This is a genomic window from Streptomyces sp. SAS_270 (genome assembly GCF_052543295.1).
In genome coordinates, this window is record NZ_JBMNDS010000005.1 from 1 (window position 1) to 113200 (window position 113200).

Sequence of the window (113200 nt, forward strand, 5' to 3'; positions counted from 1 at the left end):
GATCTGCCGTCCCGCGAGGGATGGCCCGGCACCTTCGTACACCGGAGAGTGCCTTAAATCCCCTGCCAGTCCGGCTTGTTGGCGTACGTGTGCCGGAAGTAGTCCGCGAGCTTCAGCTTGGACGCCGCCGCCTCGTCGACCACGACCGTGGCGTGCGGGTGGAACTGGAGCGCCGAGGCCGGACAGACCGCGGCGACCGGGCCCTCCACCGTCGCCGCGACCGCGTCGGCCTTGCCCTCGCCCGTGGCGAGCAGCACGAGGTGCCGCGCCTCCAGGATCGTGCCGATGCCCTGGGTGATGACGTGGTGCGGGACCTGTTCGATGTCGCCCTCGAAGAACCGTGCGTTGTCGACGCGGGTCTGCTCGGTCAGCGTCTTGATCCGGGTGCGCGAGGCGAGCGAGGAGCACGGCTCGTTGAACCCGATGTGCCCGTCGGTCCCGATGCCCAGGATCTGCAGATCCACCCCGCCGGCCGCCGCCAGCGCCCTGTCGTACGCCTCGCACGCCGCCGGTACGTCCGGGGCGGTGCCATCAGGTCCCATGAACGCCTCGACGCTCAGCCCCAGCGGCTCCAGCACCTCCCGGCGCAGCACCGACCGGTAGGACTCGGGATGCTCGGCCGGCAGCCCCACGTACTCGTCGAGCTGCGCGATCCGGGCCCGCGAGGCGTCCACGGCACCGGAGCCGACCTTCGCCGCCAGCGCCTCGTAAATGGGCAGCGGGGTCGAGCCGGTGGCCACGCCGAGCAGGGCGTCGGGCTTGCGCCGGAGCAGCTCCGCCATGGCCTCGGCGATGATCTCGCCGCCTGCCTGGGCGTCCGGAACGATGACAACTTCCACGCTGGGCCTGCCGATCTGGAGGGGGACTCAACTGGAACCCGAAAGGAAACGATATGTGGTATAGACCAATCTACCAGAATCGGCCCCGCCGGTCTCGCCCGACACCTCCGTCCGCGCCGGTGCAATCAACGGCCCCTCGCCGTTCTCCCCATGGCCCGACGGAGTCCAGCTTCCGTGCTCGCCCCTCCCTGGTCGCCCTCCAGCCGGTGACCATCCGTCGCGGACCTACATCAGGGAGCCCCCTGTCGCGTCCAGCCACGCCCCGGTGACCCAGCGCCCGGCGTCCGAGGCGAGGAAGGACACCACGTCGGCGACGTCCTCCGGGGTGCCCACGCGCCCCAGGGCCGATATCGCCGAAGCCCCCGCCCGCGCCTCGTCGCTCGTGCGCAGCCAGTCCGCGTTGCTGTCGGTGTCGATGATGCCGGGGGCCACCGAGTTCACGGTGATTCCGCGCGGGCCCAGCACCTTGGAGAGATCGCGGGTGAAGACGTCCAGCGCGCCTTTCGTCATCGCGTACGCCATCTTGTCCGGCATCACCGCGTTGCGCGCGAGGCCGGAGGACACGTTGATCACCCGGCCGCCGTCCCGCAGCCGCTGGGCGCCCAGCCGGGTGATGAAGTGGGGCGCCCTCACGTTCACCGCGAACACCCGGTCGTACTCCGCCTCGTCGATCTCGCCGAACGCCCGTGACGTACCGATCGCCGCGTTGTTCACCAGGATGTCGAGCCCGTCCGCGTGCCGGTCGAACCGCTCCCAGAGCCTCTGCGCGTCCCCCGGCACCCCGAGCTCCGCCTCGACGGCGAACGCCGAGCCGCCCTCCGCCTCGATCGCGGCCACCGTCTCCTTCGCCGCCGCCGCGTTGCTTCCGTAGTGCACGGCCACCCGCGCCCCGTCCCGGCCGAGCCGCTCGGCGATGCCCCGCCCGATCCCCCTGCTGCCACCGGTGACGAGAGCCGTCCTGCCCGTGAGTACGCCCATGTCGGCGCCCCTTCCCCTTTATCTAGTGGTCGCTACAGAAAAACCGTACAACAGCCCGCCGACATTTCTCTAGTACCCGCTATACAATTCACTCCATGGTGGGCAGCGAGGGGACCGAGACGAAGACCGGGGCGGGGACCAGGCAGCGCGGCCGGCCCCGGTCCTTCGACCGCGAGACCGCGCTGGAGAAGGCGGTCCTCGCCTTCTGGGAGCACGGCTACGAAGCGACCTCCGTCTCCGACCTCACCCGCGTCATGGGCATCGGCGCCCCGAGTCTGTACGCGGCGTTCGGCGACAAGCAGTCCCTGTTCGAGGAGGCGGTGAACTCGTACGGCAGGAAGTACGGCTCGTTCAGCGAGCGCGCCCTCGCCGAGGAGCCCACCGTCCGCGGCGCGATCGAGCGGACGCTGCGCGAGGCCGCCGCCGAGTACACCGAGGACGACCGCCCGCACGGCTGCCTGGTCATCCACGCGGCCACCAACTGCACGACACCCGAGGTCGAGGAGTCGCTGCGGGCGCGGCGCAATGCCAACCTCGCGGCCTTCGAGAGCCGGATAAGAGCGGGGATCAGCGCCGGTGAGCTGCCCGCGGACACCGACGCGGCGGCCCTCGCGCGGCACACCGGGGCGATCATCCAGGGCATGTCCCAGCAGGCCCGCGACGGAGCCACCCGGCAGGAGCTGGAGGCGCTCGCCGCCCTCGCCATGACCGCCTGGCCCGCCTCCTGACGGAAACAGGGGTCGCCCGTGCCGTAATCCGGCACCGGTAGGCCACCGAACCGGGCTACTCTGCATGGTGGATGCCGTTGGATGTTCGATAAAGAGACAACAACAAACATCCACTCACGCATGGACACGGGCTCATGGACGAAGGAACATGGACCCAGTGGCATGGTCTAGTCCACGCGTGCCGGCTGACCACCACCGATCAAGCCTCCGTCTTCCCCGCACAGGAAGACGGACCGAGGAACCGGCGCTCTCTGCCCTGACTGCTCCGGCTCCTCTCCTTCGGCCGAATGGGACCGCACACCCCATGGCCGTTGCTGCTCCGGGCTGCGGTGCCGGGAGGGTTGAGGGTCCCTCCCAGGCGCCGCGGCCCGCGGGTGTTTCCGGGGGCGGGTGATCATCCGCGGGCCCCGGGATTTCGGGCCGCGTCCGTACCGCCAGGTACGCTCGCCTAGTGCCCTCCATGAACGACCTCGTACGCCAGCACACCGCTCTCGGTGACTCCGACCTCGAGTGGCTGCACCTGCTGGTCTCGGAGTGGCAGCTGCTCTCCGACCTCTCCTTCGCCGACCTCGTGCTGTGGGTCCCCACGCGCGACGGCACCCGCTATGTCTCCGTCGCGCAGATGCGGCCCAACACCGGCCCCACCTCGTACCAGGACGACATGGTCGGCCACCTCGTCCCGCGCGGCCGCCGGCCCCTGCTGGACGCAGCGCTCGACGAGGGCCGCATCGTGCGCGAGGGCGACCCCGAGTGGCGAGAGGAAGTCCCCGTACGGGTCGAGTCCATTCCTGTGCGCCGGGAAGGCCGGGTCCTGGGCGTGATCGCCCGCAACACCAACCTCCTCACCGTGCGCACCCCGAGCCGCCTGGAACTGACCTACCTCCAGAGCGCCTCCGACCTCGCCCAGATGATCGCCGCCGGTTCCTTCCCGTTCCCCGACCAGCAGGTCGACATGGACGCCTCGCCGCGCGTGGGCGACGGGCTGATCCGCCTCGACGCGGACGGCATCGTCCAGTACGCCTCGCCGAACGCCCTCTCCGCCTACCACCGCCTCGGCCTCGCCGCCGACCTCGTGGGCCACCACCTCGGCGTGACCACCGCCGAACTCGCCCCCTCCCGCGGCCCGGTGGACGAGGCGCTGTCGAAGGTCGCCAGCGGCTGGGCGCCCCGCGAGTTCGAGATCGAGAGCGCTGAAGGAGTGATCCAGCTGCGCGCGATCCCGCTCAAGCCCAAGGGCACGCGTGTCGGTTCGCTCGTCCTGCTGCGTGACGTCACCGAACTGCGGCGGCGCGAGCGCGAGTTGATCACCAAGGACGCGACCATCCGGGAGATCCACCACCGGGTGAAGAACAACCTCCAGACGGTGGCGGCACTGCTGCGCCTCCAGGCCCGCCGCATCGACTCGGACAAGGGCCGGGAGGCGCTGGAGGAGGCCGTACGCCGCGTCGGATCGATCGCGATCGTGCACGAGACGCTGTCCCAGAACCTGGACGAGCGCGTGGAGTTCGACGAGATCGCCGACCGGGTGCTCGCGATGGTCGCCGAGATCTCGCCCGGCAAGGTCACCGGCCGGCGCACCGGCCGCTTCGGGATCCTGGACGCGGAAGTCGCGACCCCGCTCTCCATGGTGCTCACCGAGATCCTGCAGAACGCCCTGGAGCACGGCTTCCGCGAGGGCGACCGCGGCACGGTCGAGGTCTCGGCAATCCGCGGCGGTACCAGCAAGGAGGCCCGTCTCCTGGTCACCGTCCAGGACGACGGCGCGGGCCTGCCCGAGGGCTTCGACCCGCACCGCTCGGGCAACCTCGGGCTGCAGATCGTACGGACGCTGGTGGAGGGCGAGTTGGGCGGCACCTTCGACATGGTGGCGGCGCCGGTGCGCGGCACTCAGGTGATCCTGGACATCCCGGTGCGGGCCAACAAGTAACAGGCGGCCGGGCACGCCCAGTTCATCCACCCGCGTCCTGCTTCACCCACGCAGACGCAAACAGCTCGGTAGCAAACAGACTCAGTAGCAAACAGCAATGAGCCCCGGACCAAGATCTGGTCCGGGGCTGAAAGCTCGTTGCGATATGCGATGCGCATCGGGGGTACTGCGCGCTGCGGCTCGGGGGCGGGAGATGCGTACTCGCTGTACGCGCCGCCGGGCTCAGGCTGTTACGGGGTGGGGCGTCAGGCGGAGGCCTGACGGGCCCGGTTGCGGGCGGCGCGGCGCTTCATCGCGCGGCGCTCGTCCTCGCTGAGGCCACCCCAGACGCCGGAGTCCTGGCCGGACTCGAGCGCCCACTGCAGGCACTGCTCCATGACGGGGCAGCGGCGGCAGACAGCCTTGGCTTCCTCGATCTGCAGCAGCGCAGGACCGGTGTTGCCGATGGGGAAGAAGAGCTCGGGGTCTTCCTCGCGGCAAACGGCGTTGTGACGCCAGTCCATGGCTGCTACCTCTCCTTGGTATTACGTGCAAGTTGCTTGTGAATGTGAACGCTTTCACGAATCCCTCAACAAGTGAAGGGCCGACTGCCAGACGGACTGGCGTGGTCCTGTGATTTGAGGAGGGGTTCTGGCTCTCTGTGGGGCCGATGTTGCGGGCCGTCCCGAGCGCCACGTAGAGACTCGCAAACCTCAGCGGCGGATACAACCCCTTCTGGAAAGTTTTTTTTGATTCCTCGGTGTCGACTAGGTCACAGCCGTACTTCCATGGGGTGGACCCTGGTCTAAACGTTCGAGTGAAAGGACTTTGGGCCCTTCCACTCACACAATCACACGCAGTGCACGGCGTACGCCTGTGAACGTCACGCTCGTACGCAGCCCGAGGTGGTCGCCGTCCATCTGCAGGGGTAGCGGGACCTTCGAATGCAAGGTGAAGTCCGTCAGGTCGTGCAGTGAGAGTGCGTGCCTGCCATGGGGTCCCCGCTCGGGGGACGAAGTGAGCAACTGGGTCGCATACCGGGCAACCGCGGCAGTCGACATGCGGCTCAGGCCGAGTACGTCGAGTCCGGTATCGAACGAGGCCTTAGGCGAGGCGTACACCGGACGATTGCCGAGAAACGTCCACGGTGAGGTATTGCAGATTATGGACAGGACCAGATCGGTGACCGGGTCCTCGCCGGGCTGCTCCAGCGTGATGGTGCCGTGTCTGCGGTGAGGTTCGTCCAGAAACTGACGTACGACCTGGCGGAGATACAGCGCATGCGTGGAGCGCTTGCCCCGTTCGCGCTGCTGTTCGACCCGGCCGATGACTCCGGCGTCGAAGCCGAGGCCCGCGCAGAAAGTGAACCAGCGGGCCGGCACCGATTCGTCCTCGGTGCCCGGGGTGCCGGCGGCCAGACCGAGTCCGATCGTGCGCTCCCGGCCCTCGCGCAGGGCGTCCAGCAGGGCGCCGGTCGCCTCCACGGCGTCGTTGGGCAGGCCCAGGGCGCGCGCGAAGACGTTGGTGGAGCCGCCGGGGACCACGGCGAGGCGCGGCAGATGGTCCGGGTCGGGGCCGTGGTGCAGCAGGCCGTTGACGACCTCGTTGACCGTGCCGTCGCCGCCGAGGGCCACGACCAGGTCTATGTCCTCGCTCTCCGCGGCCTGCCGGCCGAGGTCCCTGGCGTGCCCGCGGTACTCGGTGGTGACCGCTTCGAGTTTCATCTCGCTGGCCAGTGCGTGGGTCAAGACGTCACGCGTGCGCGCACTTGTGGTGGTTGCCGCCGGATTGACCACGAGAAGTGCACGCATGGGATGCAGGGTACCTACTGGGTGGTACTCGGCCCAGACCGAGGTAGGCGTGAGGTAGGGATCGGGTAAGAGGTCGGGCTCGTGATCCCCGGGCGTCGCGGCCGGGGAGACCCCGGCATCGGCGGGGAGGAGCGCGGATACGGGGCCGAGGCCGGCCGGAGGCGGAGGGCTACCCTGCTGGGGTGAGTGCTGAGCGGAACCCCGACCCGAAGACGCCTGCGGACCACCCCGACGCCGAGCCCCGTCCCGGGCGGCTGACCGCCGCGGCGGCGCTGGCCGCGCTGGAGGGGCTCGCGCTCGTGACGGGCGGTGTCTGGATGCTCGTACTGGGCCTCACGGGTGACGGGGACGACCGGCAGCAGGCCATCACCGGCGGAGTCACGGTGATCCTGCTCGCGCTGCTGCCCCTGCTGGCCGCCCGCGGGCTGCTGCTGCGCCGCAGCTGGAGCCGGGGACCCGCGGTGATCACGCAGATCATGGCGCTTCCGGTGGCCTACAGCCTGCTTCAGGCCGACAGCGTCGCGATCCCGGCGGGCATCGCGCTCGCGGTCGTCGCGGTCACCGCGCTGGTGCTGCTGGTGAACCCGGCAACGACCAGGGCCCTCGGAATCCGAGGGCCCGGCGGGAACGTACAAGACCAGAAGTAACCGTCAACGAGACCGGCGACGACGGTCTCACTCCTCGACGAGCAGCTTCTCCCGCAGCTGGGCCAGCGTGCGCGCCAGCAGGCGCGACACGTGCATCTGGGAGATGCCGACCTCCTGCGCGATCTGCGACTGCGTCATGTTGCCGAAGAAACGCAGCAGCAGGATCCGCTTCTCCCGCGGCGGCAGGTCCTCCAGGAGCGGCTTGAGGGACTCGCGGTACTCGACCCCCTCCAGTGCCTCGTCCTCGGAGCCCAGGGTGTCCGCGACGGCCGGCGACTCGTCGTCGGTGTCGGGGACGTCCAGGGACAGCGTGGAGTACGCGTTGGCGGACTCCAGGCCCTCCAGGACCTCTTCCTCCGAGATGGCCAGTTTCTCGGCCAGCTCGTGCACCGTGGGGGAGCGGCCGTGCTGCTGGGACAGCTCTGCGGTGGCCGTCGTCAGGGCCAGCCGCAGTTCCTGCAGACGGCGCGGCACCCGCACCGCCCAGCCCTTGTCACGGAAGTGCCGCTTGATCTCGCCGACGACCGTCGGGGTCGCGTACGTCGAGAACTCGACGCCACGCTCCGGGTCGAAGCGGTCGACCGACTTGATCAGGCCGATGGTCGCGACCTGCGTGAGGTCGTCCAGCGGCTCCCCGCGGTTGCGGAAACGGCGTGCGAGGTGCTCGACGAGCGGCAGATGCATGCGGACCAGCTGGTTGCGCAGCTCCGCGTACTCGGCGCTGCCGTCCGTCAGCTTGCGCAGCTCGATGAACATCGCCCGCGCTCCGCTGCGGTCGTGCGGGTCGTGCTGCGTGTGCTGGCGGCTCGGCCCTTGCGGCTGCGCTTGCGGCTGCGGGGCACTGGGCCCCTGGGGCGCGCTCGGCACCTCCGGTGCGCCCGGCTTGTCGTGCTGCTCGTGCTCGCTCATAGTCCCGCCCGTCACCATTTCCCGAGCCCTCGGTGCCTCCCCCAGGTTCTCGACCTTCCTCGAACCGGGGGGACCCTCATGAGCAGGGGAGCCCCCGTCGATCGGTTCCGTCTGCTGCTGAGACGCTTCGGGCGCCGCCATGGATGCGTCGTCCTCCGGATGCGGCCGGGCCTGCTCGGGGATGCCGTCGACGCCGTCCGCCATGCGCCGCGGCCCACCCGGACCGTCGACGCGCTCGGCGGGAAGCTCCCGTGTGCCGCGCTCTTCGTCCCGCACCGGCCCGTCCCCGTTCCTCACGCCGGCCCGGGTCCCGCGCCGCGCTGTTTGTAGAGGCTGATCGACACGGTCTTGTCGTCGGCGACGGTGGATTCGACCTTGCCCGCGAGAGCCGAGAGGACGGTCCAGGCGAACGTGTCGCGCGCGGGAGCGTGACCGTCCGTGGTCGGAGCCGAGACCGTCACCTCCAGCGAGTCCTCGATCAACCGGAAGACGCAGCTGAGCACCGAGCCGGGGACGGCCTGCTGCAGCAGGATCGCGCAGGCCTCGTCCACCGCGATGCGCAGGTCCTCGATCTCGTCGAGGGTGAAGTCCAAACGGGCCGCGAGTCCGGCCGTGGCCGTACGCAGCACCGACAGGTAGGCACCCGCGGCCGGCAGCCGGACTTCCACGAAGTCCTTCGTCGCGGGCTCGCCTGCGATCTGGGACACCCTCACCTCCAAGGTGGTACAAGCTCATTAGGAGCTTTTTCAGGGCCGAGGGTCGCCCCCCGGGGTAACGCGCCATGTGGTTCAGCGGTGACGCTACCGCGCTCCCGAGTTTTCCGTACCGGGGACCCCGCCCCTTCTTGTCACTCATAGTAAGCCTATGAGTACGCACAGTGGCTAGGGGTCTGCGGCCCCAATTCGGAAGAGCGCGCGCCGGGTTGACGTACCCAGACGTCAGACCGCCGAACCGTCCGGCACACGGATCACACGAGTACGTGGTCGACGAAGCACCAGCGCCAGTTCTCCCCGGGCTCGAATGTGCGCATCACCGGGTGTCCGGTCTCCTTGAAGTGCTCCGTCGCGTGCCGCATCGGCGAGGAGTCGCAGCAGGAGAGGTGCCCGCACTCCAGGCACAGCCTCAACTGCACCGGGTGCGAACCTGCCGCCAGGCACTCCAGGCAGGTCTCGCTCAGGGGCTCGGGCTGGGGGTGCGGCAGCGCGTCGCCGTGCGTGCACTGTTTCATGATTGCCAGGTTACGTCGGGTGTGCGGCGTGCCGCGCGAAAAACGAGGGTGGGCTGAGGCCGATGCATGTTCTGCCACTGCTGTTGCTGGTCGCGGGCAGCGCCGCGGTCGCGGGGGCGGCACGACGCACGCCGGTACCCGCGCCGCTGCTGCTCGTCGCGGTGGGCCTCGTGATCGCGTACCTCCCCGGGGTGCCCGACTACAGGCTCGACCCCGAGGTCGTGCTGCCGCTGCTGCTGCCCCCGCTGCTGTACACGGCGGCGACCGACAGCTCGTACCTCGACCTGCGGGCCCAACTGCGGCCCGTCGCGCTGCTCTCGGTCGGCTACGTCCTGTTCGCGACGCTCGCCGTCGGCTGGGCGGCGTATCTGATCGTGCCGGGTCTGCCGCTGACCGCGGCGCTGGTCCTCGGGGCGGTGGTGGCGCCGCCGGACGCGGTCGCGGCGACCGCGGTCGCCCGCCGGGTCGGACTGCCCTCGCACATCACCACGATTTTGCAGGGCGAGTCCCTGGTGAACGACGCCACCGCGATCACCGCCTACAAGGTGGCCCTCGCCGCCGCGATCGGCGAGGGCGCGACCTGGGCGGGCGGCATCGGCGAGTTCCTGCTCGCCGCGGTCGGCGGTGTGGTGGTCGGACTCGTCCTGATGATGCCGATCCACTGGCTGCGCACGCACCTCAACGAGGCGCTGCTGCAGAACACCCTCTCCCTCCTCATCCCCTTCGTCGCGTACGGCGTCGCCGAGCAGGTGCACGCCTCCGGGGTGCTCGCCGTGGTCGTCGTCGCGCTCTACGTCGGACACCGGTCCTGGGAGGTGGACTTCGCGACCCGCCTCCAGGAGGAGGCGGTCTGGAAGATGGTCGCGTTCGTCCTGGAGTCCGCCGTGTTCGCCCTGATCGGACTCCAACTGCCCGTCGTCCTCGAAGGACTGGGGGAGTACCAGGGTGCACGCGCCGCCTGGTACGCGGTGGCCGTCTTCGTGGTCGTCGTCGCCGCCCGGTTCGTGTGGGTCTACCCGGCGACCTTCCTGCCGCGGCTGCTGTCCTCGCGCATCCGGGAGCGCGAGAAGAACCCCACCTGGAAGGGGCCGTTCATCATCGGCTGGGCAGGAATGCGGGGCGTGGTCTCGCTCGCCATCGCCTTCTCGGTCCCCGTCACGCTGCACAACGGCGCGGACTTTCCCGATCGCAACCTCGTCCTCTTCCTGACCTTCACGACGGTCATCGGCACGCTGGTCGTGCAGGGGCTGACGCTGCCCCCGCTGATCCGGCTCCTGAAGCTGCCCGGCCGCGACCAGCAGGCCGAGACGCTCGCCGAGGCGAACGCCCAGGCGCAGGCCTCCCGGATCGCCGAGCAGCGCCTCGACGAACTCCTCGACGACGAGCGCAACACCCTGCCCCCACCGCTCGCCGACCGGCTGCGCGCGGTCCTGGAACGGCGCCGCAACGCGGTCTGGGAGCGGCTGGGCTCGGTCAACCCCACGACCGGCGAGACGGTCGACGACACCTACCGGCGGCTGTCCCGCGAGATGATCGGCGCCGAGCGCGCGGTCTTCGTACGACTCCGGGACGGCCGTCACATCGACGACGAGATGCTGCGCACGCTGCTCAGACGGCTGGACCTGGAGGAGGCGGCGGCCTACCGGGAGGTGGCGACCTAGCAGTCCCGGGTGGCAGGTGGGAACGGGCTGCCGGTGATCACGGCCGCCACCGTGGTGCCACGCGGGAAGGCGCCCTCCGCCGCCAGGGCGACAAGTCCGTACAGCAGCTTGGCGACATAGAGACGTTCGACGGGCAGACCGTGGCGGTCCTCGAAGTCCTCGGCGAAGGCGGTCAGCTCGGGGGTGGTGCGGGCGTAGCCGCCGCAGTGAAAGCGGTCGTCGAGCCACCAGTCGCCGCGCCGGCCGCCGAAGGCGTCCTCCTGGAGGGCCTGTATGTCGGCGGTCAGGAAGCCGCCCTTGAGGACCGGTATGCCGAGGGCGCGCTGGTCACGGGCGAGTCCGGCGGCCAGGCCCGCGAAGGTGCCACCGGTGCCGCAGGCGACGGCGACGATGTCCGCACAGCCGCGGAGCTCCTCGCCGAGCTCCCGGCAGCCGCGTACGGCAAGGGAGTTGCTGCCGCCTTCGGGGACGACGTACGCGTCCTCGGCGGCCGCGTCGCGGAGGATCCCGGCCAGCGCTTCCGGGTCGCTCTTGCGGCGGTAGGTCGATCTGTCGACGAAGTGCAGCCGCATGCCGTCGGCCGCGCACCGGGACAGGGAGGGGTTCAGCGGGCGGCCGGCCAGTTCCTGCCCGCGGACCACACCCACGGTGGGCAGGCCCAGGAGACGGCCCGCGGCGGCCGTGGCGCGCAGATGGTTGGAGTACGCGCCGCCGAAGGTGAGCACCGTGCGGCCCGCCGCCGCCCGCAGGTTCGGGGCGAGCTTGCGCCACTTGTTGCCGATCAGGTCCGGGTGGATCAGGTCGTCCCGCTTGAGCAGCAACCGGACCCCGTGCCGGGCGAAGCGCTCGTCCACGGCGTCCTGCACCGGCGACGGCAGCCGCGGCCGCAGGACGGCCGGGTCGGGCGCTTCGGGGAGGCGAGGGAGGTCAGGCCTGGTCACCCCACCATTGTCGGGCACCGACAGACCGTCCGGGGGTGCGGCCGCGGACAGGCAGCGGTGTCACTTCAGGCGGTCGCGGACGCGCCCCCGCACAGAGGCCATCGTGAAGCCCCGGGGGTCGACCTTGCCCGGCTGCCACTCCAGGTGACCGATGACGGAACGCTCCGTCCACCCGTGGTGGCGGCAGATCGCGGCCGAGACCCGCTCGATCGCCGCGAGCTGGACCTCGGGCCAGGGGTCCAGGCCGTCGCCGAGGTTCTCGCACTCGAAGCCGTAGAAGTGGCGGTTGCCGTCGGTGTTCGCCTCGTTGTCGTGGGGGAGCGCCTTCTCGGCGATCACGGCGCGCAGGACGTCGTCGTCGCCCAGGCCCGCATGGTTGGCCCGCCCGTAACCGACTAGGTGGACGACGCCGTCCTTGGTGATGACGCCGTGGCACAGCGGTCCGGGCAGATCCGCGTAACCCTTGCGACAGATCTCCACGGTGCGCTCGCTGCCCGAGGTCACCGTGTGATGGATCATCACGCCGTTCACCGGTCCCCAGGGGCCCTGATGGTTGCGGTTGTGATGCTCCCAGTCGCCGACCTCGACGACGGTGACGCCTTCCTGCCTGAGCCGGTCCAGGAATCTGCCCGCGGACATGGGTGGGGCCATGACCGCCTCCTTCGCGCTGCATGCCGACCGCCTGACGCGGCCGTCTCGTACGCAGCTTGTACCCGGAACACGCAGGCCCGGCCCAGCCGTTCGCACAGCGTGCGAGCCGATCCGGACAGGAGGCGCTCACCCGCGGTCCGGCTAGGAACGCAGGAATCCGTCGCCGTGCGCCGCTATGTGGGTTTCCAGGGCTCGCAGTGCCTGCTGCGTGGCCTCGGGGGAGCCGCTGCCGCTGCGCTCCGCGTAGTACGCGGCGCCCAGCTTCTTCAGCAGATCGCCGCCCGCGCGCTGGGCCTGCACCTCGTCGATCTTCTGCTTGCCCTGCGTCATGCCGCGCTGCGCCTGTTCTCTGGCGCGGTCCAGGAAGCCCGTCATCGCCCTCTCCCGTCCTCGTCCGTCGAAGGATCAACTCGTCCCGTCGAAGGATCAAACGGTTGGCCGGATCTTGGAGTTCCCGCACCAGGTCCGTTCGACGACTCGACGAAAACCGGTGCTGTGCCCACTCCACCGCTGGTCCATTCCCCCTCATTCGTGTAATAGCACCGACACGCTCCGTGATGGAAGTCTGGCTCCGGCAGACCAGTGCCACGACCGGGAGGGCAGTTCTTTATGTCGGTAGGCGAAGAAGTCCGCGCAGAGCAGGGTCGGCCGCAGCAGAGTCTCGGCACCTCGGCCGCGCGGAACCTGGCCACCACCACCAAGTCCGCACCCCAGATGCAGGAGATCAGCTCGCGCTGGCTCCTCCGCACGCTGCCATGGGTGAACGTGCAGGGTGGTACGTACCGAGTGAACCGGCGCCTCAGCTACTCGGTGGGCGACGGCCGTGTCACGTTCGTGAAGACGGGGGACCGGGTGCAGGTCATCCCCGCGGAGCTCGGCGAACTGCCGGTGCTGCGGGACTACGAGGACCTGGAGGTGCTCGGCGAGCTCGCCCAGCGCTGCCAGCAGCGGGAGTTCGCACCGGGGGAGGTGCTCGCCTCGTTCGGCGGCCAGTCCGAAGAGGTCTTCCTGCTCGCCCACGGCAAGGTCGAGAAGATCGGCACGGGACCCTACGGCGACGACGCGGTCCTCGGCGTCCTCGCCGACGGGGCGTACTTCGGCGAGGACGCGCTCCTGGACCCGGACGCCATCTGGGAGTACACGGCTCGCGCGGTCACCGCGTGCACCGTGCTCACGCTGCCCCGCCGGGACCTCGAACAGGTCGCGGAGCGCGCCGAGTCCCTGCGCGACCACCTCGGGCAGCAGCGCGCGATCCCCGAGCAGCGCACCAACAAGTACGGCGAGAAGGAGATCGACCTCGCGGCCGGCCACACCGGGGAGCAGGACATCCCCGGCACCTTCGTGGACTACGAGGCAGCGCCCCGCGAGTACGAACTGAGCATCGCCCAGACCGTGCTGCGCCTGCACTCGCGCGTGGCCGACCTCTACAACCAGCCGATGAACCAGACCGAGCAGCAACTGAGGCTCACCGTGGAGGCGTTGAAGGAGCGCCAGGAGCACGAGCTGGTCAACAACCGGGAGTTCGGGCTGCTCAACAACTGCGAGTACGACCAGCGGCTGCAGCCGCACGACGGCGTGCCCAGCCCCGACGACCTGGACGAGCTCCTCAGCCGCAGGCGCGGCACCAAGATGCTCCTCGCCCACCCACGCGCGATCTCCGCGTTCGGCCGCGAGTGCAACAAGCGCGGACTCGTCCCCGAGAGCGTCGAGATCGCCGGCAACCGCATCCCGACCTGGCGCGGAGTCCCGATCTACCCGTGCAACAAGATCCCGGTCAGCGAGGCCCGTACGACCTCGATCATCGCCATGCGTACCGGCGAGGCCGAGCAGGGCGTCATCGGGCTCCAGCAGGCCGGCATCCCGGACGAGATCGAACCGAGCCTGTCGGTGCGCTTCATGGGCATCAACGAGCAGGCGATCATCTCCTACCTGGTGACGGCCTACTACTCGGCCGCGGTCCTGGTCCCCGACGCCCTCGGCATCCTGGAGAACGTCGAGATCGGCCGCTGGCGTTGAGCTTCCGCGCGCCCCCGGGCGCAGTGTTCCCGTCCCTCGGAGGGTGGGTACACCCGGGCCGTACGCGCCCAGCGGCAGCGGAAGCGCCACCGTCCGCAGACTCTCCAAGGCGATCCCATGGGTGAGTTCATGACGGAGACAAAGCAGAGCCGGACCGAGACCCTCGAAAGGCGGAACCAGATCGGCAGCCCCGGCGACAGGCGGACCCCGCCGAGTCCGTCGGGTCCGCCGAGCCCTCCGGGTCCGCCGAGCCCGTCGGGTGTGCTCGACGGACAGGAAGCGGCGGGGATCCTGGAGCGTGCCCGGGCGTCGGTCGACCCCGAGCTGCGCAGGGCGATCGAGTCGCTGCCCGGCTCGATACGCCGGATCGCGCTCTACCACTTCGGCTGGGAGCACGCGGACGGCACACCGGCGGCGGGCAACGCGGGCAAGGCGATCAGGCCGGCGCTCGTCCTGACCGCCGTACAGGCACTCGGCGGACGGCACGCCGGCGCCGTACGGGCGGCGGCGGCCGTGGAGTTGATCCACAACTTCACGCTGCTGCACGACGACGTCATGGACCGGGACACCACCCGCAGGCACCGCCCCACCGCGTGGACCGTGTTCGGCGACGCCGACGCGATCCTCGCCGGGGACGCCCTGCAGGCCCTGGCCCAGCGGCTGCTCGCCGAGGACCCGCACCCGGCGGCGTCGACCGCGGCCGCCCGCCTCGCGAGCTGCGTCGTCGAACTGTGCGCGGGGCAGCACACGGACACGGCCATGGAGAAGCTCGGCCCGCACGAGGTCGGTCTCGACGAGTGCCTCGCCATGGCCGAGGCCAAGACGGGCGCGCTGCTCGGCTGCGCCTGCGCCCTCGGCGCGCTGTACGCGGGGGCGCCGGCGGACGAGGTCGAGGCCCTCGACGCGTTCGGCCGGGAGGCCGGGCTCGCCTTTCAGCTGATCGACGACGTGATCGGGATCTGGGGGGACCCGAGCCGTACCGGCAAGCCGGCCGGGGCGGACCTCATCGCGCGCAAGAAGTCCCTGCCGGTGGTGGCCGCGCTCGCCTCCGGCACCCCGGCGGCGGCCGAACTCGCCGAGCTGTACGCGATCCCGTACGAGGAAGGCGGCGCGGGAGACCTGGAGCGCACGGTGCTGGCGGTCGAGCGGGCGGGCGGCCGCGACTGGGCGCAGGTCCAGGCGGCCGACCGGATGTCCCGGGCGATGCACGAACTGGCCCGGGCGATCCCGGATCCGGAGGCGGCGGGCGGCCTCCTCGCGCTGGCGGAGTTCGTGACGCGGCGCAGCAACTGAGCGCGGCTGTCGCGCGGTGGTGGACCCCGGAGCCGCCGGGACCGTACGGACCTGACCCCGTACGGCTCCCGGCGCCTTCGGCCGGGGCGGGTCCCGCACATCCCCACGGTGTGCGGGGTCCGGCCCTTCCCCGCGCTCGTCCTCAATCGCCGGACGGGCCGGGGATCGCCCCCTACGCTTCAAGGGCTGGACGATCAAGGCCAGTGGGGATGAAGGGGCAGGGACATGGGCGTGGCCATCCGGGCGGTGGGCGAGGACGATCGCGAGGCCGTCATACGGCTTCTGGACGAGGCGTTCCACGACGATCCGGTGAGCGGGTGGGTGTTCCCCGGCGAGGAGCACCGGCGCGCGGCGCACCCCCGGCTGATGGCCGCCTTCGTCGACATCGTGCTCGCCGAGGGGCGCATCGACGTCACGGAGGACTTCACGGCCTGCGCGCTGTGGCTGCCGACGCCGGCCGCGGACGACGAAAGCGAGGGCGGGAGCGACGGCGGGAGCGACGGCGGGCAGGACGAGTCGGCAGCGGAACTGCGCGAGGCCGTCGACCCCGACAACGAACGCGTCGAGCAGATCGTCCGGCTGACCGCCGAGGTCCATCCGCAGGACCGCGCCCACGAGTACCTCTGGATGATCGCGGTGGCGCCGGACCGCCAGGGCCAGGGCCTCGGCACGGCGATCATGCAGCCCGTCCTCGACCGCTGCGACCGCGAGGGACTGCCCGCGTACCTGGAGGCGAGCAGCGCCCGCGGCCGGGTGCTGTACGAGCGTCTCGGCTTCGCCTTCATGGGCCGTACGGTCGACCTGCCGGACGGCCCGCACATGTGGCCGATGTGGCGCGAGCCCCAGGGCTGAGTGGCTGCGGGGAAAGTGCGGGCGGGAGGCGCGGCCGCCTCTTCCGCAATAACCTGAGGGCATGGCCAGCAAGGAAGGCAGCCGGGTCTGTCCCGTCTGCGGGCAGCCCGTCGAGGCAGTCGTGGGGCGGCACAAGACCCTCGGCGTGTGGGTGCCCTCGTGGAGCCCAGGTCCCTGTCGGAACCCGAAGTGCGAGCGACACGCCCAGGAGGCCGCGGAGGGGCCCGGGGACCCAGCCGCGAAGAACTGACGCGCGGGCCGCTCGGCTGATCCCCTAACGTGACGCCATGCCCTCAGAGATCCTGCACATCACCGAACGCTCCCTGTGGGAGGCGGCCCGCGAGAGCGGCGCGTACACGCTTTCGACCCGCGGCCGCACCCTGGCGGAGGAGGGCTTCATCCACTGCTCGTCGCGGCAGCAACTCCCCGCCGTGGCCGCGTTCCTGTACGGCTCCTACTCAGGGCCCGACGAACTCGTGGTCCTGGTCATCGACCCCGACCGGCTCGACGTACCCCTGCGGTACGAGGCCCCGGAGCCGGGCAGCGAGGAGTTCCCGCACGTGTACGGGCCGATCCCGGCGGCTGCCGTCGTGGACGTGGAGGCATGGGAGCCCGGCGCGGCCGATTAGGTCCTAGCGCTCGAGCAGGCCGCGCAGTGACGTCTTCATGCTCGCGACGAACGAGTCCCGCGCGTCGGCGGGGAGGACGTCCAGGGACAGATACGGGTTGAGGTCCTCCAGTTCGACGAGGAGGAGCTCGCCGTTCGGGGCGCGGCAGGCGTCCACGCGCTGGATGCCGTGCGCGATCGCGTTCCAGTCGACGAATCTCCGGGCGAACTCCCGGTCCTCGTCCGTCGGTTCGTACGGCTCCAGGGCCCAGCGCTCCGCGGGACGGGGCGCGTGCAGGGCGTACTGGAGGGTGTCGTCGACGAAGTAGAAGGACACCTCGTAGCGGAAGTCGATGCGCGGCTGGACGAGGATGTCGCCGTACGCCAGTTCGGGGAGCCGCTCGCGCGGGACGAACTCCAGGCCGATGGAGTCGGCGCCGAGCTTCGGTTTCACCGCATAGGTGTCGGCCTCGGGCAGACCGGCGAGGTCCGCCACGCGGTCCACGGTGGGGATCACCGGGTACCCGGCAGCGGTCAGGTCGAGCAGGTACTGCTTGCCCGCCATGTCGCCCTTGCCCGACAGCTCGTTGTAGACGCGGATGCCGCGAGCGAGTGCCTGCTCCCTGAACGCGTCGTACGCCCCCTGGTAGTTGAGCACCGGCCCGCTGTTGCGTACCACGACGGCGTCGAAGCCGTCCATCAGCGCGGCGGCGTCCAGCGGATGGCACAGGGCGATGTCGAACTCCTCCCGCAGCCGTGCGGTGAGGAAGATGTCCTCGTCGCAGTACCGGCGGCCCCTCGCGGGATAGGCCAGGTCGCTGACGTACAGGACGCGGGGGCGTGCGGGCGGCATGCGGACTCCGTCAGCCGCGGCGCTCGTTGAAGCGCAGAAGGTTGCCCGCCGGGTCGCGGAAGGCGCAGTCGCGCAGTCCGTACGGCTGGTCCGTCGGCTCCTGGAGGACTTCGGCGCCGGATTCGCGCACGCGCTCGAAGAGGGCGTCGCAGTCGGCGGTGGAGAAGATCACGCCGCGCAGGACGCCCTTGGCCAGCAGCTCGGCCATCGCCTGCTTGTCCGCCGCCGAGGTGCTCGGATCCGCGGCCGGCGGCTCCAGGACGATCTCCACGTCCGGCTGGAGCGGCGAGCCCACGGTCACCCAGCGCATCCCCTCGAACCCCACGTCGTTGCGGACCTCCAGGCCCAGCACGTCCCGGTAGAACGCGAGCGCCTTGTCGTGGTCGTCCACGGCGATGAAGCACTGGGAGAGTTTCAGATCCATGCGCTCACGTTAGAGCCACCTGCCCGGTTCCGCTTCCGGGTTGCGGCGGCGGGCCGGGCGGGTGAGACGCTGCGTCACACAGGACGGGATCGGGGCCCCGTGGTCGTGCGGCCGCGCCCGGTACGCGCTCGGCGTCTCGCCCACCAGCTCCGTGAAGCGGGAACTGAACGACCCGAGCGAGGTGCACCCCACGGCGAAGCACACCTCCGTGACCGTCAGGTCGCCGCGCCGCAGCAACGCCTTGGCACGCTCGATACGGCGGGTCATCAGATACGTGTACGGGGTCTCGCCGTAGGCGGCGCGGAAGCTGCGCTGGAAGTGACCGGGGGACATCAGCGCCGTGCGGGCCAGTTCCGTCATGTCCAGCGGCTCCGCGTACTCCCGGTCCATGCGGTCGCGTGCCCGGCGCAGCCGGACCAGGTCCTCTACGGTCACCGTCCAAGGATCGCACGGGGCGCCGCGGTCGCGCCGGGGTATGGGGAAGGGGCCCGGCCAACCCTCGGCCGGGCCCCTTCACCATGTCCGTCGCCCCGGGGACGTGCTCCGCCCGCCGGTCGTCACGGTTCGGCCCTGGATCAGGCCTTCTTGGTCTCCCAGAAGATCTTGTCGATCTGGGCGATGTAGTCCAGTGCCTTCTGGCCCGTCGCCGGGTCGGTGGACGCCTTGGCGGCCGAGAGGGCCTTGAGGGCGTCGTTGACCAGCTGGTGCAGCTCCGGGTACTTCTCGAAGTGCGGGGGCTTGAAGTAGTCGCTCCAGAGCACCGAGACGTGGTGCTTCGCGAGCTCGGCGCGCTGCTCCTTGATGACAACGGCACGCGCCTGGAAGTGCGGGTCGTCGTTGGCGGCCATCTTCTCCTGCACGGCCTTCACCGACTCCGCCTCGATGCGGGCCTGGGCCGGGTCGTACACACCGCAGGGCAGGTCGCAGTGGGCGCTGACCTTGACCTTGGGGGCAAACAGGCGGGAGAGCATTGAGCTGTCCTTCCTCGTGATCGTCTTCTCAGGTGGGACATTACTCCGTAGGAGACGGGTTTTCGCGAGTGCCCCCATGGGCTTAGGACAAAAGTCCGGGGTGAGACTGGGACTCGTGGAGGATAGGACCGGGGAGGTGCCCGTGATGCCGGAGCTGTCGCAGGAGACCGAGCGCGGGAGGGCTGTGCTGCCATTCGGGGCGGCCGAGGTGACGGGGCCCTCCATGGTGCCCACGCTGCAGCACGGGGACCGCCTCGTCGTGCAGTACGGGGCGCGGATCCGGCCCGGCGACGTGGTCGTTCTGCGCCATCCGTTCCAGCAGGACCTGCTGGTCGTGAAGCGGGCGGCCGAGCGCCGGGAGGGCGGCTGGTGGGTGCTCGGTGACAACGCGTACGCCGGCGGGGACAGCACCGACTACGGCACCGTTCCCGAGGAACTGGTGCTCGGGAAGGTGCGGTTGCGCTATCGGCCGCTCAGGGGTGATCAGCGTTCGCTGGTGGCGCTCGTGCGCTGGGGGCTGTCCGCCGCCAGGCCGGTGCTTTCCGGCCGGTCGGCCTCCAGGCGCTTGCGGGCGCGGTAGGCGGCCACGTTGGCGCGGGTCGCGCAGCGGTCCGAGCAGTAGCGCCGGGAGCGGTTGGTCGAGGTGTCGAGATAGGCGTTGCGGCACGGTGCGGCCTCGCACAGGCCGAGGCGGTCCACGCCGTACTCCGTCAGATGGAACGCCAGGCCCATCGCGGCGATCGCCGCGTAGCCCGCCGTCGCGTTCGACGGGTGGTCGGCGAGGTGCATGTGCCACAGCGGGCGCCCGTCGTCGTCCCGGTGGTCGTGGCCGGAGATCTGCGGGCTCACGGGGAATTCGAGCAGGAGCGAGTTCAGCAGGTCCACCGCCAGGGTCTCGTCGCCGGTGTCCGCCGCCTCGAACACCGCGCGCAGCCGGGCCCGCACCGAACGGAAGCGCGTGACGTCCGCGTCCGTGGCGCGACGGGCCGCCGAGGGGTTGTTCTCGAAGAGGTCACGGACCGCGTCGACCGAGGTGAGCGCGTCCTTGCCCCGGACCGGCTCCTCGCTGTTGACGAGGCGCACCGCGTAATCCGAGTAATAGGCCAGTTCCACTTGTAGTCCTTACGAGGGCACTCTATGGTCGTGCTTGCGGTCAGGTAACAGCTGATCGTGTATCCAGGGTATTACGAGGTCGAGCGAAGAAGGGGCTTCCATGACCACCACGACCGGAACCGACTGGCAGGCCTGGCAGCAGAGCTGGGACCGACAGCAGGAGTGGTACATGCCCGACCGCGAGGAGCGCTTCCGGGTCATGCTCGACATGGTCGAGGCGCTCGTCGGTCCGGCGCCCCGTGTCCTCGACCTCGCCTGCGGCACCGGCACCATCACCGCCCGGCTGCTCGCCCGCTTCCCCGAGGCCGTCAGCACCGGAGTCGACCTCGACCCGGCGCTGCTCACCATCGCCGAGGGCACCTTCCAGGACGACGACCGCGTCACCTTCGTGACCGCCGACCTGAAGGACCCGCAGTGGACGGCCCGGCTGCCGTACGACTCCTACGACGCCGTCCTGACCGCCACCGCCCTCCACTGGCTGCACAGCGAACCCCTCGCGGCTCTCTACGGTCAGGTCGCGGAACTCGTCCGCGACGGCGGTGTGTTCATGAACGCCGACCACATGATCGACGACACGACGCCCCGGATCAACGCGGCCGAGCGCGCCCAGCGCCATGCCCGCATGGATCAGGCCAAGGGCGACGGCGCCCTCGACTGGGCGGAATGGTGGCAGGTGGCCGCGGCCGACCCCGTGCTCGCCGCGCCGACCGCCCGCCGCTTCGAGATCTACGGCGAGCACGCCGATGGTGACACGCCCTCCGCGCAGTGGCACGCGCGCGTGCTGCGCGAGAAGGGCTTCGGCGAGGCCCGCCCGGTCTGGAGCTCCCCCTCGGACGCGCTGGTGCTCGCGGTCAAGTAGGCACCCCGCGGCAGCTGTTGAGGCGGTACGGAGAATCCGTACCGCCTCTGCCGCGTCCTGAGCGGCCTCCCGCCGCACTGGAAGGGTGAGACGGTCCGTGACCGCGGGCCGGGGAAGGGGGCGGGATGACGCGCGGCGAGGAAGCCGTACTGCACGCCTTCGTCGAGGGCAGACGTACGGCGCTGTTCCGCAGCGCCTATCTGTTGTGCGGCAACCGCGACGAGGCCGAGGACCTCGTCCAGACCACCTTGGTGAAGGTCGTTCTCGGCGCGCGCCGGCACGGGCGTCTGGAGAACCTCGAAGCCTATGCGCGCAAGACGCTCGTCAACACCTTCATCTCCGCGCGCCGGCGGTTCTGGCGGCGCGAGCAGGCGTACGGCCAAGTGCCGGACGTGGCGGAGCGGTTGGTCGACAGCGACACCGGACTGATGGTGCGGGCCGCGCTCGCGCAGCTCGCGCCCGGACAGCGTGCGGTGCTGGTGCTGCGCTACTGGGAGGACCTGAGCGTGGCCGCCACGGCGCAGCTGCTCGGGATGCGGGAGAGCACGGTCAAGAGCCACACGGCCAGGGGACTCGCGGCGCTCAGGGCCGCGGTGCGGGAGGAACACGTATGAACCACAAGGAAGTGGGGACGGAACGGGTCAGGGAGCTGCTCGGGCGGGCCGTGGACGACGTTCCGGCGCCCGCCGGACGCGGCAGCGAGGCCGTCTTCGCGCAGGCCTCCCGGCTGCGGTGGCGACGGCGTGCGGCGGCAACCGGCGTCGCGGCGGCGGTCGTTGCGACCGGGCTGGTGTTCGGCCCCGGCGTGCTGAACGGCGGTGAGGGCCGGGCGAGTGTCGCGAGCGAGCCCACCGCCGGTCAACTCACCTCCAGGGCGGCCGAGTTCGCGAAGCTGCTGCCTTCCGGGACGGGAAAGATCAGTGAGGTGTCCCTGCTGCGCCTGATCAAGCAGGTGCCCAAGGCGCCGCTGCCGAAGCCGGTCGGCCCGTTCGACGGGGACTTCGCGGTCACCAGGGCCGATGGCACCGGATACCTCTCGGTGCACCTGAGCACCCTCAAGGAGGTCGCTGCCAAGACCGGCGGCAAGGGTTTCGAGAACCCGTGCAAGGACGCGCCCAAGGACGGCCGGGTGGACTGCGTCACCGAGAAGCTGCCGGACGGGGGGCTGCTGGGCATCTGGCAGGTGGGCGAGCCGGAGCCGGGCAGCGAGTCGTACCCGACCATGGGCAAGGAGTTCGACGCGGCCCTGAGGCTGCCGGACGGCCGGATCCTGCACGTCCGCGACTCCGCCGGCTACCAGGGCAAGGGCCGGCTCGGCCCGCTGCTGAAGACGCCGCCGCTGACCCGGGCCCAGCTGCGCGCGCTGATCCTGAAGCCGCAGCTGCTGCCGTAGCCGCACACACGGAAGGGGGGGTACGGGAGTCCCGTACCGCCCCTTCCGTCGTGTACCGCTACAGCACCTTCGACAGGAACGACTGCGTCCGCTCGTGCTGCGGATTCGTCAGTACGTCGCGGGGGTTGCCCGACTCGACGACCACGCCGCCGTCCATGAAGACCAGGCTGTCGCCGACCTCGCGGGCGAAGCCCATCTCGTGGGTGACGACGACCATCGTCATACCCGACTCGGCGAGGTCGCGCATGACGTCGAGGACGTCACCGACCAGCTCCGGGTCGAGCGCCGAGGTCGGCTCGTCGAAGAGCATCAGCTTCGGGTCCATGGCCAGCGCCCGGGCGATGGCCACACGCTGCTGCTGGCCGCCGGAGAGCTGCGAGGGGTAGCTCTTCGCCTTGTCGGCGAGGCCGACGCGGTCCAGCAGCTGGCCCGCGCGCTCCCGCGCCTGGGACTTGCTGACGCCCTTGACCTGGATCGGCGCCTCCATGACGTTCTCGAGCGCCGTCATGTGCGGGAACAGGTTGAAGCGCTGGAAGACCATGCCGATGTCCCGGCGCTTCAGGGCGACTTCGCTGTCCTTGAGCTCGTAGAGCTTGTCGCCCTTCTCGCGGTAGCCCACCAGCTCGCCGTCGACGTACAGCCGACCGGCGTTGATCTTCTCCAGGTGGTTGATGCACCGCAGGAACGTCGACTTGCCGGAGCCGGACGGGCCGATCAGGCAGAACACCTCACCGGTGTTCACCGTCAGGTCGATGCCCTTGAGGACCTCTACGGGGCCGAAGGACTTGTGGACGCCCTCGGACTTCACCATGGCGGTCACGCCTTGCCCCTCTCACTGCCCAGCCCGAGCATGTTCGCCCTGATCCTCTGGAAGACCGTCGGCGGCAGGCTGCGGCTGGATCCCTTCGCGTAGTAACGCTCCAGGTAGTACTGGAAGACGCTGAACACGCTGGTCATCACCAGGTACCAGATGGAGGCCACGAAGAGCATCTCCATCACGGCGTACGACGTGGAACCGATCGCCGACGTCGAGCGCAGCAGCTCGTTGTACGTCACCGCGTACACCAGCGACGAGGTCTTGAGCATGTTGATGAACTCGTTGCCGGTCGGCGGCACGATCACGCGCATCGCCTGCGGGATCACGATCCGGCGCAGGGTCTTGGCGTGGCTCATGCCCAGGGCGTGCGACGCCTCCGTCTGGCCCTCGTCGACGGCCAGCAGGCCGGCGCGGCAGATCTCCGCCATGTACGCGGCCTCGTTCAGGCCGAGGCCCAGCAGGGCGCACATGAACGGGGTCATGACGTCCGTCATCTCGTTCTTGTAGATCGGACCGAGATTGAGGACGGGGAAGATCAGCGCCAGGTTGAACCACAGCAGCAGCTGGACGTAGACCGGGGTGCCGCGGAAGAACCAGATGTAGAGCCAGGCGACGGTGCTGGTCACCGGGTTCTTCGAGAGGCGCATCACCGCGAGGAGGATGCCCAGCACCACACCCACGATCATGGCGAGCACGCTGATCAGCAGCGTACGGCCCGCGCCCTTGACGACACTGGACACGAACAGCTGGTCGCCGACCGTGTGCCACTGGATGTCGCCCTGCGAGAACGCGAAGACGAGCGCCACGAGGAGCGCGACGACGATGACGCCGCTGGCCCACCGGCCGTAGTGCCGTACCGGGATCGCCTTGATGGCCTCCGGGTCGGTTCCGGACGCCGAGGTCTTGGAGACCGGGCCTCCCGGAGGCGGAGTGTCCGCCGGAGACTTGTCGAACTTGTCAGTCACGTGACTGCCCTTCAGTGGTGCGCTGGGCCTACTTGCCGCCGTTGATCGCGGACTTCTCGATCGCGCCCGACTGCGCGCCCCACTTCTCCAGGACCTTCTGGTACGAACCGTCCTTGATGATCGCGTCGACGGCTTCCTTCAGCACGTCACGCAGCTGGGTGTTCTTCTTGTCGAGGATGATGCCGAACGGGCCGGCGTCGTACTGCTTGTTGATCACTTCGTAGGCGTTGCCGCCGTCGGCCTTGCGGGCCAGGTCCAGCGCGACCGGGTAGTCGTTGATGCCCGCCACCGCGCCACCGGACTTCACTCGGGTCTGGGCCTCGGTGTCGTTGTCGAACGACTCGATGTCGATGGCCTTCTTGCCGGAGCTCTTGCACTTGGTGGACTGGTCCTTGAGCGCCTGCTCGTAGGTGGTGCCCCGCTGCACGGCGGCGGTCCTGCCACACAGGTCCTCGATGCCGGAGATCTTCTCCGGGTTGCCCTTCTTGACGTAGATGGCAGTACCGGCGACGAAGTAGTCGACGAAGTCGACGCCCTCGCCGAGCTTCTTGCCCTTGTCGTCCAGGCCCTCCTGGCGCTGCTTGTTGTCCGTGATGGACGACATCGCGATGTCGTAGCGACCGGAGTTGACCGCCGTGATCAGGCCGTCGAAGGAGCCGGAGGTGAACTGGAACTTCACACCGAGCTGCTTGCTCAGCGCGTCGGCCAGGTCCGGGTCGACGCCGACGATCTTGCCGCCCTCGGTCGACTCCATGGGGGCGTACTCGGCGTTCGTGCCGGCCTTGATGACGCCCGCGTCCTGGATCTTCTTGGGCAGCTTGGAGAAGAGGGGGGCGCTGTTGGTGTCGCCCGTCTCCTTCTTGCCCCCGCCGCTGCCGTTGGTCTGGTCGCCGCAGCCGGCGAGCAGCAGGGCGCCGGCGACCGCGATCGCACCGACCGCGGCGGTGCGTGAGCGCGCGATGTTCGGACGACGGGTGGAGCTTGCGGTCATGTTGGTTCCTCCGGCGGGAATGGATGGAGTTGCCGATGGGTCGACGAGAACACACACCGACGAGAACACACACCTTCGGGTGTCGCGACCTCGTGTGATGACGGCATCTTGCCATTCGGACTGCGCCGTTCAGGGGACTCGCTATGTCAAAATCGGATAACGGGTGACCCCCGATCTGCTACCGGCCGGTACCACTGGGCCGTACCTTCTGCGGGAATCTCTCCTTCCGGCCGGAAGATCTTCGGCGCATCTCACGATGCGGGCGGCCGTTACTCCGCACTTGCGGCGCCTTGAGCCCTTGTCCAGGACTTGTCCATCCATTTCGCCATGAGTCATGTCACTGGCATGTGACCTTCGCGTTATGGACTCGTCCACGGCACCATCGGTCCGGTAAGAAGGTTCTTTACACCCCTCATCCGGGGCTCAGGGCGCGTGTGCGGCGCGCCCGTCGCGTATCCGCCCGTACGCAACCACGGCGGCAGGGCATACGCGGTGCCCGCCCACCCCTCAACCAGGAGTGGTCACCCTCAAACCTTGAAGACTTAAGGGGTAAAACAAAGTGGCAGCGGAGATCGTCAATCCTCGCAGCGACAGCAGTACGGGCCACGAAGGCGACGCGGAGCCGGTGAATTCCGGCCTCGGCGCCGAGGGCGCCGAATCCGTTGAATCGGTCGGTTCCTTCGCCTTCGACCCGGCGTTCGCGCTGCACCGTGGCGGCAAGATGGCCGTGCAGGCCACCGTGCCCATCCGCGACAAGGACGACCTGTCCCTGGCGTACACGCCCGGCGTCGCGAAGGTGTGCAGCGCGATCGCCGAGCAGCCGGAGCTCGTCCACGACTACACGTGGAAGTCGTCCGTCGTCGCCGTCGTGACCGACGGGACGGCCGTCCTCGGGCTCGGCGACATCGGCCCGGAAGCCTCCCTCCCCGTGATGGAGGGCAAGGCGATCCTGTTCAAGCAGTTCGGCGGGGTCGACGCGGTGCCGATCGCGCTCGACTGCACGGGTGTCGACGAGATCGTCGAGACCGTCGTCCGGCTGGCGCCGTCCTTCGGCGGTGTGAACCTCGAGGACATCTCGGCTCCTCGGTGCTTCGAGATCGAGCGGCAGCTCCAGGAACGGCTGGACATCCCGGTCTTCCACGACGACCAGCACGGGACAGCGGTCGTCACCCTCGCCGCGCTGCGCAATGCGGCTCGGCTGACCGGGCGGGCGCTCGGTGATCTGCGGGCGGTGATCTCCGGTGCCGGTGCGGCCGGGGTCGCCATCGCCAAGTTCCTGCTCGCCGCGGGCATCGGCGATGTCGCGGTCGCGGACCGCAAGGGCGTCGTCTCGGCGGACCGGGACGACCTGACGCCGGTCAAGCGGGAGCTCGCCGAGATCACCAACAAGGCCGGGATCTCCGGCTCGCTGGAGGCGGCGCTCTCCGGAGCCGACGTCTTCATCGGGGTCTCCGGCGGTACGGTGCCGGAGCCTGCGGTGGCTTCGATGGCCGAGGGCGCGTTCGTGTTCGCCATGGCCAACCCGACCCCCGAGGTGCATCCGGAGGTCGCGCACAAGTACGCGGCTGTGGTCGCCACCGGGCGGTCCGACTTCCCGAACCAGATCAACAACGTGCTGGCGTTCCCCGGGATCTTCGCGGGGGCGCTTCAGGTGCGGGCCTCCCGGATCACGGAGGGGATGAAGATCGCCGCCGCTGACGCGCTGGCCGCGGTCGTCGGGGACGACCTTGCCGCGGACTACGTGATTCCCTCGCCGTTCGACGAGCGGGTGGCTCCGGCGGTGACGGCCGCGGTGGCTGCCGCGGCTCGGGCCGAGGGTGTGGCTCGCCGCTGACGCGGGTTCTTGCGGCCCCGCCGGGATGCTCCGGCGGGGCCCATTTTTTACCCGGGGGTTGGGCCGGGCGGATGGTTTTCGCCCCCTCCGCCCCTGCCCGTCCCGTGTTCCGGGGCTCCGCCCCTGGACCCCCGCTCCTCAAACGCCGGAGGGGCTGGATTCAGCCCGTCCGGCGTTTGAGGACGAGCGCGTCAGCGCGATGCAGGGGGAGAGGGGGCGGCAGCCCCCAGGTCAACGGGACGGGTAGGGGCGGAGGGGGCGAAAAGGCCTTCCTGGCGGGACGCGTGTCACAGAGGGGAAGCGTTCCGCAGCGGGGGCGGGGGAGCCTATCGTCGTGGTCATGTTCGCTGCCTACGCCGCCCGAATCGACCGTGACCAGCCACTGAACGGCCTGGAGTTGGGGGAGCGCCCGGCTCCCGAACAGAGGCCCGGCTGGACGACCGTGAACGTCAGGGCCGCCTCGCTCAACCATCACGACCTCTGGTCCCTGCGTGGCGTGGGCCTTGCCGAGGACAAGCTGCCGATGATCCTCGGCTGCGATGCCGCCGGGGTCGACGAGGACGGCAACGAGGTCGTGCTGCACTCCGTCATCGGGCAGACCGGGCACGGCGTCGGCCCGAAGGAGCCCCGCTCCATCCTCACCGAGCACTACCAGGGCACCTTCGCCGAGCAGGTGTCCGTCCCGACCTGGAACGTGCTTCCGAAGCCGAAGGAGCTGTCCTTCGAGGAGGCCGCCTGTCTGCCCACCGCCTGGCTGACGGCCTACCGGATGCTCTTCACCAACGCCGGCGTACGGCCCGGTGACTCCGTTCTGGTCCAGGGGGCCGGCGGCGGCGTGGCGACCGCCGCGATCGTGCTCGGGAAGGCCGCGGGGCTGCGCGTCTTCGCCACCAGCCGTGACGAGGCCAAGCGCAAGCGGGCGCTCGAGCTGGGCGCGGTGGAGGCCGTCGAGTCGGGGGCGCGGCTGCCGCAGCGGGTGGACGCCGTCATCGAGACCGTCGGCGCCGCGACCTGGTCCCACTCGGTCAAGTCGCTGAAGCCCGGCGGGTCCCTGGTCATCTCGGGTGCGACGAGCGGTGACCGTCCCTCGCACGCCGAGCTGACCCGCATCTTCTTCCTGGAGCTGAAGGTGGTCGGCTCGACCATGGGCACCAAGGACGAGTTGGAGGACCTGCTCTCCTTCTGCGCCGCCACCGGCGTCCGTCCCGTCATCGACGAGGTGCTTTCGCTCGACCGGGCCCGCGAGGGCTTCGCCCGGATGGAGTCGGGCGATCAGTTCGGGAAGATCGTCCTGACGCCGTCCGCTTCCTGAGCTGTCGCGCGCGCCAGTCCTCGTACAGCTCCCACAGCATCCCAGCTCCTACAACGGCCGATCCGCCCAGCGGGTCGGCCGTTGCCGTGTCAATTAAGGTTGACAGCGTCATGGTGTCAACGTAGGTTGACATTTATGACGGACGCAACGGATCTCGCCGAGCGCGCGGGCGACCGCGATCCGCGGATCGGGCTGCGGGCGGTCTCCGCGCTGCGGAGGCTGCTGGAGCAGCTGGAGGCGGTGCAGGTGCGCAGTGCGCGCAATCAGGGCTGGTCGTGGCAGGAGATCGCCGCGGAACTCGGAGTGAGCAGACAGGCCGTGCACAAGAAGTACGGGAGGCAGTGATGTTCGAGCGGTTCACCAAGGACGCCCGTGCTGTTGTCGAGGGTGCCGTCGGGCACTCCGAACGGGTGGGTGCGGAGGCGGTCGAGGAGGAACATCTGCTCCTCGCGCTCCTTGACCGGGAGGCCAGTCGTGCGTCGTTCGCGCTGGCCTCGCTCGGGCTGACGGGCGAGGCCCGGGAGTCCGTGGAGCGGTCCCTGACCGAGGCCCGCCGCCGCGGCGGGCTCTCGCGCGCCGACGCGGACGCCCTCTCCGGGCTGGGCATCGACCTCTCGGAGATCGTCTCCCGCGTGGAGGAGGCCCATGGGGAAGGGGTGCTCGAACCGGGGAGGAGGGCCGCAGGGCGCTGGGTGAAGCGTCGGCCGTTCGCCCAGGGGGCCAAGGGCGCGGTCGCGCAGTCCCTGCGGATCGCCGTCGCCCGGCACGACCGGCGCATCGGGGACGAGCACTTCCTGCTGGCCCTCACCGTCCGCCCCGGCGTCCCCGCGGAGGTGCTCGCCGACCACGGGGTGACGTACGAGAAGGTCACGCGCGTGCTCTACGGCGACGGGGGAGCCGCCAAGGCGGGATGAGGACCCGGGCCCGGGGCGGGGGGTCTGTGGTGCCCACAGGACCGGGCACCACAGACGCGAGGGCAGCATCATGCCCGCGGTGTGCGCAGTATCGCCCCGATGTGTGCCGCCGCCGCCGACAAGTGGCCCCGGGTGTCGCGTAGTTGCTGCTCCGTCACCCCGTGGTCGCGGGCCGCGTCGCGGATGTCGTCGCGGAAGCGGTCCAGCAGGCGGTCGAGGTCGCGGGCCGGGTTCCCGGAGGAGTCCTCGTGAGCCCAGGACGGCTCGTACTCGGCGGGGAAGTCCTCGGGGGTGACCGTGTACTCGGGCTCCGTCTGCGCGGTGCGCCCGAAGCCCTTCCCGAAGTCCTTGCCGAACTCCTTCCCGAACTCCTTTCCGAAGTCGCCGAACTCCTTGGCCAGTTCGGTCAGTCCCTCCCGCACGCCCGTCGGCCAGTCGCCCCGCGCGAAGTGGTCCTGGACATGGTCCTGGACCCGCTTGGCCATGCGCTGCATCTCCTCCTGCGCCTGCTCCCGGACCCGCTCCTGCGCCTCCTTGGCCTGGCGGCGCGCCCGCTGGGCCTCGTCACGCGCCCGGCGGCTCTCGTCCTTCGCGCGCCGCGCCTGTTCCTTCCACTCCTGCTTGGCGCGCCGCATCTCCTCCTTCGCGGCCCGCCACGCCTCCTTGTCGCCGAACTCGGTGAAGTCGCGGTACGCGTTCTCGTGCCGCCCCTGCTCCTTGGTCCCGGCGGAACCCTGGCGGGCCTCCGTGGCCGCTGCCCGCATCTCGCGGCGCAGGTCGCCCGCCGCGCCCCGTACATCTGCACGGATCTCCGCGGCCAGCTCGGCGACCGACTCGCGGATCTCCAGCTCCAGGTCGGCCAACTCGCCACTGCGGTCGGCCAGTTCGGCGCGGCCCGCGTCCGTGATCGCGTAGACCTTTCGGCCACCCTCGGTGGTGTGGGTGACCAGCCCCTCGGCCTCCAGCTTCGCGAGCCGGGGGTAGACGGTGCCGGCGGAGGGTGCGTACAGCCCCTGGAAGCGTTCCTCCAGGAGGCGGATCACCTCGTAGCCGTGGCGCGGGGCCTCGTCCAGCAGCTTCAGCAGGTAGAGCCGCAGGCGGCCGTGGGCGAAGACGGGAGCCATCTCAGAGCACCTTCTTGTCGGTCGGGGCCTGCGGGGCGTCCTCGGGTTCCGCGTCCCACGGTTCGTCCTCGGCCGGGGGCCTGCGCAGCAGGGCGATCGAGCCGGAGACGGTCGTCGCCTTCAGTTTGCCGTTGCCCGCGCCCAGTTGGCCGGTGATCTGCTTGGCGCCCCACTGGCCTCGGACCCGGAGGTCCTCGAATGCGCTGGAGACCGTGCCGCTCGCGGTGTTGGCCTCCACCCGCGCGTCCGCGGGGTGCGGCAGCCTGATGGCGATCTCGCCCGACACGTTCACCAGGTGGACCTCCGTCGGGCGGCCTCCCGGGTTCAGGTCGACGATCATCGACCCGCTCACCGAGTCGGCGCGCACGGAGGGGCCCGAGCCCTCGACGACGGTCAGGTCGCCGGAGACGGAGTTGAAGCGGAGATCGCCGGTGACGGCCTGCGCCTCCACGTTGCCCGAGACCGTGTCGGCGCGCACCGGGCCGGAGAGCCTGACCAGCGTCGTGTCGCCCGTGACGCCCTTCACCTCTGTCCGCCCCTCCGTCCCCGAGACCACGGCGCTGGCCCCGACGACGCCCACCTCGACGTTCGTGCCCACCGGGACGGTCAGCGAGACCACCGCACTGCGGCGCCAGCCCTTGCGGTCGAGCCACTTGAGGAAGCCCCGCCAGGGCAGGTCCTCGTACGCGACGGTGAGGGTGCCGTCCTTCTGGGTCACGAGCAGCGGCGGGCCGTCGATCTCCGAGACTTCGAGACGGGCGGAACCTTCGTCCGTGCCCACGACGTTCACCGTTCCGTTGACGATGCGCACCTGGAGCGCTGTCACGGGGTCGTCGAAGGACAGCTTGCGTGGCTCGGTGACGGACCACTCGGACATGGTGCGGACCTCCTCGGCGGGATCTGAACACAGGGGGGCGCGGACAGCGGCGTACGCGACAGCCACGCACGGCGCCGTCCACGACAACGCCGTACGACGTCTGACGCCGTACGGCGCAACACGCCATATCGCGTCTTCCAAGAGACACGATATATCGCGGGTGCGGAAAGTCAAGACACCCGTTCTGGGGATCATCGAAGGGTCAAAAGGGGTGAATCGGCCTACGGTGTGACCATGTCGACGACGCCCGACGAGCCCCCGGCCGAGGCCGCCGGCGCCCTGCTCCTGTGCCGGGCGGGGCCCGACGCCGTCGGCACCCCCGCCCAGCTGCTGCGCGAGCGGATGGTGCTCCTGCGGGCCGGCGCCGAGTGGAGCGTGCTGGTCCCCGAGGGCAAGCCCTGGCTGCACGGCGGCGAACCCGTCGACCGCGTGCTCACCGGCTGGGCCACGGCCCTGGCCGTCGGCGCCCCCTGGCCCGTACTCGCGCTGTGGTGGGACGCGGACCGCTGCGGCTGCACGCTCGCGTCCGGATTCCGCCGCACCGTCGGCTACGTATGGCTCGCGAACGGCACCCCGGTCGGCGAGGACGAGGCGATGCGCACCTTCGCGGCGCGCCTGGGTCTCGACCCGGTGCTGGACATGGAGTCCCTGGAGCGGCTGACGAAACCCGACACCGACGCCGACGCGCACGCGCGCATGACGGGCCTGCTCGCGGTCCTCACGCGCGCGGGACTGTCACTGCCCGCCGGCCTCGGCCCCGGAGAACCCGCCGACCGGCTGTGCGCAGCGGCCCGGGGCCGGCCCGGCGCCGAAGCCGTCGAGTGGACAGGCTGGCGCGACGCCGTGCGCGCGGAACTCGACGCCGTCGAGAACACCACGCTGGGCCCCTGGCTGCGCGGTCCCCGCGCCCGCGCCCTCGCCGCCGCCCAGCTGGCCGCCGGTCTCCCCCTCGCCGCCTGGGGCGTACGCCGGCGCAGCGGCGGCTGGGTCGTCGCGGGCGCGCTGCTGGTGATCCACGGCGCGCTGGGCTTCGCCTACGAACGCATGCGCGCCCCGGACTGACGCCCCTGCCGAACCCGAGGGGGTCCTACTCGTCCTCGTCCTCGTCGTCGTCCAGCCGCGCCAGCCAGGTCGCCAGCCGCTCCACCGGCACCTCGAAGTCCGGGTTGAGATCGACGAACGTACGCAGCTGCTCGGCGAGCCACTCGAAGGTGACCTCTTCCTCGCCGCGCCGCTTCTCCAGTTCCTCGATGCCACGGTCGGTGAAGTACATGGGTGGTGCTCCGTGTGTGAAGTGGTGAGCGGGGACATTCCTTCCCGTAAGGGAAAGCTAGGAAAAGGATAGGTGGGGGGCGGGCGGCGACCGGAGAGTCGCTCGCGCAGTCGCCGACCTGCCACCGCCTGTGCAACGGGCGGGCGGGACTACAGGGAATGTCTGCTCCGCCTGGTGCCCCTTCGCGGAATCCGCGGCTGGGGAGGAGGAGCGCGGGCGCGAGAAGCAGCGCAGGCGTTCTCGATGCGCGATCAGCCTGGTGGGGGTTCGGAGTACGACGCGAGCTGGCTGTCCAGGGTCCACACCAAGAGCCGTAAACCGCTGGTGCGTGCGCGATAGCGAGCAACCTCGGTAAGGATGCTGAGATCCCCGCAGCCGCGCTTGGCCCGCGCCAGCTCGACGAGCGTCGCCCCGGTTCCGGCGCCGTCGAGCAGAGTTTGGAGAAACTCCTTGTCCCAGGCCACAGTGTTGAGAGCCCAGGGTGCCCTACCTGCGATCGACAGGCGAAGCATCCCGGCCAGGCCCTCTGCGCAAGTACCTCGCGCTGCACCATCCTTGAGCTGCGCGATGTGGTTGCCCGTCTCGATGATGGCGGTCACGGGCAGCACAAGGTCGCAGGTCTGCCGAATCTTCTTTAGTTGCTCGGCTACACGCTCGTGATCTTGGTCCTTGCGCGGTACGCGCAGCAGATTGAGTAACACCGAGGTGTCGACGAAGACGACGGGACGCAACCTCGATCACCCGATGCCCAATAGCCGGTCAAAATCGCTGAAGTCTCGTTCTGGGCTGACTTCTGGAGGAAGGCCGCCTTGGGTGACTACGTCGCCGAGGGGTCCGCTGGCCATGGCTCGCGCATAACCGTCCAGTTCTGTCAGGGGCAGGAGTCGGCTCAGTCCGTCGGACGGGGCGCGTGAACAGACGACGACACCGCCATGGTCGGAGCCGTCGAGAGCGGACAACAGGGCGGGGCTGTGTGTAGTGATCAGCACCTGGGCGTTGCTCTCCTCGCTGGCCTGTCTGACGAGCTGTAGCACGGTCGCGGCCTGGGACGGATGGAGACCGTTCTCCAGTTCCTCAATGACCAGCATCAGTGTGCGCGCCATCTCTGGATCGTCCTCGGGCCCAAGGTCCAGACCGTCGCCGCCGCTCAGTACGGCGGTGCACACTGCGAGAAAGCGCAGCATCCCGTCGCTCATCTCACGCGCCGGCGTGCGGCCTCGTTCGCCTTCGTCAAGCGCCAGCATGACGTCGCCCAGATCGGAGCTACTGACGGTGAGCCCCCGTACTTCATGGTCGGACAGCCCCTGCAGCAGAGTGAGCAGTCGACGGAACCGCGGCCGATCCTGATTCCGGATCCGGCCGATTGCGGCCGACAGATTTTCCGCGGTGCGGCGGAGGTGATAGTCCCGCGCGGGCACATATTGGCGCATGAGGTGGGGGACGGGATCGAGCTGGAAGACACCACGCAACACGGTGAGTAGTCGCTCTGCCGCCGCCAGCGTCGCGCGCTCGCCGGCTGTGGAACCGACCGCCCGAACAGCGAGCTGCCCGGTGAGCAGCCGGGAGGAACGGAATGGCTCATACGGGCTGCGCCCGCGCTTGCCGTTGTACCAGGTGGCTTGGATGTCGCCCCTGGCGCGCTCCGCAGGGCCGGTTTCCAGAAGGGTGCGTTGGCCGCGTCCGGCTGGCCCGACAAGTGTCTCGCTGACAATCTGTACCTCGGGCCTGACCTGGACCACCACATCAAGACTTACCGGTCCTTGTGGAGTGGTCGCGGTGCAGCCGAGTGCGAATAGGTTCTCCCCATGAGGGGCGCACCCCTCCAGCCCGCCCCGGACGGGCTCTGCATCCCGCCTACGCCCTTCTAGCGCGTCCCGAATGTCCTCGCCGTGAGCCAGACGCGAGAGCACTTCGATGCCGTCCAGGGCGTTGGACTTGCCACTGCTGTTGCGTCCGATCAAGACGGTTAGCGGCGAGAGTCGCAGCACCTGGCCATGGAAGGACTTGAACGCGGTCAGACGCACTTCTTCGAGGAACAACCCATTGGTCCCGTTCGTGTCGTCTGTCATACGTCCACGCTACCGGGGAGCACTGACACCGGGAGGGTCCGGCGGCAGCGGCGGATCACCGGGGTGCCCCGCGCTGCTCCGAGCGGGTCACGTCGTAGACCTTCAGCACCTCGTCGCCGTAATCGTTGATCACCTTGACGGCGATCTTTCCGCTGCCAGGTACCGCGAAGGGGCGTGAGGTGGTCTGGTAGCAGCTCTGCCACGCGGACTCGTCGATTTGGGCGCGCAGGGCCCGGCTCAGCGCTTTGTACGCGGTCTTGTCGCCTGTGAAATAGCAGTGCCGTACGAAGAAGGACTCCTCGTTGTACTCGGTGTCGATCATCCACAGTGCGATGCCGTCGGCGTTCTTCGAGCGGATGGCCCCCGTCGTGGGGTCGTAGACATCGACACCGCGCACAGTGGCGGTCAGTCGGTTGTCGTCGGTGTGGAGTATCTCGATGTCCGGCTCGCCGAACAGGGTGAACAGATTCCCGCTGCCGGTGTTCTTCAGCAGCGTCCTACCCATCGCCAGATCGGAGTTCATCCGCACGTTCAGCACTCGCAACGAGCCGATCTGGAACTCCGCCGCGGTGCGCTGGGCATCCGGGGTGAAGGCGAAGGCGCACACGACGAGTAGGTCGAACCCCTCGCCGCGTCGCGCTTGCCGGGCCGCGCTCTTGATTTGTGACGGCCCCACCGTTCCGTACTGGGGACCGATGAAGACGGCGATGCGCTGAGGCGTTCCCTTCGGCCCACCCTCTCGGTGTCCCTCGCCTTGGATCCACGCGTCGGGGTAGGGCGTCAGCGTGTCGAATGTGATCCGCTTGGACGGCTCGCCGGTGCCAACGCCCTCCTTGAGTAGGTGTTCCAGGATGGTCTGCACGTAGGAGGAGGCGTCGGCCTCGTCATCGGCGGCCCGTTCGGTCCCGGAGAGTTCGGCGTCGGCGGACAGGGTCCGGTAGGGCGACAGGCTCTCGACGGTGAAGGGACCGGTGACGCGTACCTTCTTGAGGTCCTTGAAGGGCTGATCGTAGAGCGTCTCCTGCTTGGCGTGTCTCCGGATGACTGTGTCGATCTCCTGCCGGGACATGTCGCTGTGGATGGCAGGATTGGTCGAATAGGTGCGCAGTTCGATGTGGGGGATACGTTCGTACACGAAACCCTTCCTGACATCTCCCGCGGCTGTGCCCTCCGACAGGGGTTGGCCGGTGGCGGCTGCCTCCTTCGCACGTCCCACAGGTGAGTCGGCGAGCAGGTAGTACGGGTACTTCGCGGCCATCAGGCGCTGTCGCGCGAGGGCGAGGGCCACCCGCGAGGTGTCGATGCTGATCCAGCGACGCCCCCACTGCTCAGCGACGTAGGCAGTCGTACCGGACCCGCAGGTGGGGTCGAGGACCAAGTCACCGGGATCGGTGGTCATCAGCATGCAGCGTTCGACGACTTTGGTGTTGGTCTGGACGACGTAGAGCTTGGGATCACCGAATCCGGCGGTGGTGGTGTCGTCCCAGGAGTTGCTGAGCGGGAATGCGGGGAAATCGTCGAGGTAACGGATGTAGCGCAGGGTGTTGCCGGCGATACCCAGGCGCCGAGCGGCCTTGAGTCGCTCCATGCCAAGAGGGTTTGTCTTCCAGCGGCTGTGCTGAGGCGGTTGGAATATACGGCCTTCGAGTTCCACCTTGAACCAAGAGGCTGCACCTTCCCCCTTCTCTCGCCCGGACGCCTGGCTGGTCAGATTGTCCAGGGTGTACACCTTGCTGCCCTTGGGCAGCAAGGTGTGATCACGCCGCTCCTCGGACTTCATCGCGCGGCGAGCGCCGTCCGGCAGCTCTACATACCGGTATGCGCTTACCCCATCTCCCCCCGCCACCTTCGCCCGGTATAACTGCCGATATTTGTCGCTGCTCTTCAGAGCTTCCCGGTCCTTTGCGTACCACAATAGGTAGTCCGTCGTTCCGGCCAGCAGGTCGCCGGTGGCGCTGCTCGTCGTGCGGAATGAGATCTGGGAGCAGAAGTTGGCCCGGTCGAAGACCTCGTCCAGTACTGACCGCACCAGATGCAGGTTGTCGTCACCGATCTGGACGAAGACCGAACCAGTCTCGTTCAGTAGTTCACGGGCGAGGGCGAGCCGGTCGCGCAGATACGCGAGGAAGGAGTTGAGCCCCCACTGCCAGGTGTCGCGAAACGCCTTGATCTGCTCTACTTCCCGGGTGACGTCGGCCGCCTTGGTGTCGGATACGTCTCTGCTACGTGTACGGGGCTGCCAGTTGGAGCCGAAGCGGATGCCGTAGGGCGGATCGACATAGATCATCTGAACCTTGCCGCGGATCGTGGACTTCTCCCGCTCCGCGAGAGAGGCCATGACCGCGAGTGAGTCGCCAAGGATGAGACGGTTCGACCAGTTCTGCTCATGCTGGTAGAACTCGACGTTCGCCCAGTCGTCGAGCCCGTCGAACTCGTCATAGAGCGAAGGCTGTTCGAAGTTACCGACGTGTCCGGAACGCAAGGCCGCGACCAGGGCCCGGGAGTCGATCTTCTCCTGAATGAAGAGGGGCGGAGCATCCACCACCAGCCCGGCCGCATCCTGTTCCCGTTTGCCTCGCCAGGTGAGTTCGGGCTCGGTGACCGTGGTCTCCGACCTGGTCTCGGCCGAACGCTGCACCGGGACGTTTCTGGGCGCGGTATCGGCTTCGTCCAGGAAGATGGAGTTGTCCGCTGTCGGGATATTGGACCGTGTCTCCGTGTGAGTGATGGCCGTCACTGGATTCGATATACCGGCCACATCATCTTTGCGAGACTGCATTGCCGCTCCCTCCCCTGCCTTCGAGCGCCTGCGCGGCCTCGGTGATCGCTTGCTTGACTCGTGTCGGATCGGTGACTTCACAGAAGCCCCACAGGCCGAATCCACCGTGCCCGTTGACCGCGGGAAGCCAGAGGTTCCGGGCTGCGTCGGCCTTCACCGCCGTGACAGCCGCGGACTTGCGCCCGCCGGAGATCTCCAGAATCAGCGTGCGTGGCACTCCGTCATGGGTTGGCTTGAGGCGCACCAGGAAGTCCGGCAGATATCGGTGTCCGCTGCCCTGATGCGTGTAGGGAATGGCGAAGCCGAGGTGGTCGTTCTTGACATAGGCCTCGACCACTTGTCGATGGGTCTCCAGCGCCTGGGCGGCCGACCGCTCCCAGCTGTTGCCCGAGGCGCCGTCCAGCACGGTGAAGTTGACGTGGCACATCTCCTGGGCCGTGACATAGACCTGTTTGGTCGTGGCGAAGTTGACGTTCTGAGTGGAGCCGGTGCTGCCGTGGGGCTGGAAGATCGGCACGGTCTTCGGCTCAGGGGAATTCTCCGGCCAGCGCAGTGAGTTGCGGATCCGTGCCAGCGCCTCCTGAAGCAGTCCACTGCTGGTGACCAGTCCGACGCGGGTGTCGTCCTGGAGCTCTAGGCACTCCGAGATCCAGCCGCGGGTGATCTTCAGCATGGCCGGAAAATGCCAGGGCTTGGGATCAGCGGAGTCGTCGAGCCGGGTGAGCATCTCGGCCGCGAGCCTGAAGGCGACCTGCTGGTCCCGCAGCTGAAGGAAGGCTTCGGGACTCTGCGTGTCGGTGGAGCCGACGAGACCCGCCGTCTCGGTGAGCATGGGCAGGTCGCGTTTGGACAGCACCATGCGCGAGTCCGGGCCGAACTCCGCCTCGGGTGAGGCTTCGGGGAACTCCTGCCGGTATCCGGAGAGGCAGGGGAACGTGATCTCGGCGTGCTGCCGGTCCGGTTCAGCCCTGACCCGGTGAACCGGCTTGCGCTTGAGGTCCTTGGTGCGGCCCACGGTCGGGATGAACTGGAACGGTACGCCGTACACGTCCGCGTACTCGGCTGCGAAGAAGCCGTTCTCGTCTGCGGCATACGAGCGTCTGCGCAGGCCACGGCCGACCACTTGCTCGCAGAGCAACTGGGTGCCGAAGGCCCGCACCCCGAGGATGTGCGTGACGGTGTTGGCGTCCCAGCCTTCGGTGAGCATCGAAACACTGACTACGCAGCGGACGCCGGCGCCCAGTCGGCCCGGTTTGCCGACCGTGTTCATGACCTCGCGTAGTAGATCGGCATCGGATACGGCGGCTTCCGAGCGGCCGGGGAATCGCCGGGTGTACTCGGCCTTGAACTCTTCGATCTCCGCCGCCGCGAGCCGGCGGAACTCCTTGGACAAAGCTTCGCCCGATTCGAGCTCACGGGAGTCGATCAGAATGGTTGGTGGAGAGGCCGACCATGTTCCGGCCTGTACGTTCGAGAACAGTTCCAGTGAGCCGGGTACCAGTACTGCAGTACCGTCTTTGAGGACCTTCTCGTGACCTGCGATCCTGTCGAACACCATTTTGGAGACCGCGGTGTTGGCGCATACCACGATGAAGACCGGTGGTGGTTCTCCTGCGGTCGCGGCCCCTGATTCCTCCCAGCGCGCGTACTCGCGCTTGTACGAGGAGTAGAGGCTGGCAAGAGCTCCGTCAAGGGCGTCGGGGAAAACATCGGCGTGGGTGGCGTCCGCCTTGCGCCCCTGTCGGGGAAGGCCTTCGCGGATCCGCTGCCACAGGTCGAGATAGGTGACGTCAGGTGACGGACGGTCGTCGTCCACCGGTACGCGGGGGATTTTCACCACGCCTGATTCGATGGCGTCGACGAGGGAGAAGTCGCTCACCACCCAAGAGAAGAGATCTCCCTCTCCGTACCCGGACCCGCCGATGAAGAATGGGGTCGCCGACAGGTCGTAGACCGTTTTGATCCCGAGGCGGGCGTGGATAGCTGCGAGGCCCGAGAACCATACGCGGGCGTCCGCATCCCGAGCCTCGGCCTCCCGCTGCTCGGCGGCGGCCACGCGCCGGTCGGCCTGTGCCTCGGCGGCCGCTCTCGGTAGGTAGCAGTGGTGGGCCTCGTCGTTGAGAACCATGATCTCGCCGCTGCCGCGCAGATCGGCGCAGACGCGGCGGACCATCGCCTCTTGGGTTTCGACGAAAGCACTGGTGTCGGTGGAGTCGCCCTGGAGTACGGCGGCGTTGAGCCGAGTGACCTTGCCCACAGCGGTTCTGTCCCGACGGCGCAGTGTGTGGAAGTTGACGACGGCGATGCGTGCCTGCCGCAGAGCGAAGACCAGGTCGGCGGGGACGAGATCGCGTTCCCTGTAGTAGTTCTCAGGGTCGTCCGGCAGGAGGACACGGAGTCGGTCGCGGATGGTGATGCCAGGAGTGACCAGGAGGAACCGACGCGTGAACTTGCGGTCGTTGGGGTTCGCGGCCTTGTTCAGCACCTGCCAGGCAATCAGCATGGCCATGACGACGGTCTTCCCCGTACCGGTCGCCATCTTCAGGGCGATGCGAGGGAGTCCTGCATTGAACGCCGTGTTCTCAGCGTCGAGTTCATTGCGGATCCAGGGATCTCCACATTTCGTCGCGGCTTCGGCGATGTAGATGGCGGTCTCGGCTGCCTCTAACTGGCAGTACAGCACCGGGTTGTCGCGTGAGGAGTCCGTCCAGTACTCCAACAGACGGCGGGTGGTCGGTGTGATGTTCGGGCGCCCGCCCGCTCGCCAGCGGTCCAGGGACCGGCGGACGCCGTTGACGAGCTCGTTCTCCCTGATGTCGGCTTCGCTGAAGCCGGGTAACTCCTGCTGCGTGGAGCCGCTGCTCTTGCGGGGTCGTGGCACGGGGATGAAGTGCGAACTCGGACGACGCCTTTCGATCACGGTGTCGGTGATCCCCAGGGTGTCAAAAGCGAAATAGCGCTCAGGGGCGCGGTAAGGGGAGTTGAGGATCGGGTTCTCGATCACTCTCCGCTGCGCGGCGCCATGTGTCATGTCTCCCCCTCGGTCGCCAGAGCAAGATCGTAGTTGGGTGGGCGTGGAGTCCGGGTCCGCCTGCGAGCGCTTGTTACGTGGTTGTGATGAGTCAACTCCCTTTGTTCGGCGCTGTCTTGCGATGCGTTGACAGGATGGCCCATACGGCTTATCTGTTGCCGTTGACATCGTCGGGGCTGCTTGTGCCCCAAGTGCCGGCCAGTGTGGTGAATAGGGCGAGGCCGCGGCCGCATTCGTCCCCCGCCGCGGTGTGAGTTGTGCGCGGCGCGGGTTGGGCAACGGTCTGCGACCGCGAGGCGGAGTTCGGCCCCGGTGTGGGTGACGTCGACCGCGACGTCGGGGCTGTCCGTGTGGACGATTGCGTTGGTGAGCGACTTGCTGAGGATCAACTCGGCGGTCTGGATTGCCAGTTCGGGAAGTGACTACTCCGTCTGTCTTGTCGTGAGGGCGTGGCGGGCTTCCCGGACGACCGCCGGGTCCGCTGGGAGCCTGCTGCGGTAGTGCCTTAGGACGGGCGGCACGGCGCGGTACGCCGTGAACGCGCCGAGTTCCGCGAGTGCGACAGGGCCTACGTGGTGGCGATCCGGTGCGACCATGCCCTGGATGCGGCGGTTGCCCAGCAGTTCCGTCAAGGTGTGCCACGCGAGGCGGAGGGCTGGTGGGCGGGTCAGGGCACCAGTGTCGTAGAGGGAGGCGGTGACTTCCCAGTCGTATCTCCCCGGCCGATCAACCTGGCAGACCGTCATGAACCGTATGCCCGGCGACTACGCCGAAGCCCTGAGCCTGGGCCGCCTTCATAACCCAGCTCTAGGAGCACACAAACGCCGGTGGGCCCGGCCCTGAGTCACTTGAACTCGGGGCCGGGCCTACCGTATGTACAGCCGCTGAGGCCTAGGCCTCGAACACCTCGCGCACCAACTGCTCCTGCTCCGCCTGGTGCCGCTTCGCGGAACCCACGGCGGGGGACGAGCCGGCCGGGCGGGAGATGCGGCGCAGGCGTTCGGCGCCGGGGATGTCCGCGCCGACCGCGAGGTCCAGGTGGTCGATCAGGTTGAGGGCGATGAAGGGCCATGCGCCCTGGTTCGCCGGCTCCTCCTGGGCCCACAGGTACTTCGCAGCGTTCGGGTACTTGGCGATCTCCGCCTGGACCTCGGCACCCGGCAGCGGGTACAGACGCTCCAGACGGATGATCGCGGTGTCCGTGATGCCGCGCTTCTTCCGCTCGGCGTCGAGGTCGTAGTACAGCTTGCCCGCGCAGAACACGACCTTGCGGACCGCGGCCGCGTCGACCGAGTCGTCGCCGATGACCGGGCGGAACTGGCCCGTGGTGAACTCCTCCGTCTTCGACGCGGCGGCCTTGAGGCGCAGCATCGACTTCGGGGTGAAGACCACCAGCGGCTTGTGGTGCGGGTTGTGTACCTGCCACCGCAGGAGGTGGAAGTAGTTCGACGGGAGCGTCGGCTGGGCGACCGTCATGTTGTTCTGGGCGCACAGCTGGAGGAAGCGCTCGATGCGGGCCGAGGAGTGGTCCGGGCCCTGGCCCTCGTAGCCGTGCGGGAGCAGGAGCGTGACGCCGGACGTCTGGCCCCACTTCTGCTCCGCCGCCGAGATGTACTCGTCGACGACCGTCTGCGCGCCGTTGACGAAGTCACCGAACTGCGCCTCCCACATGACCAGGGACTCGGGACGGGCCAGCGAGTAGCCGTACTCGAAGCCCATGACCGCGTACTCGGAGAGCAGGGAGTCGTAGACGTTGTAGCGGGCCTGCTCGTCCGACAGGTAGAGGAGCGGGGTGAAGTCCTCGCCCGTCTGCCGGTCGATGAGGACCGCGTGGCGCTGGCCGAACGTGCCGCGGCGGGAGTCCTGGCCCGACAGGCGGACCGGGGTGCCCTCCAGCAGCAGCGAGCCGAGGGCGAGGGTCTCGCCCATGCCCCAGTCGATCGTGTCGTCCTCGATCATCGCCGCGCGGCGCTGCAGCTGCGGCAGCAGACGCGGGTGCACGGTGACGTGGTCGGGGATGTTGACCTGGGACTCGGCGATGCGCTTGACGACCTCCTGGGAGATCGCGGTCTGCACGGCCACCGGGAACTCGGCCTGCGGGTCCGGGACATGCGCCTCGGCCGGAGCCGAGACGGCCTCGCGGACCTCGGTGAAGACCTTCTCCAGCTGGCCCTGGAAGTCCTGCAGCGCCTGCTCGGCCTCTTCCAGCGTGATGTCGCCGCGACCGATGAGGGACTCGGTGTAGAGCTTGCGCACCGAGCGCTTCTTGTCGATCAGGTCGTACATCAGCGGCTGCGTGAACGCCGGGTTGTCGGACTCGTTGTGTCCGCGGCGGCGGTAGCAGATGAGGTCGATGACGACGTCCTTGTTGAACGCCTGGCGGAACTCGAAGGCCAGGCGAGCGACGCGGACGACGGCCTCGGGGTCGTCGCCGTTCACGTGGAAGATCGGCGCCTCGATCATGCGGGCCACGTCGGTGGCGTACATGGAGGAGCGCGACGACTCCGGGGCGGCGGTGAAGCCGACCTGGTTGTTGATGACGATGTGGACCGTGCCGCCCGTGCGGTAGCCGCGCAGCTGCGACATGTTGAGCGTCTCGGCGACCACACCCTGGCCCGCGAAGGCCGCGTCACCGTGCAGGGCGACCGGCAGGACCGTGAAGTCCGTGCCGCCCTTGTTGATGATGTCCTGCTTGGCGCGGACGATGCCCTCGATGACCGGGTCGACCGTCTCCAGGTGAGACGGGTTCGCGGCCAGCGAGACCTTGATCTGCTCACCGTCGAGGCCCGTGAAGGTGCCCTGGGCGCCCAGGTGGTACTTCACGTCGCCGGAGCCGTGCATCGACTTCGGGTCGAGGTTGCCCTCGAACTCCCGGAAGATCTGCGCGTACGACTTGCCGACGATGTTCGCGAGGACGTTCAGCCGGCCGCGGTGGGCCATGCCGATGACGACCTCGTCCAGGCGCGACTCCGCGGCGCTGTCGATGACGGCGTCGAGCAGCGGGATGACGGACTCGCCGCCCTCCAGGGAGAAGCGCTTCTGGCCGACGTACTTCGTCTGCAGGAACGTCTCGAAGGCCTCGGCGGAGTTCAGGCGGCGCAGGATGCGCAGCTGCTCCTCGCGCTCCGGCTTGGAGTGAGAGCGCTCGATGCGGTCCTGGATCCACTTGCGCTGCTTGGGGTCCTGGATGTGCATGAACTCGACGCCGGTGGTGCGGCAGTACGAGTCGCGCAGCACGCCGAGGATGTCGCGCAGCTTCATGAGGGACTTGCCGGCGAAACCGCCGACCGCGAACTCCCGCTCCAGGTCCCACAGGGTGAGGCCGTGCTCGGTGATGTCCAGGTCGGGGTGCTTGCGCTGGCGGTACTCCAGCGGGTCGGTGTCGGCCATGACGTGGCCGCGGACCCGGTAGGAGTGGATCAGCTCGAAGACGCGGGCGGCCTTGGTGACGTCGTCGTCGTGGCTGGCGTCGATGTCCTTGAGCCAGCGGACCGGCTCGTAGGGGATGCGCAGCGCCTCGAAGATGTCGTCGTAGAAGCCGCCCTCGCCGAGGAGGAAGTTCGCGACGATCCGCAGGAACTCGCCGGAGGCGGCGCCCTGGATCACCCGGTGGTCGTAGGTCGACGTGAGCGTCATGACCTTCGAGATGCCGAGCTTGTTCAGGGTGTCCTGGGAGGTGCCCTGGAACTCCGCGGGGTAGTCCATCGAGCCGACGCCCATGATGACCGACTGGCCGGGCATCAGACGCGGGACGGAGTGGACGGTGCCGAGGCCGCCGGGGTTGGTCAGGGAGACCGTGACACCGGAGAAGTCGTCCATCGTCAGCTTGCCGTCGCGGGCGCGGCGGACGATGTCCTCGTAGGCCTGCCAGAACTCGAAGAAGTTCAGCGTCTCGGCCTTCTTGATGCCCGCGACGACCAGCTGGCGGTCGCCGTTGGGCTTCACCAGGTCGATGGCGAGGCCGAAGTTGATGTGCTCCGGCTTGACCAGGGTCGGCTTGCCGTCCTTCTCGACGAACGAGTAGTTCATCGACGGCATGGCCTTGATGGCCTGCACCATCGCGTAGCCGATGAGGTGGGTGAAGGAGATCTTCCCGCCCCGGGCGCGCTTCAGGTGGTTGTTGATGACGATGCGGTTGTCGAAGAGCAGCTTCACCGGGACCGCGCGCACGGACGTCGCCGTGGGCACCTCCAGCGAGGCGTTCATGTTCTTCGCGACGGCACCGGCGGGTCCGCGCAGCGTCACGTACTCGGGGCCTTCGGGGGCCTCGGTGGCGGGCGCGGCGGCCGGCTTCGCGGCAGCGGCCGGCTTGGCGGCGGCCGGAGCGGCCTTCACCGGAGCCGGTGCGGCGGCCGGAGCCGGAGCAGCGGCGGCGGGCTTCGGCGCAGCGGGGGCGGCCGGAGCAGCCGCGGGCGCGGCCTGGGCCGGAGCCGCGGGCGACGCTGCGGGTGCGGCAGGAGCCGCGGTGGTGGTGCCTGCGGCCCCCGCGGCCGCAGTACCCGCCGGAGTCGGGGACGTGGCCGCCCCCGGCTTGTAGTCGGCGAAGAAGTCCCACCAGGCTCGGTCTACCGAATTCGGGTCCTGGAGGTACTGCTGATAGATCTCGTCGACGAGCCACTCATTGGGACCGAACGCCGCGGCGGGGTTCTTCCCGGCGGCTTGGTCATCGGTCGAGATGCTCGAGTTACTGGGGGACTGTGGCGACACGGCGGCAACCGCCCTCTTCCGCTTCACAAGGTGATGGACAGCGGGAATTAAGGCTACGCCCCCATGGCCGAGAGGTGCAGGCCGGGCCGGTCATCGTCGCGTAAGTCACACCGGAAGCTGTGTTTCAGGCAAGGAAATGGCGGGAAACAAGCGGGGTTCCGGTGCGGAATGGGTACGCCGACCCGTGCCCGCGGCCATGACGGCGCGGGCCTTTGCCTGCTCACACGTGTCCCGCAGCGGGGACAGTCGTGGATCTTGTGGCTCCGGTTCGAACTTTACGTCAACTCGGCAGCAGGGGGAGTCCCGGAAGAGTGACCTGGATCCGGCAACCCCGCCGGGATTCGGCCACCCCGATCCGCCCGCCGTGCAGATCCACCGCCCAACGGGCGATGGCCAGCCCGAGACCCGTACCGCCGTCGCTGCCAGGACCGTGCGGAGAGGGGACCCCGCCGCGGTTGAACCGCTCGAAGACGCGGTGCCACTCCGACTGCGGAATGCCGGGCCCCTCGTCCAGGACCTCCAGGTCCAAAGACTCCGGGGCGGTGCCGCGCCGGGCCTTCACCGTGACGCGGCCGTGCGGCGGACTGTGCTTGACCGCGTTGTCGATCAGGTTGGCCACGACCTGGTGGATCCGCTCCGGGTCCGCGTGCGCGGTCAGCTCGGGCGGGGAGACGTCGAGGTGCAGATGGACGTCGGTGCGTGTGTGGCTGCCGGAGCCGGAGGCGATGCCCGCGCGCGCGGAGGCGACCATGTTGGCCTCCTTCAGTACTCCGGACAGGTACGGCCACAGCTCGAAGCGGCGCGTCTTCAGCGGTACGACGCCGTTGTCGAGCCGGGAGAGGTCGAGGAGCGTCTCCACGAGCCGGCCCAGCCGCTCGGTCTGCTGCAGCGCCGTACGCATCGTCTCGGGGTCGGCGGCGGAGATGCCGTCCACGATGTTCTCCAGGACCGCGCGCAGGCCCGCGATGGGGGTGCGCAGCTCGTGCGAGACATTCGCCACGAGTTCCTTGCGCTGGCGGTCCTGGGCCTCCAGCTCGTCGGCCATGACGTTGATCGTCTCGGCCAGGTCGCCCAGCTCGTCCCGGCGGTTCTCGCGCACCCGGCGTGTGTAGTCGCCGTGCGAGATGGACCGGGCCACCGCGTTCATGTCGTCCAGCGGCGAGGTGAGCGAATGGGCCACGAACTGCGTTATCAGCAGGGTCGCGATCATCGAGAAGACCGTGATGAAGCGCAGCTCGGTCTTGGTGTGCACCGCGATCATCGACAGGCCGGTGGTGATCAGCACCGAGATGACGACGAGTGCTCCGAGCTTCGTCTTGATCGAGAAGGGACGCAGCCCGCCCCAGGGGCCCGTGCTCTTGCGCGGCTCGCCGATACCGCTCATGACGTCAACCCTCTCAGGGAGTCGGTGTCTCCAGCGCGTAGCCCACCCCGTGGACCGTGCGGATCCGTTCGGCGCCGATCTTCCGGCGCAGAGCCTTGATGTGGCTGTCCACGGTCCGGGTACCCGACGCATCCGCCCAGTCCCACACCTCGGCGAGCAGCTGCTCGCGCGAGAGTACCGCTCGCGGCGTGTTCGCGAGACAGACCAGCAGGTCGAACTCGGTGGGCGTGAGGTGGACGTCCTCGCTGCGCACCCGTACCCGGCGCTGCGCGTGGTCGATCTCCAGCTCGCCGAGCCGCAGGATCCCGCTGCGCGGTGTCGAGGCGGCCACGACGGCGCGCTCGACCCGGCGAAGCAGCACGTGCACCCGTGCCGCCAGCTCCCGCATCGAGAACGGCTTCGTCATGTAGTCGTCGGCGCCGACGCCGAGCCCGACCAGCATGTCGGTCTCGTCGTCGCGCGCGGTGAGCATCAGCACCGGCACCGGGCGCTGGGCCTGCACCCGGCGGCAGACCTCCAGGCCGTCGAAGCCGGGCAGCATGATGTCGAGGATCAGCAGGTCGGGCTGCCAGGCCTCGGCGGTGTCGACTGCGGCCGGGCCGTCGCCCGCGGTTTGCACGAGGAATCCCTCGGCGCGCAGGCGGGCCGCGATGGCGTCGACGATCGTCGGGTCGTCCTCGACCACCAGCACCCGGCGTTGTGCGCCCTGCGTCGCCGCCGTGCCGTTGTGGGATGTGTGGGTCTGCTCCATCGCCCGCCCCTGATGTGTGCTTTCCGGAATCCGTGGGGTGATCCCATGACTGCGCTTGACGCTTGAATGATCCGCGTCAGGTGAGCAGAGTACGGGCAGTCACCGTGCTGGGGCTATCCAGGTCGGACCCCGAGGTGGACGACGTCCGGAACGCCCCGGGCAACCGGGATCTCTTCGGTACGCACCCCCTGGAACCCGGCATTCCGCAAACTTCCTTCAAATTCCGGAGAGGGCCGAGCGGACCACACGGCGAGCACCCCGCCCGGTGTCAACACCCGTGCGCAGCCTGCAAGTCCGGCCGCTGAATAGAGGCTGCCGTTGCCCTCCGTGACCGTCCAGCCGGGCCCGTTGTCGATGTCCAGGCACAAGGCGTCGTACGTGGCGGAAGTCTCATGGACGTATGTGATCAGGTCGGCTCCCACGATCTCGGTGCGCGGGTCGGCGAGCGCCCGGCAGGACAACTCGGCCAGCGGGCCTTCGCGATGCCAGTCGACGACGGCCGGCTCGCGCTCCACCACGCTGATCCGCCCCCAACGGGGATCGGCCGCGGCGTGGGTGAGCGAGAAGCCGACGCCGAGTCCGCCGATCAGCACGTCCGGCTCCGCGCGCCCGTCGAGGGCGTCCAGCGCCGCGTCGACCAGCAGCCGCTCCGAGCGGCCGTCCGAGGTGTCCATCAGGAAACACCCGTTGGCGATGATCTGCAGCAGCGTCCCGTGCCTCCGCAGCACGACCTCGCCGTAGGGGCCCTCGCGACGGTCTATGACTTCTGGAATGTCGTACGAGGTGGGCATCGGCCCATCGTGGCAGTCCGTCCGCGCCGGAGGTGCGGAATTTCGGGCCGGTCACCCGGAGGTGTCCGGACGCGAAAAAACCCTTGGAGGTTGCTGTGAATCGGGTCTCGCGTGGCGGAGGTCATAGACAGCGACGCGCGGGACAACGAAAGGTGGGGGGCGAAGGAAGGAGCGCCTCACCTTGAACATCGCGCACCGGACCGCGCCCGCGACGGCCGAACCCGCCGAGGACGCGCCGCCCTTCCCGCTGTTGGACGGGATCCCACGGCAGCGTGCGACGGCATCCGTCGCCGCGATCGGCCCCACGGACACCGCGACACCGGGCCCGTGCGAGGCCCCGACGGCAAGTCCGGTTCCCTGCGCCGCCGACGCGCTGACCGCAAGTCCGGTTCCCTGCGCCGCCGACGCCCTCGCCCGGCTGCGCGCGCTGCGCCCCTGGCGGCTGCTGCCCAGCCCCAAGGGCACGCCCTTCACCTTCTTCTACGCCGCCGTCCTCGCCGTCATTTCGGTGGTCTCCGAGCACCTCGACCCCGCGCTCGTGGCTTCCCTGCGCCAGGGCTCCAGCACGGACGTCGCCCACCTCCTGAGCGACCCGGTCCTCGTCCTGCCCGCCAGCGCCCTGTGGATCGTGGGCGGCGTGACCTCGTCGTACGCGATCGTGTTCCTGCTCGTCCTCACCGCCCTGGAGCGGCGGACGGGCGCCCGGTGCGCGGCCGGCGTCTTCCTGCTCGGGCATGTGCTCGCCACCCTCGCCACCGAGATCCCGGTCGGCGTCGCCGTATGGGTGGGCCACCTTCCCGACAGCTCCCTGCACCGCCTCGACTACGGCATCAGCTTCGGTGTCGCCGCGAGCGTGGGCGCCCTGGCCGGGCTGCTGACACCGTGGCTGCGCTGGCCGGTACTCGCCGCCTTCGGCGCGATGCTCGTCGACGACCTGCTCGCGTTCACCGACCCGATGACGAACTGGGGCCATCTGACGGCCCTGGCGATCGGCGTCGCGACCTGGCCGCTGGTGCGCCGCGGCCGCCGTATGCGCTCCCGCGTCGTCAGCGCGTCGGCCCCGCCGTCTGACGCCCTGTGAGGCGGGCGGGCTGCCGGTTCAGGAGCCCGGTGGGGTCCAGACGTACGGCGTCGTGGTCGTCACCGCGTGCAGGCCCAGCCGCTGGAGGATGGGGGAGCTGTCGTCGGAGGCGTCCACCTGGAGGTACTTCACGCCGCGGTTGACGGCGAGTTCGGCGCGGACGGCGACGAGGGCGCGGTAGATGCCCCGGCCCCGCCACTCGGCCAGCGTCGAACCGCCCCAGAGTCCGGCGAACTCCGTCCCCGCGCGGAAGACCAGCCAGGCCGCCGAGACGACCTCACCTGCTGCCTCGGCGACGAACACGGCGATCTCGTCGGGGGCGGCGGCGACCCGGCCGATCAGGTCCTTGGCGAGCCAGCTCATGTCCTCGCCCCAGACGGCCGTCTCCAGGGCGGCGATCCGGTGCATGTCCGTGTCCGACGTGACCTGCCGCAGCACCACACCCGCCGGCAGGGCGGGCTGCCGTACGGCCATGTCCTCGGCGGCACCGACGAGCACCGTCTCCCGCTCCTCGGGCACGAACCCCGCGGCCCGCAGCCGGTCGGTGAGGTCGGCCGGGCGGTCGTGCCCGCGGGTCTTCCACTCCACCGCCTCGCCCCGGGCGGCGAAGAAGTCGCGCTGCCGGGCGATCAGCCCGTCCAACTCCGCGCCCCGCACCCCGAGGTCGCGCGGCCCGCTGACGAAGCCGCGGAACTGGCCGACGATCCTGAGCAGCGGCCAGTCCTGTTCGTGGATGATTCCGGCGGGCGGGTGCGGAGGGGCGCCGCGCATCTGGTCGTCGTAGGCCGCGAGGAGGATCGCTTTGTCTGTCACGCGGTGACCGTACGGGGCATAAAGGCGGTGGGGACATTGGTTTTCCCGGTGCGGGAGAGCCCGGCGGACGTGATCGCTCACAGCGAACGCCCCTGGGGGAACATTCGGGGGCTCACAAGCATTGAGTGCGTATAGCTCAACTTGCTTGTCGAGAGGGAGATCATGGCTGCCGAGTCCATTCCGTCCACGTCACTCAACCTGCCCGTGCTGCCGCTCGACGACGAGGTCGTGCTGCCCGGCATGGTGGTGCCGCTGGACCTGAACGACCCCGACGTACGCGCCGCCGTGGAGGCCGCGCAGGCCGCCGCGCGGTCGACGCCGGGCAAGCCCCAGTTGCTGCTGGTGCCGCGCATCGACGGCACGTACGCGAGCACGGGCGTGCTCGGCACCGTCGAGCAGGTCGGCCGGCTCGCCGACGGCGACCCGGGCGCGCTGATCCGCGGACGCGGACGGGTGCGGATCGGCGCCGGCACCACCGGCCCCGGTGCCGCGCTCTGGGTCGAGGGCACCCGCGTCGACGAGACCGTGCCCGACCCGCTGCCCGGCCATGTCACGGAACTGGTCAAGGAGTACAAGGCCCTCGCCACCAGCTGGCTGCGCAAGCGCGGCGCCTGGCAGGTCGTGGACCGCGTCACGGCGATCGAGGACGTCTCCGCGCTCGCCGACAACTCCGGCTACTCGCCCTTCCTCTCCATCGAGCAGAAGGTCGAACTGCTGGAGAACGCGGACCCCGTCGCCCGGCTGAAGCTCGCCACCGAGCAGCTGCGCGAGCACCTCGCCGAGCAGGACGTCGCCGAGTCCATCGCCAAGGACGTACAGGAGGGCGTGGACAAGCAGCAGCGCGAGTTCCTGCTGCGCCGCCAGCTCGAAGCCGTCCGCAAGGAGCTGCGCGAGCTGAACGGCGACTCCTCCGACGCCGAGGAGTCCGACGACTACCGGGCCCGCGTCGAGGCCGCCGACCTCCCCGAGAAGGTCCGCGAGGCGGCGCTCAAGGAGGTCGAGAAGCTGGAGCGTTCGAGCGACCAGTCGCCCGAGGGCTCCTGGATCCGCACCTGGCTCGACACCGTCCTCGAACTGCCTTGGAACGAGCGGACCGAGGACGAGTACGACATCACGGGCGCCCAGCGCGTCCTGGACGCCGAGCACGCCGGTCTGGAGGACGTGAAGGAGCGCATCACCGAGTACCTCGCGGTGCGCAAGCGGCGCGCCGACCGGGGCCTCGGCGTCGTCGGCGGGCGCCGCGGCGGCGCCGTGCTCGCGCTCGTCGGGCCGCCCGGCGTCGGCAAGACCTCGCTCGGCGAGTCCGTCGCCCACGCGATGGGACGCAAGTTCGTGCGGGTCGCGCTCGGCGGCGTGCGGGACGAGGCGGAGATCCGCGGCCACCGGCGTACCTACGTCGGCGCGCTGCCCGGCCGTATCGTCCGCGCCATCAAGGAGGCCGGGTCCATGAACCCGGTGGTCCTGCTCGACGAGATCGACAAGGTCGGCTCCGACTTCCGCGGCGACCCGGCCGCGGCCCTGCTCGAAGTCCTCGACCCCGCCCAGAACCACACCTTCCGCGACCACTACCTGGAGGTCGAACTCGACCTGAGCGACGTGGTGTTCCTCGCCACGGCAAACGTCCTCGAGGCCATCCCGGAGGCGCTGCTCGACCGTATGGAGCTCGTCCGGCTCGACGGCTACACCGAGGACGAGAAGGTCGTCATCGCCCGGGACCACCTGCTGCCGCGGCAGTTGGAGCGTGCCGGTCTGGAGAAGGCCGAAGTGACGCTGGACGAGAGCGCGTTGCGCAAGCTCGCCGGTGAGTACACCCGGGAAGCCGGTGTACGGACCCTGGAGCGGGCCATCGCGCGGCTGCTGCGCAAGGTCGCGGCCCAGCACGAACTGGGGGAGCGGGAACTGCCGTTCACGGTGACCGACGGCGAGCTGCGCGACCTGATCGGACGGCCGCACCACGTGCCCGAGTCCGCGCAGGACCCGGCCGAGCGCCGTACGGCGGTGCCCGGTGTCGCCACCGGTCTCGCGGTGACCGGTGCGGGCGGCGACGTCCTCTTCGTGGAGGCGTCGCTGGCCGACCCGGAGACAGGGGCGGCGGGCCTGACGCTGACCGGCCAGCTGGGCGACGTGATGAAGGAGTCCGCACAGATCGCCCTGTCGTTCCTGCGCAGTCACGGTGCCGAACTGGAGCTCCCCGTGGCCGACTTGAAGGACCGGGGCGTGCACATCCACTTCCCGGCGGGCGCGGTCCCGAAGGACGGACCGAGCGCGGGCGTCACGATGACGACGGCACTGGCCTCGCTGCTGTCCGGACGGCTCGTCCGCACGGATGTGGCGATGACCGGCGAGGTCTCCCTCACCGGCCGTGTCCTGCCCATCGGCGGCGTCAAGCAGAAGCTGCTCGCCGCGCACCGGGCCGGCGTGACCACCGTCATCATCCCCAAGCGCAACGAGCCCGACCTCGACGACGTCCCCGCCGAGGTCCTCGCGAAGCTCGACGTGCACGCCGTCACGGACGTCCGCCAGGTCCTGGACCTGGCCCTCGCCCCGGCGACGAACGGCGCGAGCACGGAGGTTCCGGTGGCCGCGTGACGGACGTTCACCGGTAAGGGGTGGCCCCCGCCGAGGAGTTGAGGCTCCGGGCGGGGGCCACCCGGTTTTCCGGACGGCCCGACAGCGTCCCGCAAACGCCGAACAGCGCCTCGAACGGTTCCCCCGATAGGGGAACGCGCACGTCGGCGGGGCTCCGGATCGCCACACTGGGAGTGTCGGGGTCGGGCGGGGAAGTTCGGGAGTTGGGTGCGTGGTGGCCTTCACGGAGGGCGCTGTGGCGGCACGTATCGCCGCGGCGCGGGAGTCGGGGAACCTGGACCTGAGCGAGATGGGGCTGACCTCGCTGCCGGAGGAGGTCTGCGAACTCACCAGGCTGAGGATGCTCGATGTGTCCCGCAACCGGCTGACGACTCTGCCCCGCCGGATCGGTGAACTCACCTCGCTCACCGGGCTCCTCCTGAGCGACAACCCGATCAGCACGCTTCCCCATTCGGTCCGCAACCTCACCTCCCTGCGTACGCTCTATCTGCGCCAGTGCAATCTGCGCACGCTCCCGGTGGCGGTCCGTGGTCTCGCCTCGCTGACCTCGCTCGACCTGAGCCAGAACGACCTCACCGAACTGCCCTGGTGGATCGGCGACCTCGACGCACTCACCTCCGTCAACCTGGACTTCAACAAGATCGCCGAGCTGCCGGAGTCGTTCGGCGGTCTCAGCCGGCTCCAGGGCATCGACCTGGGCAACAACCGGCTGACCTCGCTGCCGGACTCCATGCGCCGCTTCTTCCGGCTCAGGAACCTGTACCTGAGGGCGAACCAGCTGACCGAACTGCCGGACTGGCTCGGCGACCTCACCGCCCTCACCACACTCGTCGTGGACGCCAACGAGCTGCGGGACCTGCCGGACTCCCTCGGCTCCCTCATCGGGCTCGCCTCGCTCCGGCTGGACGCGAACCCCCTGACCGCACTGCCCCCCGAGGTGGTCTCGGCCGGCACGGGCACCCTCCTCGCCTTCCTCCGGGAGCGCGCCCGGGCCCCCGTTCCGCAGTGGTCCTCCAAGATCGTGGTCGTGGGCGAAGGCCGCTCCGGCAAGACCTCGCTGCTCAAGGCCGTGCGCGGCGATCGCTTCGACCCGCAGGAGAGCAGCACCCACGGCCTGCACGTCGACACCCTGGAGCTCCCGCACCCCGACCCGGCCCACGCCCACGTCACCATGAACCTGGCGACCTGGGACTTCGGCGGCCAGGAGATCTACCACGCCACCCACCAGTTCTTCCTCACCGACCGCTCGCTCTTCGTCCTCGTCTGGGACGCCCAGCTCGGCTGGGAGGCGAGCAAGCTCTACTACTGGCTGGACATGATCAAGGCCAGGGCGCCCCGGGCACCCGTGGTGCTCGTCGCCACCCATCTGGGACCCCGCCCCGCCGAACTGCCGCTGGCCGAGCTGCAGTCGGCGTACCCGGGCATGATCGTGGACTCGCTGACCGCCGACAGCTGCACCGGCGAGGGAATCGACAAGGTCGTCGAGTGCCTGGCCCTGCGCGCCTCACGGCTGCCCCTGATGGGCGTGAGGTGGCCCGGCACCTGGCTGCGTGCCTCGGAAGCGGTGCGCGCGGACCGCCGCAACCACGTCACGCCCGCCGAACTGGACGACCTGCTGGCCGCCTACGGGGTCCGCGACCCCGACCACCAGCGCGGCCTGCGCGCGGCCCTCAACAGCCTCGGGGACATCCTGGCGTACGCCGACGACCCGGAGCTGGAGGACATCGCCGTACTGCGCCCGCAGTGGGTGACCGGATACATCAGCCGTGTCCTCGACTCGCGCGGCGTGCGCCAGAACCGGGCCCTGTTCACCAGACAGCATCAGGCCCAGCTGTGGCGGGACCTCGATCCGAGCCTGCGCCAGCACTTCGTGGCGATGATGGAGCGCTTCGACCTCTCCTACCGCACCGACGTCGGCGCCCACAGCCTCGTCGTGGAACTGCTCCCCCTCGACCCGCCCGCCTACGAGGCGGAGTGGGCGGCCGCCGCGCTGCGCCACCACCGTGAACTGCGGCTCCGCTACCGGATGCACACCGTGCCACCGGGCATCCCGACCTGGTTCATCGCCCGCGAGCACCGGTTCACCCAGGGCCTGCACTGGCGCACCGGCGCGCTGCTGCGCCAGTCCACCGAGGACGGCGAGCACACCGCGCTCATCACGGTCGACCGCCTCACCAAGACGGCCGAGCTGCAGGTGCGCGGCCCCTACCCGCAGGACTTCTTCGCCGTGCTCAAGGACGGCTTCGAACAGACGCTCCAGCGCTATCCGGGCCTGGAGATCACCCGGCTCGTGCCCTGTCCCGGCAGGCTCGCCGGTGGGGCGGGCTGCACCCACGAGTTCCCGCACGCGCAGCTGAAGGACCGGCTGACGCGGACACCGCCCCGCGACACCGTGGAGTGCCCGGTCGACTACGACGACCACGACGTCCGGCTGCTGCTCCAGGGCATCGAGTCACCCTCGGCCGACCGGTCCGTGGAGCTGGCCAGGGAGACCCGTGAGGCCGTGCGCAGACTGCAGGTCATGGTCCAGGAGCAGGGCCAGGACCAGGCGGTACGCCAGACGGACCTGCTGGAGGAACTGCAACTGGCGAAGGCGCAGCGGACCGCGATCGCCGCCGAGCAGCAGCGCGTGGCCCTCGCGACCTGGCGCGGCGACCGCACGGCGCAGGAGGTGAGCTGTCCGACCCTCCTCTCCGTCACCCGGGTGGAACGGCGCAGGGCGCTGCGCCTGACGCCGGTCCGGGTCCTCCAGCTACGGCTGTACTGCGAGGCACCGGGAGCCTGGCACCCGGCGCCCGGCCACGAGCCCTACGAGGTCCGGGCCACCTCCGAGCGGGTCGCGGAACTCCTGCCGTACGCGCGCACGGTCCTGAAGGTGCTGAGGTTCGCCGTCCCGGTGGCCGGCGCGGTGCTCGACGTCGCCGCGGAGGAGCTCAACAAGCAGCTCAAGGACGACATCAAGCTGATGCAGGTCCTGGTCGACGCGGTGCCCGGCGAGGAGCTTCCGGAGCTGGACGGGCTGCGCTCGCTGACCCGGGCCGAGTTCGACTCGGACTTCCGGGCCATGCACGCGCTGCTCGAAAGCCTCGACCCCGAACGGCGCTGGGGAGACCTGAACAAGGTCGTCACCCCGGAGGGCGACACGCTCTGGCTCTGCGCACAGCATGCCCGCCCCTATCTGCCCGCGGGGCCGGCCGGGCTCACCGCTCCCGGCGGCACCCCGGCGCTCCCGAGCCCGCGCGCGGACGGTGAACCACAGCCCGCCGCGCCGTGAACCCGGGAGCACCCGGCCGCCGTGGCGGCTATCCGTTGGCCAGCGCCACCACCCGGTCCAGCGCCCCGTTGAACTTGTCGTGGTCGCCGACGGTCGGGCCGGACGAGGTGTACTGCCACATCGTGTAGTAGCCCCAGCCCGCCGGGAGCGTGCCCGGGTCGGAGGCGTAGCGGGCGATCCACAGCGGGTTGTTCGCCGCGAAACCGGCGTAGTTGCCGGTGCACTGGGTCCACCAGCTGGTGGCCGTGTAGATCACGGGGTAGCGGCCGGTGAGCGAGTGGTAGGTGTTGACGAAGTCGGCGATCCAGCTGACCATGCCGCTCGTCGACTTGCCGAAGCAGGCGGCACCGTAGGGGTTCCACTCGATGTCGAGGGCGCCCGGGAGGGTCCTGCCGTCCCTGGACCAGCCGCCGCCGTGGCTGACGAAGTAACTGGCCTGGGTGGCTCCGCTCGTCGTGTCCGGGGTGGCGAAGTGGTACGAGCCCCGGATCATGCCCACGTTGTACGAGCCGTTGTACTGCTGCGCGAAGTACGGATTCGTGTAGTACGTGCCTTCCGACGCCTTCACGTACGCCCATCTGACCCCGCTGTTCCACAGGGTCGACCAGGCGACGTTGCCCTGGTAGGCGCTGACGTCCACGCCCTCCGTCTGGGTGGCGTCACCGCTGCTGGGCAGGCCGCCCTGGCCGTCGTGGGCGATGACCCCGATGCCCATGCGGGCGGAGCCGCGGGCGGGGGTGTCGGCGGCCGGGGCGGGCAGGGCGAACAGCAGGGAGAGGGCGGCGAGCAGGATGCCGACCGCGGGAAGCCGCCGCAGGGCACGCGAGCGGCGGTCCGTTCCGGTTCCGGATCTGTGCACAGGCATGACATGCCTCCGAGAAGCTCGGTGGTGCGCGATGGTGCTCGGTGGGGGGACGCTGGGGGGCATGCGCCGACTGTGGGGGGTCAGGACCTCATCGACTTGTCGATGGCGTGGGCATGCCAGTGATTGCCTGATAAAGAAGCTACGCACGTAGAAGACCGGGTGGGAAGAGGGCCCGGCGGCTGCCGTTGGTCTACTCCTGCGAAATACTGGCGGAGCTGCGGCAATGGCGACTTTTGGCAGAAACTTTCAGGATCGGGAAACCGGGTCAGGGGCTTGACGTGCACGAGGACGGAAACGGCGGCGGGCCGCGTGTCGAATCCGAGGCGCCGGGAAGTGGTGTGGACCACGAATTCCTGTCGCTGGAGCGCGAGTTGACCGTGTTCCTGCGGCGCGCCCGGGCCTCCTCCGGCGAGATGGTCCGCGAGGTCCACCCCGACCTGGAGTCCTCCGCGTACGGACTGCTCGTGCGACTGGAGGAGTGCGGCGCCCAGCGGGCCACCGAGCTCGCCGCCTACATCGGCGTCGGCAAGGCCACCATGTCGCGCCAGCTGCGGGCGCTGGAGGACCTGGGCCTGGTCGCCCGCGAGCCCGACCCCGCCGACGGCCGCGCCTGGCTCGTCCGCCTCACGGAGGAGGGCCGTGCCCGCTTCCGTACGGCCCGCGACGCGCGGCGCGCCCGTTACGTGAGCGAACTCTCGGGCTGGGACCGCGGCGAGGTCGCCGAACTGGCCCGGCTGCTGCACCAGTTGAACACCAGGATGGAGCAGCGATAACCGCGGCCGTCCGGCCGCCTCGCCGCTCACAGCTCCACGAACACCACCGTCGCGTCGTCGTGGGTCTTGCTCCGCCGCAGGTGCACCCGCTGGGTGTCGGCGCGTTCCAGCGCGCGTACGCGGTCGATCAGGGCCTGCCCGCCCTCCTTGCGCACGATCGTGAAGCACGCGTTCCAGTCGCCCTCGCGGAACTTCTCCACCCAGCGCCCGGCGCCGTCCGTCAGGGCGGCGAGGGCGCGCACCTCGGCACGCGGAAGGGTGCCCGTCACCGCGCGGGAGGCGACCGAGGGGTCCGCGGCGGCGGTGAAGAAGCCGCCCTCCTTGTTGCGGACCGTCGTGTCGGCGATGGCGTCCGTGGCGAGGGAGGCGCGGGGGAGGAGGGACAGACGCTCGTCCAGTACGGCGGTGACGGCGCCGTCCGCCGACTGGACGAGGAGCGCCGAGTCGGAGAGGACCAGGTACTCGACGGTGTCGGCGGACCAGCGGACCAGCACCACGGTTGCCTGAGGCGTACGCGGGTGAGAAAGGTCACAGGAATCCGCGTGGGCGTCGGCGGTGCGGCGGATGGCCTCCGCCAGCACCCCGGACAGCGGGAGATCCCGGCGGGAAACGGATAGTTCGGTCAGGGCTCCGCCGAGGCGCGAGGCGAACCAGGCGACTGAATGCAGACACGCGTAACCGTCCGCCGGTGGGGTCACGCCGTCCAGCACGACCAGTGAGCCGCCCTGTCCCGAGGCGGGAAGCCCGACCGATGCGAAGTCCTCATTGGGGCGGGCCCGGTCGCCGGGCTCCGAGACGAGTTCAGTGCGCATCCGGCCAGTTTGCACGAGCCCTTCACAAGGTCCACGAAAGGCTGGCAACGGTTGCCGAAAAGGTGCAGACCAGCAGCTCAGCCGCCGGTTTTGGCATGGAATGATCGACTCCGGTGAAGCGTGGCGGCGAATACTGCCAAAGCACATCGCCGACGTCCAACCGGCCCGCCGCGCAAGGCCGCTGCACGGGCCGGCGGAACTTGCCCGCCAACTCCCGTCCGATGTTCACTCCTTCGGGTGGCGGGCCAGGCGATGCAGGACCACTGCCCACCGGCACTGGGAGGGTCGGGAGCCGTACCGGGAGGACGTACCGGTTGACGGAACGTCACCCGGGCCCATGGGTACACGAGTCAGGAATGCGAGCACCGGTGCAGAAAATGCGGCCTCGGCGCACAGGCAAGCAGACGGCCTCCGACGGGAGCGCCGGGCGCACGCCGGGCGCCACGGGAGAGAACCCCGCAGGCAAGGGCCGCCGCCCCGCCCGTGTGCGCAATCGGCTGATCGTCTCCGTGGCCGTGGTGGCAGCCGCCATCGCCGGCGCCGGAGCCCCCACGGTGCTGGCCGCCGCCGGCCAACTGAACGACTCCCAGAACCTGGTGACGCTCGCGCAGCGGACGCAGGAGGCGCTGACGCTCGCGCACTCCCTCGCCGACGAGCGCGACGAGGTCACCTCGTACATCGCGGCGGGCAGGTCCAAGACCAAGGCGCCCGCCGAGCAGCGCAGTGCCCGGGTCGACCGGCAGGTCGAGGAGTTGCGGGCGGACACCGACGCGCCCGCCTCGCTCCGCAAGGACCTGGACACCATCGCCGCCGTCCGCAGAGCGGCGCTCACCGGCAAGAGCACCGCTCTCGAAGCGCATCGGGCGTACTCCGCCACCATCACCGAACTCCACGCCCTCGCCGAGGACCTGGCCGAGCAGCTGCCGCCCCGCGCGGGCTCCGGCGCGCACGCCGTCGCCGAACTCGACTCCGCCGTCCAGCAGGCCGCCGCCGCCCGCGGACTGCTCCTCGCGGCCCTGAGCATCCCGCGCACCACGCAGACCACCATCGACCCGATCACCGGTCTGCCGGCCACCACGACCACCTCGTCGGAGGCCGACACCAGGCAGCGCGACGCGCTCAGCGCCGCCGCCCAGCAGGCCCGCCTCCGCTCCGACGCGGCCCTCGCCGACTTCCACGAGACCGCGCCCACGGCCGCCCGGTCCTCGTACGACTCCACGGTCACCGGCCCCGACGTCAACTCCGCCGACAAGTACCTCGCGGCCCTCACCGACCAGCCGAAGCTCTCCGACGACGAACTCGGCTCCAGCACGAAGAAGGTGGACGCGGCGCTCTCCGCCCGCGTCGAGCTGATGCGCGGCGCCGAGGCCTCCCTCAACGACCACCGCACCAGGGACCTGGAGGCGCTGCGCGACGACGACGTCACCGCGCTGGAGATCCGGATCGCCCTCATAGGCGCCCTGCTGCTGGTCGCCTCCGGCGTCACCATGGCCATGGCCCGCACGCTCACCCGCCCGCTGTCCGTGCTGCGCCGCGGCTCGGCCAGGCTCGCCGGATCCGAGGACCCGGCCGCCGAGGAACCGGTCAAGTTCACCGGCCGCAACGACGAGTTCGCCCAGGTCGTCCGTTCCGTCAACGCGCTGCACGCGCACGCCGCCGGCCTGCACGAGCGGCTCGCGACCCTCGAATCGGACCGCAAGCACCTCATCGGCCAGCGTCAGCTGATGGCCGACGAACGCGAGAAGCTGCGCGCCGAACTCGCCGAGGCCGCCACCCACCTGGCGCAGGTGCGAGGCAGCATCCACGGCACCTTCGTCAACCTGGCGCTGCGCACCCTCGGCCTCGTCGAGCGGCAACTCGCAGTCATCGAGGGCCTGGAGGAGCGCGAGCAGGACCCGGACCGCCTCGGCACGCTCTTCAAGCTCGACCACTTCGCCACGGTCATGCGCCGTCACAGCGAGAACCTTCTCGTCCTCGCCGGCGCGGAGCACGGCCAGCAGCACGCCGGGCCCGTCCCGCTCGTCGACGTCGTACGGGCCGCGGTCAGCGAGATCGAGCGGTACGAGCGCGTCCGCATCGCCACGCTGCCGCCGCACGCCCACCTCGCCGGCTTCGCCGCCGACGACCTCAGCCACCTGCTCGCCGAACTCCTGGAGAACGCCACCTCGTTCTCGCCGCCCGACCTCTCGGTCGAGGTCTCCGGATGGCTCCTGGAGAACGGCGAGGTGATGCTCTCCGTGCAGGACGAGGGCATCGGGATGACCACCGAGCGGATGACCCGGCTCAACTCCCGCCTCGCGGAGTTCGATCCCGAGGACGCCTACGAGCAGGAGAGCGGCGAGGGACTCGGGCTCGGCCTGTACGTGGTCGCCCGGCTCGCCCACCGGCACGGCGTCCGGGTGCAGCTGCGTGAGCAGAAGCAGGGCGGCATCGCGGCCGTCGTCGTTCTCCCCGAGGGCATGCTGCCCGCCGCGCCCGGCACCGCAGTGCCCCCGGCCGCATCGGTCGTCATCGGCGGCGGTACGTTCCCGCTGACGCTCCCCGGGGCGGACGCGGAGGTCAACTCCAATGTCCTGTACGGCCGTTCGACCCGGGATCCGCTGATCGCGGCGGCCGAGCAGGCCGTACGGGAGACGGAGCCCACCGAGTCCGCCGAGCCCGGCGCCCCGGAGCCGACGCCCGAGGTGACGCCCGAGACCACGATGGAGCTTCTGGTACCGGAGCTCCCGGCCGAGGAGACCACTGCGGAGGCCGGGGAAGAGGACGAGGACCGGGCCCGGCCCGCTCCCCGGCCCGACCCCGCTCCCGAGGTGAACCTCCCCGCCCAGGCGACCCGCGACCCGTACGCCATAGGCCCCGACGCCCACGAGCGGGCTCACGAGGAGCAGCAGCCGGAACCGCAGCAGCGGGTCACCGACAAGGGCCTGCCCAAGCGCACCCCGAAGATCTCCGCACCCGCGCCGGCGGCCAGGCCGCGCTCCGGGGGCGTGGACGCCGAGGCGCTGCGGCGCAGGCTCGGCGGCTTCCACCACGGTGCCAAGGAGGGCCGCCGCGACGTGGAGGCGGAGATCGCCGAAAAGACCGCGGAGACAAAGGCGCCCGCGGCACGGAACGCGGCACAGGACGTAGAACCATCGGGGGGCACTGTCGAGGAGGCAAGCAGTTGACCGCGCCCAGTACCTTCGGACTGAGCAGTGAAGCCCGCAATCTGCACTGGCTGTTGACGAACCTCGTCGAGGAGGTGCCGGGCCTGCTGTCGGTCGCGGTGGTCTCCTCCGACGGACTGCTGCTGCTCTCCTCCGACCCGGGAAGAAACGAGCAGGCACGGGCGGCCCGGGACGAGAGGCCCACGGGCCCGCGCGGCTCCTCCGCCGACCTCGCCACCATCGTCTCCGGCATCGGCAGCCTGACCATCGGCGCCGCCCGGCTGATGGACTCCGGCGGGGTCAAGCACACGATGGTCGCCATGGACGAGGGCAGCCTGTTCATCATGTCGATCAGCGACGGCTCGCTGCTCGGGGTGCACGGCTCCGCGGACTGCGACATGAGCGTGGTGGCGTACCACATGGCACTCTTCGTCGGCCGCGCCGGACACGTCCTGACCCCCGAACTCCGCAGCGAGCTGCGCAGGTCACTGGAGACCGAGACCGAGACGGCGGGGAGCGGCCGATGAGCGCGCCGAAGCTTCCGATACGGGGCAGTGACCGCAAACCCGCCCGCGTACGCCCCTACTCGCTCACCGGCGGCCGCACCCGCTTCGGCCACGTCCTGCTCGTCGAGACGTTCGTGGCGGCGCTCGAAGCCCCGGACGAGCGCAAGGAGTTGACGAACGGCTCGCTCAACACCCGGGTGATGCCGGAGATGCGGGCCATCGTCGAACTCTGCCGCAGGATGCGCACGGTGGCGGAGATCGCCGCACTGCTGAGGATGCCGCTAGGCGTCGTCCGGGTGCTGCTCAGCGACCTCGCGGACCAGGGAAAGATCCGTGTGTACGGAACCGGTCACGGCCCGGGACAGCCGGACCGCGCTCTGCTGGAAAGGGTGCTGAGTGGACTCCGCCGTCTCTGACGTCCCCCCGGGCGTCGCCCCGCTCCTCGACGAGGAGGAGAACCTCAGGGCCTGGCAGACCGACCGTACGCGCGCCCCGATCGCCACGAAGATCGTGGTGGCGGGCGGCTTCGGCGTCGGCAAGACCACGCTCGTCACCGCCGTCTCGGAGATCACGCCCCTCCAGACGGAGGCGCTGATGACCGAGGCCAGTGAGGACACCGACGACCTCACCGGCACACCGGGGAAACTGACCACCACCGTGGCCATGGACTTCGGACGCATCACGCTCGACGACGACCTGGTGCTGTACCTCTTCGGTACGCCGGGCCAGCAGCGGTTCTGGTTCATGTGGGACGACCTGGTGCGCGGGGCGATCGGCGCGGTGGTCCTCGCCGACACGCGCCGTCTTTCGGACTGCTTCCCGGCACTCGACTACTTCGAGAGCTGCGGACTGCCGTACGTCGTCGCCGTCAACCACTTCGACGGCAGTGAGCGGTTCGAGCCGGAGGACGTGCGTGAGGCGCTCACCGTGCCCGCACACATACCTGTCATGATCATGGACGCGCGGCGCAGGATCTCGGCCGTCGAGACCCTGCTCGCACTGGTGGGGCACGCGCTCGACGTGAGCCCCGAATAGTCGCGAACAGTCGTACGTCGTACGTCGCACGGAGAGTTAGGGACCCGCATGCGGAAGATACTCGTCGTCGGAGCCGGCCAGTCCGGACTCCAGCTCGCCCTCGGCCTCCAGTCGCACGGGTACGAGGTCACCCTGATGTCGAACCGGACGGCGGACGAGATCCGCTCCGGGCGCGTCATGTCGACACAGTGCATGTTCGACACGGCCCTGCAGCACGAGCGCGATCTCCAGCTGAACTTCTGGGAGTCCCAGGCCCCGAAGATCGAAGGACTCGGCGTCTCGGTCGCCGCCCCCGGTTCGCACGACCCGGGGCCGACCCAGCGGGCGATCGACTGGGTGGGCAGGCTCGACGGGTACGCGCAGTCGGTCGACCAGCGCGTGAAGATGGCCGGCTGGCTGGAGACGTTCGCGCAGCGCGGTGGCCAGCTGGTGATACACGGCGCGGCGGTCTCCGACCTCGACTACTTCTCCCGCACCTACGACCTCGTACTCGTCTCGGCGGGCAAGGGCGAGCTGGTCTCGATGTTCGGCCGGGATCCCGAGCGGTCCCCCTTCAGCGAACCGCAGCGCGCCCTCGCCGTCGCCTACGTCCACGGCCTCGGCCCCCGCCCCGAGCACCCGGACCACGAGGCGGTCCGCTGCAACCTCGTCCCGGGCGTCGGCGAGCTCTTCGTGATGCCGACCCTCACCACCTCCGGCCGCGCCGACATCCTGTTCTGGGAGGGCATACCCGGCGGCCCGCTGGACGTCTTCAACGGCGTCAAGGACCCGGCCGAGCACCTCTCCCTGACCCTGGAACTCATGGAGAAGTTCACGCCCTGGGAGTACGCGCGGGCCACCAAGGTCGAACTGACCGACGCGAACGGCACGTTGGCCGGACGCTACGCCCCCACCGTCCGCAACCCGATCGGCCGCCTCCCCGGCGGCGGCCTGGTCCTGGGCGTGGCGGACGTGGTCGTGGCGAACGACCCGATCACCGGCCAGGGCTCCAACTCGGCCGCCAAGTGCGCGGCCGCGTACCTCACTTCGATCCTCGACCAGGGCGACAAGCCCTTCGACGAGGAGTGGATGCAGGCCACCTTCGACCGCTACTGGGACACGGCCCAGCACGTGACGAAGTGGACGAACGCCATGCTCGGGGTTCCGCCGGAGCACGTGCTCAACCTGATCGGCGCGGCAGGCGGACTCCCGCCGGTCGCCGACCGTTTCGCCAACGGCTTCGACGACCCGTCGGACTTCGAGAACTTCTTCTACGAGCCGGAGAAGACCGCGGCCTACCTCGCCTCCGTCACCGGCGCGTAGCCCTCGTCCGACCCGTCCGTGGCACCGCGGGGGAGCTTCGGCGGCGTGTACCGCCGCACGGGCTCCCCGCCGGGGTCGGGCCGGACGGCGCCCAGCACCGGATTGGCCGCGATCGGCGAGACCTTGACCTTCGCCCCCGGCCGCGGGGCCTGCACCACCATGCCGTCGCCGAGGTAGAGGGCGACATGCGTGGCCTCGGGGAAGTAGATCACCAGGTCACCGGGGCGCAGCTCACCGACCGGGATGCGCGGCAGCTCGGCCCACTGCTCCTGGCTGGTCCGCGGAATCGCCTGCCCGGCATGGCCCCAGGCCTGCGAGGTCAGCCCCGAGCAGTCGTACGACGCCGGCCCCTCGGCCCCCCATTCGTACGGCTTGCCGATCTGCCGTACGGCGTACCGCAGCGCGACGTCCCCTTCCTCGGAGGGCGCCCGCTCGCTGCTCAGCGCACCGGAGGCCACGAACTTCTGCTGCGCGGCGGCTGTCCCCGCCCGCTCCAGCGCGGCGAGCTGCCCGAGCTGCTCGGCGCTGAGCGAGGCGAGCAGTTCCTCGACGGCCTCCAGCCGCTTTCGTACGCCGTCCCGCTCCTTCTTCTGCCGCTCGGCGAGGGTGAGCCGGTCGTCGAGCGCCCTGCGGGCCTGCCGCGCCAGCGCGTCGGCCTGCTTCTCGCTCCCGGCCAGCCGCTGGACACTCTCGGCCCGCTCCTGCGACAGCTGCCGGATCACATGCCCCTCGTCGAGCGCGTGCTGTGGATCACGGGCGAGGAGGAGGCGGACGTACGAGGAGATCTCGCTGCTGTTCTGGTACTGCTGCCGCGCCAGCCGCCCCGCGACGCCACGGCTGTCGTGCAGCGAGAGCCTCGCCTTCGTGAGCCGCGCGTCGATTCCGGCGACCTCGGCCCGCTTCTCCTTCAGCTTCTCGGCGGTCGCGTTGTAAGCCTCACTGGCCTGCTCGGCCTCCCGGTAGAGCCGCTGAAGGTCCGTCAGCAACTGCCTCACCGAGCGCCCTTCGGGTTCCGGCACGGCCATGGCGGGCCCGGGCGCGAGGACCACGCCGGCCGCCACCGCCGCCGTACACACCAGACGCAGAAGCCTTCCTGACACGCCATCACCTCCGCTGCGGGGCGGCCCCTCCACTCCGCACGGCGAGCATCAGGCCCCGGGCCGGTCCGCACCTGGCGGGTGGGCGGTTCGGCGTAACGCGCTCACTCGTCCAGGGGGAGGGCGAGGACGTACGTGCACGGGGAGGCCCGTGCGTCAGCCCGCCGAGCTTCCCGAGCCGGGCTTGGACCAGGGCCACCGCAGCCCGCTGCCGGCCTTCCCCGCGCCCTTTTCACCTTCGGCGGCGTACTCGTACTTCCACCCCTGGTGAAGACCGAGCCGCGCGCTCTGCTTCGCCTGTACGCGGCGGTAGACGAGGACCGTCGGGGGCCCGCCGTCCGCGGCGGGAACCGGGACCCGGTAGATCTTCGGGGGATGGCCTGTCATGCCCAGCAGTACGGGCAGCACGCGGCCGTCCAGGGGGCCGCCCACAAAGGGGGTGTCTTCTCGCTTCACCGCACCAGTGTCACAAACGCCGCCGTCACAGCAGGTGAGCGGCGTCCCCGAGGATCGGCAGCACCCGGCGGGCCAGCGTCCCCGCGGCCCCGTCCGCGCTCTCCAGCGCGATCGCGGCCCGTACGACGTGCTCGGTCTGTGGGTCGCGGCCCGCCGTCGACACGAGCACCGCGACGAACTGCTCGACGAGCGAGTCGCGCAGCTCGTCCAGCGGCGGCTGCTTGTCCTCGTCGAGCCAGATGAGCGACGCGGCCTCCACGGCGGTGATCCACATCCGTACGGTCATGCGCAGCCGCGGCCCCGGATCCCGCGCGGCGAGATGGTCGAGGATGTGCTCGGCGGCCGCCCTGCGCACCCCGTCGACGATGGCGGTGGTCCGTGACGTCTCCACCACGCTCCCGCCCTGCAACAGTGCGCTGAACCCGGCGTCGTGCTGGTCCACGAAGGCGAGGTAGCGGTCGAGCGCCCGCCCCAGCCGCTCGGTGAGCGGCCCCTGCGGAGGCTCCGCGAAACAGTGCTCCAGCTCCTGGGCCGCCGAGCGCAGGGCGGCCTCGTACAGCTGCTGCTTGCCGCCCGGGAAGTACCGGTACACCAGGGGCCGCGACACCCCGGCCGCCTCCGCCACGTCGTCCAGCGAGATCTCCTCCGGCGCGCGGTGCGCGAAGAGCGACAGCGCCGCTTCGAGCAGCTGACGCCGCCGCTCCTCCACACTCAGCCGACGGTACGCACGGATGGGAGCCTCGGAGGTCATGTCCCGCAGCGTAACCGTGTTCGGAGACCTGGGTACTGACCGCGCACCCGCGGCCCCGGCCCCCCACCGGCACAAGGAGCCCGCGAAAGGCGCCCACGCCAGGGAGTGGCCCACGCCGGGTCAGAGCAGGCCGGACGACTTCCAGAGCCGCCGCCCCACGCCCCGAAGCACCCCGATGTCGTCCAGGAAGTCGGTCAGCCGCTTCGCGCCGGTCTGCATGACCTCCTGACGATGGCCGCTGGCCTTCACCTGGGCCACGGCCTGGTGCTTGTCGAGGCCGACGTTCGTGTACACCTCCGGGTTCACGAAGGCGACCGAGAAGACCCGGGCGAACTCGCCCGACGTGACCCGGGTGAACTCCTGCGACCACCGCGGAGCGGTCACCATCTGGCGCCGGAGCTCCTCCCGCGCGTACCGCACATGGCGGGCCTCCTCCACGACATGGATGCGCGTGACGCCGCGGATCAGCGTCTGGACCCGCTCGTCGGGGAACGTCAGCCGCTGCATCCAGTCGAGGATCTCCTCACCGAGGAGCGTCGCCGTGAACGACCCCGGCGTGGTCGAGATCGTCTTGAAGAGCCGCCCGAGGTTCAGATGCGCCCGGCTGACCTGGTAGTACGGCGTGCCCCCACGGGAGATCAGCCGCGCGAACATCTTCGAGTGCCGGCACTCGTCCTCGATCTCCGTGAGCGCGTACCGCACATGCGCGCTCGTCGCCGCCTTGTCGTAGATGTGCCGTACCAGCAGCTGCATCAGGATGATCTCGAACCAGATTCCGAGCGAGGCCAGCGCCGCGGCCTCGTGCTGCGACAGCAGGATCCGCTGCTCCTCGCTCATCCGCTTCCACAGCGGGGTGCCGTACAGGGACACCAGCTCCGGCGGCCAGAACCACTTGCCGTCCTCGAAGGGCGCGTCCCAGTCCAGTTCCCTGTCGGGGTCGAAGGAGTGCTTGGCGGAAGAGTCGAGCAGCCGCTCGGCCACCTGCTCACGGTCCTTGAGCAGGCCGAGCGCGTCGCGCAGGGCATCGACTGCGTCTTCGCCTTCCGTCACGGTCGTCATCGCTGTCCCACCTCGTCGTACGGGAAGTTCACGGGTTACCGGCGGTCACCTCTTATGAGACTGCTTGTCAGCAAGCCCGTCAATCCCCTCTGCGCGACTTGTTGACCCCGCGTCTACCACGTGTGAGCCTGCGGTGTATGCCGACGCATGAGCTGTACGCCAAGGATCCGGGAGACCCCCTCTGGCAAGTGCCCGCGAGCGGCGCGGCACGCTTCAGCTGGGAGTACGACGACGGCCGTGACCGCCTGCTCGCCCTGTACCAGAAGGGCAAGGACAAGCAGTGGGACGGACGGACGCGGATCGACTGGGACCTCGAAGTCGACCCGCACGACCCCCTCGGCACCCCCGACGAGGCGATGACCCTCTACGGCACGAAGCACTGGGCCAAGCTCACCGACCGCGACAAGGGCGAACTGCGCAAGCACTACACCGCCTGGCAGTTCAGCCAGTTCCTGCACGGCGAGCAGGGCGCCATGGTCTGCGCGGCCCGCATAGTCGAGTCCGTCCCGGACCTGGACGCGAAGTTCTACTCGGCGACCCAGACCATGGACGAGGCGCGCCACGCGGAGATCTACGGCCGCTTCCTGCACGAGAAGATCGGGATGCTCTACCCGATCAACGACAACCTCCAGTCGCTGCTGGGCGACACCCTGCGCGACTCCCGCTGGGACATGCCCTACCTCGGCATGCAGGTGCTCATCGAGGGGCTGGCCCTCGCCGCCTTCGGCATGATCCGCGACACCACCGACAAGCCCCTCCCGAAACAGATCCTCGCGTACGTCATGCAGGACGAGGCCCGCCACGTCGCCTTCGGCCGCATGGCGCTGCGCGACTACTACAAGCAGCTCAGCGACGCCGAACTGCGCGAACGCGAGGAATTCGTCATCGAGGGCTGCTACTTGATGCGCGACCGGCTGCGCGGCATCGAGGTCCTGGAGAACTTCGGCATCCCGAAGGCCGAGGCCGAGGAGTACAGCGAGCAGTCCGAATTCCTGCACCTCTTCCGTCAGTTGCTCTTCAGCCGCATCGTCCCGTGCGTGAAGGACATCGGCCTGTGGGGCAAACGCCTCCAGGAGGCGTACGTCGACATGGGCGTCTTCGACATGGGCAACTCGAACCTGGACCTCCTGATGTCCCAGGACGAGGAGATCGCGGAGAAGCTGGACGCGGAGCGGTTCGCGGCGGAGGAGGGGGCGCGGGTCGCCGAGGTGCGGAACGCGATCGACGCGGGCGCGTCCTCGGCCCCATCATCGGACACATGACCGACCCGACGCCCACCACCACGCCCGCCACGCCCGCCGCGGAGCGATCCGCCGCCCGCCGCAGCCTCGAAGGCCTCGCCCTCGGGGACGCCTTCGGCGAGCGCTGGTTCCCGCTCTTCCGCGACCCTCCGCAGGCGTACGAGGAGGTCCGCGCCCGGCGCATGCCCGAGGAGCCGGACTGGCACTGGACGGACGACACGGCGATGGCGCTCGGCATCCTGCGGATCCTGGACGAGCACGGCGAGATCCGCCGCACCGAACTGGCCCAGGTGTTCGGCCTCGGCTACGACGCCGACCCGGCCCGCGGTTACGGCTACGGCATGCACGAACTCCTGCCCCGCCTGGTCCAGGAGCCGCGCCGCTGGCGGGAGTTGGCGAGCGGGCTCTTCGCGGGCGAGGGCAGCCTCGGCAACGGAGCCGCCATGCGGGTGGCCCCGCTGGGCGCCTGGTTCCACGGCAGCCTGCCCCGCGTCGTCGAGCAGGCGACGCTCTCGGCGGAGGTGACCCACGCGCACCCGGAGGGCATCGCCGGCGCGGTCGCCGTGGCCGTCGCGGCCGCACTGTCCACCCGCGGTGAACTGGACATCGAGACCGTCGCGTCGGCCACTCCGGCGAGCGCGGTCCGCGAGGGCCTTCTGCGCGCGGCCGCCCTGCCCTTCGCGACCGAGCCCTGGAACGCCGCCGACCTGCTCGGCAACGGGCAGCGCGTCCGCGCCGACGACACGGTCCCCTTCGCCGTCTGGAGCGCCGCCCGGCACCCCGACGACCTCGTCGCCGCGCTGTGGACCACGGCCGAGGGCTTCGGCGACGTCGACACCACCTGCGCGATCACGGGCGGAATCGTCGCAGCCCGTACGGGAGTCGACGGCGTACCGAAGGAGTGGCTGGAGCGCAGGGAGTCGCTTCCCGGCGGTGGCGCTTAGGCCGTGGCGACCGGCTCGGCGGCTCCCAACGGCTCCGCCGGGCCGGCCGGATATGACGTCCGCAGCGTGAACGCGTACGGCGCAGCGCCGTGTTCGCGCACGTGCAGCAGCCGCTCCTCCGCCTCCGCGACCGTCGGCCGATGACCCGCGGGCACCCACCACAGCACCGCCATCGCCTCCTCCACCCGCTCGAACCACTCGCGCCGCCGGGCGAGCAGCTCCCGGTGCTGACCCTGGTACATGAAGGCCGTCAGGGCGTTGCTGTCGCGCCAGGTGGACATGTTGATGATCAGCCAGGAGTCGTCGAAGACGGCGATGTCCGTCGCGTCGCCGGAGTCGCTCTGCAGACGCCAGACGAAGCCGTCGGCAGCGTCGGCGACGGCGTTCACCGGGTCGAGCGCATCCACGAAGTCCTTCAACTCCGGGGAATCCAACGGGAATTTGAGGCGGGCGATGTTGACCTGGGCGAGTTCGTACGCGGCGGTTTCCCTCGTGGCTGTCATGGACCGAACGTTAGGTCGGCGGGGGAGGCCTCACCACCCCCGTCTCACAACCCGAGCACCGCCTGCATGACCGCCTTCGCGATCGGCGCCGCGTCCCCGCCCCCGCTGATGTCCCCGCGGTCGGCGTCCGCGTCCTCGACGACGACCGCGACGGCGACGGCGGGCTGCAGGGCGTCGTCCGCCTGCGCCCAGGAGATGAACCAGGCGTACGGCGTACCGGCGTTGCCGATGCCGTGCTGGGCGGTGCCGGTCTTGCCGCCGACCGTCGCGCCGGGAATCGCGGCGTTCGTGCCGGTGCCCTCGCTCACGACGTCCGTCATCATCTCGCGCAGCCGCAGCGCGGTCGCCGGGTTCATCGCCTGGTGCAGGGTCCGCGGCCCGGCCGTCGACACCGTGCCGCCGCCCGCGGAAGTCCTTCTCTCCACCAGATAGGGCGACTTGACCGAGCCGCCGCCCGCCACGGCCGCCGAGAGCATCGCCATCTGGAGGGGCGTGGCGCGGGTGTCGAACTGTCCGATGGAGGAGAGGGCCAGCTGCGCCTTGTCCAGCCGGGTGTCGAAGTTGCTGGGCGCGACGGGGAACGGGATCCTCAACCCACGGTTGTTGAAGCCGAAGTCGGCGGCCGTGCCCGTCATGTCGCGCAACCCCACATCCACGCCCAGCTTCGCGAAGACCGTGTTGCACGACCACTCGAAGGCGTACCGCAGCGAGGCGTCCTCGCACCCGTCGACCTCGTTGGTGAGCGACGTGGTGGTGCCGGGCAGCGTGTACGGGTTCGGGGACTTCGTCGGCGCGTCCACATCGGTCACCACACCCGACTCCAGCGCCGCCGCGGCGGTCACCACCTTGAACGTCGAACCCGGCGGATAGGTCTGCCGGATGGCCCGGTTGAGCATCGGCCTGGACTCGTCACCGTTGAGCCGCCGCCAGGCTCTTGTCACCTCCTCCCCGGTCCCGGACAGCTCGCCGGGGTCGTACGACGGCGCGGAGACCAGCGCGAGGATCCTGCCGGTCGACGGTTCGATCGCCGCCACCGCGCCCCGGCGGTCGCCGAGTCCGCCGTACGCCGCCTGCTGCGCGGCCTCGTTGATGGTGGTGACGACCTTGCCGCCGGCGTTCTGGGCGCGTGTGACGTCGTTCCACAGGGGGAGCGGGGAGAGCATCGGGTCGGTGCCGGACAGGACGCTGTCCTCGGCGCTTTCCAGGAACGCGGTGCCGTACACCTGGGAGGCGAAGCCCGTGACGGGCGCGTACAACGGGCCGTTGCGGTACGTCCGTTCGTAGCGGAGTTGTTCGCCGGTGTCCCGGGAGCCGGTGACGGACCGGCCGTCGACCACGATGTCGCCGCGCGGCTGACCCCAACGGGCGATCGTCTGGCGGCGGTTGGCGGGATTGTCGTCGTAGGAGGAGGCCTGGAGGACCTGGACGCGGGTGGCGTTCACCAGCAGGGCGACCAGCAGGACGGCGCACAGGACTGCGGCTCTGCGGATGTACTTGGTCACGGGGCGGCCGTCCCGTCGTACTGGCTGCGGGCCGAGTCGCTGATCCGGATCAGCAGGGCCACGATGAGCCAGTTGGTGACGACGGAGGAGCCGCCCTGCGCGAGGAACGGCATCGCCATGCCCGTCAGGGGGATCAGCCCGGTCACGCCGCCCGCGATCACGAAGACCTGGAGCGCGATGATCGAGGCGAGACCGATCGCGAGGAGCCGTCCGAAGGGGTCGCGCAGGGCGAGGCCGGCCCGGTAGCCGCGCTCGACGAGCAGGGCGTAGAGCAGGAAGATCCCCGACAGTCCGACCAGACCCAGTTCCTCGCCCGCTGTCGCCAGGATGAAGTCCGACTTGGCGGCGAAGCCGATGAGGATCGAGTGGCCGAGGCCCAGGCCCGTGCCGAGCATTCCGCCGGCGGCGAACGCGAAGAGGGACTGGGCGAGTTGGTTGGGCCCGTCACCCGCCTCGATCGACGCGAAGGGATGCAGCCAGTCCTGCACCCTGCTGTGGACGTGCGGTTCGAGCCGGCCGACCGCGACGGCGCCCACGCAGGCGAGCAGCAGGCCGACCGCGATCCAGCCGGTGCGGCCGCTGGCGACGTAGAGCAGGATGACGAACAGCCCGAAGAAGAGCAGCGACGTGCCGAGGTCCCGCTCCAGGACCAGCACGCCCACGCTCAGCAGCCAGATGGCGACGATCGGGCCGAGGACGCGGCCGGTGGGCAGCTGGAGCCGCCGGAACCGCCAGATCCGGCGGCCGCTGTACGCGAGCGCGTTGCGGTTGGCCGACAGGTATCCGGCGAAGAACACCGCCAGCAGGACCTTCGCGAACTCGCCGGGCTGGATGGAGAACCCGGCGATCCGCACCCAGATCCGGGCGCCGTTCACGGGCGGGAAGAAGACCGGCAGAAGCAGCAGGAACAGCGCGGTGACGACCGAGACGTACGCGTAGCGCCGCAGCACCCGGTGGTCGCGCAGCAGGACCACGGCCGCGATGAACAGCCCGACGCCGAGCGTCGACCAGACGAGCTGCGTGGTGGCCGCCCGGTCGTGCGGGGTCTCCAGGTCGAGCCGGTAGATCAGCACCAGGCCGAGGCCGTTGAGCAGCACGGCGATCGGCAGGAGCAGCGGATCGGCGTACGGCGCCCGCAGCCGCACCGCGAGATGCGCGAGCAGGGCGAGCACGCCGAGCCCGGCGCCGTAACCGGCGGCGCCGGGCGGGACGGTGCCGTATCTGGCGAGACCGACAGCGCAGTAGCCGTACACGGAGAGCAGGACGGCGACGACGATGAGGGTGAACTCGATGCCACGGCGCCGGGTGAGGCGTACACCGGGAGTCGGCGGATCCGCTGCCACGGTGGTTCCGGCATTGATCGTCATGTCCGGAACGTACCCAAATCAGGCGTCTTGAGTGCCTTGCTGCTCAGCACCAGCGTGGCGCGGGCCCGATGTTGTCGATGTAGCGCGCCGCGCCCCAGGCCCAGGTGCCGTCGGTCAGGAGGTACCAGAGCGGGTTTCCGCCGATGGTCTCGCCCGGCGTCTTGCAGAAGATCGAGACGATCGAGCCGTAGGGGGCCGTGCGGATGTACGCACCGCCGCGGTTGGGTGCGCCGCGCAGGATCAGGCCGCCTCGGGCGGTGACCCGGCCCTCGTAGAGGCGTGGGTTCTGGTGGTCACCGTGGTGCTCGCCGTGGTGTCCCCAGCCGTCGTTGCGGCTGCTGGCCCCGGGGTCGTCGCCCCATTCGTCGTTCGCGACGGCGGGGGTCGTGGCGGCGAGGGCGACGAGGGCGCCGCCCGCGGCGGCTATGGCGAGACGGGTGAGGATGGACCGCAGGGCCATGAGGGCTCCTCCAGAAATGGGGTGAAGCTGACTAATCGCCACATTAGGAGGGGGTTCGGGTGTGCGCAGTTCACAGTGAGCCATCGGGGACGCGGACCTCGCCCGGCGCCGCCGTCGGACGGGGCCCGCACTGAGGGAGCGTCAGTGTCGCCACCGCGCCGCCGTCGGGCGCGTTGGCGAACACGAGCCGTGCGCCGAGCACCTCCGCCTGGCCGAGCGCGATCGTCAGCCCGAGCCCGTGGCCCTTCGAACCGCCCTCGGTGCGGAAGCGCTGCGGCCCGTGCTCCACGAGGTAGCCGGGGAAACCGTCGCCGTGGTCCCGCACGGTGACAACCGGCCCGTCGACGGTCAGCACCACCGGCCCCCTGCCGTGCTTGTGCGCGTTCACCACCAGATTCCCGAGCACGCGCTCAAGGCGCCGCCGGTCGGTCTCGACGCGCGCGTCGCGTACGACACGGACCTCCGTGCCGGTACCAGGGCCGGTGCCGGTCCCGGCGTCCGTCCCCGTTCCCGTGCCGGTTGCCGAGGCCCGCACCATCCGCACCACCCGCTCGGCCAGCGGGGCGAGCTGCTCGGAGTCCAGGTCGAGGCGCTCGCTGCGGGTGTCCAGCCGGGAGATCTCCAGCAGGTCCTCGGTGAGCGTGCGCAGGGCGGCCACCCGGTCCCGTACGAGCTCGGTCGGGCGGCCCGGCGGCAGCAGTTCGGCCGCCGCGTGCAGCCCGGTCAGCGGGGTGCGCAGCTCGTGCGCCACGTCCGCGGTGAACCGCTGCTCGCTCAGCAGCTTGCTCTGCAGGGAGGCCGCCATCGTGTCGAGGGCTCCCGCGACCGCGGCCACCTCGTCCTGGTGGCGCGTCGGATCCTGGGTACGCGGATCGTCGACGCGCGCGTCCAGGTCGCCCGCGCTGATCCGCCGCGCCACCTGCGCCGTCGCGTGCAGCCGCCGGGTCACCCGGGTCACCGCGAACGACCCCACCAGCAGCGTCGCGCCGATCGCCAGCGCCGACGACCACACGATGGCCCGGTCGAGCGCCTCGATGGCGTGGGCACCCTGCGAGTAGTCGACCCGCACGGCGAGCGCGCGCCCGCCGTCGGCGGGGCCGGCAGCCCACATCGTGGGGTGCGGGTCGTCGTCGCCGACCATCGTGCCGCGCTGCCCGACTGAGGCGAGCGTCCGCAGCGGCTCCGGCATTCCGGGGAGATCGACCCCGGCACCCCGCGGGAGCCGGTCGCCCGCCTCGTACGCCGCCGCCACCTCGGTCAGCCGGTCCAGCGCCAGATCGCGCGCCTCACCGACGGTCTGGTCGGTCACCGAGACATGCACGAGCAGACCGAGGAGCGCGGCGAGCGCGCAGCACATCACCGTGATGAATGCGGCCGCCTTCCAGGTGAGGGTGGCGGTCCAGTGGGGGAGGGCGGGTCTGCGGAGTCCGGCCCTGCGGAGCCCTGGTCTGCGCGGCTCCGGTCTGTGGGGCCCGGGTCTCATGAGGCGCTCTCGGAGGGCGCCGGGGAGGTGGTGGGAGGGGCGGTGCCGTGACGGGACGGGGAGGGGGTCCCCACCCGGAGGATCTCGTCGCGCGTCGCCAGCATCGCGTCCTGCTCCGCGTCCCAGGACCAGACCGTGCGGTACTCGTAGCCCGGCAGCGTCGAGGGCGAGCGGATGATCACGTCCCGGCCCGCGATCTCCACGCTGACCGTGCTGTCCGAGGTGCCCATGATCTGCACCAGCTTGTGGTGCAGGAACATGTACACACGTACCGCCAGCTGGTCGTCGGGGAGACGGATGCCGAGGACGAGGTCGTCCTTCCCGTCTCCGGTGAGATCGCGGTAGTACGCCTGGAGGATGGGGCAGTTCTTGCTGCTCTTCCGGCCCTGGTCCTGGTCCTGGTGCTTGTTCTTGCTCTTGTTACTGCAGTCCTTGAGCTGTTGGACCGTCTTCGCGTACACCGCGTGCGGGCCGGTGTAGTCGTCCGGGTGCGCGGCCACCTCCGCGCGTACGACGTCGACGGGGTCGACCTTGTGGATGTCGTCGCCCGGTGCCGTGACGCCCTTGACCGTCTCGGTGTCCGCCTCGCCGTAGTCGAGCGCCGGGGTCGAGGCGGGCGGCACCTGGGGCCAGAGCTTCGTGGGCCCGACGGCCGTGGGGGTTGCTCCGGCGCCCTTGAGGGCGCCCGCGTCGCCGCAGCCCGCCAGGGCCGACGCCAGCAGGGCGGAGGTGGCGGCGCCGAGGACCGCGCGTGCGAGGCGGCTGTGGATCACTGCACTCCTGCGTCAGGTGACCGTTCTCGTACACACCTTATTCGTAGGGAAGTCCTTTTTGTTCACCGGTGGGGGTGGGCGGGTGCACGGGGGCGGCCGGCGCCGGCTGTCACTCGGCGAGTTCCTCCAGCAGGCGGGCCGTGGCGAGGCCGGTCTGCAGGTACTCGACGAACAGTTCGTTGTGCAGCGCCCACGGCGAGCGCCGGGTGCGGATGAGCCGTATCGCCTCGTCGGGGGAGTGGCCCCTGCGGATCAGCGCATGCGCGACGACGAGCCCCGAGCGGTTGTAGCCGTGGTAGCAGCGGACCAGTACGCGGCGGCCCTCGTCGAGCGCGTCGCAGGCGGCCTGCGCCAGACGGATCACGCCGGCCAGTTGCGTGCCGTCCAGCGGCCCGTCCGGGACGGCCCACACATGGTGCTCGACGCCCGGGTCCGGGCCGTGCCCCGGAAGCCGCAGCAGCGTCAGGACGAGGTCGAACTCATCGTGCACGACAGCGAATTCGAGCTGCCCCAAGTCCCCCGCGAACTCGTGCCCGCCCATCCACAGACCGGGCAAGACCTCGCTCCACGGGTTGTCCGGAGCCGGTACATCGGGTTGCTTTCTGCGGGTCCGCAACGATGCCTCCCAGTCCCACCCAACTCCCCCAACTGCTCACAAAGGTAACCGGGTTCTTGCCCCCGGAGCACCCCGCCTGTTCCCATGGTCAAGGGGTGATGGTGCATGAGCGGACTGCGCGTCATACCGACCTGGCGGCATGGTCAGGAGCGGTTGTACGTCTGCCTGACGGACGGGAGGAACGTCGCCTGGTACGACCGTGAGGCTGCCCGGGTCAACCTGCTCAGCGACGACCGGCGGGAGGACGTGCTCGATGCGCTCGGGCCGTTCCTGACCGGCCCGGTGACGGTGGGACCGCCCCCCGTCCCGACCCCGGCGGAGCTGGCCCGGCTCACACTTCACCCGGACGACGACCTCGCGCCGAACCGTCCCGGCGAGGCGCTGGTGATCGACCTCGACCGCGACCCGGGGCCGGCGCACCGCCTGCGGCCGGACCCTCGGCGCCGGGCGCTCGCCGCGGAACAGGCAGTGGGCGAGGCCCTCGACCGGCTGGAGGGCGCGGGCTGGCACACCCTGCACTCCGTGTCGCTGCCGGGCGGCGACCGCATCCACCACCTGGTCATCGGCCCCGGCGGACTCTTCGCCGTACGCACGGTGTACGCCCGCAAGCAGCGGGTCCTGGTCGCCGACCCCATGGTCACGATCGGCCGCCGCGAACCGGTGGCGCTGCTGCGCCGCGTCCGCGCCGACGCCGACCGCGCGTCGTACGCCCTCACGGCCGAGGTCCGCCCCCTCCTCGCCCTCAGCGGCCCCACCACCCTGGAGATCACCACCCCGCCCCGCGAGGTCCGCATCCTCCAGGACACCGACCTCACCACCCTCGCCCACCTCGGCGGCACCCTCAAACCGGCCGACGTAGAGGCCCTCCACGCAATGGCGAGGGACCGGCATACGTGGTTGGAGGTGTGACGGGGGAGGGCTTGGCTGGGGTATTCGTGCGGCTTGGGGCGGCTGCCCACCCACACTGCGGCGGTGCGTGTGGCGCCGGGTGGCCGACGGAGCCGCGTTTGTGCGGGCGCGCGTGTGGCTGGGGGCGGTTGCCCACCCAGCAGTGGCGGGTGCGTGTGGCGCTGGGTGGCCGGCGAAGCCGCGTCACTGCGGGCGTGCGTGGAGGTAGGGGCGGCTGCCCGCCCACGCTGCGGCGGTGCGTGTGGCGCCGGGTGGCCGGCGGAGCTTCGTTTCTGCGGGCGCGCGTGTGGCTGGGGGCGGCTGCCGACCCAGCAGCGGCGGGTGTGTGTGACTCCGGTGGCCGGCGAAGCCTCGTTTCTGCGGGCGCGCGTGCGGCTGGGGACGGTTGCCCACCCAGCAGTGGCGGGTGCGTGTGGCGCCGGGTGGCCGGCGAAGCCGCGTCACTGCGGGCAATCGTGCCGCCAGGGGCGGCACGGGTGGGCGCAGCGGCGCCCCGTGAGCGCCGGGCTGCGCAACCCACCCCCGCCCAGCAACCACGCCGGGTGACCAGCAAAGGAAGCGGCACGCGGGGCCTACCCACCCACCCCGGGTGCGAACGAATCGGGGATGCCGGGGCCCACCCCAGGCCAACACCAGCCCCGCGCAGCGGATCCCCACCGGGCTCAGCTCACGGCACCACCGCCCCCGTCCCCGGCTCGAACAACGGCGCCAGCAAATCCCCGTACGCCTCCAGTCGCCCGGCAATGTCCCCGGCATGGAAGACCAGCTCACCCACCGCCGTACACCCCTCCACCTCCCCCCAGGAAACCGGCGCGGACACAGCCGGCGCCCCCCGGGCCCGCACCGTGTACGGCGTCGCCGTGGTCTTCCGCGCAGCGTTCTGGCTCCAGTCCACGAAGACCTTCCCCGGCCGCAGACTCCGCTTCATGAGGTGCACGACCAGCCGGGGCATCGCCCGCTCCGCAGCCACGGCAAGCTCCTTGGCGTACGACGTCACCCGCCGCGAAGGCGTCGCCACCACCGCGGCCAGTACATGCAGCCCCTTCGACCCGGACGTCTTCACGTACGCCTCGATCCCGTCCGCCGCCAACCGCTCCCGCAGCCACAACGCGACCTCGCAGCACTCGACGACGGTCGCCGGCGCACCCGGATCGAGGTCGAGGACGAGCCGGTCGGCCTCGTCGGGCGCATCGATCAGCCATTGGGGCGTATGGAACTCGGTCACCAGGTTCGCCGCCCACATGAGCGAGGCCAGATCCTGGACGAGGACCATCCGCGCGGGCCCCTCAGACCGGGGGACCTGTGCGGTGACGACCCAGTCCGGCGTCCCGGGCGGCACGTTCTTGGTGAAGAAGACCTGGCCGTCCGGGCCGTCCGGGTAGCGCAGGAAGGACACCGGCCGGTCGCGGAGGTGCGGCAGCAGCGCGTCCGCGGTGGTGGCGTAGTAGTGCAGCAACTCGCCCTTGGTGAATCCGGTCGCGGGGTAGAGGACCTTCTCCAGGTTGGACAGGGCCACCCGCCGGCCCTCCACCTCCGCGATCGGCGTCATACGACGAGAATCCCACGAAAATCCGGCTCAAATCACCTGAAACAGATGGAAACTCGATCTCCTGCGATCCTCGCCCCAGGGCTCAGCCCGCGTTCTGCGGGACGTTGTGGAACGCCCGGATCTGCCAGGCGCCGTCCTTCTCGGAGAGCACCCAGGAGTCCAGTGCCCGGTTCTCGCCGCGCGGCTCGGTCTCGCCCGCCAGGACGAGTCCCGCCCTGTTGACGACGAGCGCCGTCCCGGTGCCGGAGAACCGGACACTCAGTACGTCGTGGATCACGTGGGCTCCCTTGAGCGGCCCGGCGAAGGCGGCAGCCATCGCCGTGCGGACCGCTTCCCGGCCCTCCAGGTAGGTGCCCGGAAGCAGCGCGGTCGCGTCCGAGGCGTAGGAGGCGACGGCCGCGTCGGCGTCGTTGTCGGCCCAGGCGGCGAAGACCCCGTCGATGACGGCGAGTACGGCCGCCTCGGCGCCGCGCTCCTCCAGGGTCGCCCCCGAACCCGTACCCCTGCCCGCAGTCGTGCTGGTGCTGGTGCTGATGTCGTTGGTCATGGTCCCGCTCTCCTCATGTCGTCTTGCCGTCCGTCGTGTCCCGCCCTTGGGGGCGAGAGCGTTTGGTCATGCAGACCAGCGGCAACACGGAAAGGAATCGCGCCCGAGAAGTCGTAGAAACCCGAGATGTGACGTTTGGCCGGTCCGTTTAGCATGGCTTTGCCTACCGACAGGAAGGGTGCTGCACGTGCGATCCATCTGGAACGGCGCCATCTCCTTCGGCCTGGTCAGCATCCCGATCAAGCTGGTGAACGCCACCGAGAGCCACTCGATCTCCTTCCGTCAGGTCCACCTGGAGGACGGCGGCCGCATCCGCTACCGCAAGTTCTGCGAGCTGGAGGACCGCGAGGTGACGACGGGGGAGATCGGCAAGGGGTACGAGGAGGCCGACGGCACGATCATCCCGATCACGGACGACGACCTGGCCCAGCTGCCGATCCCGACCGCCAAGACGATCGAGATCGTGGCCTTCGTACCGGCCGACCGGATCGACCCCCTCCAGATGGACACGGCGTACTACCTGTCCGCGAGCGGAGTCCCCGCCGCCAAGCCGTACACCCTCCTGCGTGAGGCCCTGAAGCGCAGCAGGAAGGTCGCCATCGCGAAGTACGCCCTGCGCGGGCGCGAGCGGCTCGGGATGCTGCGCGTCGTCGACGACGTCATCGCCATGCACGGCCTGCTGTGGCCGGACGAGATCCGTACCACCGAGGAGGTCGCCCCGGATTCGGGTGTCACCGTCCGTGACAAGGAACTCGACCTCGCCGACGCCCTCATGGACACCCTCGGCGAGGTCGACCTCGCCGACCTCCACGACGACTACCGCGAGGCTGTCGAGGAACTCATCGCCGCCAAGGCGGGCGGCCAGGAAAAGCCGCCCGCTCCGACCGGGGAGAAGCCTGCCGGCAAGGTCCTCGACCTGATGGCGGCCCTGGAGAAAAGCGTTCGCGCGGCCAAGGAATCCCGCGGCGAGACCACTGACGACACGACCGGGAAGGCCACCGGCACAGCGGACGTCACCCCGCTCCAGGACCGCAGAACAGCACCCCGAAAGGCCGCTCGTACGGCCCCCAAGGAGGTCGGCGGCAAGAAGTCGACGTCGACGGCGAAGAAGACGACGACGAAGAAGACGGCGACGGCCGCAACGAAGAAGTCGGCAACGAAGAAGGCCACCGAGAAGTCGACGACGGCGAACAAGACGACGGTGAACAAGACGACGGCAAAGAAAACGCCAGCCAAGAAGACGGCAGCGAAGAAGACAGCAGCACAGAAGACGGCGACGACGGCTCAGAAATCAGCGGCGAAGAAGAGCAGCGCAAAGACGACGACGCCCCGAAAGCGCGCTTCCGCCTGATCGCGTACTCGTGCCTGGTCCTGTACTTCTGCCGACTGCCCCCTGGCCGACCGACCGACTATCCGACCCGCCGGAGGGCCAGCACCGCATTGTGCCCGCCGAACCCGAAGGAGTTGCTGAGGGCGAGGTCGCCGGAGGTGGGCAGCGGCCGCGCGGTCCTGGTCACCACGTCCAGGTCGACGGCGTCGTCCTGGTGCTCGCAGCCGAGGGTGGGCGGAATGAGGCCGTGGTGGAGGGTGAGGACGGTGGCGACGGCCTCGACCCCGCCGGCAGCCCCCTGCAGATGGCCGAGGTGCCCCTTGAGCGCGGTGACGGGGACGCCCCGGCCGAGGACGGCGTGCACGGCGCTCGCCTCGGCGAGGTCGCCGTCCACGGTGGCGGTGGCATGGGCGTTGACGTGCACGACGTCGACGACGTGAGCGCCCGCGTCCTTCACGGCCCGCCGCAGGGCCAGGGCGACGCCACGGCCGGAGGGGTCGGGCGCGGCCATGTGGTGGGCGTCGGCGGAGAGCCCCCAGCCGGCGGCCTCGCAGTAGATGCGGGCGCCGCGTGCCCGGGCGTGTTCCTCGGCCTCCAGCACCAGGAGCCCGGCGCCCTCCCCGTTCACGAAGCCGTCGCGGTCCTCGGCGAAGGGCCGGGAGGGGCTGGCGGAGTCGCGGGAGTCGAGCCCGTGCGTGGACAGGGCGCGCATGGCGGCGAAGGAGGCCATGATCGCCGGGGTGACCACGGCCTCCGCGCCACCCGCGAGGGCGACGTCGACATGCCCGTACCGGATACGGTCGATGGCCTGCCCGATCGCCTCGGTGCCGGAGGCGCACGCGCTGGTGACGGTGCGCGCCTCGCCGGTGATCCGCAGCGCGAGCGACACCTGGGACGCGGCCTGCGAGGGCACGGTCATGGGGGTGGTGAGCGGTGACACGGCGCGCGGCCCCTTGTCCCGCAGCTTCCGGTCGCCGCCGACGAGCACGGAGGCGTCGCCGAGAATCGCACCGACGCTGACGCCGACCCGCTCGGGATCGAGCCCGCTCTCGGCCGTACCCGCCACGTCGAATCCGGCGTCCTGCCAGGCCTCCCGGGCCGCGAGCACGGCGAACTGGGCGGCCCGGTTCATCCGCCGCGCCTGCGGCCGGGGCAGCAGCCCGACCGGGTCCACGGGAACACTCCCCGCGACCCGCACGGGCAACTCGGCGAACTCCTCGCCCTCCAACTCCCGTATCCCGCACCGGCCCTCCACGAGCCCCTGCCACAGCTCCCCGACACCGACGCCGAGCGGCGTGATGGCCCCGAGACCGGTGACGACGACCCGCCGCGGCCCCGCGACGCGCGCCGTGGAGCCCGGCCGAGGGTGATGCCGTACGACGTAGCCCTCTCCGGCCGCCTGGGCGCCCAGCCTCCGCAGCTCGGCGTCGTCGACGCGCTCCTCGACGTGCTCCTGGACCGGTCCCTCCAGATCCCGGTGCCAGTGCCCCCACCTGCGGGTGTACGACTCCTCCACGGCCCGCGGATCCACCGCGCGCAGCAGGGTGACGCGATCCCCTTCGCGGAATTCCACCGCATCGAGATCGGCCGGGACGAGATGAGGAATTCCCCCGACATCCACCCGCCGACAGGCCACCGTCACCCGGTGCCCCCGCTCGAACAACTCGTCGCGATCAATACCGCCGAGCGGCGGTCGCAACGTGACCCGAATCGTTTCGGGCGTCTCGGGCAGCGTATGCATGACCACGTACCACTTGTCCGCCGTCACGTCCTCCTCGGACAGTGCGAGAAGATCACCGGGAATGACCTCGGCGACGGAGACGACATGGGGCTGCACGGGGATGTCGGACGAATTGCGCATGTCAGCGAGAGCTTTCTGCAGAAGATCGGCAACGCCGGGCCGCACAAAAAGTGCGTCCCAGCCTCAAACCCCCCGGCGACAACGCGTCACCCAACTCGCCCAACTGTCGACGAAAAACAGCCACTTGCCTAGACACCCCGACCACTGATGTGCGCAACATCACCCGCGGAGCATCACGCGCAATTCCTTTGGCTGCCCCTCCTGGAACACCAACACCAATCCCCACAAAGGGAGTTCACGCAAGAATTCTTTTCTCGCGCGTCGAGTTCAGTCGGTTTCAGTCGGTGATGTACCAGTCGTTCTTGAGGTACTCCAGGGTGTAGCTGCCGAGGTCGCTCTCGGAGAAGGTGGCGGAGGACCTGACCGCTGCGACCGGCATCTCGACCTTGTCGGGCGTACGCACGACGACGCGCCGCGGGTCGACCGTCGAGGTCTTCAGAGCGTTCTTCTGCGCGGGCGAGATCATCCGGAACACGGCGGTGTACGTCGACGTGCACGGGCCGAGCCCCTGGTCCTGCGCCTTCTTCGCGGCGGGCCCGGCCACGTCGCAGACCGTGTTGATGTCCTCACGGCCCAGGGCGTGGAGGTACAGCTCGTACCGCTTGATCGCGCCCTCCTTCGTCCTGGGCGCGGGCTGGTCGCCGGTCGGCTCGGCCGACGGCTTCTCGGTCCGAGCGGACGCGGACGGCGTGGCCGTAGGCTCCTCGGCCCGCGTGGACGCCGACGACTGCGAAGGCTTCGCGCCCGCGTCGTCCTCCTTCGCCTTGTCCGGACCGCATGCGCACGCCACCAGCGCCACACATGCCGATACCGCCACGCTCCCGATCGTCCGCGCTCTCATTCGGTCCCCTCAGCACCAGCAGACAACACGTCAAGAGGAGGTCACGCAGGATCCGGAGGAACGGTTCCCGGGCCGGGCCGGGCCGGGCGGGACGCCCACCGGTTCACAGGCAAGCCGCCGTAGAGCCACACCCCCGGCACGGGTCCCCAGGGCTCAGCCGGTCACTTCCGCTCCAGCGCGGCGAGCCGCAGCTCAAGCTGGTCGACCCGGTGCCGTAGCAGGGTGACCTGGGCTTCCAGGCTGACTTCTCGTTCCGCCCTGCGCTGGATGCGCGGTGAGGCGGCGGCGCGCTCGATCACGGCCTCCAGCTGGACCAGGCGTTGCGGCCCGTTGGGCCCGTCCACCAGCCGGGACCGGATCTCGCCGTTGCGGTACCAGGACCGCAGGGCCGAACGGGAAACGCCGGTCTCGGCTTCCGCCTTGGCCAGCGTCACCCACGGTGTCTCGTCCAGCCGCTCGAACAGCTCCAGCTCGTTCTGCCAGCGCGCGAGCCGGTCCTCCCAGTCCGACGGTGTCTCCATCACACCCTCCCTTCCACACGGTGACCCTATTAATAACAGTGTATTGACAGGGTTGGGACCATGGAGCCATGCCATTTGAGAGGTTCACAGCGGAAGCCCGCAAGGTGGTCGTCACGGCTCAGGAGGAGGCGCGGCTGCTCAAGCAGGACTACATCGGCACGGAGCACATCCTGTTGGGGCTGCTCGACGCGCCGGACACCGTGGCGGCGAAAGTGCTGCACCGGCTCGGGTACGGCAAGGAGACGGCGCAGGCCGACATCGCCGCGGTGGTCAAGCCCGGCAAGCAGGAGCTGAAAGGCCACATCCCGTTCGCGCCGGGCGCGAAGAAGACGCTGGACCTCGCCCTGCGCGAGGCGCTGCAGTTGCACCACACCTACATCGGTACGGAGCACATCCTGCTCGCCCTGGTCACGGAAGGTGAGGGCGTCGCCGCGAAGGTACTCGCCGAACGGATCAGCCCGATCAGCAGGATCCGTGCCGCGGTGCTGGCGTCATTGGAGGGATCGGCGGGATCTGAGGGATCGGCGGGATCGGCGGGATCGGCGGGATCCCACGGATCGCAGGGACTGCAGAGATCGCAGGGACCGCAGGGCGTCGCGGCCGGCTCTTGGCCGGTCGGCACATCAGCCACCGAGGACGCCGTGTCCGCCGCCGGCGCGCTGGCAGGCGGCGCCCCGGTCGGCAGCCACCACCTGCTGGAGGCGATGCTGCGGGCGGAGAACAGCATGGCGGCCAGGGTGCTGCGCGAACTCGGAGTCGACCCGGACGCGGTCGCCGCCAAGATCGACGAACTGGATCCGGGGACGACCACGGACGCGAACCCGGAGGAGACCGCCGCGCGCAGGATGGAAATCCGGCTCGTCGACGACGAGGTGCACCTGATCCTGCGGGACCCGACCACGGTCACGCTCGCCAAGAAGGTCACCGAGCTGTCCAACGGCCCGATCCAGGGCGCAGGTCCGGTCGCAGGCCTGTTCATCCCGCTCTGGCGGTCGACCAACCAACTGCTGCTGCAGATCCAACACGTACTGGAACCGGAACCCGAAGAAGAGGACGGTTCCGCGGCGAGCAAGGTGGCCAAGACAGTGCGCACGATCCTCGCGCCCCGGCTGAGCCGGTGAACCGCCCGGTCGCGGACGGGATCGCCTCAGGCGCCGGGCGTCGTTGCCCCGCCGCCAGTGGTCCGCGCGCATCACGAGTCGACGTCCCGCCGGCAGGCAATACGGTGAATCGGAGGCAGCCATGACCATGACCGTCACCATCGTCGGAGCCGGCCTGGGCGGCCTGGCCCTTGCCCGAGTGCTGCACGTGAACGGCATCGACGCCGTCGTGTACGAACGCGAACCGTCACGCGATGCACGAGGCCAGGGCGGCATGCTCGACATCCACTCCGGCCAGCGGGCGTTGCGCGAGGCGGGCCTGATCGACCAGTTCCACGCGATTGCCCGTGGCGAAGGCCAGGACATGCGTCTTCTGGAGCCGGACGGCACCCTGCTGCTCCAGGAGGACACCCCCGACGACGCCCCGCTCGATCGACCCGAGGTCGACCGCGCCGATCTGCGCAACCTGCTGCTGGACTCCCTCCCCGAACGCGCGGTGCGCTGGGGGCACGCGTTCGAGCACGCCGATGACGGTCTGCTGCACTTCGCCGACGGCAGCAGTGCGACGTACGACCTGCTGGTCGGCGCGGACGGTGCCCAGTCCCGGGTCCGCCCGCTGCTCACTGACGCCCGCCCGGCGCACCTCGGCCAGAACGTCGTCGAGGTCGGCATTCCCGACATCGACCGCACGCACCCCGACCTCGCGGCGATGGTCGGGCGCGGCAACTACTGGGTGCTCGGCAACGGACTGTCCCTGGCGGCGCAGCGCAACGGCGACGGCCGCGTTCGCATCGGCCTCAGCTTCTACAACACCGCCGAGGACTGGTTCGCCACCAGCGGGATCCCGTTCGACGACCCGGCCGCCGCCCGGTCCCGGCTGATCGACCTGCTCCACGGCTGGGACCCACGGTTCACCGCACTGATCGCGGCCTGCGACGACACGGTCGTGCCGCGGTCGCTCACCACACTCCCGGTCGGCCTGACCTGGCCGTCGAAGCCGGACGTCACACTGCTCGGCGACGCCGCGCACCTGATGCCGCCCGTGGGCGAGGGCGCCAACATGGCTTTGCTCGACGGCGCCCTGCTCGCCCTCGCACTGGCCGCACACCCGGACGACGTCCCCACCGCCGTCCAGAACTACGAACGCGAAATGTTCGAACGCACCAGCACCGCCGCCCGCATGTCCGCAGACATGCAGCAACTGCTCACGTCACCGGACGCCGCCCAGAAACTCCTCGCGTTCTTCCAACCGGACTGAAGTGAACCGAACGGTTGCCCGCCAAGGGCGGAGTGGGACGACGTTTCTGAGCTGTACCAGGCAGACAGGTCCTACGGCTTCTAGTCCTGATGGCTCGGGGCGTGTGCCCATACCGAGTGTCCGGCTTCCGGGGTAGATGACTCAAGGCCGGCCCGGCTGTGTGTAGGCGTGGGCGTCCTGAACGGGTTCGGCACGGCCAGGGACGGCAGGGTCTTCCCGAACGAGCGCGGCGACGGGCTCGGCACCTCCAGCTACTGGCGCGTGTGGCAGGAAACCCGTCCCTTCGCGTTGCCGCCAGATAAATCGGCTTCCCCGCCAGGACGGCGCCCTGATGACCTCCGGCATACGTGTATCACGAACTGGTTGAACGCAGGGGTCCCGGGCGCCGAGGTGGCCAGGCGCGTGGGTAACTCGCCAGAGGTCATCCACCGTCGGTACGAAGGTTGCATCGACGGGCACGAGGACTTGAACAACAAGAAGATCGCAAAAGCGATGGGGTGGGAGGAAATTACGGCATGACAAATGGTCAACCGCGTCGCATTTAGCCACCGAACAAGCCTGGGTGGTACCGAAGCCACTCCTGGTATTGCTGGGCATCGATCTACGGGCCAGTCGCGTTCAAACTACCCAACGGAGAACTCCGGGTGTGGCGGAGCGACTTCACCACATGGCTGCGGCAGTTGGAGGCGGCAGCGTGAAGTCTCTCGACGTGAAGGTCTGGGCCGTGCGCAAGCACGACACCAAGACGCCCTCGTACGGCGTCCGCTGGTCTGTGGCGGGCAACGTCTTCTCCGACTCCTTCTGCACCAAGGCACTCGCCGAGCACTACCGAGCGAAACTCATGCGCGCGATGCGCGACGGCGAGGAATTCGACACGGAGTCCGGCCTCCCCGCCTCGATGGAAGAGAAGAAGTCGGCTGTGTCGTGGTACGACTTCGCCCTCAGGTATCTGGTGATGAAGTGGCCCCATGCCGCCCCCAATACGCGGGATGGCATCAACGAATCCCTCACCAGCGTGACAATAGGGCTCCTCGATGAGCGTGCTGGACGGCCGTCTGATTAGGCGATCCGCAAGGCGCTTCGGAACTGGGCTTTCGTGCTTCCGGGGCCGAACGACCGAGAGAATCCGGGCGACATGCGGAACGTCCTTCACTGGGTCTCCAAGGCATCTCGGCCCCTCGCCGACCTTGCTGAACCCGCCACGGCTCGCGCAATCCTCGACTCGCTGAAAGTCAAGCTCGATGACACCGCCGCAGCAGCCGAAACCGTGCGGCGCAAGCGGCGGACGCTCGTCAACGCGGCCAATTACGCGGTCGACCTGGGGGAGCTTCGTGAGACCCCGTCACGGGCTGTCCGCTGGAAGAAGCCGAAGGTGTCCAACCAGGTCGACCCCGGCGTGGTCGCCAACCCGGAGCAGGCTCGCAATCTTCTGGCGGCCGTCTCCTACGTGGGCGGTTATCGGCGCGCTCGCGGTCGTCGTCTCGTGGGTCTGTTCGCCGCCATGTACTTCGGGGGCCTCCGGCCGGCTGAAGCGGTCGCCCTTGTCGAGACGGACCTGATCCTTCCCGAACAAGGCTGGGGCTCGGCCCTGCTTCACCGGCCCCGTCCGTCGGTCGGCAAGCAGTGGACCGACTCAGGGGAGACCCATAACGACCGCGGGCTGAAGAACAGACCGGCCGAGGATGTCCGGCGGGTGCCCATCCCGCCCCACCTCGTCGCCGTGTTCCGCGAGCACTTGGCCATGTTCGGCACGGCGGATGGCGGACGGCTCTTCTTCAGCGAGAAGGGCGCGGTCGTCCCGTCCTCGACGTAACCGCGTGTGGCAGGAGGCTCGGTTGCTCGCGCTGCTCCCGGTTGTGGCGGCTTCGCCTCTTGCCTCGGCCGTACGACCTTCGGCACTCCGCCCTGTCGACGTGGCTCAACGCGGGTGTCGACCCCACCGAGGTCGCCGAACGTGCTGGCAACCGCGTTGAGGTACTGCTCACCCGCTACGCGAAGTGCCTTGATGGACGGCAGAACGTCGCCAACCGGCGTATCGAGGACCTGCTTCCTGAATACGAGTGATTGCGCCGGACCTGCGGCTTCATACTTCCGGCGTGGACATATCCGAAGACGGTCAGCAGCTCGATCCTGAGTGGGTTGAGGTGGACAACAACGTATGCGGTGTTCTGCGCGGTTGCCAGGATGCCTCTGCCGTGGCCCAGCACTTCGTGCGGGCGGGGTGGAGTTCGAGGTCGTCTTCCTGGCACGGATACGAGGTCGAAACCAGCTGGTGTCAGCTGGAGGTCGACCCGATCGAGGGTCCGGACGTACTGCTGAGCGGAGTCGTCAACCCACAGCGTTTTGACGAGCTCGGCGGCGTACTCGACCGCTTCGGTTTCAGGTACTCCCTGGAGCTCTATGAAGGAGACAACACCCTGGTCCGCGAGATCCAAGCGTGATCACTGAGCAACGCGCGAGGCTCCTGGCAATCTGTCCGGGGCCTCGTTGTTTCGGCGGGTTCACCTGCGGCGATGCCCCCAGATCCCGTCCACGCCTCGTCCACAGACCTCGACATACGGTCGCGTCGGGCGGCATCCACCTGCACATACGCGAAGACCCCGGCCTCAGCGTTTCCGCTGGTGACGGGGTCTTTGGGCACCTCATGAGGGGTGCCCCCGGCAGGATTCGAACCTGCGCACACGGCTCCGGAGGGCCTTTCGATCTGAGGAAGCGTCGCTGGTCAGGGCTTGGTCTGCGTCTGGCTGAGCCGCACTCGTCCACGGATAGTCCGCGACTCAGCAAGACCTTTTCGTCTCAGTGGGGCTGGGGCTGACCGGTCGCGCTTGTTGAGCACCCCGTGCGCCCCCTGTGCTTCTGCCGTCATGATATGAGGAGATCAGCGCTTGACATGGCGTGAATAATGTCAGTTATCAAACAACTTGGGGAACAGCAGTAACATTGGTTGGTTATTTCCTCCCGAGTGGCAATGAGGCATTGTGGGCCACTCAAACTGTCCGTACTCTCCCAACGCATTGCATTAGCGAGTCGGAGTACGGGGGTGCTGTGACCAGCGGACAGGGTGCTACAGGCGGACGCACGCGCTCGGCCGGCGGAGTTACACACACTCCTCCTGCACTGACAGTCGAAGAAGAAAGACGTTTGCAGGAAGAGTATCGGCAGCGCGTAAAGATTTTCGATGAGATAGAAGATGATCTGCGCGCTTCCAGGACCTTTCAACGCATTTTCGCGTTGTGTCTATTTGGCGCAGTCGCGTTAGCTTTCTTGCTGGGGTACACGGTAATAGTTGGGCTTTGGGAATCGAAGCCAAATTTCACGCGCTGGGCAGGGCTGATAATAGTCCTGGGGCTCTGGATTGCCTTAACCTGGACCATTTGGAAGAACCGCAAGAAAATCGTTAATCGCGCTGGACTCCTTCGTAATGCCCTGCAAGACCGCCAGACGGCGGCCGCCCGCCTTCCGCTCGACTCTCCATCTGGGCTTCGAATATACCGCGAAGCGTCCCTTGACCTGATTGCTCAATATCGGCAGGGAGCCAGTAGGAATAGGAGAGTGCATAACGCATTCCAACTGGTGATCATCAGTGGCTCGATCGTCACATCCACCCTGGCGGCTATGAATGAAGGAAACAATAAAGGTCTTGCCATTGGTACGTCTGCTCTGAGTGCTTTGGTTGGTATCTCGGCTGGCGTGACGGGATACTTTAAGTTCCGAGAGCGCGGCTATAATCTTCAATCCACCGCGGATGAAATTGAGAAGCATTACAACGCTTCTCAATTTATGCTCGACGATTATGCGAGCCAGAACGGCGTCCCGCTAGCTGAAGCAGACCGCTTGCGTCTATTCGCAAGATATGTCGAGCGACTCAAGGAAGAGCAGCGAAAGCGTGAACTACAGCTAGAGCAGTCCAGCTCGGCTCGCGAGGAACGGTCCAGCTGAATCCCGCTAAGAGCGTTGTCGAGCCAACGGAGAAGAGTCCGTGACTGCAATGTGGCGGTGGTTTCTGGCACCCATAAGCCAGTGGCGTGCTCATCGGCTGGTGACGCATCACGGGCCATCGCTGGGCTACAAGACGGCATGGTGTCTGGTATTACTAGCTCAAGATCCGGCATCCCTTCCCTACGTGCGGCGATTATGGCTCCAAGGCGGAAGCAAAAATTCCCAAGTAGGCGTCGTGGTGGATGTCTGGGTGCAAATGGAAGAGGCGGAGAGGGAAAGGCGTCTTAATTGGCTGCAACGCTATTCCGAGACGCCATTGCATAGGCTAGGCATCACGGAAGAAATGATCGAGCTAGCTGGGCTGTCTGTCATTGAGTGGTCTTTGCCGCCCAACTGCCAGGCCACGTCCATCGTGGTTCAACAGCGAGGTCGCTGGACTGAGTGACTCTGCCGCGTTTCACTCGACCTACTTCGGAGACGTATAGGCGGCGCTTGCCTGCCTGCTCAGAGAGCTCTAGGCCGGGCGGCGTAGCCGACCACCCCGCGTGCCATGAGGCCAAGCGCTTAGAAGGGCCCTGGGCGCTCTGGGCACTCCATACCCTTGACCTGCGCACAAGCGGGAGATGACGAACCCGCTTCGCCAACTTCGACACGCATTCGTCGACTGGATGCCATGATCACTGGCCACATGCGGCTGCCACGCAACTCGATGACTCTGGAGAGCCCTCGCTCCCACGAAAGTAGTTGCCGGGGTCTCCAACCACCGTTGGCTACAGGCCGTACTCACGCGAAGAAGTGGTCTCCCTTCTCATAGGTACTTGCCTGCCCGCAACTCGGACACTGATACGAATTGCCAGAAATGCGGTTCGTAGGGTCCTCGAATGTTGCCCTGTCGGCTTGGATAGGCGACGGGAACTCTTGGCCGCAGCTCTTGCACGTGACCTTTAGCTGCTCCGACATGGGTGGATCACCTCTTAGGTGGTTCCTGTGATGCCCCGTCTTCAATGATTGCCGGATGGGGTACCGCCCGCATCTCGGGAAAGATCATTTGGGCTCGGAGCCTGTGGGCCTGCACGTGCTCGCGCGGTCGGCGTAGCGACTTTGGGCGGGAGCTGCCATGGGGCGAGTGATCATGGCCCCTTAAGCTTCCGGCGAGTCGGGCAGTCTGTGGACCTGCCCGTTAAAGCACGACGTTGGGGCCATGATCTTCGAGGCTCGCCCCATGGTGGCTGCCTAAAGTCGTGGAGCCGACCGCCCCAGCCACAGAGGGTTTCCACTTCCGCCCGCATGCACGTAGCGCGCCGCCTGGCGCGGCCAGCCGGGGCGAAGACAGAGGCAGGCCGCGCCGTCGGGCGGCGCGCGCCCGCGCCGTGCGCGGGCCTTGATGAAGTAGGGAAACTCCCACCGCGCCATGATCCGGAGCGTCCGGCTTCGGGCTGTCGGCCACCCTCTCGACTCGGCTACGGTTCCATCCATGCCTTCTGTATTGGACACGCCCCAGGGTGCGGCCGAACTGGCTGAGTCCCTGCTGCCCCCGCTCGGGAACCGCTGGTTGCACACTCAGGCCGTGGCAGCCAGGGCGCGTGAGGTCTCCGCGGCTGTGTCCGAGGGCGAGAGGGAGCTTCTTGTTGCCGCCGCTTGGCTGCATGACATCGGCTACGCCCCGGAGCTGAGTGAGACAGGGTTCCATCCCCTCGACGGTGCCCGACACCTGGAGCGGCTCGGCGCGCCAACGCGACTCGTGCGACTCGTCGCACATCACTCCGGCGCCGTCTATGAGGCGGAACAGCGAGGGCTGACAGCCGAGTTGGCTGTGTACGAGCGTGAAGACTCTCCGCTCTCGGACGCCCTCATCTGTGCCGACATGACGACCGGTCCGGCGGGACAGTCCTTCGCCTTCGATCAGCGAATGGATGAGATCTTGGTTCGCTACGAGCCAGGCAGTGAAGTTCACAACGCGATCAGTAAGGCCCGGCCCTACCTCGGGGCGGCCGTCGAGCGGACGCTTGCGCGTCTCGCTGACTAACCGATGTAGGGCTTCGCCCGGTTCTCCAGGCCGTGATCGATCCGCATCCGCATGGACGGATGGATGTTCAGCTCGTCCAGCTTGCTCGGGGCTACGAACGCCACTTCCTTGCTCTCGCTGCTCGTCCGTAGCTCCCCACCGACGATGCGCGCTGTGAAGCAGATCGAGAACTGTTGGCGCACTTCCCCGTCGTCGTACGCAATGACGTGCGCGGGGTTGGTGTAGAGCCCGACCAGGCCGGTCACCTCGACGTCGAACCCGGTCTCTTCCTTGGTCTCCCGTACGGCTGCGTCGGCGACTGACTCACCAACGTCTACCCCGCCGCCGGGTAGTGCCCACAGATCGTTGTCCGTCTTGTGGATCAACAGCACATCCCCGGCCTCGTTGAGGGCAACCGCGGTCACTGAGGGGACGATGCTGTTCGCCTTTGGGGCGCTCGGGTCGTTGAAGTAGTCGATACGGGCCATGCTTCCAGCGTCGCATGTCTCCCCGCCGGCCGATTCGGCCTCGGCTACGCAGATCGTCCCCGGTCCCATGCGTAGTCGAAGCTGCGCATGTAGTGCCGGAAGGTTCGAGCCCCCGGGATGTACCGGAAGTGCAGAACCGGGTTCTGCCCGGCTGGTGCTCCGAGGACGTGCGGGTTCACCAACACGTCGTCGTCGAACCGGTAGATCGAGTTGTACAGGATCGTGTCGTGCAGCCGGATCTCAAGGCCTGACGTCTTGGCGACCGGATCGAGGTAGCTGCGGGTTATCCGGGCACGTGCGGCCAGGCCGTCACCGATGCCCTCCTCTTCGCCCCGCTGCCGCACCATCTCGGAGTCCGGGTCGCCTAGCAGGATGCGCACCTGAGTGCCTGCGTTGGCCTTCTCCGCCAGCAGCTCGGGCAAGTCGGGGTGACCGTCGAAGAGAAACAGGCCTGCATACACGAGGACGTCGATCTGGCTCGCGGCCTTCTCGAAAAGCGATGGCCACAGTGGGGCTGGAACGGCGCCCCGGTGCGGGTAATAGGTGATGAGCTCGGACGTGCTTGCCGTCTCAGCTTGCTTCTCGACTGAAGGCCACAGGTAGATCTCGTCTGCTTCCAGGAAGCTCGCGGTCTTCCACCGGTGCCCTCGGTGCGGCGTCCGGTCGGTCGTGATCCAGCGCTCCACACTCTTCGGGTCGACTCCGACGTGCTGGGCAAGGGACTGGATGGTCTCGCCCTTTGCCGAAATCGCCGCGCGCAGACGCTCGTTCGCCATGGCGAGCCCTCTCTTGGGACGTCTAGGGGACGTTTTGACGATAGCTCAGACGTCCCTAAACGTCCATACGGACCGTGATACGTCCACTACCTTTCGCGGTCTCCTGATCTCACCGGCAAGCCAGCCGGTTCCAACACCCGGCATGATCAGGAGAACAGACGATGCGTCAGATTCCCATCGACACCTCCACCGCGACCGTGATGGTCGCCAAGACCCCGCAGCCCAAGGTGAAGGACCGTCGTACCGGCGAGATCGCCACCGACGCCGACACCGGCGCGACGATGATGACTGTCGACGTCATGTTCGCGGCGAACGACGAAGTAGAGATCCTGTCCATCACCGTCCCGGAGCCGAGCATCTCCGGCGAGCTGACCATGGGCACCCCGGTCGCGCTCACGGGCCTTATCGCCCGGCCGTGGGAGAACGAGTTCAACGGCCAGAAGCGGCACGGCATCGCGTTTCGTGCGGTCGCCGTGACCTCGCTCGTCGCCGCTGCCTCGAAGCCCAAGGCGGCCTGACCATGGCCTGGTGCACGGTCGTGCTCGTGATGGTCGTCGTCTCCGCAGTGCTCCTGCGGTGGCGGCGTCCCGCCTGGTACTGGCTGACCTTCGGGGTTGCCCTCGCGAGCGTGCGGGTTCTGGTGCGGTACGCGTCTGTGATGGACGCCTGCGGGCTGACCGTCCCGCCCTCCCGCTGGCGCCTGGCCCTGGCCCGGATGGCCAACCGCCCGATTCCTGGTCCCCGTGCCCCGCGTATTGCCCGGATAGGTCTGACCCGCACCGGCCTGGTCCTGCGTCTCAAGCTCCGTCCCGGGCAGGACGCCTTCGACGTGGCTGCCTCGTGCGACCGGCTGCGGCACTCGTTCGCGATGTACGGCGTCACCTCCCGCGAACTGCACTCGGGTGTCGTGGAGTTGCGGATGACCGGCTACGACGTGCTCAAGCGGGTGCAGATGCCCGCCAGGACCGACACGCGCCCGATGCGGGTCCCGGTTGCCCTGCGTGAGGACGGAGCCGTGCACTACCGCGACTACCGGGCAGTGCCGCACGCCCTCACTCTCGGTGCCACCGAGTCCGGCAAGTCCGTCTATCAGCGCAACCTCGTCGCCGGGCTGGCCCCGCTCGATGTGGCGCTGGTCGGCATCGACTGCAAAGGGGGCGTGGAACTTTTCCCGCTGGCCCGCCGGTTCACGGCGCTGGCCGACACCCCCGATACCGCCGCCGCTCTGCTCGATGCCCTCGTCGCACACATGGCGGACGTCTACCAGCTCATCCGCGCCCAGCAGCGCATCACCGTGGATGTGCCGGATGCGGAGATTGCCGCGGACATCTGGGACCTGCCCGCCGACCTGCGCCCCATCCCGGTCGTGGTGCTGGTCGATGAGGTCGCCGAACTCGCCTTGTTCGCCAGCAAGGCGGAGGAGAAGCGCCGGGATCAGATCATCACTGCGCTCGTCCGCCTCGCCCAGCTCGGCCGCGCCGCGGGCATCTACCTGGAGATCTGCGGGCAGCGCTTCGGCTCCGAACTCGGCAAGGGCATCACCATGCTCCGGGCCCAGCTCACCGGCCGCACCGCGCACCGCGTCAACGACGAATCCTCGGCGAACATGGCCTTCGGTGACATCGCCCCCGACGCGGTCCTCGCCGCAATCCAGATCCCTACCGACGCCCCCGGCATCGCCATCACCGGCGACTCAACCGGCGGATGGGCCCGTATCCGTGCCCCGCACACCACGCTGCGACAGGCCGTGAACATCTGCAACCGGCACGCCGACCGCACCCCGGACCTGCCCACGCTGGCCCCGTTCCGGCCCCGGTTTGGCCCACTGGCCCCGGTCACCGCCCCGGCCGTCGAGACCGCCCCCGCCGCGGCCTGATCCCTCCCCGGTTCCACCGGTCGGCGCGACCGCCTCGCGCCAGGTCCCTACCCCCTCCATGCCTGACACCGGAAGGAGCACCACCCATGGCCACACGCAAGCCCGCCGCCCGTAAGCCCGCCGTCCGCAAGCCGAGGGCGAAGCAGTGCCCGGCCTGCAAGGGCACCGGCGAAGTCGCCGTCACCGTCCGCGTCGGCCGCAAGCGCCGTCTGGTCGGCCAGCAGACCGGCCTCTGCCTCGGCTGCTTCGGCACCGGCGAAGCGCTCCAGGACTGAACAGCCGCCATCCACAGAAGAGGAGCCCGTGATGGGTCTGTTCGGAACATCGCCGCGTACCGCTGAACGGTCCCTGTCCACGCCTAAGGGCGAGTGCCCGCAGTGCTGGCGGCACGCCCACGACCGCACGGTCCACAGGGGCCTGCGTGGGGACTGCCCGCAGTGCGTGGACCACATGGTCAACGGCTGCCCCGGCTTCAACCGCCACTGACCCGCGCCGGGACGGGGCGGCTGGACCTCGTGAGCCTCGCCCCGTCCTGGCCCAACCACCCTGAAGGAGGTGAAGACATGACCCGTTCGATCCGCCCCGATGCCGTCCTCGTGCAAGCCGTGATCGCTGGTGCGCTGTCCTTCGCCCACCTGCACGACCTCGCCGCCGCGGCCGGACAGACCGGCTGGAAGGCCTGGGCCTACCCGATCAGCGTCGACCTGCTCCTGGTTGCCGCCTGGCGTCGGCTGCGCAACTCCGGCCCCTCCCGGCTGGCGTGGTCCTGGTTCCTGATTGCTTTGGTTGCCTCGCTCGGCGCGAACGTCGCCACTGCCGGATTTTTGGACCTGCAACATCCCCCGGCCTGGCTGCGCTTCGGCGTCGCGGGATGGCCCGCGCTCGCCTTCCTCGGCGGCACACTCCTCGCCCACTCGAACTCAGCCGGGGACCGGGTGCCGGTTCCGCCGGCGCCCGCAGCCCCGGCCCCCGAAGCCGAAGGCACTGTCATCGAGCCGGACCCCGCCGAACCCGCGGAGCCCGCACCGGTGGTTGCTGCCGAGCCTGCCCCGGCTCTGCCCGCTGCCGATCCGGCTCCCGCCGTTCCGGCCGCGCTGGTTGACCACGCCCGCAAGGTCGCCGACGAGCACCACGCCCGTACCGGCGCCCGCATCGACACCGACACCCTGCGCTCTCGCCTCGGCGTCCCCGCCCCGCTCGCCAACGCCATCGCCGCCCAACTCACCTGACCCGAAAGGAGCACCACCCGTCATGACGGCCCGCGACTTCTTCCACTCCGTGATGCGCATCGGCCCCGTGCAGATCGGCACCCACCGCGATCGTCACGGCCACACCAAGCACGCCGCCGTGTGCAGCGCTGACAACTGCGGCTGGTCCTCCGACTACTCCAGCCAGTCGGCCGCGCAGCTCGCCGCCCGCACCCACCGCTGCAAGGTCCGCTAGGAGGTCACCGGCATGGACGTCCCGCTCTGGTTCGCCCTGCTTGCCGTCGGCTACCTCGGCGTCAAGCTCATCCGCCCGCCCGCATGGCTCATCGGCGTTCTCCTGCTCGGCGGCTTCCTCCTCGCCGACAGCGTCCTCGCCCCCGCCATCAACACATTCGTCAAGTAGCCCACCACAGAAGGGTGTTCACCGATGCTCCGCCCGAAGATTCCGACCATGCCCACACCGACCGGCCTCGTCACTCCGCCCGCCGTCGTGGAGCCGACCGCCATCGTCCCCAGCACGCAGACCCCCACTCCGCCGCCCGCGATGGCCCCGGCGCCGTCCCGGCCGGTGGTCCAGCTCACCCCCGGCACCGTGGTCGCCCTCGTCGGCAGCGGCATCGCTGGCGTCCTGGTCGTCGGCGCCGTGCTCGTCTCGCTCCTGCTCGCGGTCGCCATCACCGGCGCATCAGTCGCCGTGTGCGCTGTGGTCCTGCGCTCCCTGCTGGCCTCCGAGGCCAAGCGCCGTTGACCGGCCCCCGGGCGGCCCTGAAACCGCCAAGTTTCCGCCGCCCGGGCGCTGTCCCTGCCCGATCCACTGAACCGGAAGGAACCTCCATCATGACCGGCCACACCCCGGCTCCGGCTACAACGGCACGGATCTGCCCGAACTGCGACGGCTTCGCCGCCGCCGCCATCACCTCCGGCGGCCGCAACGCCCGTGGACACCTGCGCACCCTCACCGTCGACTGCACGGCCTGCCACGGCACCGGCATCCGGCACGCCCGCGTCGCCCAGTTCGCTGGGGGCCGCGTATGACCGACACCGCGACCTTCGCGGGCCTGGACCCGATCACCCTGGGAGACCTCCTCCGGGTGGCCGGGTCCCCGGGCTTCGACCGCTGGCAAGACCAGATCCGCCGCACCGGTGGCTGCGCCAACCCGATCCACCTCACCGGCTGGACCCTCACCAAAGACAAGACCACCGGCGAGACCCTGCATCACTACTCCACAGAGGGTGAGCCGGGCGGACGCCTCCGCATCGCCTGCGGCAACCGCCGCGCCTCCCGCTGCCCGGCCTGCGCCTGGACATACGCGGGCGACACCTACCACCTCATCCGCGCCGGACTCGCCGGAGACGCCGACAAGGACATCCCGGCCACCGTCCGCGAACACCCCCGCGTCTTCGCCACCTTCACCGCCCCGTCGTTCGGCCCGGTCCACAACCGGCCCGACCGTGGTGTCTGCCGCTGCAGCGTTCGGCACGCCGCCGACGATCCCGCGCTCGGCACGGCCCTGGACCCGGCCACCTACGACTACGCGGGCACCGTGCTCTTCAACAACCACGCGGGCGACCTGTGGATGCGCTTCGTCAACCGGCTCCGCCGTGAGATCGCCGCCCGCGCCGGACTGACTCAACGCGAACTGGCTGACGTGTGCCGCGTCTCCTACGGCAAGGTCGCCGAGTTCCAAAAGCGCGGCGCCATCCACTTCCACGCTGTGATCCGAATCGACGGCCCCGACGGCCCTGCAACCCCGCCGCCGTCCTGGGCCAGCACCAACCTGCTCACGGCCGCGATCCGCGCCGCCGCCGCGCACACCTACACGAGCGTCAGCGTCCCGGCCTCCGGCGACCAACCCGCCCGTACGTTCCGGTGGGGTCGACAGCTCGACGTCCGGCCGGTCAAGGCCTTCGGGGACGGCTCTGACCTCACAGAGCAGGCCGTCGCCTCCTACGTTGCCAAGTACGCCACCAAAGCCGCCGAGAACACCGGAACCCTCGACCGCCGGATCGGCGAACTTGCCGAACTCGACCGCCACGGCGTCCCCGACCACGCCCGCCGACTCATCACCGCATGCCGCGACCTCGACCCGCTCTACCCCGAACGCCGCCTATGGGCCTGGGCTCACATGCTCGGCTTCCGCGGTCACTTCAGCTCCAAGTCCCGCCGATACTCAACGACGCTCGGCAACCTCCGGCAGGCTCGTGCCGACTTCCGCGCCATCCAGGAACGCGCCGCCCTCAGCCTCGATGAGCGCGAGCGGGACACCGCCCTCGTCCTTGCCGACTGGCAATACGCCGGACACGGCCACACCCCCGGCGAATCCGCCCTCGCCGCCACCATCGCCCGCGACCTCCAACTCAACCGCGACACCGCCCGCGAAGCCTTGAAGGAGAACCGGCGTGAAAGACGAGCTGATGACCGTCCCGGAGATCCTCGCTGAGCTCAAGGGCATCTCGCGACGGACCTTCTACCGCTGGCGCGAACTGGGACACGCCCCGCAGGCCTTCAAGTTGCCCAATGGTGAACTGAGGGTCTGGCGGAGCGACTTCACGGCATGGCTGAATAGCCGAGAAAGGGTTGCGGCATGAAGTCACTCGACGTGAAGGTCTGGGGCGTACGGAAGAGGAACACCAAGAAACCGTCCTACGACGTCAGGTGGATCGTCGCTGGCAACGTGTTCTCCGATCAGTTCCGCACCAAGGGACTTGCCGACAACTACCGTTCCAAGTTGCTCCGTGCCATGCGCGACGGAGATGAATTCGACACGGTGACTGGGCTGCCGGATTCGATGGTCGAAAAGGCGCCCTCGATGACGTGGTATGCCTTCGCGTTGAAGTACCTTGCGATGAAGTGGCCGCACGCTGCGCCGAACACACGCGACGGAATCAACGAGTCGCTGACCGCGGTGACTGTGGCGCTCCTCGACGATCGTCCAGGACGACCGGCTGATGATCTGCTTCGGAAGGCTCTCCGGAACTGGGCCTTCGTCCTGCCTGGTCCCGACGACCGCGAGTTGCCGACTGAGATCGCGAACGCGCTGCACTGGGTGGGGAAGGCTTCGCGCCCGTTGTCGGACCTCGGCGACGCATCGATCGCCAGGGCGGTGCTGGACTCCTTGAAACTGAAGCTCGACGGGACGGCTGCGGCTGCGGAAACCGTACGGCGCAAGCGGCGGACACTCGTCAATTCCATGCACTATGCGGTGGATCTCGGCGAGTTCAAAGAGAACCCGGTCACCTCGGTTCGCTGGAAAAAGCCGAAGGTTGTCAAGGAAGTCGACCCCCGTGTGGTGGCCAACCCTGAACAGGCCCGTGCTCTTCTGGCCGCAGTCTCTTACATCGGCGGCTATGGTCGGGCTCGCGGTCGTCGACTGGTCGGCTTCTTCGCCTGCATGTACTACGGCGCTTTGCGTCCGGCCGAAACTGTCGGTCTTAAAGAGGCGGACTTGAAGCTGTCTGAAAGCGGCTGGGGAACTGCGCTGCTGAATAACACTCGCCCCAGCGTCGGCAAGCGGTGGACCGACTCCGGCGAAACGCACGACGACCGCGGACTCAAGAACCGGCCCGTGGAAGAGGTCCGGCCTGTGCCGATCCCGCCGCATCTCGTCGCGATCCTGCGGGACCACATCGACACCTTCGGCGTGGCCGACGATGGGCGCCTCTTCACCAACGAACGCGGGGGAGTGGTCGGCTCGTCGACGTACTTCCGCGTGTGGCAGGAGGCTCGCGCGCTGGCGCTCCCGCCGGCCGTTTTCGCCTCACCGCTCGCCGCCCGCCCATACGACCTACGGCACTCGGCGCTGTCGACCTGGCTCAACTCCGGAGTCGACGCAACGGAGGTTGCCGAACGCGCAGGCAACAGCGTTGAGGTCCTGCTGAGCCGCTACGCGAAGTGCATCGACGGTCGGCAGGAGACCGGCAACCGCAAGATCGAAGAGCTACTGCGCGAGTACGAGTGATCCCACACGCGCCGCGCTACGCTTCAGGCCCCTGGATTCGTCCGGGGGCCTTCGCCGTTCCTGGGGCTGACCAGGGGCGATGCCTCAAGATCGTGTCCACGAATAGTCCACGGACTCCGACATAGGACCGCTCACGGTGGCATACGGCTGCACATACGCGAAGACCCCACCCTCAGCGTTTCCGCTGGTGACGGGGTCTTTGGGCACCTCATGCAAGGTGCCCCCGGCAGGATTCGAACCTGCGCACACGGCTCCGGAGGCCGTTGCTCTATCCCCTGAGCTACGGGGGCGTATCGGCGCTGTGTTCGCGGCGACGGGTAGAACCCTACCAGCTCTTTCGGGGCGGCCATGAACGGGTTTTGGTGGGGCGAGGTTGGTGTCCTGAGCAGGGCAGGTGTGGTGTCCGGGGGTAGGACGCGCGCCCGACTTCGCGGAGGGGTGAGCGTCCGTCCTCGTGTCGTGCGGGGGGACGCCCACCCCTCGTTCATGCCGGGCCCGGCGGACGCCCACCCGTCCCTCCCGCCGGGTGAGCCCCGCCCCCCATGCGCAGCCGAACACCGCCCCATCCGCCGCTGAACCCCACCCCCAAGCCGAACCGCGCCCCACCCCCAAGCCGAACCCCACCCCCCACCCCCAAGCGACTCCCGCCCCCGCGCTGCCCCCGTGCTCCCCCACCCCACCCCCACCCCACGTAGAAGTCCGGAAAACCCGGACGCGGTGGTGGGTGCGGACCTACTCTCGAGTTGTGCCAGGCGTGTCCGGTCGGGTGCTTGTTGTGGACGACAACAAGGTCATCCGGCAGCTGATCAGGGTCAACCTCGAACTGGAGGGTTTCGAGGTCGTGACCGCGGCTGACGGTGTCGAATGTCTGGACGTCGTGCATCAGGTGCGGCCCGATGTCGTGACGCTGGACGTGGTGATGCCGCGGCTGGACGGGCTGCGCACCGCCGCCCGGCTCCGGGCCGATCCGCGGACGCGGAATCTGCCGCTCGCCATCGTGAGTGCCTGCACGCAGTACGAGGTCGAGAGCGGGCTCGACGTCGGCGTCGACGCGTTTCTCGCCAAGCCCTTCGAACCTTCCGAACTCGTGCGGCTCGTACGGCAGTTGGTGGAGCGGCGGGGACCCGGAGGTGGCGAGGGCGGCAGTGCCGCCGGATCGCCGTTCGACGGAGCCGGAGTCGGAGCTGGAACGGCAGCTGGAACGGCAGCGGGAGCCGGACCCGGACCCGGACCCGGACACGGACCCTTCGATGCAAGCGAGACCGACCGCCCCGACCGCCCCGATCGCCCCAACCGTGCCGGCCGTAACGACCGCCCCGAGCGTGCCGACCGCCCCGACCATGCCGACCTCAACGACCACCCCGGCCGCGCCGACCACCCCACCCCCACCGAACACGCCGGCCGCGCCGGTCACTGACCCTTCCCGGCCACCTCTCTCCTCGTGTCCCCTGCTCCTGTCGAGGCGCCGACGGTTCCCCCTTCCGCCAAGGGTGCCGCCGACCCCCCTCCCCCAAGGCCCCCGGCCAGCAACCCGTCCACATCCCGGACCCTCGCGAAACCGGCTCGCCTACCCACCCCCCTCCTCCCCTACGCTTGTCCCGTGACCCCCGTCGAGCTCTCCCGTACCGTGCTGCGCGCGGTGCGTCGTGCTGTCGACGCGGGGGAGCTGGAGGTGGCCGTGCCTGCGCGGGTTGTGGTGGCTCCTCCGGGGGCGGGTGGGTGTGGGGACTACGCCACCAACATCGCGTTGCAGCTCGCCAGGCCCGCCGGGCGACCCCCGCTGCAGGTCGCGGAGATCCTGCGGCCGCACATCAGCGGTACGGACGGTGTCGCCGGCGTCGAGATCACCGGGCCCGGCTTCCTCAACATCCGGCTCCAGGGGGTCGCCGCCCCGCTCGTACGTGCGATCCGTGCGGGGGAGTACGGGCGCGGTGACGCCCTCGACGGGCAGGTCGTCGTACTCCGTATCCCCTACGACGTCCGTGCCGAGGTCGTCGCCGATGTCCTCGTGCGGGTCGTCGCCGTCCAGGGCGGTCGCGTCGAGGTCGAGCACGCGAGGCCGGGGGAGCCCGTGGACCTGCGGCCGGTTCCCGCGGCCGAGGACCCCGCGCCGCTCGGCCCGGACGCCGCCCGTTGGGCGCTGCTGCACCCCGCAGGCCACGACCGGCCCCGGATCAGTGCCGACCACCTCGTCCAGCGGGAGAGCAACCCTCTCTTCCTGGTGCGTTACGCCCACGCCCGCGCCCGGGCCCTGAGCCGGGGCGCCGCCCGCCTCGGCTTCGACGGCGCCCCCGACGACGTACCGCATGACGTGCCGCACACGGACGATCTCCTTGCCGCGCTCGCCGAGTACCCCCACGCCCTTGCCGCCGCCGCGGCGCACCGCGCCCCCGACCGGCTCGCCCGGCACCTCGTCACCACCGCCGACGCGCTGCTCGCCTTCCAGCACACCGTGCTGCCGCTCGGCGACGAGAAACCCTCGGCCGCCCACCGCGCCCGGCTCGCGCTCGCCGAAGCCGCCGGGACGGTGCTGGCCGGCGGCCTGTCCCTGCTCGGCATCAGCGCACCCGACTACCTCTGACACAAGTAGAAACAGCAGAAAGCCCAGATGACATGAGCCGTTCCGCACACCCCGCCGGGCCCCGTCACGCCGATGTCCTGCCCGAGGGGCACTACACCGCACCGCCGGCCGACCTCAACGCCCTCGACCCGAAGGTCTGGGCGCACACCGTCACCCGTACGCCCGAGGGGTCCGTCAGCATCGGCGGGATCGACGTGAAGGACCTCGCCGAGGAGTACGGCACGCCCGCCTACTTCATGGACGAGGCGGACTTCCGCTCCCGGGCGCGTGCCTGGCGCACGGCCTTCGGGCACGACGCCGACGTCTTCTACGCCGGGAAGGCGTTCCTGTCGCGCGCCGTCGTGCGGTGGCTGCACGAGGAAGGGCTCAACCTCGACGTCTGCTCGGGCGGCGAGCTCGCCACCGCCCTGTCGGCGGGCATGCCCGCCGACCGCATCGCCTTCCACGGCAACAACAAGTCCGAAGAGGAAATCCGGACGGCTGTCACCGTCGGCGTCGGGCGCATCGTGCTCGACTCCTTCCAGGAGATCGTGCGGGTCGCGCACATCGCCCAGTCGCTCGGCAAGCGGCAGCGCGTGCAGATCCGGGTCACCGTCGGCGTCGAGGCGCACACGCACGAGTTCATCGCCACCGCGCACGAGGACCAGAAGTTCGGGATCGCGCTCGCCGACGGACAGGCCGCCGAGGCCGTACGGCGCGCGCTCGCCCTCGACGGGCTCGAGGTCGTCGGGATCCACTCGCACATCGGGTCGCAGATCTTCGACATGGCCGGTTTCGAGGTCGCCGCGCGGCGGGTGGTGAAGCTCCTCGCCGAGGTGCGCGACGAGCACGGCGTCGAACTGCCCGAGATCGACCTCGGTGGCGGCCTCGGCATCGCGTACACCAGCGAGGACGACCCGAGCGAGCCGCACGAGATCGCCAAGGCGCTCGGCGAGATCGTGACGAGGGAGTGCGAGGCCGCCAGGCTGCGCACGCCCCGCATCTCCGTCGAGCCCGGGCGCGCCATCGTGGGCCCCACCGCCTTCACGCTCTACGAGGTCGGCACCATCAAGCCCCTCGACGGGCTGCGCACCTACGTCTCCGTCGACGGCGGGATGTCCGACAACATCCGCACCGCGCTCTACGACGCCGAGTACAGCGTCTCCCTGGTGTCCCGCACGAGTGACGCCGAGCCGATGCTCGTCCGCGTCGTCGGCAAGCACTGCGAGAGCGGCGACATCGTGGTGCGGGACGCGTTCCTGCCCTCCGACCTGGCTCCCGGTGACCTCATCGCGGTCCCGGCGACCGGGGCGTACTGCCGCTCGATGGCCAGCAACTACAACCACGCACTGCGTCCGCCGGTCGTCGCCGTGAACAACGGCGAGGCCCGTGTCATCGTCCGCCGCGAGACGGAGGAGGACCTGCTCCGCCTGGACGTCGGCTGACGTACGAGCGCGGACGACCGGAGGCGGAAGATCTCCTGTCTTCCGCCTCACGAAAAATGAAATAGACGTCTCACAATCCGGACGTAGGGTAAAAACTCTCGTCCGGTGAGTGAGACTGGACCAACCGTGACGGTATGAGGAAACGAGGTCGGATGATGCGTACGCGTCCGCTGAAGGTGGCGCTGCTGGGCTGTGGGGTTGTCGGCTCAGAGGTGGCGCGCATCATGACGACGCACGCCGACGACCTCGCGGCCCGGATCGGGGCGCCCGTCGAGCTCGCGGGCGTGGCCGTCCGGCGGCCCTCCAAGGTCCGTGCGGGCATCGACCCGGACCTGGTCACCACCGACGCCACCGCCCTCGTCAAACGCGGCGACATCGACGTGGTCGTCGAGGTCATCGGCGGTATCGAGCCCGCCCGGTCGCTGATCACCACCGCCTTCGAGCACGGCGCCTCCGTCGTCTCCGCGAACAAGGCGCTGCTGGCCCAGGACGGTGCCGCGCTGCACGCCCTCGCCGAGGAGCACAAGCGGGACCTGTACTACGAGGCCGCGGTCGCCGGCGCCATCCCGCTGATCCGGCCGCTGCGCGAGTCCCTCGCCGGCGACAAGGTCAACCGCGTGCTCGGCATCGTCAACGGCACCACCAACTTCATCCTCGACAAGATGGACTCCACCGGCGCCGGGTACCAGGAGGCGCTCGACGAGGCCACCGCGCTCGGGTACGCGGAGGCCGACCCGACCGCCGACGTCGAGGGCTTCGACGCCGCCGCCAAGGCCGCGATCCTCGCCGGAATCGCCTTCCACACGCGCGTACGCCTCGACGACGTGTACCGCGAGGGCATGACCGAGGTGACCGCCGCCGACTTCGCCTCCGCGAAGAACATGGGCTGCACCATCAAGCTGCTCGCCATCTGCGAGCGGGCCGCCGACGGTGAGTCCGTCACCGCGCGCGTGCACCCGGCGATGATCCCGCTCAGCCACCCGCTGGCCTCCGTGCGCGGCGCGTACAACGCCGTCTTCGTCGAGTCCGACGCGGCCGGGCAGCTCATGTTCTACGGCCCCGGCGCGGGCGGCGCCCCGACCGCCTCGGCCGTCCTCGGCGACCTCGTCGCCGTCTGCCGCAACAAGATCGGCGGCGCGACCGGACCCGGCGACTCCGCGTACACCCAGCTGCCCGTGTCCCCCATGGGCGAGGTCGTCACGCGCTACCACATCAGCCTCGACGTGGCCGACAAACCGGGTGTTCTCGCCCAGGTGGCCACCGTGTTCGCCGAGCACGGGGTGTCGATCGATACTGTGCGTCAGCACGGTCGACAAGACGGGGACGGCGAGGCCTCTCTCGTCGTCGTCACCCATCGAGCGTCCGACGCGTCCCTGGGCGGGACGGTGGAGGCGCTGCGCAGCCTCGACACCGTGCGGGGTGTCGCGAGCATCATGCGGGTTGAAGGAGAGTAACCAGCAATGACCCACCAATGGCGCGGAATCATCGAGGAGTACCGGGACAGGCTGCCCGTCTCCGACAGCACGCCCGTCGTGACGCTCCGCGAGGGCGGTACGCCGCTCGTGCCCGCGCAGCTGCTCTCCGAGCGCACCGGCTGCGAGGTCCACCTCAAGGTGGAGGGCGCCAACCCCACCGGGTCCTTCAAGGACCGCGGCATGACCATGGCCATCACGCGGGCGAAGGAGGAGGGCGCGAAGGCCGTCATCTGCGCCTCCACCGGCAACACCTCCGCCTCCGCGGCCGCCTACGCCGTACGGGCCGGAATGGTGTCCGCCGTTCTCGTCCCGCAGGGCAAGATCGCGCTCGGCAAGATGGGCCAGGCGCTCATCCACGGCGCGAAGATCCTCCAGGTCGACGGAAACTTCGACGACTGCCTGACGCTGGCGCGCCAGCTCTCCGACAACTACCCGGTGGCGCTGGTCAATTCGGTCAACCCGGTGCGCATCGAGGGCCAGAAGACCGCCGCGTTCGAGATCGTCGACATGCTCGGCGACGCGCCCGACATCCACGTCCTCCCGGTGGGCAACGCGGGCAACATCACCGCGTACTGGAAGGGCTACAAGGAGTACGCCGCCGACGGCATCGCCGCGAAGACGCCGCGCATGTGGGGCTTCCAGGCCTCCGGCTCCGCGCCCATCGTGCGTGGCGAGATCGTCAAGGACCCCTCGACCATCGCCACCGCGATCCGCATCGGCAACCCGGCCTCGTGGCAGTACGCGCTGGACGCGCGGGAGGAGTCGGGCGGCTTCATCGACGAGGTGACGGACCGTGAGATCCTGCGCGCCTACCGCCTGTTGGCGGCCCAGGAGGGCGTCTTCGTCGAGCCCGCCTCCGCCGCGTCGGTCGCCGGTCTGCTGAAGGCCGCCGAGCAGGGCAAGGTCGACCCCGGGCAGAGGATCGTCTGCACGGTCACTGGAAACGGACTCAAGGATCCCGACTGGGCCGTCGCGGGCGCTCCGCAGCCCGTTACGGTTCCGGTGGACGCGGTAACCGCCGCTCGGAGCCTCGGTCTCGCGTAGACGCTGAGCACGGGGGGTGCACAGGGGGCTTACGACACGCATCGTGCGCCTCCTGTGCGCCCTATGTCGCCACGGAACCTTCCTTCGATAGGCTGTACCGAACCCGCCCGCCGCATATGCCGCGGTGCCGCCGTAGTTGCGGCCTCCGGGTCCTGCCGTACGCAGCGCACTTCACTTCAGTCCTCCAGCTTTCACAGTTCTCCAGCTTTCAAAGTCCTTCGGTTCTCAGTTCAGTCCCAGAGAAGTTCAGTCCTCAAAGAAGCTCGACTTCGAACATCTCGCAGCTCAAGGAGAGTCATCGAGCGATGGCCGGTCCCGCTTTCCGTGCCGCCGCCGTCCGGGTGCGCGTCCCCGCCACCAGCGCCAACCTCGGGCCCGGCTTCGACGCCTTCGGCCTGTCCCTGGGGCTGTACGACGACGTGGTCGTCCGGGTGGCCGACTCCGGGCTGCACATCGACATCGCAGGGGAGGGCAGCGAGACGCTCCCGCGCGACGAGAGTCACCTCCTCGTACGCTCCCTGCGCACCGCCTTCGACCTGCTGGGCGGACAGCCGCGCGGCCTTGAGATCGTCTGCGCCAACCGCATCCCGCACGGTCGCGGCCTCGGCTCCTCGTCGGCCGCCATCTGCGCCGGCATCGTCGCCGCACGCGCCGTCACCATAGGTGGCGACAGCAAGCTCGACGACACAGCGTTGCTGGAGCTCGCCACCGAGATCGAGGGACACCCCGACAATGTCGCGGCGTGTCTGCTCGGCGGTTTCACGCTCTCCTGGATGGAGGCCGGCGCCGCACGGGCGATCAGGATGGACCCCGCCGATTCCATCGTTCCGGTGGTTTTCGTACCGGGCAAGCCGGTCCTCACCGAGACCGCCCGCGGCCTGCTGCCACGTACCGTCCCGCACGTCGACGCCGCCACCAACGCGGGCCGCGCGGCCCTGCTCGTCGAGGCCCTGACCAGGCGCCCCGAGCTGCTGCTGCCCGCCACCGAGGACCGGCTGCACCAGGAGTACCGCGCCCCGGCCATGCCGGAGAGCACGGCACTGGTGGAGCGGCTGCGCGCCGACGGCATCCCCGCAGTGATCTCCGGCGCGGGCCCCACGGTCCTCGCGCTGGCCGACGAGGCATCGGCCGACAAGGTCGCACGCCTCGCAGGTGAGGGCTGGGCGGCCAACCGCCTTGGCCTCGACGAATCGGGGGCGTGCGTGCTGCCGCTGGCCCCTTCAGGGCTCGACTGAACACGCACGGTTGCCGGATTTGGAGAGGGGGAATGTTTGTTGGATCCGGTAGTGTTAACCTCAAGTCTGCACCCGACCCCACCATGGCGAGGTGCTTCACGTCCCCGTCCGGGACAACCATTCTTCCGGGAGCCTCCCAAACTGCTTTGTGCCATGCATGGCGTGCTACGCGCTGAGCGGTGCTGAGCACGCTCCGGAAGCCGGCGTGACCCTGCCGATGACACAGAACCTCAGTGCCACGGCTCCGGGAATCGTCATCACCAGACAAGTCTTCCGCCGCTTTGGCGGACCACCGCCCCGGCATGGTCCACACAGCAAGGGCCAAAGCCGGACAGCACAACCGGTCGCCGAGCCAGACAGGCCGACGTCCGCTCCAGGGAAGGACCCTTCGTGAGCGACACCACCGATCTGATGGGCGCGCGTGTCGAGGAGACCGCAGCCGCGCCCGCCACGGACGCCTCTGCCGCGCCTGCCTCCGGTGCCGGCTCCCGGCGGCGCCGCGGTACCGGCCTTGACGGCATGGTGCTGGCCGAGCTTCAGCAGGTCGCGTCCGGCCTCGGTATCAGGGGCACCGCGCGGATGCGCAAGAGCCAGCTGATCGAGGTCATCAAGGAGGCGCAGGCCGGAGGCGGTGCGCCGGCGAAGAGCGCCGATGCCGCCGAGGCCAAGCCGAAGCGCCGGGCCACCTCCAAGGCCCGTACGGGCGACGACGCCGCGCCGGCCGCGAAGAAGGCCGAGCAGGCCGCCGAGAAGGCCGTGGCGCAGCAGCAGATCGAGATCCCCGGCCAGCCGGCCGGCGGCCCCTCCCGTGCGAGCGACGCCGAGCGTGCGGGAGACGACGCCCCCGCGGGCGAGCGCCGCCGCCGCAGGGCCACCGCCGACGCGGGCAGCCCGGAGACGGTCGTCGCCGAGGCGAAGAGCGAGCCGAAGGCCGAGACCCCGGCCGCCGAGGCCAAGGCCGACGCCGGTGACGGCGCCGACGGTCGTCAGGGCCGCCGTGACCGCCGTGACCGGGACCGTGACCGCGGTGGACGTGACCGCGACCGCCGGGGCAAGGGCGACGAGCAGCAGCAGGGCGGCCAGGGTGCCGGCCAGCAGCAGCGCCAGGAGCGCCAGGACCGTCAGCAGCAGGGCGGCGGTCGTCAGGACCGCCAGGACCGCCAGCGCGACAACGGCCCGCAGGACGACGACGAGTTCGGTGACGGACGCCGTGGCCGTCGCGGGCGCTACCGCGACCGCCGTGGCCGCAGTGGCCGTGGCCGCGACGAGATCGCCGAGCCGCAGGTCAACGAGGACGACGTCCTGATCCCCGTCGCGGGCATCCTCGACATCCTCGACAACTACGCGTTCATCCGTACGTCCGGCTACCTCCCGGGCCCGAACGACGTGTACGTCTCCCTCGCCCAGGTCCGCAAGAACGGTCTGCGCAAGGGTGACCACGTCACCGGCGCGGTCCGTCAGCCCAAGGACGGCGAGCGCCGCGAGAAGTTCAACGCGCTGGTCCGCCTCGACTCGGCGAACGGGATGGCCGCCGAATCCGGGCGCGGGCGCCCGGAGTTCAACAAGCTGACGCCCCTTTACCCGCAGGACCGGCTCCGCCTGGAGACCGACCCGGGTGTGCTGACGACCCGCATCATCGACCTCGTCGCGCCGATCGGCAAGGGCCAGCGCGGTCTGATCGTGGCCCCGCCGAAGACCGGCAAGACCATGATCATGCAGGCGATCGCCAACGCGATCACGCACAACAACCCCGAGTGCCACCTGATGGTCGTCCTGGTCGACGAGCGTCCGGAAGAGGTCACCGACATGCAGCGGTCGGTGAAGGGCGAGGTCATCTCCTCGACCTTCGACCGCCCCGCCGAGGACCACACCACGGTCGCCGAGCTCGCCATCGAGCGTGCCAAGCGTCTGGTGGAGCTGGGCCACGACGTGGTCGTGCTGCTCGACTCGATCACGCGTCTGGGCCGTGCGTACAACCTCGCCGCCCCGGCCTCCGGCCGCATCCTGTCCGGTGGTGTCGACTCGACCGCGCTCTACCCGCCGAAGCGCTTCTTCGGTGCCGCGCGCAACATCGAGGACGGCGGCTCGCTGACCATCCTGGCCACCGCGCTCGTCGACACCGGCTCGCGCATGGACGAGGTCATCTTCGAGGAGTTCAAGGGCACCGGCAACGCCGAGCTCAAGCTCGACCGGAAGCTCGCCGACAAGCGCATCTTCCCGGCGGTGGACGTCGACGCGTCCGGTACGCGTAAGGAAGAGATCCTGCTCGGCAGCGACGAGCTCGCCGTCACCTGGAAGCTGCGCCGCGTGCTGCACGCGCTCGACCAGCAGCAGGCGATCGAACTGCTCCTCGACAAGATGAAGCAGACGAAGTCGAACGGCGAGTTCCTGCTGCAGATCCAGAAGACGACGCCGTCGCCGGGCAACGGCAACGACTGACGTCAAAAGCAGCCCTGAAGGGCCGCCTCCCTCGCGTGTCTCACGTGACGGAGGCGGCCCTTTGTGCATGTCGGGACAGGTGTACGATCGCGCCCTTCGAACTTCGGTCTCTGAGGGGGGACTTTCGTGGATACACCCATGTCCGGGGGCGGTCGGCACAGACGCCGCATCCGTATCGCCGTCCCGGTCGCGGCCGCCGGACTGGCCGCCGCCGTCGCCACCGCGCTGCTGATGTCGTCCGCAAACGCGGCGACCGCGCTGCCGACACCGACGGTCAAGCCGACCGTCTCCTCGCCCACGTTCGCCGAGCTGAAGGAACGGGCCCTGGGCGCCGTCGCCAGTGACGGCACGGCGGGTGAGACGACCCGGAAGTCGACCCTGAGCGCCGGTACGACGGAGTCGAACATCGACCCGAAGATCATCGGCGGCACCGAGACCACCATCTCCACCGCGCCGTGGATGGCCCAGCTCTGGTACTACGACGACCGGGGCACCCCCGACGACGACAGCGACGACCGCGGCTTCTTCTGCGGTGGTTCCGTTGTGTCGCCGACGAAGATCCTCACCGCCGCGCACTGTGTCAAGGGCTACGACTGGAGCGCCAACGGGGCTGTCCTGACCGGCACTTCACAGCTTCTGGGTGAGGACGGGAACCTGCACGGCGGCACCCTCACCGGTGTCCGGCGCCAGTGGAACCACACCTCGTACGGCTCGACGACGTTCAACAACGACATCGCGGTCCTCACGCTGGCGGCCCCGGTCACGGCGAAGCCGATCAGGATGACGACGTCGGGCGACACCACGTCGTACGCCGCCGGCACCAAGGGAACGCTCTACGGCTGGGGCCGCATCAGCTCCACCAACCAGGACAGCGCCGAGACGCTGAAGACGGCCACGCTGCCGATCCAGTCGGACAGCACCTGCACCGGCGCCTACGGCAGCGACTTCATCAAGGGCCACATGGTCTGCGCGGGCACCCCGGCGACCGGCAGCGACACCGGCACCACCACGGCGTGCAACGGCGACTCGGGCGGCCCGCTCATCGTCAAGGACCGAATCGTCGGCGTTGTCTCCTGGGGCGTGAAGAACTGCGTCACCAAGGGCGCGTACAGCGTCTTCTCGAAGGTCAGCACCTACGTAGGCGTCGCCTCCCCGCGCGTCGACGACGCCAACCTGGACGGCGACCACAAGGCCGACCTGTGGGTGCGCAACGCCTCCTCCAAGGAGGGCTTCGAGAAGGACTCCAAGGGCACCTCGTTCGCGGCGCGCGAGTCGTGGGGCGACTGGGACGGCGTCAACGTCGTGCTGCAGACCGACCTCAACCGGGACGGCTTCCAGGACTTCGTGGTCCGCGACAGCTCCGCGGGCGGCGTCTACTGGATGCACTGGGTGAGCTCCAGCGGCTCCTGGTCCACCAAGCAGATCTTCGACGACTGGACCACCCGAACCCGGATCGTCGCCCCCGGTGACGTCACCGGCGACACACTGCCCGACCTGCTCTCGGTCGACTCCGCCGGCGTCCTGTGGATCTACCCCGGCAAGGGCACCGGGTCCTTCTCCGCCCGCGTCAAGGTCGGCTCCGGCTGGAACCAGTACAACTCCCTGCGCGCCAAGGGCGACTTCACCGGCGACGGCAAGACCGACCTGATCGCGCGCAGCCGGAGCAACTCCTACGTCTACCTCTACAAGGGAACCGGCAAGTCCGGCTCCGCGGCCTTCTCCAGCCGCGTCAAGGTGCGCGAGTGGGGCGGTTACAACGCCTTCGACGCCCCCGGTGACGTGACCGGCGACGGCAAGGCCGACTTCCTGGCCCGCACGCCCGGCGGCACGCTCTACCTGTACCCGGGCACCGGCAAGGCCACCAGCGAGATCTTCGCCACAAGGATCTCGGTCGGTACCGATTTCAAGCAGTACGACATCTTCGGCTGAAATCGCAGGTGAGCGGCGTTTGTCCCGACTCGCCAGTGACGCTCTGTGCCCATCGCCCCACGCGGTGGGCACAGAGCGTTGTGCAACCCTTTCCCGAGTTTCCCCGTCTGACCGTACGGAGTGACCATGGAGCGGTACGCCATGTCACGACAGACCGGG

General features: G+C 69.5%; 104 protein-coding genes, 1 tRNA gene and 3 pseudogenes. 57 read left to right on the plus strand and 51 right to left on the minus strand.

Going from position 1 to position 113200, the window contains the following annotated elements; all coding sequences use genetic code 11:
• Nucleotides 1-53 precede the first annotated feature (53 nt).
• Together nagB and ACN6LB_RS04920 are read right to left on the minus strand one after the other, a co-directional pair.
• Nucleotides 54-839, minus strand: a complete 786-nt coding sequence (nagB, locus tag ACN6LB_RS04915) for a glucosamine-6-phosphate deaminase (RefSeq protein ID WP_445024721.1) — start codon at nt 837-839, stop codon at nt 54-56.
• Nucleotides 840-1064: 225 nt separating this feature from the next.
• A complete protein-coding gene (locus ACN6LB_RS04920) occupies nt 1065-1817 on the minus strand; it encodes an SDR family oxidoreductase (RefSeq protein ID WP_445024722.1) in 753 nt (250 codons plus the stop codon).
• Between the two features lie 95 nt (nt 1818-1912).
• On the opposite strand from ACN6LB_RS04920, the gene ACN6LB_RS04925 reads away from it, so the two are divergent.
• Complete coding sequence (locus tag ACN6LB_RS04925; RefSeq protein WP_445024723.1) at nt 1913-2545, plus strand: TetR/AcrR family transcriptional regulator; 633 nt, start codon at nt 1913-1915, stop codon at nt 2543-2545.
• Nucleotides 2546-3005: 460 nt separating this feature from the next.
• On the plus strand, nt 3006-4472 hold the full coding sequence (locus ACN6LB_RS04930) for a sensor histidine kinase (protein ID WP_356144802.1): 1467 nt from the start codon (nt 3006-3008) through the stop codon (nt 4470-4472).
• Nucleotides 4473-4717: 245 nt separating this feature from the next.
• On the opposite strand, the gene ACN6LB_RS04935 is transcribed toward ACN6LB_RS04930, so the two are convergent.
• Both ACN6LB_RS04935 and ACN6LB_RS04940 read right to left on the minus strand, forming a co-directional pair.
• A complete protein-coding gene (locus tag ACN6LB_RS04935; RefSeq protein WP_016639615.1) occupies nt 4718-4975 on the minus strand; it encodes a WhiB family transcriptional regulator in 258 nt (85 codons plus the stop codon).
• Nucleotides 4976-5293: 318 nt separating this feature from the next.
• Nucleotides 5294-6262: a diacylglycerol/lipid kinase family protein gene (locus ACN6LB_RS04940; protein WP_356144792.1), complete on the minus strand. Its 969-nt coding sequence runs from the start codon at nt 6260-6262 to the stop codon at nt 5294-5296.
• Nucleotides 6263-6444: 182 nt separating this feature from the next.
• Here ACN6LB_RS04940 and ACN6LB_RS04945 point away from each other — a divergent pair, with 182 nt between their 5' ends.
• On the plus strand, nt 6445-6909 hold the full coding sequence (locus ACN6LB_RS04945) for a hypothetical protein (RefSeq protein ID WP_445024724.1): 465 nt from the start codon (nt 6445-6447) through the stop codon (nt 6907-6909).
• 27 nt (nt 6910-6936) lie between these two features.
• Here ACN6LB_RS04945 and ACN6LB_RS04950 read toward each other — a convergent pair whose 3' ends face one another.
• The 3 genes from ACN6LB_RS04950 to ACN6LB_RS04960 form a co-directional block, all read right to left on the minus strand.
• Complete coding sequence (locus tag ACN6LB_RS04950; RefSeq protein ID WP_445024725.1) at nt 6937-8115, minus strand: RNA polymerase sigma factor SigF; 1179 nt, start codon at nt 8113-8115, stop codon at nt 6937-6939.
• Complete coding sequence (locus tag ACN6LB_RS04955) at nt 8112-8525, minus strand: ATP-binding protein (RefSeq protein ID WP_356144786.1); 414 nt, start codon at nt 8523-8525, stop codon at nt 8112-8114. The genes ACN6LB_RS04950 and ACN6LB_RS04955 overlap by 4 nt, the downstream gene beginning before the upstream one ends.
• 260 nt (nt 8526-8785) lie before the next feature.
• Complete coding sequence (locus ACN6LB_RS04960) at nt 8786-9046, minus strand: UBP-type zinc finger domain-containing protein (protein WP_445024726.1); 261 nt, start codon at nt 9044-9046, stop codon at nt 8786-8788.
• 62 nt (nt 9047-9108) lie between these two features.
• On the opposite strand from ACN6LB_RS04960, the gene ACN6LB_RS04965 reads away from it, so the two are divergent.
• On the plus strand, nt 9109-10707 hold the full coding sequence (locus tag ACN6LB_RS04965; protein WP_445024727.1) for a Na+/H+ antiporter: 1599 nt from the start codon (nt 9109-9111) through the stop codon (nt 10705-10707).
• Here ACN6LB_RS04965 and ACN6LB_RS04970 read toward each other — a convergent pair.
• From ACN6LB_RS04970 to ACN6LB_RS04980, 3 genes are all read right to left on the minus strand, one after another.
• Nucleotides 10704-11648 carry a 1-aminocyclopropane-1-carboxylate deaminase/D-cysteine desulfhydrase gene (locus ACN6LB_RS04970; RefSeq protein ID WP_445024728.1) on the minus strand — a complete coding sequence of 315 codons (945 nt, stop codon included), beginning with the start codon at nt 11646-11648 and terminating at the stop codon, nt 10704-10706. The genes ACN6LB_RS04965 and ACN6LB_RS04970 overlap by 4 nt on opposite strands.
• A 60-nt stretch (nt 11649-11708) precedes the next feature.
• Nucleotides 11709-12299, minus strand: a complete 591-nt coding sequence (locus tag ACN6LB_RS04975) for an N-acetylmuramoyl-L-alanine amidase (protein WP_445024729.1) — start codon at nt 12297-12299, stop codon at nt 11709-11711.
• A 141-nt stretch (nt 12300-12440) separates the two neighbouring features.
• Entirely contained in the window at nt 12441-12674 is a 234-nt protein-coding gene (locus tag ACN6LB_RS04980) for a hypothetical protein (RefSeq protein WP_356144776.1), read from the minus strand.
• Nucleotides 12675-12908: 234 nt separating this feature from the next.
• On the opposite strand from ACN6LB_RS04980, the gene ACN6LB_RS04985 reads away from it, so the two are divergent.
• From ACN6LB_RS04985 to ACN6LB_RS05005, 5 genes are all read left to right on the plus strand, one after another.
• A complete protein-coding gene (locus tag ACN6LB_RS04985) occupies nt 12909-14315 on the plus strand; it encodes a family 2B encapsulin nanocompartment shell protein (RefSeq protein ID WP_356144774.1) in 1407 nt (468 codons plus the stop codon).
• 129 nt (nt 14316-14444) lie between these two features.
• Complete coding sequence (locus ACN6LB_RS04990; RefSeq protein ID WP_445024730.1) at nt 14445-15608, plus strand: family 2 encapsulin nanocompartment cargo protein polyprenyl transferase; 1164 nt, start codon at nt 14445-14447, stop codon at nt 15606-15608.
• Between the two features lie 225 nt (nt 15609-15833).
• Complete coding sequence (locus tag ACN6LB_RS04995; RefSeq protein WP_445024731.1) at nt 15834-16460, plus strand: GNAT family N-acetyltransferase; 627 nt, start codon at nt 15834-15836, stop codon at nt 16458-16460.
• 61 nt (nt 16461-16521) lie between these two features.
• The gene (locus tag ACN6LB_RS05000) at nt 16522-16710 is read left to right on the plus strand and encodes a hypothetical protein (RefSeq protein ID WP_445024732.1); all 189 of its coding nucleotides are present in this window, start codon (nt 16522-16524) and stop codon (nt 16708-16710) included.
• A gap of 37 nt (nt 16711-16747) precedes the next feature.
• Nucleotides 16748-17089 carry a DUF952 domain-containing protein gene (locus tag ACN6LB_RS05005; protein ID WP_445024733.1) on the plus strand — a complete coding sequence of 114 codons (342 nt, stop codon included), beginning with the start codon at nt 16748-16750 and terminating at the stop codon, nt 17087-17089.
• A 3-nt stretch (nt 17090-17092) separates the two neighbouring features.
• On the opposite strand, the gene ACN6LB_RS05010 is transcribed toward ACN6LB_RS05005, so the two are convergent.
• The 4 genes from ACN6LB_RS05010 to sodN all read right to left on the minus strand — a co-directional run bounded on the left by ACN6LB_RS05010 (nt 17093) and on the right by sodN (nt 19315).
• The gene (locus ACN6LB_RS05010) at nt 17093-17920 is read right to left on the minus strand and encodes a hypothetical protein (RefSeq protein ID WP_445024734.1); all 828 of its coding nucleotides are present in this window, start codon (nt 17918-17920) and stop codon (nt 17093-17095) included.
• Nucleotides 17921-17930: 10 nt separating this feature from the next.
• Nucleotides 17931-18344 (minus strand): VOC family protein, encoded by a 414-nt coding sequence (locus ACN6LB_RS05015; protein ID WP_356144762.1) that lies wholly within the window; start codon nt 18342-18344, stop codon nt 17931-17933.
• A gap of 9 nt (nt 18345-18353) precedes the next feature.
• The gene (locus ACN6LB_RS05020; protein ID WP_356144760.1) at nt 18354-18779 is read right to left on the minus strand and encodes a helix-turn-helix transcriptional regulator; all 426 of its coding nucleotides are present in this window, start codon (nt 18777-18779) and stop codon (nt 18354-18356) included.
• A gap of 140 nt (nt 18780-18919) precedes the next feature.
• Nucleotides 18920-19315, minus strand: a complete 396-nt coding sequence (sodN, locus tag ACN6LB_RS05025) for a superoxide dismutase, Ni (protein ID WP_356144758.1) — start codon at nt 19313-19315, stop codon at nt 18920-18922.
• Nucleotides 19316-19460: 145 nt separating this feature from the next.
• Between sodN and sodX the strand changes: the two genes are divergently transcribed.
• Nucleotides 19461-19895, plus strand: coding sequence for a nickel-type superoxide dismutase maturation protease (gene sodX, locus ACN6LB_RS05030; protein WP_356144800.1), 435 nt, complete (start codon nt 19461-19463; stop codon nt 19893-19895).
• Here the strand turns inward: sodX and ACN6LB_RS05035 are convergent.
• Entirely contained in the window at nt 19799-20428 is a 630-nt protein-coding gene (locus tag ACN6LB_RS05035; protein WP_356144756.1) for a CGNR zinc finger domain-containing protein, read from the minus strand. The two genes, sodX and ACN6LB_RS05035, sit on opposite strands and share 97 nt — an antisense overlap.
• Nucleotides 20429-20528: 100 nt before the next feature.
• Between ACN6LB_RS05035 and ACN6LB_RS05040 the strand changes: the two genes are divergently transcribed.
• From ACN6LB_RS05040 to ACN6LB_RS05050, 3 genes are all read left to right on the plus strand, one after another.
• Nucleotides 20529-21287: a class I SAM-dependent methyltransferase gene (locus ACN6LB_RS05040; protein WP_445024735.1), complete on the plus strand. Its 759-nt coding sequence runs from the start codon at nt 20529-20531 to the stop codon at nt 21285-21287.
• 125 nt (nt 21288-21412) lie between these two features.
• Nucleotides 21413-21901, plus strand: a complete 489-nt coding sequence (locus tag ACN6LB_RS05045) for a sigma-70 family RNA polymerase sigma factor (protein WP_445024736.1) — start codon at nt 21413-21415, stop codon at nt 21899-21901.
• Entirely contained in the window at nt 21898-22680 is a 783-nt protein-coding gene (locus tag ACN6LB_RS05050) for a hypothetical protein (RefSeq protein ID WP_445024737.1), read from the plus strand. Before ACN6LB_RS05045 ends, ACN6LB_RS05050 begins: the two co-directional genes overlap by 4 nt.
• Before the next feature lie 58 nt (nt 22681-22738).
• On the opposite strand, the gene ACN6LB_RS05055 is transcribed toward ACN6LB_RS05050, so the two are convergent.
• Genes ACN6LB_RS05055 through ACN6LB_RS05065 form a run of 3 tightly spaced genes read right to left on the minus strand, consistent with a single transcriptional unit; the run spans nt 22739 to nt 25453 of the window.
• Nucleotides 22739-23500, minus strand: coding sequence for an amino acid ABC transporter ATP-binding protein (locus tag ACN6LB_RS05055; RefSeq protein ID WP_356133382.1), 762 nt, complete (start codon nt 23498-23500; stop codon nt 22739-22741).
• The gene (locus ACN6LB_RS05060; RefSeq protein WP_356133384.1) at nt 23497-24462 is read right to left on the minus strand and encodes an amino acid ABC transporter permease; all 966 of its coding nucleotides are present in this window, start codon (nt 24460-24462) and stop codon (nt 23497-23499) included. The genes ACN6LB_RS05055 and ACN6LB_RS05060 overlap by 4 nt, the downstream gene beginning before the upstream one ends.
• Nucleotides 24463-24490: 28 nt before the next feature.
• Entirely contained in the window at nt 24491-25453 is a 963-nt protein-coding gene (locus ACN6LB_RS05065; protein ID WP_356133386.1) for an ABC transporter substrate-binding protein, read from the minus strand.
• A gap of 559 nt (nt 25454-26012) precedes the next feature.
• Between ACN6LB_RS05065 and ACN6LB_RS05070 the strand changes: the two genes are divergently transcribed.
• The 4 genes from ACN6LB_RS05070 to ACN6LB_RS05085 all read left to right on the plus strand — a co-directional run bounded on the left by ACN6LB_RS05070 (nt 26013) and on the right by ACN6LB_RS05085 (nt 29513).
• Nucleotides 26013-27287 carry an NAD(P)-dependent malic enzyme gene (locus tag ACN6LB_RS05070; RefSeq protein WP_356133388.1) on the plus strand — a complete coding sequence of 425 codons (1275 nt, stop codon included), beginning with the start codon at nt 26013-26015 and terminating at the stop codon, nt 27285-27287.
• Nucleotides 27288-27627: 340 nt separating this feature from the next.
• Complete coding sequence (locus ACN6LB_RS05075; protein WP_445024738.1) at nt 27628-28599, plus strand: zinc-binding dehydrogenase; 972 nt, start codon at nt 27628-27630, stop codon at nt 28597-28599.
• A 135-nt stretch (nt 28600-28734) separates the two neighbouring features.
• A complete protein-coding gene (locus ACN6LB_RS05080; RefSeq protein ID WP_356133392.1) occupies nt 28735-28944 on the plus strand; it encodes a helix-turn-helix domain-containing protein in 210 nt (69 codons plus the stop codon).
• Nucleotides 28944-29513, plus strand: a complete 570-nt coding sequence (locus ACN6LB_RS05085; RefSeq protein WP_445024739.1) for a Clp protease N-terminal domain-containing protein — start codon at nt 28944-28946, stop codon at nt 29511-29513. Before ACN6LB_RS05080 ends, ACN6LB_RS05085 begins: the two co-directional genes overlap by 1 nt.
• A gap of 68 nt (nt 29514-29581) precedes the next feature.
• On the opposite strand, the gene ACN6LB_RS05090 is transcribed toward ACN6LB_RS05085, so the two are convergent.
• Together ACN6LB_RS05090 and ACN6LB_RS05095 are read right to left on the minus strand one after the other, a co-directional pair.
• Nucleotides 29582-30637, minus strand: coding sequence for a PadR family transcriptional regulator (locus tag ACN6LB_RS05090; RefSeq protein ID WP_356133396.1), 1056 nt, complete (start codon nt 30635-30637; stop codon nt 29582-29584).
• Between the two features lies 1 nt (nt 30638).
• Nucleotides 30639-31514: a DUF4097 family beta strand repeat-containing protein gene (locus ACN6LB_RS05095; protein WP_445024740.1), complete on the minus strand. Its 876-nt coding sequence runs from the start codon at nt 31512-31514 to the stop codon at nt 30639-30641.
• Between the two features lie 234 nt (nt 31515-31748).
• Between ACN6LB_RS05095 and ACN6LB_RS05100 the strand changes: the two genes are divergently transcribed.
• Entirely contained in the window at nt 31749-32576 is an 828-nt protein-coding gene (locus ACN6LB_RS05100) for a hypothetical protein (protein WP_445024741.1), read from the plus strand.
• 25 nt (nt 32577-32601) lie between these two features.
• Here ACN6LB_RS05100 and ACN6LB_RS05105 read toward each other — a convergent pair whose 3' ends face one another.
• From ACN6LB_RS05105 to ACN6LB_RS05145, 9 genes are all read right to left on the minus strand, one after another.
• On the minus strand, nt 32602-32787 hold the full coding sequence (locus tag ACN6LB_RS05105; RefSeq protein ID WP_018102711.1) for a DUF6104 family protein: 186 nt from the start codon (nt 32785-32787) through the stop codon (nt 32602-32604).
• 251 nt (nt 32788-33038) lie between these two features.
• Nucleotides 33039-33518 (minus strand): hypothetical protein, encoded by a 480-nt coding sequence (locus ACN6LB_RS05110; protein WP_445024742.1) that lies wholly within the window; start codon nt 33516-33518, stop codon nt 33039-33041.
• 6 nt (nt 33519-33524) lie between these two features.
• Nucleotides 33525-34856, minus strand: a complete 1332-nt coding sequence (locus ACN6LB_RS05115; RefSeq protein WP_445024743.1) for an AAA family ATPase — start codon at nt 34854-34856, stop codon at nt 33525-33527.
• Nucleotides 34857-34911: 55 nt separating this feature from the next.
• The gene (locus ACN6LB_RS05120) at nt 34912-37716 is read right to left on the minus strand and encodes a site-specific DNA-methyltransferase (RefSeq protein ID WP_445024744.1); all 2805 of its coding nucleotides are present in this window, start codon (nt 37714-37716) and stop codon (nt 34912-34914) included.
• Nucleotides 37616-40834, minus strand: a complete 3219-nt coding sequence (locus ACN6LB_RS05125) for a BPTD_3080 family restriction endonuclease (RefSeq protein WP_445024745.1) — start codon at nt 40832-40834, stop codon at nt 37616-37618. The genes ACN6LB_RS05120 and ACN6LB_RS05125 overlap by 101 nt, the downstream gene beginning before the upstream one ends.
• Nucleotides 40835-41557: 723 nt before the next feature.
• Nucleotides 41558-45373: a multifunctional oxoglutarate decarboxylase/oxoglutarate dehydrogenase thiamine pyrophosphate-binding subunit/dihydrolipoyllysine-residue succinyltransferase subunit gene (locus ACN6LB_RS05130; protein ID WP_445024746.1), complete on the minus strand. Its 3816-nt coding sequence runs from the start codon at nt 45371-45373 to the stop codon at nt 41558-41560.
• A gap of 280 nt (nt 45374-45653) precedes the next feature.
• On the minus strand, nt 45654-46757 hold the full coding sequence (locus tag ACN6LB_RS05135; protein WP_356133412.1) for a HAMP domain-containing sensor histidine kinase: 1104 nt from the start codon (nt 46755-46757) through the stop codon (nt 45654-45656).
• A 13-nt stretch (nt 46758-46770) separates the two neighbouring features.
• Nucleotides 46771-47508 (minus strand): response regulator transcription factor, encoded by a 738-nt coding sequence (locus ACN6LB_RS05140; protein WP_148010436.1) that lies wholly within the window; start codon nt 47506-47508, stop codon nt 46771-46773.
• A 113-nt stretch (nt 47509-47621) separates the two neighbouring features.
• On the minus strand, nt 47622-48299 hold the full coding sequence (locus ACN6LB_RS05145) for a spermine/spermidine synthase domain-containing protein (protein ID WP_445024747.1): 678 nt from the start codon (nt 48297-48299) through the stop codon (nt 47622-47624).
• Nucleotides 48300-48486: 187 nt separating this feature from the next.
• On the opposite strand from ACN6LB_RS05145, the gene ACN6LB_RS05150 reads away from it, so the two are divergent.
• Nucleotides 48487-49380, plus strand: a complete 894-nt coding sequence (locus tag ACN6LB_RS05150) for a rhomboid-like protein (protein ID WP_445024843.1) — start codon at nt 48487-48489, stop codon at nt 49378-49380.
• 18 nt (nt 49381-49398) lie between these two features.
• Here ACN6LB_RS05150 and ACN6LB_RS05155 read toward each other — a convergent pair whose 3' ends face one another.
• On the minus strand, nt 49399-50193 hold the full coding sequence (locus tag ACN6LB_RS05155) for a GNAT family N-acetyltransferase (protein ID WP_445024748.1): 795 nt from the start codon (nt 50191-50193) through the stop codon (nt 49399-49401).
• Nucleotides 50194-50355: 162 nt separating this feature from the next.
• Between ACN6LB_RS05155 and lon the strand changes: the two genes are divergently transcribed.
• The gene (gene lon, locus ACN6LB_RS05160; protein ID WP_445024749.1) at nt 50356-52782 is read left to right on the plus strand and encodes an endopeptidase La; all 2427 of its coding nucleotides are present in this window, start codon (nt 50356-50358) and stop codon (nt 52780-52782) included.
• A 235-nt stretch (nt 52783-53017) separates the two neighbouring features.
• Entirely contained in the window at nt 53018-56056 is a 3039-nt protein-coding gene (locus tag ACN6LB_RS05165; RefSeq protein ID WP_445024750.1) for a leucine-rich repeat domain-containing protein, read from the plus strand.
• A 28-nt stretch (nt 56057-56084) separates the two neighbouring features.
• Here ACN6LB_RS05165 and ACN6LB_RS05170 read toward each other — a convergent pair whose 3' ends face one another.
• Nucleotides 56085-56921: a lysozyme gene (locus ACN6LB_RS05170; RefSeq protein ID WP_445024751.1), complete on the minus strand. Its 837-nt coding sequence runs from the start codon at nt 56919-56921 to the stop codon at nt 56085-56087.
• Nucleotides 56922-57199: 278 nt separating this feature from the next.
• On the opposite strand from ACN6LB_RS05170, the gene ACN6LB_RS05175 reads away from it, so the two are divergent.
• Nucleotides 57200-57694 carry a MarR family winged helix-turn-helix transcriptional regulator gene (locus ACN6LB_RS05175; protein ID WP_445024752.1) on the plus strand — a complete coding sequence of 165 codons (495 nt, stop codon included), beginning with the start codon at nt 57200-57202 and terminating at the stop codon, nt 57692-57694.
• Between the two features lie 26 nt (nt 57695-57720).
• On the opposite strand, the gene ACN6LB_RS05180 is transcribed toward ACN6LB_RS05175, so the two are convergent.
• Nucleotides 57721-58506, minus strand: coding sequence for a protein phosphatase 2C domain-containing protein (locus ACN6LB_RS05180; RefSeq protein WP_445024753.1), 786 nt, complete (start codon nt 58504-58506; stop codon nt 57721-57723).
• A gap of 368 nt (nt 58507-58874) precedes the next feature.
• Between ACN6LB_RS05180 and ACN6LB_RS05185 the strand changes: the two genes are divergently transcribed.
• The 5 genes from ACN6LB_RS05185 to ACN6LB_RS05205 are packed head-to-tail and all read left to right on the plus strand — an operon-like array spanning nt 58875 to nt 64495.
• On the plus strand, nt 58875-61673 hold the full coding sequence (locus ACN6LB_RS05185) for a sensor histidine kinase (RefSeq protein WP_445024844.1): 2799 nt from the start codon (nt 58875-58877) through the stop codon (nt 61671-61673).
• A complete protein-coding gene (locus tag ACN6LB_RS05190; RefSeq protein WP_445024754.1) occupies nt 61670-62179 on the plus strand; it encodes a roadblock/LC7 domain-containing protein in 510 nt (169 codons plus the stop codon). Before ACN6LB_RS05185 ends, ACN6LB_RS05190 begins: the two co-directional genes overlap by 4 nt.
• The gene (locus ACN6LB_RS05195) at nt 62176-62574 is read left to right on the plus strand and encodes a DUF742 domain-containing protein (RefSeq protein ID WP_356133436.1); all 399 of its coding nucleotides are present in this window, start codon (nt 62176-62178) and stop codon (nt 62572-62574) included. Before ACN6LB_RS05190 ends, ACN6LB_RS05195 begins: the two co-directional genes overlap by 4 nt.
• Entirely contained in the window at nt 62555-63193 is a 639-nt protein-coding gene (locus tag ACN6LB_RS05200; RefSeq protein WP_445024755.1) for a GTP-binding protein, read from the plus strand. The genes ACN6LB_RS05195 and ACN6LB_RS05200 overlap by 20 nt, the downstream gene beginning before the upstream one ends.
• Nucleotides 63194-63241: 48 nt before the next feature.
• Nucleotides 63242-64495 carry a styrene monooxygenase/indole monooxygenase family protein gene (locus ACN6LB_RS05205; RefSeq protein WP_445024756.1) on the plus strand — a complete coding sequence of 418 codons (1254 nt, stop codon included), beginning with the start codon at nt 63242-63244 and terminating at the stop codon, nt 64493-64495.
• On the opposite strand, the gene ACN6LB_RS05210 is transcribed toward ACN6LB_RS05205, so the two are convergent.
• The 4 genes from ACN6LB_RS05210 to ACN6LB_RS05225 all read right to left on the minus strand — a co-directional run bounded on the left by ACN6LB_RS05210 (nt 64468) and on the right by ACN6LB_RS05225 (nt 67858).
• The gene (locus tag ACN6LB_RS05210; RefSeq protein ID WP_445024757.1) at nt 64468-65595 is read right to left on the minus strand and encodes an NlpC/P60 family protein; all 1128 of its coding nucleotides are present in this window, start codon (nt 65593-65595) and stop codon (nt 64468-64470) included. The genes ACN6LB_RS05205 and ACN6LB_RS05210 overlap by 28 nt on opposite strands.
• 153 nt (nt 65596-65748) lie before the next feature.
• Entirely contained in the window at nt 65749-66048 is a 300-nt protein-coding gene (locus tag ACN6LB_RS05215; protein ID WP_445024758.1) for a hypothetical protein, read from the minus strand.
• A 25-nt stretch (nt 66049-66073) separates the two neighbouring features.
• A complete protein-coding gene (locus ACN6LB_RS05220; RefSeq protein WP_445024759.1) occupies nt 66074-66799 on the minus strand; it encodes a TetR/AcrR family transcriptional regulator in 726 nt (241 codons plus the stop codon).
• A gap of 120 nt (nt 66800-66919) precedes the next feature.
• On the minus strand, nt 66920-67858 hold the full coding sequence (locus ACN6LB_RS05225) for an AurF N-oxygenase family protein (protein ID WP_445024760.1): 939 nt from the start codon (nt 67856-67858) through the stop codon (nt 66920-66922).
• Between the two features lie 137 nt (nt 67859-67995).
• On the opposite strand from ACN6LB_RS05225, the gene ACN6LB_RS05230 reads away from it, so the two are divergent.
• Nucleotides 67996-69120, plus strand: coding sequence for a ferritin-like domain-containing protein (locus ACN6LB_RS05230; protein ID WP_445024761.1), 1125 nt, complete (start codon nt 67996-67998; stop codon nt 69118-69120).
• Nucleotides 69117-70043, plus strand: a complete 927-nt coding sequence (locus ACN6LB_RS05235) for an ADP-ribosylglycohydrolase family protein (RefSeq protein WP_445024762.1) — start codon at nt 69117-69119, stop codon at nt 70041-70043. The genes ACN6LB_RS05230 and ACN6LB_RS05235 overlap by 4 nt, the downstream gene beginning before the upstream one ends.
• On the opposite strand, the gene ACN6LB_RS05240 is transcribed toward ACN6LB_RS05235, so the two are convergent.
• From ACN6LB_RS05240 to ACN6LB_RS05270, 7 genes are all read right to left on the minus strand, one after another.
• Nucleotides 70040-70546: a DUF3291 domain-containing protein gene (locus ACN6LB_RS05240; protein ID WP_445024763.1), complete on the minus strand. Its 507-nt coding sequence runs from the start codon at nt 70544-70546 to the stop codon at nt 70040-70042. The two genes, ACN6LB_RS05235 and ACN6LB_RS05240, sit on opposite strands and share 4 nt — an antisense overlap.
• A gap of 44 nt (nt 70547-70590) precedes the next feature.
• The gene (locus tag ACN6LB_RS05245) at nt 70591-72048 is read right to left on the minus strand and encodes a penicillin-binding transpeptidase domain-containing protein (RefSeq protein WP_445024764.1); all 1458 of its coding nucleotides are present in this window, start codon (nt 72046-72048) and stop codon (nt 70591-70593) included.
• On the minus strand, nt 72045-73415 hold the full coding sequence (locus ACN6LB_RS05250) for an FtsW/RodA/SpoVE family cell cycle protein (RefSeq protein WP_445024765.1): 1371 nt from the start codon (nt 73413-73415) through the stop codon (nt 72045-72047). The genes ACN6LB_RS05245 and ACN6LB_RS05250 overlap by 4 nt, the downstream gene beginning before the upstream one ends.
• Before the next feature lie 43 nt (nt 73416-73458).
• A complete protein-coding gene (locus tag ACN6LB_RS05255) occupies nt 73459-73875 on the minus strand; it encodes an SH3 domain-containing protein (protein ID WP_445024766.1) in 417 nt (138 codons plus the stop codon).
• A gap of 70 nt (nt 73876-73945) precedes the next feature.
• A complete protein-coding gene (locus tag ACN6LB_RS05260; protein ID WP_445024767.1) occupies nt 73946-75358 on the minus strand; it encodes an ATP-binding protein in 1413 nt (470 codons plus the stop codon).
• Entirely contained in the window at nt 75355-76131 is a 777-nt protein-coding gene (locus ACN6LB_RS05265) for a hypothetical protein (RefSeq protein ID WP_445024768.1), read from the minus strand. Before ACN6LB_RS05265 ends, ACN6LB_RS05260 begins: the two co-directional genes overlap by 4 nt.
• Nucleotides 76132-76240: 109 nt before the next feature.
• Nucleotides 76241-76747, minus strand: a complete 507-nt coding sequence (locus ACN6LB_RS05270; RefSeq protein ID WP_445024769.1) for a protein-tyrosine phosphatase family protein — start codon at nt 76745-76747, stop codon at nt 76241-76243.
• A gap of 105 nt (nt 76748-76852) precedes the next feature.
• Between ACN6LB_RS05270 and ACN6LB_RS05275 the strand changes: the two genes are divergently transcribed.
• Complete coding sequence (locus ACN6LB_RS05275) at nt 76853-77656, plus strand: nuclease-related domain-containing protein (protein WP_445024770.1); 804 nt, start codon at nt 76853-76855, stop codon at nt 77654-77656.
• 667 nt (nt 77657-78323) lie between these two features.
• On the opposite strand, the gene ligD is transcribed toward ACN6LB_RS05275, so the two are convergent.
• Nucleotides 78324-79205, minus strand: coding sequence for a non-homologous end-joining DNA ligase (gene ligD / locus ACN6LB_RS05280; RefSeq protein WP_445024771.1), 882 nt, complete (start codon nt 79203-79205; stop codon nt 78324-78326).
• Nucleotides 79206-79287: 82 nt separating this feature from the next.
• Nucleotides 79288-79752, minus strand: a complete 465-nt coding sequence (locus ACN6LB_RS05285; protein WP_445024772.1) for an SgcJ/EcaC family oxidoreductase — start codon at nt 79750-79752, stop codon at nt 79288-79290.
• 187 nt (nt 79753-79939) lie between these two features.
• Between ACN6LB_RS05285 and ku the strand changes: the two genes are divergently transcribed.
• Complete coding sequence (ku, locus tag ACN6LB_RS05290) at nt 79940-81103, plus strand: non-homologous end joining protein Ku (protein ID WP_445024773.1); 1164 nt, start codon at nt 79940-79942, stop codon at nt 81101-81103.
• A gap of 58 nt (nt 81104-81161) precedes the next feature.
• On the opposite strand, the gene ACN6LB_RS05295 is transcribed toward ku, so the two are convergent.
• The 3 genes from ACN6LB_RS05295 to ACN6LB_RS05305 all read right to left on the minus strand — a co-directional run bounded on the left by ACN6LB_RS05295 (nt 81162) and on the right by ACN6LB_RS05305 (nt 84305).
• The gene (locus ACN6LB_RS05295; RefSeq protein ID WP_445024774.1) at nt 81162-82943 is read right to left on the minus strand and encodes a beta-ketoacyl-[acyl-carrier-protein] synthase family protein; all 1782 of its coding nucleotides are present in this window, start codon (nt 82941-82943) and stop codon (nt 81162-81164) included.
• Between the two features lie 277 nt (nt 82944-83220).
• A complete protein-coding gene (locus ACN6LB_RS05300) occupies nt 83221-83760 on the minus strand; it encodes a hypothetical protein (protein WP_445024775.1) in 540 nt (179 codons plus the stop codon).
• Nucleotides 83761-83945: 185 nt separating this feature from the next.
• On the minus strand, nt 83946-84305 hold the full coding sequence (locus ACN6LB_RS05305; RefSeq protein ID WP_078645052.1) for an excisionase: 360 nt from the start codon (nt 84303-84305) through the stop codon (nt 83946-83948).
• A 68-nt stretch (nt 84306-84373) separates the two neighbouring features.
• On the opposite strand from ACN6LB_RS05305, the gene ACN6LB_RS05310 reads away from it, so the two are divergent.
• From ACN6LB_RS05310 to ACN6LB_RS05340, 7 genes and pseudogenes are all read left to right on the plus strand, one after another.
• On the plus strand, nt 84374-85426 hold the full coding sequence (locus tag ACN6LB_RS05310) for a Clp protease N-terminal domain-containing protein (protein ID WP_445024776.1): 1053 nt from the start codon (nt 84374-84376) through the stop codon (nt 85424-85426).
• Nucleotides 85427-85553: 127 nt separating this feature from the next.
• Entirely contained in the window at nt 85554-86663 is a 1110-nt protein-coding gene (locus ACN6LB_RS05315; protein ID WP_445024845.1) for an FAD-dependent oxidoreductase, read from the plus strand.
• Between the two features lie 605 nt (nt 86664-87268).
• Nucleotides 87269-87361 (plus strand): annotated as a pseudogene (locus ACN6LB_RS05320) (excisionase); the annotation flags it as partial.
• Nucleotides 87358-88727, plus strand: a pseudogene (locus ACN6LB_RS05325) (tyrosine-type recombinase/integrase). The pseudogenes ACN6LB_RS05320 and ACN6LB_RS05325, both read left to right, overlap by 4 nt.
• 32 nt (nt 88728-88759) lie before the next feature.
• Nucleotides 88760-89104 (plus strand): hypothetical protein, encoded by a 345-nt coding sequence (locus ACN6LB_RS05330; RefSeq protein ID WP_445024777.1) that lies wholly within the window; start codon nt 88760-88762, stop codon nt 89102-89104.
• A 604-nt stretch (nt 89105-89708) separates the two neighbouring features.
• On the plus strand, nt 89709-90602 hold the full coding sequence (locus tag ACN6LB_RS05335) for a DUF4231 domain-containing protein (protein WP_445024778.1): 894 nt from the start codon (nt 89709-89711) through the stop codon (nt 90600-90602).
• A gap of 1474 nt (nt 90603-92076) precedes the next feature.
• A complete protein-coding gene (locus tag ACN6LB_RS05340) occupies nt 92077-92628 on the plus strand; it encodes an HD domain-containing protein (protein ID WP_445024779.1) in 552 nt (183 codons plus the stop codon).
• On the opposite strand, the gene ACN6LB_RS05345 is transcribed toward ACN6LB_RS05340, so the two are convergent.
• Both ACN6LB_RS05345 and ACN6LB_RS05350 read right to left on the minus strand, forming a co-directional pair.
• Complete coding sequence (locus ACN6LB_RS05345) at nt 92625-93095, minus strand: NUDIX hydrolase (RefSeq protein ID WP_356133551.1); 471 nt, start codon at nt 93093-93095, stop codon at nt 92625-92627. The genes ACN6LB_RS05340 and ACN6LB_RS05345 overlap by 4 nt on opposite strands.
• A 44-nt stretch (nt 93096-93139) precedes the next feature.
• Nucleotides 93140-93871: an XRE family transcriptional regulator gene (locus tag ACN6LB_RS05350; RefSeq protein WP_356133553.1), complete on the minus strand. Its 732-nt coding sequence runs from the start codon at nt 93869-93871 to the stop codon at nt 93140-93142.
• Nucleotides 93872-94032: 161 nt separating this feature from the next.
• On the opposite strand from ACN6LB_RS05350, the gene ACN6LB_RS05355 reads away from it, so the two are divergent.
• The 11 genes from ACN6LB_RS05355 to ACN6LB_RS05405 all read left to right on the plus strand — a co-directional run bounded on the left by ACN6LB_RS05355 (nt 94033) and on the right by ACN6LB_RS05405 (nt 100914).
• Entirely contained in the window at nt 94033-94389 is a 357-nt protein-coding gene (locus tag ACN6LB_RS05355; protein ID WP_445024780.1) for an SCO3933 family regulatory protein, read from the plus strand.
• 2 nt (nt 94390-94391) lie between these two features.
• Nucleotides 94392-95747, plus strand: coding sequence for an FtsK/SpoIIIE domain-containing protein (locus ACN6LB_RS05360; protein WP_445024781.1), 1356 nt, complete (start codon nt 94392-94394; stop codon nt 95745-95747).
• Between the two features lie 86 nt (nt 95748-95833).
• Complete coding sequence (locus ACN6LB_RS05365; RefSeq protein ID WP_445024782.1) at nt 95834-96022, plus strand: hypothetical protein; 189 nt, start codon at nt 95834-95836, stop codon at nt 96020-96022.
• A gap of 288 nt (nt 96023-96310) precedes the next feature.
• Nucleotides 96311-96976 (plus strand): DUF2637 domain-containing protein, encoded by a 666-nt coding sequence (locus ACN6LB_RS05370; RefSeq protein ID WP_445024783.1) that lies wholly within the window; start codon nt 96311-96313, stop codon nt 96974-96976.
• Nucleotides 96977-96998: 22 nt separating this feature from the next.
• Nucleotides 96999-97190 carry a mobile element transfer protein gene (locus ACN6LB_RS05375; RefSeq protein WP_356133566.1) on the plus strand — a complete coding sequence of 64 codons (192 nt, stop codon included), beginning with the start codon at nt 96999-97001 and terminating at the stop codon, nt 97188-97190.
• A 12-nt stretch (nt 97191-97202) separates the two neighbouring features.
• Nucleotides 97203-97358 (plus strand): hypothetical protein, encoded by a 156-nt coding sequence (locus ACN6LB_RS05380; protein WP_356133568.1) that lies wholly within the window; start codon nt 97203-97205, stop codon nt 97356-97358.
• Between the two features lie 24 nt (nt 97359-97382).
• Complete coding sequence (locus tag ACN6LB_RS05385) at nt 97383-97703, plus strand: SpdD-like protein (protein ID WP_445024784.1); 321 nt, start codon at nt 97383-97385, stop codon at nt 97701-97703.
• 89 nt (nt 97704-97792) lie between these two features.
• Complete coding sequence (locus tag ACN6LB_RS05390) at nt 97793-97990, plus strand: hypothetical protein (protein ID WP_445024785.1); 198 nt, start codon at nt 97793-97795, stop codon at nt 97988-97990.
• Nucleotides 97987-99396, plus strand: a complete 1410-nt coding sequence (repSA, locus tag ACN6LB_RS05395; protein ID WP_445024786.1) for a replication initiator protein RepSA — start codon at nt 97987-97989, stop codon at nt 99394-99396. Before ACN6LB_RS05390 ends, repSA begins: the two co-directional genes overlap by 4 nt.
• Complete coding sequence (locus tag ACN6LB_RS05400) at nt 99371-99544, plus strand: helix-turn-helix transcriptional regulator (protein ID WP_356133583.1); 174 nt, start codon at nt 99371-99373, stop codon at nt 99542-99544. Before repSA ends, ACN6LB_RS05400 begins: the two co-directional genes overlap by 26 nt.
• Nucleotides 99541-100914 carry a site-specific integrase gene (locus tag ACN6LB_RS05405; protein WP_445024787.1) on the plus strand — a complete coding sequence of 458 codons (1374 nt, stop codon included), beginning with the start codon at nt 99541-99543 and terminating at the stop codon, nt 100912-100914. The genes ACN6LB_RS05400 and ACN6LB_RS05405 overlap by 4 nt, the downstream gene beginning before the upstream one ends.
• 218 nt (nt 100915-101132) lie before the next feature.
• Here the strand turns inward: ACN6LB_RS05405 and ACN6LB_RS05410 are convergent.
• Nucleotides 101133-101204 (minus strand) — tRNA-Arg (locus ACN6LB_RS05410).
• Between the two features lie 434 nt (nt 101205-101638).
• Here ACN6LB_RS05410 and ACN6LB_RS05415 point away from each other — a divergent pair.
• The 8 genes and pseudogenes from ACN6LB_RS05415 to ACN6LB_RS05450 all read left to right on the plus strand — a co-directional run.
• Nucleotides 101639-102115 (plus strand): annotated as a pseudogene (locus ACN6LB_RS05415) (response regulator); the annotation flags it as partial.
• 399 nt (nt 102116-102514) lie between these two features.
• A complete protein-coding gene (nrtL, locus tag ACN6LB_RS05420) occupies nt 102515-103495 on the plus strand; it encodes an ArgS-related anticodon-binding protein NrtL (RefSeq protein WP_445024788.1) in 981 nt (326 codons plus the stop codon).
• Between the two features lie 32 nt (nt 103496-103527).
• Nucleotides 103528-104919 (plus strand): diaminopimelate decarboxylase, encoded by a 1392-nt coding sequence (gene lysA, locus ACN6LB_RS05425; RefSeq protein ID WP_445024789.1) that lies wholly within the window; start codon nt 103528-103530, stop codon nt 104917-104919.
• 155 nt (nt 104920-105074) lie between these two features.
• A complete protein-coding gene (locus ACN6LB_RS05430; protein WP_445024846.1) occupies nt 105075-106373 on the plus strand; it encodes a homoserine dehydrogenase in 1299 nt (432 codons plus the stop codon).
• A 6-nt stretch (nt 106374-106379) separates the two neighbouring features.
• Nucleotides 106380-107438 carry a threonine synthase gene (gene thrC, locus ACN6LB_RS05435; RefSeq protein ID WP_445024790.1) on the plus strand — a complete coding sequence of 353 codons (1059 nt, stop codon included), beginning with the start codon at nt 106380-106382 and terminating at the stop codon, nt 107436-107438.
• Nucleotides 107439-107743: 305 nt separating this feature from the next.
• A complete protein-coding gene (gene thrB / locus ACN6LB_RS05440; protein WP_356138837.1) occupies nt 107744-108673 on the plus strand; it encodes a homoserine kinase in 930 nt (309 codons plus the stop codon).
• A gap of 390 nt (nt 108674-109063) precedes the next feature.
• Entirely contained in the window at nt 109064-111112 is a 2049-nt protein-coding gene (gene rho, locus ACN6LB_RS05445) for a transcription termination factor Rho (RefSeq protein ID WP_445024791.1), read from the plus strand.
• 138 nt (nt 111113-111250) lie between these two features.
• Complete coding sequence (locus tag ACN6LB_RS05450) at nt 111251-113041, plus strand: trypsin-like serine protease (protein ID WP_445024847.1); 1791 nt, start codon at nt 111251-111253, stop codon at nt 113039-113041.
• Nucleotides 113042-113200: the final 159 nt, after the last annotated feature.

Excerpts from the sequence above, each read along its gene's own strand:
- ACN6LB_RS04920 (WP_445024722.1), bottom strand. The coding sequence starts at position 1,817 with ATGGGCGTACTCACGGGCAGGACGGCTCTCGTCACCGGTGGCAGCAGG.
- ACN6LB_RS04925 (WP_445024723.1), top strand. The coding sequence starts at position 1,913 with ATGGTGGGCAGCGAGGGGACCGAGACGAAGACCGGGGCGGGGACCAGG.
- ACN6LB_RS04930 (WP_356144802.1), top strand. The coding sequence starts at position 3,006 with ATGAACGACCTCGTACGCCAGCACACCGCTCTCGGTGACTCCGACCTC.
- ACN6LB_RS04935 (WP_016639615.1), bottom strand. The coding sequence starts at position 4,975 with ATGGACTGGCGTCACAACGCCGTTTGCCGCGAGGAAGACCCCGAGCTC.
- ACN6LB_RS04940 (WP_356144792.1), bottom strand. The coding sequence starts at position 6,262 with ATGCGTGCACTTCTCGTGGTCAATCCGGCGGCAACCACCACAAGTGCG.
- ACN6LB_RS04960 (WP_445024726.1), bottom strand. The coding sequence starts at position 9,046 with ATGAAACAGTGCACGCACGGCGACGCGCTGCCGCACCCCCAGCCCGAG.
- ACN6LB_RS04965 (WP_445024727.1), top strand. The coding sequence starts at position 9,109 with ATGCATGTTCTGCCACTGCTGTTGCTGGTCGCGGGCAGCGCCGCGGTC.
- ACN6LB_RS04975 (WP_445024729.1), bottom strand. The coding sequence starts at position 12,299 with ATGGCCCCACCCATGTCCGCGGGCAGATTCCTGGACCGGCTCAGGCAG.
- ACN6LB_RS04980 (WP_356144776.1), bottom strand. The coding sequence starts at position 12,674 with ATGACGGGCTTCCTGGACCGCGCCAGAGAACAGGCGCAGCGCGGCATG.
- ACN6LB_RS04985 (WP_356144774.1), top strand. The coding sequence starts at position 12,909 with ATGTCGGTAGGCGAAGAAGTCCGCGCAGAGCAGGGTCGGCCGCAGCAG.
- ACN6LB_RS04990 (WP_445024730.1), top strand. The coding sequence starts at position 14,445 with ATGACGGAGACAAAGCAGAGCCGGACCGAGACCCTCGAAAGGCGGAAC.
- ACN6LB_RS04995 (WP_445024731.1), top strand. The coding sequence starts at position 15,834 with ATGGGCGTGGCCATCCGGGCGGTGGGCGAGGACGATCGCGAGGCCGTC.
- ACN6LB_RS05000 (WP_445024732.1), top strand. The coding sequence starts at position 16,522 with ATGGCCAGCAAGGAAGGCAGCCGGGTCTGTCCCGTCTGCGGGCAGCCC.
- ACN6LB_RS05005 (WP_445024733.1), top strand. The coding sequence starts at position 16,748 with ATGCCCTCAGAGATCCTGCACATCACCGAACGCTCCCTGTGGGAGGCG.
- ACN6LB_RS05010 (WP_445024734.1), bottom strand. The coding sequence starts at position 17,920 with ATGCCGCCCGCACGCCCCCGCGTCCTGTACGTCAGCGACCTGGCCTAT.
- ACN6LB_RS05015 (WP_356144762.1), bottom strand. The coding sequence starts at position 18,344 with ATGGATCTGAAACTCTCCCAGTGCTTCATCGCCGTGGACGACCACGAC.
- sodN (WP_356144758.1), bottom strand. The coding sequence starts at position 19,315 with ATGCTCTCCCGCCTGTTTGCCCCCAAGGTCAAGGTCAGCGCCCACTGC.
- sodX (WP_356144800.1), top strand. The coding sequence starts at position 19,461 with ATGCCGGAGCTGTCGCAGGAGACCGAGCGCGGGAGGGCTGTGCTGCCA.
- ACN6LB_RS05040 (WP_445024735.1), top strand. The coding sequence starts at position 20,529 with ATGACCACCACGACCGGAACCGACTGGCAGGCCTGGCAGCAGAGCTGG.
- ACN6LB_RS05045 (WP_445024736.1), top strand. The coding sequence starts at position 21,413 with ATGACGCGCGGCGAGGAAGCCGTACTGCACGCCTTCGTCGAGGGCAGA.
- ACN6LB_RS05050 (WP_445024737.1), top strand. The coding sequence starts at position 21,898 with ATGAACCACAAGGAAGTGGGGACGGAACGGGTCAGGGAGCTGCTCGGG.
- ACN6LB_RS05065 (WP_356133386.1), bottom strand. The coding sequence starts at position 25,453 with ATGACCGCAAGCTCCACCCGTCGTCCGAACATCGCGCGCTCACGCACC.
- ACN6LB_RS05075 (WP_445024738.1), top strand. The coding sequence starts at position 27,628 with ATGTTCGCTGCCTACGCCGCCCGAATCGACCGTGACCAGCCACTGAAC.
- ACN6LB_RS05080 (WP_356133392.1), top strand. The coding sequence starts at position 28,735 with ATGACGGACGCAACGGATCTCGCCGAGCGCGCGGGCGACCGCGATCCG.
- ACN6LB_RS05085 (WP_445024739.1), top strand. The coding sequence starts at position 28,944 with ATGTTCGAGCGGTTCACCAAGGACGCCCGTGCTGTTGTCGAGGGTGCC.
- ACN6LB_RS05090 (WP_356133396.1), bottom strand. The coding sequence starts at position 30,637 with ATGGCTCCCGTCTTCGCCCACGGCCGCCTGCGGCTCTACCTGCTGAAG.
- ACN6LB_RS05095 (WP_445024740.1), bottom strand. The coding sequence starts at position 31,514 with ATGTCCGAGTGGTCCGTCACCGAGCCACGCAAGCTGTCCTTCGACGAC.
- ACN6LB_RS05100 (WP_445024741.1), top strand. The coding sequence starts at position 31,749 with ATGTCGACGACGCCCGACGAGCCCCCGGCCGAGGCCGCCGGCGCCCTG.
- ACN6LB_RS05105 (WP_018102711.1), bottom strand. The coding sequence starts at position 32,787 with ATGTACTTCACCGACCGTGGCATCGAGGAACTGGAGAAGCGGCGCGGC.
- ACN6LB_RS05115 (WP_445024743.1), bottom strand. The coding sequence starts at position 34,856 with ATGACAGACGACACGAACGGGACCAATGGGTTGTTCCTCGAAGAAGTG.
- ACN6LB_RS05125 (WP_445024745.1), bottom strand. The coding sequence starts at position 40,834 with ATGTCAACGGCAACAGATAAGCCGTATGGGCCATCCTGTCAACGCATC.
- ACN6LB_RS05135 (WP_356133412.1), bottom strand. The coding sequence starts at position 46,757 with ATGAGCGGTATCGGCGAGCCGCGCAAGAGCACGGGCCCCTGGGGCGGG.
- ACN6LB_RS05140 (WP_148010436.1), bottom strand. The coding sequence starts at position 47,508 with ATGGAGCAGACCCACACATCCCACAACGGCACGGCGGCGACGCAGGGC.
- ACN6LB_RS05145 (WP_445024747.1), bottom strand. The coding sequence starts at position 48,299 with ATGCCCACCTCGTACGACATTCCAGAAGTCATAGACCGTCGCGAGGGC.
- lon (WP_445024749.1), top strand. The coding sequence starts at position 50,356 with ATGGCTGCCGAGTCCATTCCGTCCACGTCACTCAACCTGCCCGTGCTG.
- ACN6LB_RS05170 (WP_445024751.1), bottom strand. The coding sequence starts at position 56,921 with ATGCCTGTGCACAGATCCGGAACCGGAACGGACCGCCGCTCGCGTGCC.
- ACN6LB_RS05180 (WP_445024753.1), bottom strand. The coding sequence starts at position 58,506 with ATGCGCACTGAACTCGTCTCGGAGCCCGGCGACCGGGCCCGCCCCAAT.
- ACN6LB_RS05195 (WP_356133436.1), top strand. The coding sequence starts at position 62,176 with ATGAGCGCGCCGAAGCTTCCGATACGGGGCAGTGACCGCAAACCCGCC.
- ACN6LB_RS05205 (WP_445024756.1), top strand. The coding sequence starts at position 63,242 with ATGCGGAAGATACTCGTCGTCGGAGCCGGCCAGTCCGGACTCCAGCTC.
- ACN6LB_RS05220 (WP_445024759.1), bottom strand. The coding sequence starts at position 66,799 with ATGACCTCCGAGGCTCCCATCCGTGCGTACCGTCGGCTGAGTGTGGAG.
- ACN6LB_RS05225 (WP_445024760.1), bottom strand. The coding sequence starts at position 67,858 with ATGACGACCGTGACGGAAGGCGAAGACGCAGTCGATGCCCTGCGCGAC.
- ACN6LB_RS05230 (WP_445024761.1), top strand. The coding sequence starts at position 67,996 with ATGCCGACGCATGAGCTGTACGCCAAGGATCCGGGAGACCCCCTCTGG.
- ACN6LB_RS05235 (WP_445024762.1), top strand. The coding sequence starts at position 69,117 with ATGACCGACCCGACGCCCACCACCACGCCCGCCACGCCCGCCGCGGAG.
- ACN6LB_RS05240 (WP_445024763.1), bottom strand. The coding sequence starts at position 70,546 with ATGACAGCCACGAGGGAAACCGCCGCGTACGAACTCGCCCAGGTCAAC.
- ACN6LB_RS05250 (WP_445024765.1), bottom strand. The coding sequence starts at position 73,415 with ATGACGATCAATGCCGGAACCACCGTGGCAGCGGATCCGCCGACTCCC.
- ACN6LB_RS05255 (WP_445024766.1), bottom strand. The coding sequence starts at position 73,875 with ATGGCCCTGCGGTCCATCCTCACCCGTCTCGCCATAGCCGCCGCGGGC.
- ACN6LB_RS05260 (WP_445024767.1), bottom strand. The coding sequence starts at position 75,358 with ATGAGACCCGGGCCCCACAGACCGGAGCCGCGCAGACCAGGGCTCCGC.
- ACN6LB_RS05275 (WP_445024770.1), top strand. The coding sequence starts at position 76,853 with ATGAGCGGACTGCGCGTCATACCGACCTGGCGGCATGGTCAGGAGCGG.
- ligD (WP_445024771.1), bottom strand. The coding sequence starts at position 79,205 with ATGACGCCGATCGCGGAGGTGGAGGGCCGGCGGGTGGCCCTGTCCAAC.
- ACN6LB_RS05285 (WP_445024772.1), bottom strand. The coding sequence starts at position 79,752 with ATGACCAACGACATCAGCACCAGCACCAGCACGACTGCGGGCAGGGGT.
- ACN6LB_RS05295 (WP_445024774.1), bottom strand. The coding sequence starts at position 82,943 with ATGCGCAATTCGTCCGACATCCCCGTGCAGCCCCATGTCGTCTCCGTC.
- ACN6LB_RS05305 (WP_078645052.1), bottom strand. The coding sequence starts at position 84,305 with ATGGAGACACCGTCGGACTGGGAGGACCGGCTCGCGCGCTGGCAGAAC.
- ACN6LB_RS05310 (WP_445024776.1), top strand. The coding sequence starts at position 84,374 with ATGCCATTTGAGAGGTTCACAGCGGAAGCCCGCAAGGTGGTCGTCACG.
- ACN6LB_RS05315 (WP_445024845.1), top strand. The coding sequence starts at position 85,554 with ATGACCGTCACCATCGTCGGAGCCGGCCTGGGCGGCCTGGCCCTTGCC.
- ACN6LB_RS05340 (WP_445024779.1), top strand. The coding sequence starts at position 92,077 with ATGCCTTCTGTATTGGACACGCCCCAGGGTGCGGCCGAACTGGCTGAG.
- ACN6LB_RS05345 (WP_356133551.1), bottom strand. The coding sequence starts at position 93,095 with ATGGCCCGTATCGACTACTTCAACGACCCGAGCGCCCCAAAGGCGAAC.
- ACN6LB_RS05350 (WP_356133553.1), bottom strand. The coding sequence starts at position 93,871 with ATGGCGAACGAGCGTCTGCGCGCGGCGATTTCGGCAAAGGGCGAGACC.
- ACN6LB_RS05355 (WP_445024780.1), top strand. The coding sequence starts at position 94,033 with ATGCGTCAGATTCCCATCGACACCTCCACCGCGACCGTGATGGTCGCC.
- ACN6LB_RS05360 (WP_445024781.1), top strand. The coding sequence starts at position 94,392 with ATGGCCTGGTGCACGGTCGTGCTCGTGATGGTCGTCGTCTCCGCAGTG.
- ACN6LB_RS05365 (WP_445024782.1), top strand. The coding sequence starts at position 95,834 with ATGGCCACACGCAAGCCCGCCGCCCGTAAGCCCGCCGTCCGCAAGCCG.
- ACN6LB_RS05370 (WP_445024783.1), top strand. The coding sequence starts at position 96,311 with ATGACCCGTTCGATCCGCCCCGATGCCGTCCTCGTGCAAGCCGTGATC.
- ACN6LB_RS05375 (WP_356133566.1), top strand. The coding sequence starts at position 96,999 with ATGACGGCCCGCGACTTCTTCCACTCCGTGATGCGCATCGGCCCCGTG.
- ACN6LB_RS05380 (WP_356133568.1), top strand. The coding sequence starts at position 97,203 with ATGGACGTCCCGCTCTGGTTCGCCCTGCTTGCCGTCGGCTACCTCGGC.
- ACN6LB_RS05385 (WP_445024784.1), top strand. The coding sequence starts at position 97,383 with ATGCTCCGCCCGAAGATTCCGACCATGCCCACACCGACCGGCCTCGTC.
- ACN6LB_RS05390 (WP_445024785.1), top strand. The coding sequence starts at position 97,793 with ATGACCGGCCACACCCCGGCTCCGGCTACAACGGCACGGATCTGCCCG.
- repSA (WP_445024786.1), top strand. The coding sequence starts at position 97,987 with ATGACCGACACCGCGACCTTCGCGGGCCTGGACCCGATCACCCTGGGA.
- ACN6LB_RS05400 (WP_356133583.1), top strand. The coding sequence starts at position 99,371 with ATGACCGTCCCGGAGATCCTCGCTGAGCTCAAGGGCATCTCGCGACGG.
- ACN6LB_RS05405 (WP_445024787.1), top strand. The coding sequence starts at position 99,541 with ATGAAGTCACTCGACGTGAAGGTCTGGGGCGTACGGAAGAGGAACACC.
- lysA (WP_445024789.1), top strand. The coding sequence starts at position 103,528 with ATGAGCCGTTCCGCACACCCCGCCGGGCCCCGTCACGCCGATGTCCTG.
- ACN6LB_RS05430 (WP_445024846.1), top strand. The coding sequence starts at position 105,075 with ATGCGTACGCGTCCGCTGAAGGTGGCGCTGCTGGGCTGTGGGGTTGTC.
- thrC (WP_445024790.1), top strand. The coding sequence starts at position 106,380 with ATGACCCACCAATGGCGCGGAATCATCGAGGAGTACCGGGACAGGCTG.
- thrB (WP_356138837.1), top strand. The coding sequence starts at position 107,744 with ATGGCCGGTCCCGCTTTCCGTGCCGCCGCCGTCCGGGTGCGCGTCCCC.
- ACN6LB_RS05450 (WP_445024847.1), top strand. The coding sequence starts at position 111,251 with ATGTCCGGGGGCGGTCGGCACAGACGCCGCATCCGTATCGCCGTCCCG.